The organism is Haloferula luteola (assembly GCF_014201715.1).
Lineage (GTDB): Bacteria > Verrucomicrobiota > Verrucomicrobiia > Verrucomicrobiales > Akkermansiaceae > Haloferula > Haloferula luteola.
This window is the reverse complement of record NZ_JACHFD010000009.1, coordinates 57,672-173,014: the sequence shown is the minus strand read 5'-3', so window position 1 is coordinate 173,014 and position 115,343 is coordinate 57,672. Positions and strand designations below refer to the sequence as shown.

Below are 115,343 nucleotides of genomic sequence, written 5' to 3'. Positions count from 1 at the left end.
ACATACTCGAATGCCACCTGTGTCTCTGGATCGTAGGCAAATCGCGGCCCGGCGACCCACCATTCCTCCGCATCGGTCGAATCGTCATTTCCGTGATACACCCACACCTCACCCAGCCCTGGCTCATCCGATGCCTGAAATGCCAACTGACTGCCATTGCTGTGGAAATTGGCCAAGCTCCCCCCTGGGTTGGCTACTGGCCGGATCTTAAAATCGATGAACGCGACCGATTCTTCCCCACTCCAATCGATCACCCGACGAAGGTGGGTTCCTTGAAATCCGTCGTCCTGCCGCAATTGGACGGCCTGGCCGCTGCCTCCCACGCCGTCTGGAACCACCGTAGCCTCTCCAGAAACCAGATCCCACCCCGTCATCCGGCCGGATTCAAAATGATGCCGAGCATCCACCACCTCTAAAAGATGATACTCGGGTTCTTCAAAATCGATCGGCTCCAGATAAGCCAACACCTGCGTCCCCAGCAAAGCCATCCATGCCACACTTGCACCCGCAATTTTTAACACGCTGACCATAAACGAACGCCTAATCGGACACCCACCCATTCCTAAACTTCTTTTTTTCAAGGACTCCTGTTTTTATTTTAATTTTCTTAAAGACCTTCTCTTCTTTCATTAGATTTCCGTAGTTTTGACATCTCATTTCTTTTCCTGGGAATTCAATCGTCCACTTTTTTGAACTCCTTAGTTTTCCTAACCAAATCACAAATAATGACCTGCGAAGACTGCCCCGTCATCATCTCACCTTGGAGGCCCTTTACTCCTTGGTCCCCTTGAGAGTCGAGAGGTGAGCCCCATCGGTTCTTAAGCCCACCCTGTGAGCCCACCCTGAAAAGCCGCCCCTTGATGGGATGAACCTCCCCTCTATTCCCCCCACCAATAGGGAGTTGCGCATCTTCGAACCCTGCGGCTAGGTTTCATGATCCCCATGGAGAACCCAGAACCTCCATGGAAATCAGGGGAACCCATTCTCTTGACGGATCGCTGGCGCCTTACGAGCGCGGGCTTCCACCCCGCACATCTCAGAAAACCCATATGCCTTCCTCTCCCAACCCATTCTCTTCGCCTTCCAGAGGAAACGTTTCCTCAATCTTCTTGAAGCCTCGCCTCGCAGTAGGTGTGAGAGTCGGGTTCAGCCTCACGCTCGCAGCCTCAGCTCAGCTTCCGTCGGGCAATTGGCAGTATGCATGGGGCGATGACTTTTCAGGAAAATCGGTCGATGCTACCAAGTGGAATGTCGCCTCTCCCGGCTGGACCATGCCCAATAGCCTTTCATCGGCCGCAGCCGAGAAAGTTCGTATGGTCGATGGACAACTGATCCTTGATGCCACCCGGACCAGCACCAGCGGCACCGCTCAGTTTTCGTCGGGATCCGTCTCCACCTATGGGCTCAAGAACTTCAATGGCGGCTATCTCGAGGCACGCATCTGGCTCCCCGACACACCCGGTTCCTGGCCTGCATTCTGGGGTCTGTATGACGGGTGGCCGCCGGAAATGGACATCATGGAGTATCCGATCGATACGGCTGCCGGCAGCGGATATGCACAGGACGAATACCATACGGCATTTCACTACACCAATAGTAGCGGGTCCGCTGCAGCTGGAGCCGGAAAGGTCAATCCATCCTCTGCGGGGGATCTTGGGGGTGCCTGGCACCATTTCGGTGCCCACTGGGTGGAAGACAGCTCGGTTACATTCTACTTCGACGGTCAGGCCGTCAGCTCGTTCAACAGTGCTGCGGACGTCGCCGAAATGGTGTCGATGTACCTGATCCTCGACTACGCGGTCGGCGGATGGCCGGGAACCCCTAGCACCACCGAATGGCCTTTAGGTTTCTCCGATCAGACCCGAGTGGACTGGGTCCGCGTGTGGCAGGCAGCCAATTCAAAGACCAGCAACTGGGCCGCTACCGGCACGGACAGCTATCAATTGTGGGACAGCGCCGCCAACTGGACCCAAGGAATTCCCAACTTGGGCGGGGTGACATCATCATTTGGCACGGTTCCCGGAGCCGCAGAGCACCGAATCGATTGGAGCGGGAGCCGCTCGCTGAGCGTGATTCAACTCGATGGCACCACGCGATATCGTTTCGGCTGGCCCAATGATCGCTTGATTTTGGGATTCGGGGACGGTGGAGCCATTCAGCCCGCCATCACGGTTGCCGCCACCACCACCCAATCCCATCAGGTGGATGGAGTGCTCGAATGGTCCGGAGATCTTACCCTCTTCAATGCCTCCACCCAGCCGCTCGTGATTGCCGGTCAGGCTCTCGGAGGAAATGGAATCACGATCAACGGCAGCAGCCTCAACAACGCCGTCGACGACAGCACCGGCCTGGTCATCTTTGAAGGAGCCAACACCTTTAGCGGCACGACCACTCTTGATTCCGGAACGGCGGGAAATGCTGTGGCCCGTGCTCGTGGTGATCACTCCTTAGGATATGGCCAGGTCGTCATCGGTCCCGTGGGCAACAACACCACTGCCCGCCTGGAGCTCGAAAATGACTGCCTGCTTCCCAACCCTCTTATCCTTGGAGGCCGCCCAACTTCTAACCCTTCTGTTGGCATTCGAAATCAAAGTGGCACCAACACCCTCTCGGGGACTTTGACCGGCCAGTTCGGAGGCTCCGAATTCCGTCTGGAATCCACCGCTGGTGAACTCCGCATGCACGGAGATCCAGCCGTCACTTTCACCGCCACTGGGACTCGCCATTTGATTCTTCAAGGCAGCGGGGATGGACTCATGGGAGGAGGCCTCGAAAATGGCAGTGCCACCACCGTGAATCTCCTCAAATCCGGAAGCGGCCGCTGGACCCTCGCGGGAGATTGCCAATTCACGGGAACGACCACAGTCGACGAAGGCACGCTCGTGGTTGAGGGCCAAACCGGAAGTGGCGCGACTCAGCTCGCCACGGGAACCACCCTCGCGGGAGGAGGAACTGTGCAGGGATCTCTCCAAGCCTCGCCTGGTTCCACCATTCGAGTGGGAGCGATCGGATTCGCACCCGCCTTCGAAACCATCGATGATTTCAACAGCTACCCCACTGGCGACATTGGGGCGGTGCCGAACTCAACGGGCGATGTGTGGACCGGCGTCTTCAATGGAACCGCCAACGCCGATATCGTCAGCGAATCCGGCAACCTCTCCCTTGCCGTCCAAGGCACCAACGCGGCCAATGGATGGCGGGGGGCCGTCAGCGACCTGAAGAACGCCCACTCTCGCGACTTCAGTCTCGCGGATGGGAAAACCGGTACCTACTTCTTCCGGGTCAAAAGCGCGAACCCGTCCACCACTGACTTCATCTTCGGACTCACCGAACAACCCGCATCGACCACCAGCGCACCTGGCAACGACATCGCCGATCCATGGAACGAGTATGCCATCACTCTCTCCATCGCCAACGGTCAGCTGCGCGGATACAGCGAAGGTTCAGGCGATGTCGCCGCCACAAGCCTCGCCGCCAATCAATGGCTCAACGTCTGGGTGATCGTGGACAACAGCTCCAAGACTTACCAAATCGCCACCTCTTTGGGCACAGCTGATGGCACTCTCGCCTCATCCACCTTCGCCTTCGGCCGACACACCGGAGCCACCGTTGGAAGTCAATCGCTCGTGACCTTCGGTGCTCACGAGCGAGTCAATGTCCTTGGGCAAATCGATGATCTCTCGTTCGCCTCCGGTGTGGTGCTCGCCAACCCCCTGGCCGCGGTCGCTCCGGTCGTCGCCTCTACCCTCACTGTGCAGGGCTCCATGGATCTACCGCTCGGAGCCACTTTGCAGCTCGACCTCGGGAGCCCGAACCAACACGACCGATTGGTCGTCGGCGGCTCGCTCCAAGCTTCAGGAAAATTGGAAGTCGCATGGGATGCCTCCGCGGAGAGCCCCGCTGCGGGAGACCTCTACCCTCTGGTGGAAGCACCATCGAGCATACTGAATTTTGACAGCGTGGAGCTGCCTTCTCTTCCGGCGGATCTGGCTTGGGACACGTCCCGCCTTTCTGAAGGGATTCTCCAGGTCATCGAGGCACCCACAGGTTATGCCGCTTGGGCTGCTGAATTCGATTTCCCCGGGGGGAGTTCCGGGGCAGAGGCCGATCCCGATGGCGACCATCTCGCCAATGTGATCGAATGGCTGTTTGGCACCTCGCCGCTCCAAGCCAATACCCTTGAGCCCGCCCTCTGGGCCTCGCTCCAATCGGCCGATTCCCTAGCCTTGGAAGGAGGGGAGCCCTACCTCACCCTCACTGCCCGCATGCGCAAGGAACACCCGGGGTTCGTCGTCATTCCGGAGGGCAGTGGGGAGCTCGAAACTCTTGGAACTCCTGAGTCAGCGGCACGCGTTCATCCAGTGGGCGACCCGGTGGACGATGGCGATTTCGAGACTCGCACCTGGTATTACGAAATTCCCATCCCCTCCGCTCAGCACGGCTTCATGCGCCTGCGGATCGTCGAAGAATGACCCCACTCAGGGCTCGCGATTGATGACCTTACTCCCGCGAGCCACCACTTTCTCCATAAGCGCTTGGTTGGGATCCTGAAACGCCGGATCGTGACCCTTGGCGTAGTTAAAAAGATCCCGATGGAGGTACTCGTAATACTGCTCTCGCTCTTCCTTTTTCAGCCGGTACCAGACCGCGATGTTCAGGGTCCGAGTGACTTTCTGCATCATGGCCAGGGTCAACACCCTTCCCTTCCGGGCGCGTTGCACCTGTTTGTGGGTCAGTTGCTCGGGTGAAGCATCCACCATGTCGTGATTGCTCAGTCCCCAGGCTTCCATTAGGGCTTCCACCGGTTGGGGGCCCTTTTCTCGGATCGCATCGCTCTCGCTCATCGGTGAAGGCTTGGATTGATGAGAACTGACAAAGAAGCAAGCAAATGAGTCCGAAGCCCCTCAGCCGAGTTGGGTCTGGACCAGCACCTGGTAGGTTCCACCGGCCGACATCAACTCCTCGTGGGTGCCCTGCTCCACAACTCGGCCCTGATGGAGAACCAAAATGCAGTCCGCATTCCGGACCGTCGACAATCGATGCGCGATCACCAAGCTCGTCCGCCCCACCATCAGGCGATCCAGTGCCTCGTTCACCAAACGTTCGCTTTCCGCGTCCAATGCGCTGGTCGCTTCGTCAAGGAGCAGAATCCGTGGATCAGCAAGGATGGCACGGGCAATCGCAATGCGTTGACGTTGCCCCCCCGAAAGCTTGACCCCACGGGGCCCGACGACCGTTTCGTAGCCTTCTGGGCGGGTTTCAATGAATTCGTGGGCGTTGGCCAATTTCGCGGCTTCAACGATCTCATCACGGGTGGCGCCCGGGCGACCATACTCGATGTTCTCCAAGATGGTTCCCCCAAAAAGCATCACTTCCTGAGGAACCACTGCGATGCCTTCGCGCAATGCCTGGAGATCGAGCGACGAAGCATCGCATCCATCAAAGCTGATCCTGCCCTGTTCCGGTCGATAATAGCCAAGCAACAACGAAAACACCGTCGATTTCCCCGCGCCCGATGGCCCCACCAAGGCGATGCGCTGCCCGGGAGTGACCGCAAAATTGACCCCGGCAAGGACCGCTTGATCCGGGCGCGAAGGGTAGCGAAAGTGCACATTCTCGAAACTCACTGCGCCTCGGAGGGAGATGGGCTCCCCCCGACCGTCTCTCTCTGGCTTCAAGCCCATGATTTCCCGAAGGCGATCCGTCGCCCCCGTCATCGCTTGCATCTGAGAAACAATTTCCGGCATGGCCCCCAACGAGGCCCCTACAAACACGCTATAGAGGATGAATCCCGAGAACTGCTTCTCGGTCAGATCGCCCTCCACCATCATTCGAACTCCCAGCCACGTCACGCCAGCGATCGCTCCGAACATCACAAAAATCACGAAGGCCAGAAAGCTGGCGCGTGCCATCGCTCCGCGCAAAGTCACCTGATAGAACCGATCCAGTGAGCTTTGATAACGTTGCTCCTCGAACTCCTCGTTGGTGAATGCTTTGACGTCCGCAATCGCCTGCACGCTTTCCTCAATCACGGTTCCCGATTCTGCCAAGGCATCTTGAGCCGCCTTGGAATGCCCACGGACCTTCCGCCCGGCAATGGCGACTGCCAGCACCACAAACGGGATACTCGCCAACATTGCCAAGGAGAGCTTCCACGAGGTGACAAAAATCATCACCACCGAACCCACCAAGGTGACCGATTGGCGGGCCGCTTGCGGCAAGGTCGTCATCAACGTCTCCCGCACGGTGCCGAGATCGGCGGAGACTCGGTTGCTCAGCGCCCCGGACCGGTGCTCCTGAAAAAACGGCACGGGCAAACGCAGAAGATGACGAAAGAGATCTCGGCGCAGGTCATTGAGCGCAGCTTCTCCCGAACGAATGAACCCCTGCACTCGGAAGAACCCGATCATGGCTTGTACCGCCAAAACTCCGAGCAGGGTGAAAATCAGCCGATCGGCCTCGGCAATCACCGTGGCAGCCGGCACCCCTTCCCGCAATTTGGCCACGGTCCCTCCGAAGAGCTCCTTCATGAACCAGGGAAAGGCCAATGCAAGCCCCGCCGTCACGAACAGCGCCAGCAAGGAAGGCAGGAAAATTCTCCGATGCGGCTTCTGATAGCTCAGCACCCAACGCAATCCTCCCAAGGAGAACCGCGATCCCTTTTCCTCGTCGCTCGGCATTGCGGCGATGGGAGACGATCCCACCCCTTCCGTCAATGGCGCGGTCCCAGTTCGCTTGTCAGAAGATCCCGACTCTCCAACTCAATACGCGCAGAACCCGTCACAGACGAATTTCTGCCGTCTGGCTCGTGCTCAGTGCCCGAACCGGCCGGTCCTCGAACCGGGTCCGTCGATGAATCCCGCACAGCAGGCCGACCGACGCCAAGGTGAATACCAGATTCGTGCCACCGTAGCTGACGAAGGGCAGCGGCAATCCCGTATTCGGGAGCACGGCGGTCGTCACAGCAATGTTCACCATGGCCGGGACCACGATCACCGCCGTTAGCCCAAGCGCCAGGCATCGATTGAAAACGTTGGTCGATAAGGCAGCGATCCCGGTGCCGGAAACAGCAATGATCACATAGCAAAAAACGGTTCCGAGAGTCCCATAGAGACCAAGTTCTTCGCCAATATTCGGGAAAATGAAATCCGTATGGGCGTAGGGAAGATGACCGAATTTTTCAAAGCCATTGCCCAAGCCCTGCCCCCTCATGCCGCCATTGCCAAAGGCCAGCAACGCCCGCCATTGCTGAAGCCCCTTATCGAGCTGATGCACGGGATTCTCAAGATCGAGCCAAGCTTCAATTCGCGACCAACGGTTTTCATCGGTCCTCACCAACACCGCAAAGGCCGCGACTCCAAGCAACATGCTGGGAACGAGAAAGCGCAGCCTGACCCCCACTGTGAAGAGCACGGCCAAACCGGCAGCACCGATACCCACGGCGGTCCCCATATCCGTTTCCTTGAGAATCAATACAAAAGGTATCCCCAAGAGCAAGCTGGGCACCACGAAACCTTTCCAGAACGTCCGAATCTCTGTCTGCCACCGAGCAAACCAACCCGCAAGCGCCACCATCGTCACCGCTTTCGCGATTTCCGATGGCTGGAACTGCCCCATGCCAGGAAGCGCGATCCAACGCGCTTCGCCATTGATCTCCTTGCCGATCGGCTTCACGAAGCACAGGCCCAACAAAATGCAGGTCACCAAAAGGGCCCACGGCCAAAACTTTCGTAGCATCGCGGGCTCCACCATCGACAGACCGATGGCGGCGATCACTCCGACCCCCGCCATGGCACTCTGGCGCCAAAAAAAGTGGTAGGGCTCCTCCTGCCCGTTCACCCAGGCACTGGTACTCGCCAGCATGATCAATCCCAGCGCCACCAAGGCGGCCACTCCCGTGCATAGGAGAATGCTGAGAAGGCGATTCATTTCAGAAATCCTAAGGATCTTAGCGAGGAATGGAAAGGTTCATTCCCACGCGCAATTTCCGCGCGTCGCTGACACCGTTGGCTTTCATCAAACGGTTCACATCCACGCCATGATTCTTGGCAATGCTCCAAAAAGTATCCCCCGACTTGACCTGATACGTGCCTTGCGTTCCTCGGGTAGCTTGCTCAGTCGCCGCCGAGCGACGTTCCTGAACGGGCACCGCACGGGGCGCATTCGCGATCTGTTCATCCAAGGCACGCGCGGCATCGGTGGTCACCCAATCATCTGCCGGTGCCGAAGCCGGAGGCGTGGTGACCCGCAATTCAGCAATATCGGCCGGCTCAATGGCAGTGATCGATTTCGGCGGAATGCGCAGGCGCCGACCTTGGCGAAGTGGGATGTTTTCGTTGGCCGAACGCAGCTCCATCTCATCGATGTCATACCGAGCTGCGATGCTCGAGTAGGTATCGCCCGTGCCGGCAGAATAAATCTGATCCGAAGCCCGAAACATCGGCAGTTCCTCCTCCACCACCGGCTCACTCAGACGAGAAATCGACGGCGTGACTCGAATCGCCTCCGACGACGCCAGTGAAACCACCCGCTTGCTCTCCTTCGGCTCGGACGCGTCGACGGTCTCAGATTTCCCGAATCGGGAACTATGGTAGAAGATTCCACCGATGGCCACCACATGGATGGCCAAGATGACGAGCAGGGCTTTGCCGATGCCCAAATTGGGCACATCGCCCTCCAGATCCTCGGGAGCGACGGCGGCCGTCGCAGCGCGGTGCCGCTTATTCTTCCGGGAGACGTTGGCGAAGAGAGTATGAAGTTTGCCCTTTTTCACAGAGCGGCGCTTCACGGTCATGCGTTGGTTTCTCATGTGGGGTATGGGTGTGGGGTGTCAGCGCAGGTCGTTGACCAGCTTGCAGAACACGTCGCCGCGTTCTTCATAGCCGGAGAATTGGTCGAAAGAGGAAGTTCCAGGGGACAGCAGGACAATCTGTCCGTGGGTCGCCATCCGCTGGGCCGTGAGAATGGCCTCGCTCAGGGTGTCGCAGATTTCACTCGGCACCACTTGGCGGAACAAAGCTCCCAGAGCAGGCCCGATTTGCCCGAAGGTCACGGCCGCGACGGCGTGCTTCTGAAGAAGCCCTAACACCGGAGAATAGTCGAGTCCCTTCTCCTTTCCCCCCGCCATGAGGACGATCGGCCGGGTCTGCGAACGCAGCGCACTCTCCAGCGCGTGGAGGTTGGTCGCCTTGGAATCGTTCAGCCACTCGACGCCATCGAGCGTGCGCACCAGTTCGCAACGATGGCGAGGCGGCGCATAGCCGTCGAAGGCAGGCAGCAGCTTCTCCCGCGGGATGCTAAGAGCCTCGCAGGCAGCCAGCGCCGCCATGGCATTTTCAGCATTGTGGAGACCTCTCAGGTGAGATCCGGAGCGCAAATTGAAAACTTCCTCTCCATCGAGAAACAGATGCTCCCCTTCCGACCACCAATCCGCATCTTCGCACTCGGTGGAGAACTGAATGGTCGCGGCAGGCGATGCTGGCAGATTTTCTCCGTGCCGGCTGACAATGTACTGATCCGCGGTCAGGTTCTCAAAGATCCTCCATTTCGCCCGTCGGTAGCTTTCCACATCCGGATAGCGGTCCATGTGGTCAGGCGCAAAGTTCAGCCACACCGCCACATCCGGGCGGAAATCCACAATGGTCTCCAATTGGAACGAGCTGGCTTCAAGCGCCAGCACATCAGGCTGGGGATCGAGCATCACCACCTCACACACCGGCACCCCGTAGTTGCCACAAGCCACGGCAGAATACCCGGCGCCCTTCAGCAATCGCTCCACTAGCTCGGTCGTGGTCGTCTTGCCATTGGTTCCGGTGATGGCGATGATCCGGCCGGAATAGTAGCGGCAGGCCAACTCGATCTCCCCAATCACTTCCCCTGCTTTTTCGGAGAAGGCCGCCACGAGGGGTCCATAGGTATCGATGCCCGGACTGACCACTAGCACATCACAGGGCTCGGCCGCGCCGGGATTCACGCCGCCATGCACTGACACCGATTCCGGAAAACCAACCGGGTCCTTCGCATCAAAGACATGCACTTGCGCGCCCTCTCGCAGAGCCAGCTCGGCAGCAGCGCGACCACTGCGACCGGCTCCAAGGATGTTCACGCGTTTGCCAGAGAGATTCATCAGACGATTTTGAGCAAAGCCAACCCGAACAAGGCCAGCATGATGGAAAGGATCCAGAAGCGAATGATCACCTGACTCTCGTGCCAACCGCGCAACTCAAAGTGGTGGTGAATCGGCGCCATCGCGAAGATCCGCTTGCGGCGCAGCTTGAAGCTGCCGACCTGCAACATCACCGACATGGCTTCCATCACGAACACCCCGCCAATGATCACCAGAAGCAGTTCCTGCTTCACGCAAAGAGCGGCCGTTCCAAGAGCTCCCCCAATCGCCAGAGATCCCGTATCTCCCATAAAGACCTTCGCCGGGTGGCAGTTGAACCAGAGGAAACCGAAACTCGCTCCAGCCAGCGCCAGCAGGAAGACCGACAGTTCACTGATGAAACGGTTGTAGGGAATCGTTAGATACTCATTGGCCATGAAATGGTGCCCGGCTAGGTAAGCGAGCCCGGCGTAAGCCAGCGAAACGGTGATCGTGCATCCTGTCGCCAAGCCGTCGAGACCGTCCGTCAGATTCACCGCATTCGAACACCCGATGATGATGGCCGCGTAAAAGGGGATGATCAGAAAGCCCAAATCCATCAGCGGCTGCTTGAAGAGAGGAAAAGTGATCTGACTGATCTTCAGCGGCTCTCCTTGGAATTGGTAACCCGGCACATATCCAAGATTCTTCACCACCTCCGGATTCGAACCAAACCCGGAGATCTCCATCTTGAAATAGAGGAAGCAGGAAGCCACCAGCGCGACCACCAGCTGCCAAAACAACTTGGTCCGCGCACTCACCCCATCCGAGTTCTTCTTCTTCACCTTGGTGAAGTCGTCCATGAACCCGAGCAGTCCCAATGCCCCCATCGAACAGGCGCAAACCGCTACGAAAGGATTGAACGGACGCGCGCAAATGAAGGTGGAAATCAGCACCGATCCCAAAATCAGCACACCTCCCATCGTGGGTGTTCCCACTTTTCCACCATGCAGCTCAGCCAACTTATGCACCTCTTCCGCGGTGCGGATCGGTTGGCCGACTTTCAGCGAGATCAATCGGCGAATCACCCGCGGCCCAAACAAAATGCTCAGGGCAAATGCCATCAAACACCCCAATGCAGCGCGGAAGGTGATATATTGCAGAAGATTGAAGAAACTTAGCGCATGCGCCCAGCCTTCTTGATTGGCACTCACTTCGGACTCAAACGCCGCCCGCCACCATTCGTATATCCAGTAAAGCATCAGTTGTCTGGGGGAAATATTTCGTTCATCACACGCTCCAACGCGGCACCACGGCTGGCTTTGAAAAGCACCACGTCACCAGGATGGAATCGCCCCGATAGCGCCACCGCGGCTTCCCGAGCGTCTGAAAAATGCGCATCACTGCCCGCACCCTCGGCGATCCCTTCCGCCCCTTCACCAACCGCGATCACTCCAAGACCTCGCTCGGCGGCGAGTCGCCCCACCCGAGGATGAGCTTCCGCAGCGTGCTCGCCCAGCTCGCCCATGCGCCCAAGCACAACGAACCTCCGCCCTCCAGCGGTCACCGGGACATCTGCCAGCGTCTCAATCGCTGCTGTCATCGATTCAGGATTCGCGTTGTAAGTATCGTCAAACACCGTCACCCCCTGCGACTCGAAGCGGCGGAGTCGGCCACTGGTCAGCACCGCCTCGCTCAAGCCACGGCAAATCGCCACCTCGGGAACTCCGAGAAACCAGCCACATCCCGCCGCCAAAAGCGCATTCTTCACCATGTGGCGGCCGATCACGGGCAGCACCACCTCGCCGACCTCCCGACCTTCGATCACCAGAGTGAATTGTGAGCGGATTCCATCCTGTCGCAGATGATCCGCTCGGATGAGGCCGCGGCAATTGCCCACCGGAATCACCCGTGCCTTGGTTCTTTGGCGAAAGTACTCAATGAAATCGCACCCCGCCGGTACGAACAACGCACCCTCGGCATCCAGACTCCGCGCCAAAGCTCCCTTTTCTTCGGCAATTCCCTCCCGGCTTCCCAGGAACTCAATGTGGGCCGTGCCGATATTCGTGATGATGCCCACCCGCGGGCGGGCCATTTCACACAACGGCGCAATCTCACCAGGATGATTCATCCCCATCTCCACCACCGCCATCCGGTGAGAAGCATCGAGCGACAGCAAAGTCAGCGGAACTCCAATGTGATTGTTCAGATTCCCTTGAGTCGCGAATGTCGGAAAATGAGCCCCCAACACCGCCCGAGTGAAATCCTTCGTGCTCGTCTTGCCATTCGAGCCAGTGATACCAACCACTTCGACCGAAAGTCGGGATCGGTGCCAGAACGCCATTTTCTGCAAGGCCAGCAAGCCATCACCCACCTGAATCACCGTCGTTCCCGCAGGCACTTCCCCCTGAAGGTTTTCGACCACCAATACCGTGGCTCCAGCCGCTGCCGCTTGCGCTGCAAAGGCATTGGCATCGAAGCGATCTCCCTTCAGAGCCACCCAGCAGGCGCTAGGTCGTAGACTGCGGGTATCGGTGGAAACCGTCTCCGCCATCTGCAGAGGGTCGCCGGCGATGATTTCGCCGCCACAGGCCGCTGCCAGGGTTTTCGCATCCGTCGTGATCATCGCCGCTTCCTTTCTTCGGGCCCCGGCCTTGCGGCCAAGGAGCGTTTCACTTCACGCCGATCATCGAAATCGATCGTTTGATCGGCAAACTGCTGGTAAGTCTCATGGCCCTTGCCCGCCACCAGGACGATATCCCCCGGTGCCGCCGCGTGGACCGCAATGCGGATCGCCTCGGCCCGATCTTCGACCGAACGATAGCGAGCCGATCCCATGCCTTCTTCAATTTGACGAATAATCTCCGCCGGATCTTCACTCCGCGGATTATCGGACGTGATGATGCAGGCATCTGAAAACCGACCAGCGGCCCGCGCCATCAATGGCCGCTTCGCTTTGTCGCGATCGCCGCCGCAGCCGAACACCGTGATCAAACGCTTTGGTTCCAGCTCCTTGAGCGTCCGGCAGGCATTTTCCAAAGCATCCGGAGTGTGCGCGTAATCCACAAAGACGCTAACACCGTCACGCGTTCCGCAATGCTCCATCCGTCCTGGCACCTGCGGTGCCTCCGCCAATGCAGCGATCGCCACCCGTGGAGGAATCCCCACTGCCTTGGCAGCCCCGATCACTCCCATGAGATTGTAGGCATTGAATCGCCCAATCAGGGGAGCCCGCAGCAAATACTGTTTGCCCCCAATCTCGAGCTTGATCTCCATCCCACGCGCCGACTGCCGAAAGTCGAGAGCACGGATCTCATTGCGCAGACCGAAGCCGAAACGGATGACTGGAAGCCGCCCTTCCAAGCGCTCTGCGAAATCCTCGCCCACGGCATCATCAGTATTGATCACCGCTACCGGCTTTTTGCCTTTGGAGTGGAGCGCCGCCGCTTCAAACCATGAAAACTTGGTCTCGGCGTAAGCCGCCATCGTCCCATGATAATCGAGGTGGTCCTGGGTCAGATTCGTGAAAACCAAAGCATCAAAAGCCACGTCTGCCACTCGCTTCTGGTCGATGCCGTGCGACGAAACCTCCATCACTGCCCCGCGGCATCCATGGTCGCGCATCCGCAGAAGCAAGTTCTGCAAGGCGGGCGCATCGGGAGTGGTGTGGCTCGCTTCGGCCGACGAAAGTCCGTCATCAATCTTCACCGTCCCGATCATCCCGGCACGGTGCCAGGCCCCTCTCATCAAGGCGTGAAGCAAATAAGCCGTGGTGGTTTTGCCATTGGTCCCCGTCACCCCGACCATTTTCAATTCAGCCGATGGGTTGCCCGCGATCTGAGCAGCCATGGAAGACAACGCCGCACGGGGGTCTCCGACATGAATCCAAGTCAGATTCTCAGGCAATCCGGTTTCCGCCGGGCTGTCCGTGACCACTGCCACCGCTCCTTTGCGCAAGGCGTCGTCAATGAATCGACGTCCGTCGACCTCCTGACCCCGGATGGCCACAAAAATGCTTCCCGGTCCGGCAGTTCGGGAATCGGCGGTGACCGAAGTCACCTCGGTCTCGAGGGTTCCTTCGATCAGCGGGCGGTGAAGTTGGGAAATGGCGTCGCGGAGTTTCATCATCGTTCGGAGGCAGCAAGGCCCTCGTCAGGCACAGGCTCGGTCGGAGTCAAGTGCAGGTGAGTCGCTACCCGCGCGGCAATCTTGGAAAATATCGGTGCAGCCACAGAACCACCACCAATCGCCATCCCGTCGCCCGGCCGCGGATCATCCACGACGACGAGGCAAACGAACTCGGGATTTTCCGCCGGCATCATGCCGACAAACGAAACGGTGTAGTGCCCCACCTGATAGCCGCCATTCTTCACGCGGCGAGCCGTTCCGGTCTTGCCCGCCACCTTGAATCCAGGGACCGCAGCGGCAGTGGCCGTTCCTCCTTTTTCCACGACGGTGATCAAGGCTTCCCGCATCTGCCGCGCAGTGCGCTCGGTGATGACCCGTCGCTCGATCTCGGGCTCAAAACGCTCCAACACCGTTCCATCGCTACCAATGATCGATCGCACCACCCGCGGGCGGATCAATTCCCCCCCATTGGCCACCACCGAATAGGCGGTCGCCACCTGCAGCGGAGTCACATTGAGGGCGTAGCCGTAAGCTGCCCGGCTGAAATCGATCAGGTTTCCCGTGTTGCGAACCACACCGGCCGACTCCCCACTCAACAAGATCCCCGTCTCCTGACCAAAACCATAGCGATGGGCATACTCGAAAAAGCGCTCGGGCCCGAGCTGCCGGGCGAGTTTGAAGGCACCGATGTTGCTCGATTTTTTGAGCACTCCCGCCACGGAAAGCATCCCATACGGGGCGTGGTCCGGAATCCGCAGCTTGCCTTCTACGAACAGCCCGTTGTGGCAAAAAGTCATCGTTCCCGGTGTCGCCAAGCCTTCGTTGAGGACGCCCGAGGTCGCCACCAACTTGAAGGTACTTCCCGGCTCGTAAATCCCCTGCAGCGCGAAGTTCATCGCCCCTTCCGCAAGCCCTTCTTTCAGATTCAGATTGAAGGAAGGACGGCTCACCATCGCCAGCAACTCCCCGGAATTGGGATCGAGCACCACCACACAACCACGGTGCGCCACATATTTCTCAAGCCCCGCGTCAAACTCCTCCTCCACGATGGCCTGCAAACCCATGTCCAAGGTGAGCTGCACGTTCAGCCCGTGTACAGGCGGGATCATGTCCCCCTTTTCCCCGGGCATTGGAATATTCAGGTGATCCCAGCGACCATCGCGACCGCGGAGGTAGTCCTCCATCGCCGCTTCGACGCCGAATTTCCCAACCTGAACAAAGGACTTTCGGCCTCGATCATCCACCGATTCTTCTTCGCCTGTGTAACCCACCACGTGTGCCGCCAGCTCCGGTGAGCTGTACCAGCGCTTGATCGAATTTTCCCAACGAAAGCCCTTGAGATCGTTCTTTTCGATCAAGTCTCGAAGAGCATCCGCGGCATCCTCCGGAAGGTCTTTGGCGATCGCAAAATATGCACGCCCCTTCTTGATCGGTCCTTCGATCCGCTCCCGCAACTCCTCCCGGCGCAAGCCCATCGGCCGCGCCAGCATGCCCACCGCGCGCGCCAAATAGCGCTCGACGATGATCGACGGCTCGTCTTCCTCAAGAATCAAGCCACGAAGAACCTTGAGCTTCCGCGATTTTTCCTCGCCGCTCAGCATCTCCCAGTCCGCCTCGTGGGATGCCCGCTCGTAGGCCAGGGCCCGCACGACCACGACGGGATCCCGGAACAGATTCGCGTCCACCATCAGAGTGCTCAGACCGATGCTCTTCGCAAGCACCTCGTCATTGCGATCCACAATGTTTCCGCGGATACCCGGCAAGATCTCACTGCGATCATAGGCCGCACGCGCCCGCTCCCGGTATTTCTGACGATCCAGGACCTGAATCTGAATCAACCGCGCAGAAAGCAGACTGAGCCCGATCATAAAGAACGAGCACAGGATCAGGCAACGACGCTGGAAGCTCCGGCGGGTCATCAGAAATCAGTTCTCAGGGAGTCACCGCCACCGGCATCGGCTCAGGCGGCAGATCCTCAATGCGCTCGACCACTTCAAACGTCACAGGCACCAACGACGAATCGAGCATCGCCAGTTGGTCACGAATTTCATAGCGGTCCATCAAGCGCTCTTGGCGGACCTGGATCATTTGAATGTCATTGCGCAGGTCGTCGATGCGCTTCCGAGCATCGCTGATCTTGCGCTCGGTCTTGATCTGGCCGTTGCGGAAAATCGCATGCATCGCCCCACCACTGGTGGCGATGACCGTAAGCAATCCCAGCGCGATGAAGGACGCGAGGAGGGATTTGGGAGATTCGGAACGACGACGATTCATGGCTTCAATTCAGTAGGATCCAGAAGCTCGGCAACCCGCAGTTTGGAGCTGCGGGCGCGGGGATTCAGTCGGATTTCTTCGGGAGTCGGGGCGATGGCCTTGGTCTGTGGAAGGCGAAAGACCCGATCCGGATTTCTCCTCGGCTCGGGCCAATGAGGCTGATCGATCCACTCTTTGGACCGGTCCCTCATGAATTGCTTCACCATCCGATCCTCAAGGCTGTGGAAGGTGATCACGAGAAGCCTTCCCCCAGGCTTGAGCAGATGAATCGACGCCTCCAAGGCTCGACGGAGCGAACCGAGCTCATCATTCACCTCCATCCGAATGGCTTGAAACGTCCGGGTTGCCGGATGGGTACGGCCACTACGACCGACGGCTTTTTCGATGCAATCCGCCAGTTCGCCAGTCGTGGAAAAGGGCTTCTCGATCCGTTGACGCACCAAAGCGGCCGCGATTCGGCGCGCCTTCGGTTCCTCGCCAAACTCACGCAACAATCTCACCAGTTCCGATTCCGGCCATTCGTTCACGATGTCCGCTGCTGTGCGCTCGGTCGCAGGGCCCATGCGCATGTCCAACGGACCTTCACGCATGAATGAAAAACCGCGCTCGGCGGCATCCAACTGATGGGAGGACACCCCGAGATCCAGGAGAAGCCCGTCAGCGCGTTCTCCATCCCGGATCTCGGGGTCTTCACAGAGATCGGCAAAATTCCCCTGCCAGACGCGAAAGCGGTCGCCAAATGGCGCCAAACGACGGCTCGCGTAGGCGATGGCCTCAGGATCCCGGTCGACCCCCAAAACGCGGGCTCCGGTTTTCAAAAAGGCTTCACTGTGCCCGCCGCCACCCAGCGTACCGTCGATCAAATACTTCCCCGGCCCCGCCTCCATCCACCGCAAGGTTTCCTCCGGCAGGACCGAAATGTGGTAGCCTTCGTCGTCTCCACGGGCAGCTGGAACTTCATCGAAATGAGCATCCGCGGCCCGCGCCGCAAACCAGCCATGGAAACCGGCGCGGACACGCGGAGAAATGGGCGAAAGGAGTACTGTCCCGAATGACTCCTTCCGCTCAGCCTGGAAAATCACCGGCCGCCGCCCCGCAAACCAGCCATGGAGACCGGAGCGGACAACCGTGGAAGTGGATTCGGCTTCTCCCCTTGTCCCGAAGGCGGAAGCTCGAACCAACCTAGAAAAAAGTTCCGCGGTCCGCGCCGCAAACCAGCCATGGAAACCGGCGCGGACACGCGGGGTAATTGGCGAAAGGAGCACTGTCCCGAATGGCTCCTTCCGCTCAGCCTGGAAAATCACCGGCTGCCGCCCCGCAAACCAGCCATGGAGACCGGAACGGACAACCGTTGGGATCGCCGCGACGCGCAGTCGTGTCCCGACAACTTCGGGCCGCGGCAAAAAAGAAACGCCCAACCCCGACATCCGCCGCGCGGCGGAAGTGGGTGCTTCCAGACGGGAAAATCCGGATGCCGAGGTTGGTAGGGCGAACAGCATGTCGTCGTTCGTTGGGTAAAATCGTGAATCACAGGACCCCGAGGCCGCCGTCGTCGAGCACCCGCAGGTTCTCCTCCATCCGGCTCATCGCATCCTGACTGCAAATGATGAAATATTCTCCGCAACCGCCCAGGACGGCTTGCTCTTCGGCCCGCAGGCCAACCTTGTCGCACCAATCCTTCGGCAAAGTCAGCTTGCCTTGAGGATTGATCGTCACCTGCTTCGAAAACATCCGCAGCGCACTGATGATCTGTTTTTTCTGAGCAGAATTGAGATTCGCGGCCTGGTCGATTTCCGCGAACTTCGCTTGGTAGTGATCTTCGGTAAAAACCTTGATCACCGGCTCGCCGTGCTCCGTCGACCTCATGATCCGAATCGGCGTCCCCTCCTCCACCAGACGAAACTCGGTCGGAACCGACACGCGGTTCTTCGAGTCCATCTTGTGGACAAAGTGGTTTTCCAGATTCTGGACGGGGGCAGACATTCAAAGCAGGCAAAGCTTTTTCCGTGCGCCAACTACACCAAAGTACACCCAAATCAGCAAGGGATTTCCGAATCGCTGTGAATAATTTTTTAAACACTGATTTTCAGTGTTTTATAATGTGCCTTCCGGTGGATTTGAGTGCACTCAACCCGAAATTTCGCGGGGTTGCCTCCCAATTTTTTTGAGAATTCGCCCAATGATCGTTTAAAAAGACGCGCCAGAGATCGTTCAGTGTACTCCAGTGCTAGGGCAGCCCCGGCTCGCCATTCTCCATGGCTGGTTCAGACTCTGCGCCCCTTCCCTGGCGACGCTCCACTGGGCCACGATTCTAAAAAAAGAAACGCGCTGGCGTCCCATGCCAGCGCGTTTCCGTTGTTCCCTTCGTCGGGCTTCCTTGCGGGGCCCTATGAAAAATCGCCCGGAAGGATTGTTATCGACCTTCCTTCGCTGCCTCGCGGGCAGCATCTATTTTTGCCGCAGGGACCGTGATCGGCCCCCCTTGCACGGCTGCCACCAGAACCCGCTGGCAGGTCTCCATGCGCTTCACCAAATCGGCAGGCAAAGGTTCCTCACCAACGATCTGCTCCAAACTCAAGTCCACGACTTCAATCCACCCTCGGTTCTCTGCCAGAAAACGACTCCATGGAATGAACTTCCCCGTTTGACTCGCCCCCAACCTCGATTGAAACGCAGCAGGGACTGCCAACACCGCTCCCTTGGGAACCAAGCTGCTTTCACCAGAAAAAGTAAAAATGTCCGAATCCTCCAGAATGTCTGCTGGGCGATTCGTTTTCGAGGGATCCTCTCCTTCCCCTGCAGGCAGAACCCTCATTGGGTTCTTTTGCTGCTGCGCTCTCAGGCGACCCGCCAACTCTTCGTGAGTGGCAGAGTCCCGCATTCCCTGAGCCCCCGAAGCCGACATCAAAGTGAGGCCTGCCAGAAAGGAAGTAGCGATGGTTTTCATGGATCAAAAAATCGAAAGGGTTATTCCAAGGTCGAAAGGAGCGACCGAACCTCCAGGCTGCGGTCGACCTCAAAGGTCATCAAAGCCAAGCGCTCCACACCGAAGACCGTCTCCGTCACCACCTCGAGGGTCCACTGCCCATCCTCGTCGATGAGACTTCCCAGGTTCCCGATCACCCATGTCCGGCTCAGCGGCTTGCTTTGGTCGATCTGCTTCTGTGCCTGGGGAATCTTCGTGCCCACCGTGCCCAGGGAGGGAGCCCCCTTGTAAATCTGGGTGTAGGTGTAGGACTTCGGATACATGTCATCCACTTCGATCGTCACCTGAGGCATCTCGAAGCGATAGGTTTCGCCCCACTCCAGCCCGAGAATCTGCACCCGAGTCAACGGCCAAACTTTGACGAAACGAGACGCAAGTTGCTCGTCGAGAGCGCCATTCTCGCTATGCGTGTAGACGGAAAAGCGTTCTTCTCCGCGCACTTGAGTGAGGTCCGCACCCGTCAAGTTCGTCATCTCATATTCCAAGGTGGTCACGCCATTGCTTTCGATCACCCGCTGGTCAAACAAGTTCGCTTGGCTGCGGTCGACGTTCTCCCCGTAAGTATCACCGTAGGACTGGGTGTGATGAAGCAGCCTCACCGACTTCGAGGCAGCCGGGGCATCGTCGCCGGTAAGCAATCCACTGACCGTCACATCCACACTGAACGGTTGATCGACGCGCGTCCGCGGAATGTCTCCACCATCCGGATCAAGAGTATGAATGACGATCTCTGCCGCAGGCGAGTAGGCACTCACAAATGCCGTATCCAACAGGTAGGATACCGCCGAGGTCCCACTCGTGTCCGCATTCTTGACGGTCCAGAGCTCATAGCGCGAGCCCGAAAGGCTGAGCGCCGCCGGGGAAATCCCCTCTCCTTTCGCGGCCACATTCTCCAAGTCCCAATGGATCTCCGGAGTGGTCTCCAGCATCACCTGCCGGATGTAGTTGGTGTAGCCCGCCGCCGAAGAAGTCGCAGCCAACGCACCAAACGCCAACAAACATGCCAAGGGGGATTTCATGGGACAGGGGGGGGTAAGAAACCAGAATGAAAATCAGCTTTCGGAAAAGGTCACCAAAAACACCAAATCCTGGAGGTCGTAACCGGTCTGGTACTGCTGCGCGTCCGTATGCGTCAGTTCCAGCATCACGATCATGTCCATCGGGCCAATGTCGATCTTCCCGCCTGAATCGAGGTAGGGCTTGATGAACTGCTCCAGTGTCGGGGAGTTGGCGATGTTGTAGGTCGTTGGCACCGAGTCCCCATCTTTCAGCACCCGAACGTTCTGCGTGCCGTCATTGGAATAGTAGAAATGTGACCAGCGGCCCGACGAAGTGTCCCAGTAATGTCCGCCAAACCGGACAGACTGACCTTGGAAGGCGTCCTGCGTTTTGAGCACCTTGCTCTGACTCACGATGTCGTTGGTGCCTGCGAACAAACGCTGCCACGACCCATTGTTGAAACTGAAGTAGCCCTCGGTGTGGACGAAGCTCATGTTCGAACCATCCGAGTAACTCAGGGTCACTCCGGCACCCAGCAAACGCACCTGCATGGTCGTCTCCGACAAAACCTTGATTTTCCCTGGAGGATCGACTTCAGCGACTTCCTCCAGTCCGGGGTAATTGATTTCCCAATCGAGTGCAGGGAAAACCCCGACGCGGGCGATGCCCGGAGAGGCATGAATGGTGCCATACGGCTCATCAGCTGCCGAGACCGTGGCAAGGAGGGACGTGAAGACGAAGGCATGCGCGAACACGCGACACACCAACCGGGGGAGGCTGGTTTTCATGGGGGACCGGGGGATTGGGGGTAAGCACCTTTCTGGGGAGAAAGGAGGGGTGGGGCACCTCTTCGGGAAAAAAGGTGGCGCGGACTCCTCCGCACAGCCGCATCATCCTCCGATCCTGAAAGAACGGAATCCTAAAATCCCCCCGTGATCGCGTAGGGGCCCCGGTCTCATTCTTTCGCCCCCTGGGAGGGTGAAAGAACTCCGATAGTTGAATTCAAGCGCTTTGGAACGCTTTCCTCACTTCCTCACCAATTGCCCGGATCCCGTCCTTCACGATACGTTCCTCCATCGCGTAAGAAATTCGGATGCATTCATCCCGATACGAACACGGCGTTTCACCCAGCCCGAAGAAGAAATGGCGACCCGGCACCACCAACACGCCTCTCGCCTTCAAGCGCTGATAAAGTTCGTCCGATGAAATCGGCAGCCCCGGGAACCACAACCACAGGAACATCGCCCCTTCGCTCCGATGGATAAAGAATTCAAAATCATCCGCGAACGATTCTCCGATCCAATCCACCGCCAGACGTGATTTCTCGCGGTAGAAGGGCTGCACCACCTCCTTCGACAGCCGAAGAATCTCACCGCTCTCCAGCAGAGGTTTCACCACGGCCTGACCCAGATTCGGATTGGCGAGACCCACCACCGAACTCATCCCGGCAATCGCTCCCGCCACGTCCGGATGGGCCACCACCATCCCGGTGCGAGTGCCTGGCAGACCGATCTTTGAGAGCGAGAGCGTGAGAATCACGTGCTCATCCCAATGAGGATGAGCTTCGGTGAAGATGATATTGGGAAATGGAGCACCGTAGGCGTTGTCAATGATCAGCGGAATCCCATGGTCCTTCGCCAGCTTCGACAATCGCGCCACCTCGGCATCGGTCAGAACATTTCCCGTAGGATTCGTCGGCCGGGAAACACAGATCGCCGCGATCTCCTCGGTGATTTCGATGCGATCGAAATCCACCCGGTATTTGAACTCATGAGGGCCCGTGATCTCCACCAGCGGCGGCACCGCGGTGAACAACTCACCGAACGCCCCCTGATTGGCGTAGCCGATGTATTCCGGAACCAACGGAAGAAGGATCTTCCGCTTTCGCCCATCAGGCATGGGACCCGCCAACAGGTTGAACAGCAGGAAGAACGCCGTTTGCCCGCCGGAGGTGATCGCGAAATGCTCGGGTCCGACATTCCAACCGAAGCGTTCGCGGAACAACTTGGCGAGGGCTGCGATGTAGCCCGGATTGCCGCGAGGAGGATCATAAGTCGCCATCGCTCGCTCCATCCCCCCCGGTTCCGAAAGCAGCTCCTCCATGCGGCGGCGCCACAGGGAGTTCACTTCAGGGATGTTTGCTGGCTGTCCACCACCAAGCATTCGGATCTCGTCCCCTCCATGGGCTAGGGCATTCCCCAGATCCTCCATCAAGTCACCGATCCCACTTCGTCCGGCAAGATGCCGGCCCAACTCGGAAAATTCAAATTGCATGCGCTTCGTTGACCTCCAGAACTTCCGGCCTATGATCGGCGCGAACCTCAAGATTCTACCGATCCATGGCACTTCAAATTGGCGATACCGCCCCCGACTTCACTCTCGTCTCCAAGGGTCCCGAGGGCCCAGAACTCGTGAAACTCTCGGACCTGACCGGCAAGTCCAATCTTGTGATTCTGTTCGTTCCGATGGCCTTCACTGGCGTCTGCACCCAGGAGTTCTGCGACATTTCCGCCGGCATGGCTGATTACCAGGCACTGGATGCCAAGGTCATCGGCATCTCAGGAGACAACCCGTTTGCCCAAGAAGCATGGGCGCAAAAATCCGGCATCACCCTGCCCCTTCTCAGCGACTACGAGCACACGGTCGCCAAGGCCTACGGGATCGCCTATGAGCAATTCCTTCCAGAAGCCAACCTGATCATGGGCGGAGTGGCGAAGCGATCCGTGTTCGTCGTCGACAAAAGCGGAGTCATTCGCCACTCGGAAGTCTGCGAACATCCGAAGGACCTTCCCGACTTCGAAGCCGTCAAGGCGGCCCTCAAGGAACTCGCCTGAGGACTCCAAAGCTTTCACCTGCTCAACAAACAAAAGCCGCGGCCCTCAACGGGAACCGCGGCTTCTTTTGATCTTTGCTCGGCGGGCGACTCACTCCCCAGCATCATCGCCGACCGCATCTTCTGCGGCCTCAGCTGGGGGAGTCATCTCCACTGCAGGCTCGGCCCCCAATCCGGGCGTCGGAGCGTCGTCGGGAAGGGGTGGCAGCTCAGCGGGGGCGTCCGGTTCAATCACCGGCGGCAATGTCGGCGCTCCATCCATCGCCTCGCCTGGAGCCGTCTGCCCTTCCCCGGCGGGCAGCGGAATCGTATCCACCGGCGGCCAGACTTGAACCTCGCTCCCCTGGGTGGGATCAGCCACCATGGAGCCAGCTCCATTTCCTAGTTGAATCGAGGGCACGAAACCAACGGTTCCATCATCCAGCTCCACCTTGGCGTAGCTGCCATCGTCCGAAATGACTTTCATCGTCGTTCCACGCGACAACAAGCGAGAGGCGGTATCGTTCGCGCTAGGACGAGAGTTGAAAAGGGCGGTCTTGTCCGTCAGCGCCTCCACAAACTCCCCTGGATTCAGGGTGCTCATGCTGGAGGATTGCGACGCTCCGCCGACACCACCCGCAGCATTCAGGGGATCAAAAGTCGACGACGACATCGACATCGGTCCCCCCGATTGACAGGAGGCCAAAGCCATGGCGACAGCGGGAAAGCAAAAGAAGGAGGTTTTCATTTTGGCGACTGAGTAAAAACTGACACCCGTTCCCACAGGGGTCAACGGCAGACACCAACTGTCCGCGCAAGATCCTGGCGGAAAACCTCCCGCCAGTCTCGTGGAGCCCAACCCAACATCCCCGCCAGCTTGTCCGTCGCCATCGCCGTGTGCCGTGGACGTTGGGCCACAAAGCCCGGCATCGCCGCCATCGACTGCTTCTGCACCGGGACTGGCCGGTCCAATCGGCCCTCCTTCCACAACTGTTCCACCAATTCCACCGCCATCCCATGCCAGCTCACCGGAGGGCCCGATTGGCAGGCATGAAAAAGCCCCGCCGGACAACCCACCTCGATCCACCTTTCCACCCATAGCGCCAAGTCCGCCGTGGAGCAAGGGAGCGAATACTTATCGTCGATCGCCATCAAGGACTCCCCCGCTAAAGCCCGCTTCACCACACTTTCCGGAAAGGCCGGTTTTTCCGGACCAAAGACCCACGAAACCCGCATCACCGTCCCTCCGGCCTCTAACACGCACTGCTCCGCCTCCCACTTGGTGCGGGCATACACGCTCAATGGTGCGGTCGCCGCCTCCTCACTCTTCAAGCCCGGCGCTTTCCCCGCCAATACGTAGTCTGTGCTGAAATACAGCACCGGCCTGCCCTCCAATCCCCCCAACAGGCTTCGCGTTCCCCCCACATGCGCGCGACGCGCCCGCTCCGGGTCCCTTTCACATTCTTCCAGCGAACTCATCGCTGCCGGATGCAGCAACAGCTCGAAATCGGTCTCCGCGACCTTCCCCGCGAGGTTGGGATCCTCCAGATCCCATTGCCTGCGGGGGCATTCCTGCACCGCGTGACGATCGCCAAGGCGATCTGCCAAGGCCCGGCCGACGCGTCCCGTCACCCCGGTCACCGCCACACGCATGCACCATCAAACGATTCCCGATTCCTCCAACAACTCGTCCACTCCGTCACCCGCATCGCGGATTCCCCTCAGGCGACGTTGTTGCCCACGCCGGCTCTCCGGACCATTGACCTTATCGACAATCCCCGTCACCGCCTTCGGCAATAAAGCGGCCACGCCCAATCCCGCCAAGGCCACCGCAATCCCCCGTCGGGCATTCGCGTGCATCACCTCGCCCAGAATCAGGCCCGCCGCCACTCCCAGCAACGCCGGCGAAACCATCGCCGACGCATCCGCCCAGTCGCGATCGAAATCATCATCATCCATTGGCATGGCCCCACCGTAGCAGTGCCCTTAGCCCGGACAACCCTCGAAACGCATTTCCAACCATTTCTCCCCCCTAGGCATTCGGACTTCCGATCCCCGACGATGCCGTTAGTCTCGCCCCCACAATCTTCGATCCCCAAACACCATGTCTTCCACTTACGCGATGATTCTCGCCGGCGGTTCCGGCACCCGTTTTTGGCCACTGAGCCGGGATGCCCGTCCCAAGCAACTCCTAAACCTCTTCGGAACCGACACACTTCTCGAACAAACCATCCAGCGCCTCGATGGTCTCGTCCCACGGGAAAACATCCTCATCCTCACCAACGCCAAGCAGGAAGCCGCCGTCCGTGAAGTGGCCTCCATGCTCCCCGCCGAAAACATTTTCGCCGAACCCGCCAAACGCGACACCGCCCCTGCGGTCGCGCTCGGCATCGGACTGGTCGCCGCCCGCGATCCCAATGCCACCATGCTGGTGTTGCCAGCCGATCAACTCATTCAAGATACCTCCGCTTACCACGCGGTCATGCGCGATGCCATCGCCACCGCGGAGCAATCCGATGGCCTCGTCACCATCGGCATCAAGCCAACTTGGCCCTGCCCTTCCTACGGCTACATCGAGCGCGGCTCCCGTGCCTCGATTCCCGGCCTCGACTGCGAGCATCCCCCGGCAGAAGTCCAACGCTTTCGGGAAAAACCCAGCGTCGAGCTTGCCGAAAAATTCCTCGCCAAAGGCGGCTTCTGTTGGAACGCCGGCATGTTCGTCTGGTCATTGCCCAACGTCATCCGCGAACTCTCCACCCACGCGCCCGAACTCTCCCACTTCATCTCAGAACTGCGCTCGGCCAAAGACCTCAACGCCACCATCACGGCTCAATTCCCCAAGCTCACCCCGATTTCCATCGACTACGCCCTCATGGAAAAGGCACGGCGCGTTCTTAACATCGAGGCCACCTTCGACTGGGACGATGTCGGCTCCTGGATCTCCGTCGCCAAATACCTCGAATCCGTCGGCAACAACAATCGAGTCAATACCGCCGTCGCCGAGATCGATTCCGAAAACAATATCGTTTTCAACGCCCGCAAAGGATCCCAAGTCGCGCTCCTCGGCGTGGATGACCTGATCATCGTCCAAACCGACGACGCCTTGCTCATCGCCAATCGTCACCAGGCCGACGCGATCAAGAACCTCTCCTCCAAGCTCCCTCCTGAATTGCTCTAACCGAGCCCATTCGGAGCGATCTCCTCCTCTCATAACCTGAGTCCAGATCCCAGAGTTCAGCTCCGCCGAACTGAACTCTTCCATCTGAACTCCGCACCCCACCCCGCTCTCGGAATCGACTACGGCGACGCTCGCATCGGCGTCGCTGCTACCGATCCACTCGGCATTCTCGCCCATCCGGTCGAGACGATCCCGCTCGCCTCGACCGACCCTATCGAACGCATCGCGATCCTCTGCGAACAGCGAGGCATCCGCACACTCGTCCTCGGGCTCCCTCTCAACCTCGATGGCGAAGAAGGCCCAGCGGCAGAAAAAGTCCGACGCTTCGCCCGCAAAATCGAACTCCGCCTTCCGGATCTGCCCCTCATTTACGTCGACGAAAGCCACACCACCGTCGCCGCCTCGGCAAAACTCCGTGAGGCGGGCCGCAAAGCCAAACAGCAAAAAGCCATCATCGACCAAGCGGCCGCTGTCGAAATCCTCAATCTCTGGCTTGCTGAACACGAGCCACCCCTTCTCTAGCCTTCCCCCTCACCCTACGCGATCGCGTCTCCAGCCATCGCGTGATGGAGAAACTTGCCCCACTCTGGCAATCTCCCCATGTCAGCTGTGTGGAGGACATCCACCCCGGGGGAAACCGGACTCCAAGTCCGGCCGGAGGATGAAGCTCCCACTGCTCTGTTTCATACACTGTTACGGGAAAATTCGCGGCCCATGATTTCCGGGGGGAGATCCTGGGCCGCCTTTCTTCCTGAACTTAGTCCTCCAACAAAGGCACCAGCTCCGCAATCGCCGCCCAAGGCCCCGAGTGGCTATTCTTCGCGACGAGCCGAACGCGACTGATTTCAGCCACTTCGGAGAAATCGAACGATTGCTCACTATCTCCGCCGTTCATCCGACCCTCGACCAGAGTTTTCCAGGGACCGCGTCCCTTCGACCCCTCGATCCGGAACTCGCGCACACGGCCATTTCCCTGACCCTGGCGAGGCACCATCGAAACTCCCCGCAGGCGGAGATTCTTGCCGAAGTCGACCTCCAACTCATGCGGAGGGCCGGGCTCACGATCTTTCCATTCCGTATGCCAATAGGTGGATGGATCGCCATCGATCGCGTGCGCCGCTTCCCCCTCACCCGATTGCTCGCTCGACGCCTGTGCCGTCCAACCCCGCCGATCCAACCAGAGTGAAAACTCCCGGGACACCGGAGTGCCGGCAATCCCCTTCTGCGGAACCACCGGAAACACCGTCACCCGGCCATCCGGCAGGTTCACCGGAGCTTTGACCACTTCGGCTCCCACGACCAATCGCGAGGCCTCACCGTCGAGAGTCACTCTCCCCTCCTCATCTCTTCCTGGAATCGCGACCGGACCCACCTCAAGCGCCCTCCGTGCCGACGAGGGATCTTCGCCAGATTTCAAGGGACGCAGGGCCAGCACCATCCGACGCGGCGTTCCTTTCACCTGGTACTTCTCCAAGGTCGCTGGACCGCACGAGGATCCACCCAGACCTGTCTGGGCCGCGTCGAGCGAAAGCACCGTCGCCGATTCGGTTTCGATTTCCGTCGGGTGCGATGCCGCAGCCAACGCTTCATCCGTCACCGGCAATGCCGAAAAGCCAAAAGCCTGCCGACTCCATACCAATAGGCCTCCATTCTCGCCCTGCAAAGCCACCCAATCGGTGTCCTCACGGTTCCCCATGAACTGGGGCTTCACATACGGCTCAAACATCTCCAGCACCGATTTCTGATATCGTCCGATGGCACTACCCGTCTTACGATCCACATAGTTTTCCCAGGGACCACGTCCCTGCCACTCCACCTGCGAAAGTGCAGGATCGAGGAAACACCGCAGCCCACTTCGGGGAAGTACGAGATCTTCCTTCGATGGTGCGATCACCGCATCGAGCACGATGGTTCCGTCCTTCGAGAAAGTATAGGTCATGGTCGTATCACAATAGAACCCTCCCTTGCCCGTCGACTTCGTCACCACGGTGACCCTCGGGAGCGGCGCCTTTTCCACGTGAAAGGCCACACACTCCTCCGTCAATTCGCCTAGCCCTGCCTGCTCCCAGCGCGATTGCACCCAGCCGTCGTTGTCGCCTGGCGCGCGATACAAATGAAGCTCCGGACCGCGACCTTCTGACCACATCTCGCGACCGTCGTACTTCAAAGAAACCCAATGACCTGAGGACTTCTCAAACTCCGCCACAAACCCCTCTCCCGCGATTTCCACCTGGTCCCCTGACTCCTTCACCAGCGCCCCCGTCAACACCTCGCCTGCAGGCAACTCGGTGGCCCCCAGTTCGAACTGGCGCCAGGCCACCACATGTCCAGCTTTCGCCCAACGCGCGTCTTCTTTCAACGCCAGCATCACCGTCATCAAATACCGCGTCCCCGGCTCATTGCCCGCACGCATCGACGCTGGGACTGGAACTTCTACCGTTTCCCACGGCTCGGCGGACGGAGCCGCCACCGTTTGTCGCGCCACTTCCTTACCATTCGCCTCCAGCACAAACACCAGTTCATGGCGGGCAGCGGCCGTTGTGTGGAAGAACTCATTGCGGAAGCTCAATTTACCGGACTGATAGTAAAACTCAGCAGGCTGATAACTCGACTTTACCTGCCAGGTCTTTGGCGTCGGCGTATGATCGGGTAGCACAATGCCATTGCAGCAGAAATTTCCATCATTCGGCCGATCTCCAAAATCGCCGCCATAAGCAAAGAACTCCGCCCATCCAATCGGTGATTTGCGATCCGATGGCTTTCTCAAACCTTGGTCAACCCAGTCCCAAATGCATCCTCCAATCAGCCTCTTGTGAGTTTCGAACGCCTCGACATACTCATCCAAATTGCCGGTCGCATTGCCCATCGAATGCGCATACTCGCACACGAACACGGGTCGTGATGACGACTGCGCCCCCGCTTGATTCAAGAAATCCACACTCGGATACATGTGGGAATTCATGCTGTCGTGCGGTGAAGGGTCGGGAAAGCCCTCGTAGTGGATGGGATGGGTCTCATCCAACTTTCTCAAAGCGTCCGCCGCAGCAGCGAAGTTCTCACCCGGGCCAGCTTCATTTCCAAGCGACCACATCGCCACTGCCGCGTGGTTTTTGTCCCGCTGATACATGTCCACCACCCGCTCAATGTGCGCCTCACGCCACTCTGGCTTGCGGCTAAGCGACTCATCTCCATACCCCGACCCGTGGCTCTCGATGTTCGCCTCGGCCACCAAATACAACCCATACTCGTCGCACAGCTCCAAAAATCGCGGATGATTCGGATAGTGACTTGTCCGCACACTGTTGATGTTGAACTGCTTCATCATCTGAACCTCCTTCTCCATCTGTTCATCGCTTACATAGCGTCCCGTGTCGGGGTTATGCTCATGACGATTTACCCCCTTGAAAATGATCGGACGACCATTGACGAGAAACTCTCCTTCATCACTCAACTCAATTCGATGAAATCCCACCTGGTGACGTTGCGCACTTGTTTCACCACCGGCGGTGGTGGTCAAAACCAAGGTGTAAAGCGTCGGGGTTTCTCCACTCCATAGTTGCGGATTGGCCACTTTGCCTCCGAGAGTGCCCGACTTTCGCGTCCTTGCGGTCCACACCACCTTGCCCTCGGGATCCAGGAGTTCAGCCACCGTTTCCACCACTCCGCCTCCCCCACCGGCAGGAGTGGCCAAGTCCACCTCCACTTTCATCTCAGCAGAAGAAAAGTCGCGCGCCAGATCATATTTGAAGGCGTAGTCCCGCACCCAGGTCTTCGGTGTCGCATAGACCATCACATCGCGGAAAATCCCGGAAAGCCGCCAAAAGTCCTGGTCCTCAAGATAGGAGCCATCACTCCACCGATAGACCTCGACCGCCAAGGTATTGATCCCCTCCTTCAAATACGGAGTCAGCCGAAACTCGGCCGGAAGATAGCTATCTTGAGAATACCCGACCTTCTGCCCGTTCACCCAAACATAGAAAGCCGACTCCACACCTCCAAAGTGCAAGAACACCTCCTTGCCACCCCATCCTTGCGGGAGATCAAAGTCACGCCGATAGGAACCCACCTCATTGCGATGGTCCCACGCTGTCCAATCACGAGGGGGGTCTCCCGAAATCCGTGGAGGATCGCGGTGAAACGGATACGTGAAATTCGTGTAAATGGGCACCCCGAATCCCTGAGTCTGCCAATTCCCCGGGACATCAATCCGCGACCATCCATTGACGTCGAAATCGGGAGCTTCAAAACCCAGCGCCCGCTCATCCGGGTTTTTCGCGAAATGGAAGGACCAACTGCCATTCAACGAAAGCACCCGGGATGAATTCCGCCAATCCTCCTTCAGTGCCTCCTCGCGGCTCGCGAAGGGCGGCGAAAACACCCGCGCTGGCTCCTTGTCGATCGCACGCACTTCTAGGTTCTCCCAATCCGGCACTTTTGCTTCTGCCAGACAGCCTAAGGCCAGCATTCCTATAATCCCGATACGTTTCATGGCTTCAAACTTCCCGGATCGCTCACCGGGAACCTCACCCACTACGGTTTTGCACCACCCGATCGTTCGAGCATCGCCCACATTTCCTTCCTCTTTGCCCGTCCATTTCCCTAGCCCGGGCGGCAACGCGATGCTATTGCCCGCCCACCGATGTTTGAAGTCCGAGAAAAACCGCAAATGGTCGAGCGCGCCCTCTTGGTCCGCCTCTACTTCGACCCACGCGAGGCCGATGAGTCCGAAGCCCTCCTCGAGGAACTCGGCGAACTCGTCACCACCCTCGGCATCGGCATCGCCGAACGCGTCCTCGCCAAGTCGCGCTCCATGCACAAAAAGTTCCTCTGTGGCACCGGCAAAGCCGCAGAAATCGTCGAACTCGCCCGCGCCCACGAATGCGACTGCATCGTTTTCGACAACTCCCTCGCTCCCTCCCAACAGCGCGAGTGGGAAAATGCAGCCGACATGTGTGTGATCGACCGCGAGGAGGTCATCCTCGACATCTTTGCACAACGGGCCCAGACCAAGGAAGCCCGCCTGCAAGTGGAGCTCGCCCGGATGCAATATGCGCTTCCCCGCATGGCCCGCATGTGGGGGCACCTTGACCGTGAAGGCGGCGGCGGATCCGGTGGCTCGGCCGCCGCACGCGGCATGGGCGAAAAGCAGATCGAAGTCGACCGGCGCATCGCCCGCACCCGCATCGACCGCGCCCAACGCGAACTCGAAGAAGTCCGCAAACAACGCGCCACCCAACGCCACGCCCGGGAAAAGTTGGAAACTCCTCACGCCGCCATCGTTGGCTACACCAATGCCGGCAAGTCGACGCTCCTCAATCATCTCTCCGGTGCCGACGTCCTCGCCAAGGACATGCTCTTCGCCACCCTCGATACCACGACTCGGAAAATCGAGCTCCCCGATGGCCAGCCGCTCCTCCTCACCGATACCGTCGGCTTTGTCCGAAATCTGCCCCACCGGCTCGTCGAAGCATTCAAGGCCACTTTGGAAGAGGCTGTCCTCGCCGACTTCCTGATTCACGTCCTCGACGCCTCCTCTCCCGAGGTCCAGCAGTTTCACGATACCACGCTGGAAGTTCTCGCAGAGCTTGGCGCCGGAGATAAGACCACCATCACCGTTCTCAATAAAATCGATCGCGTGGAGGACCCCGATCAAGCAGCTCTGCTCGATCGTCTCTTCCCCGATGCCATTCGCGCCTCTGCCCTCAGTGGGCAAAATCTCGATGGCATCCTCTCCGCGTGCTCAGCCGTTCTCGCAGATCGCGTTCGCCGCCATCACTACTGCATCCCCCAATCCAGGGCGGATCTGGTGGGCCTTCTACATCGCGACGCCAAGATTCTCTCCACCGAATACGAAGGCAATAACATCCTCGTCCACGCCGTCGTCCCACCCTCCATCGCTGGACGCCTCGAGGAGTTCCTCACTCCGTGATTCCCATCGCCCGCGCGATCATCTCGCGCGAGCGTCCTCGTTCCCGCACCGAAACCAACCTATTCCGCACTCCCCACTCGAACTCGGGCGAAGCGTTCATTCCCCGTCGCAGGGATGGCATCCCGATAGGTCACGGTCTCCGTGCCATCGTCATGCGGCAGGGTGAGGAGCAAGACACTTTCTTCCGACCAGTCCTCCAATTCCGATGAGAACTGCGGCCATGCTGCCACGTCCGTGACCGAAGGATCTCGGGTAAATGTGATGGTGAGATACGTCTCTCCTTCGATCTCTTGCAAGGCAGCCACCGGCAGACTTTCCGGCGAATTCGTGAGGGGATCACTGCCAAAGACCCGTTCGATGGCATTCGCCAACCCATCCAAATCCGGATCCGCCATGGGCCCAGATACCGACTCGTCCGCCAACTGCGCCGGACTGAAATACCCTGCCGCCCAACTGTCGTAATCCGAACCGGCCGGTTGATCTCCAGGAGTCCCACCATCCTCCGTGCTCGCCCGCCAATTCGTCCCCACCCCGTGATCAGGAGCATCAAAAGGTGAGATCAACTCCAGCGAAGGCCCGTCGCCATCTGGGGATACCGGCCACGGTGCAGCATCGTCATAAGTGAAGTCGCGAATCACCGACCCATCCGCCGCTGTCAGAACAATCCGCTCCCCACCGTTCGAGAGATTGGACCCCCCATCAGGCAACGACGCATCACCCCATTCCCCCGCCACCGCCAGGCCACTGCCATAGCGATACTCAAAAGCGGCGCGATGGCGCACCACCAACACACTTCCTCCCGGAGCGACCAGGGTCTGCTCGGCACCGGTGAAATCGAAATCAAAACAATTGCTGATCACCACACCTGTCAGGTCGATCGTATCGATCGACGAGATGTTCCGTAGTTCGAGAAACTCGAAATCACCGTCTTCCAGGAAGCCCGCCTCCTCTTCCGCCGCATTCGGGTTCGCAGGGTGATACATGATCTCCGAAACCACCAAATTCTCCGCCGTGGCCGGTTTGCCGACCACATACGTTGCCTCCACAGGACCGCTCCACTCACCATTGGAGTAGGATCGGGCCACCAGCTGAGTGGTATCATTGAGAACCAATTGCCCGTCCCCGGTGACCGAATACTCCGCCACCAACTCTGCCGAAATCAGCATATCCGAACTTGAGCTTCCAGTGTTCGTAGCGTTCGCATCCCCATCATTGAGGGCATGAATCGCCAGCACGTTTTCCCCATCGACGAGGAGATTCGTCATCCCACTCAAATCAATCTCAGCAAAGTTGACTGCCAAAGAATCCGCCCGGACAGCCGTCGATCCGCTGTTCCACTCCAAAGAGGCTGGCGCATTGGAAGAGGCCACCAAAGTTCCATTCAGATAGGCCACAAATCCATCCTCATAGCGCAGCCGCAACTTCAGTGCACCAAAGCCCGAAGCCGGCACAGAAACCTCAAAAGGAACCCGCACATACACACTGGTCGGCCCCCCTCCATTGCCATCGTGCACGATCGTCGAAAGATACGGCTCATAGCCCGAAGACAATTCGTAACCCACGCCAAATTGCCCCGTCAGCCAACCCGAGTCATTGAAAGCAGGGTCCGTCCAAGCCAAAGCACCCGGCGCGCTACTCGTCGGCCGCAACACATGAACTTCCGCAGACGCCTCATCAAACAAGACAGCCTCCACAGTTCCATTGCCCACTGAGATCGCTTCAGGATTCACCGAACCTCCCGGCAGGCGGGGGTCACTCCCATCCACCGTATACCATAACGTCCCCTCCGTGGGCACCGCTGTGACGACCGTCCCAGATTCGATCCGTCCCCCTCCAGGTGTCAAAACCGGCGGAGCCACAAACTGGGTATCGATCCATGCCGCCCGTTGCTCCATCCAGTTCTTCAGATGGTCCACTTCCCCAGCATAACCCGAGAGCGATGAAAGCGCCCCCCCGTTAGGCGCCACTCCCGGCCAACGAGCTGCGTTCCGCACCTCTGCCTCTGCCAACTCGGCCGCCATGGCATCCACGCGGGCCGCCATCGAAACATCAGAAAACACCCCACGACGCAGCTCCTGCCATCGATCAATCCATTGCTGCATGAAATCCGGATCCTGAAAGAGCCGTCCCCAATAGTCATACTCGAAGAATTCCGCGCGCTCGACCTCGGGATTCCATCCCTCAGGATCCGCCGACCGGTCATCATAGTCCGGACCCATCCCACGATCGAAGTCCCACAGCGGGCCGAACGACAACTTCCCGAGCCGCGGCTTGTACAAATAGGTACTCAAGCGCAATCCATCCGGATCCTTGCTGAACGTCACCATCAAGTGATGATCAATCGATGCCTCCGCGTCGAACCAAGCTCGATAACCGACGTCTGGGTCCGTGAACTCGCTCCCATAAAGCGCCGCTTCCATGTCATCGACGTACCCGCGAATGTAGGCCGACTGCTCCGTCGTGATGTTTTGCTCCTTCGGGTAAACGTAGTTGAACCACGGCTGGGGTTCCGCATTCGGAGGGTCAAATGGATGGCCCAGGGCACTACGGAATCCCAGATCCTCGTCATCCCGACGATCAATGCTCAGGATATACCCGCCCGTAATCTCCGGGGCTTCATCGTCCGCTGCAGTGAGTTTGTCGACATCCACCCGATCTCCGTCTCGGCTGATACGCTCCATCAGCACATAGACTCCTTGGTAGTCGGATTCGGTCAGAGTTCCCCCATCAGTATTGAGGTACACCTCGCAAAAGCGGGTATGTGGGGCCCAACGCCCAATGTCGTTGCTCAATCCGAACAAAAAGGCGTTCCGAATCAAGGCACGGTCATAGTAGAACGGCGCATAGAGCACCCATTCATCATGCTCAGGCAATCCGAGCAATGGCACATCAAGCTCTTCATCGTTACCATCTTGCCAGAATTCGACGCGATAATTTCCCTTCGGGTTGTTTAAAGTCGAAGAACCACGTCGCTTGATGCCGCAGCGATGCGATTCGGTCGGAAGAGAAGTCAGGGTGGTTCGCCCGGTTTCGGCATCCGGCTCAAACAGCGAAAACTCTGCAGCTTGCAGCGTTCGATCCGCGGGAACATCGCCCGCAGCGAAGTTCTCCAAAATCACCACCGGAAGATCCGAACTGAAATTCGTCAGGCTCGATGCCAGCTTCACATAGCCCGCTGCGGCGACTTCACCAGGAGCTCGTCCGGACTCAAACGTCCGGGCTTTCACCTGTGCCGTCGAGGTGACCACCACCGGACCCGTATAAAGCATTGAGCCGATCTCAGGCAGGCTTCCATCAAGCGTGTAACGGATCTCTGCCCCGGTCGAGTCTGTGGTCATTTCCACTTCGATCGAAGTCGTGAAAGTCGCGGGTGGCGTCACAAGCTCCACCAGCGCCCCGGGCGCCCCAGGATCCGTATCATTCGCCGCACCCGGAGTCGGAATCGTGAAGTGATCCCAATTCCCATCCGTCTCGGTACGCCGACCATAGGAGACATCTTCGTACATGGCGGGATATGGATCGAGCACCTGCAACACGCCTGACGGGCCTATCCACGCCAAAAATTCCCCATTTTTCGAGAGGCTAAAATCCGTGTGGTATTCCCCCCCAACTATTCTACGATCCTTCCCCGAGGCAAACACCAACACATAACTTTCAGCCTCGATCGAGGCGCCTTCCGGAAACATCCAAGGCGCCATCAATGCATCGTCGTCCGTGATTCCATATCCGGTCAGCGACAGCGCAAATGGGTTGGGATTGAATAGCTCGATCCAGTCGGAAGGCTCGTGATCCTCATCGAGCAGCCCCCCATCGTCTGTCACATCGGACGCAAACTCATTCAGCACAACCGGCTCCACCGTCGTTCCCACATACACGACCACTTCGAGGTCACGGGATCCCACCGCATTCGACCCCGTTAGAAGGTACGTGGTCGTCATCGTGGGAGAGACGTCGAGATGTCCGGTCGTCTGGGTCGAGAGCACGCTTCCCCCCGCTTCTACGGTCGCACTGGTAGCCTCCTCCACCGTCCAGGTGAGCGTCGCAGTTTCGCCACTCTCCACTCGGACCGCCGAGCTCGATTCGACCCCAGATGCGGAAACCTGAAACAGCAATTGGGGTAAGTCAGGTGCCGAGGTCAGCTCCCATTCATGGGCAACATAGCGAGCTGTCGATACGGCCTGAATGTCACCGGTGCGATCGTCCAAAAGCGTCCAAGTTCCGCCATTGTTGCTCCCCTCCAAATACCATCGAACCGGATCGCGGCTACTCGCATCATTGGCGGTCGTGAACCCGTAGAGATCGACTTCCATCGGAGTTCCAAAATCGAAGACCACCGGCTCACGATCAAAATCGAGCCACTTCGTAGTCGCATCTCCATCAACCAAGTTGGCAGGCCCCTCTCCCTCCGGATTGTTCCCACCGGGATTGGATACCTGGGGAATGGTCGTGATCGTTTGGCCATCCGAGAAAAACGCGAACTCACCCAACTGCACGGAATTATTGAATCCAGATCGCACGGATACCGTGGTGAATCGATAATAGCGAAAATTCGCGGTGCCGGCCTCAGCCGTAATGGATACCCCTCCCGCCACCGCCAAAAGCAGGGCGAGCTTCTTCAGCAATCGAATCCACATGGTTTCCGGGAAATGAGTTCGCACCCTTTGGCCGAAAACGACCAAAGGGTGCGAGGTCTTGGGTTGAGTTTTATTGAAATCGGGAACGACCAGGGATGGAAACCTCCTCCCTTCTTGGGTAGGGGGGAAGTCTCGCATCATAGGAAAGGTTTCCCTTCCCTACTGTTCCAGAGTGCGGAACCCGATACCTTGGAATCAAGGCGCGACGGCATAGCAGCTGACGGGCCATTTGGCGATAAGGATCCCTGCGAAATCCTTCATCCCGCTCGATTCCTTCGGACAAGGTCACGGCTCTCCCCGCAAGTACGAAGAGAGCCGTGAAAAGGTCGAGCCGTTCGCTTACTTGCGACGGCGAAGCAGGCAACCCATGCCGGCCAAGCCCAACAGAGCGACGGCCGAAGGCTCGGGTACCTGAGTGAAGCTGAGGTTATCGAGGGCATGGCGACCATTCGAACCGTAGGACTCGGAGGTCCGGTTGAAGGTCAACGTGTAATCCTCGCCCAAGTCACCGGTGAAGTTGGGAGAAATCGTTTCGACCTGGCCGTTGGTGAAGTTCACCGTGGTGCTCCACACGGTGGCGAGGGAGGAATCGGTAAGGGTAATATCCCAGGACGTCGTTCCGGCAGTCTCCGCCGTGTGGCCAAAGTCAAAGGAACCGAGCACCAAGGAGTAGCCATCTTCCACCGCAAAGGCGATGGTGTGGGTTCCGAAGTCGAGCTGTCCAATGCGGGAAATACCTCCCTCATTGTCCCAATCGCCACCACCAACAGTCTGTCCCTCGATCGGGTCAAACCATCCGCTGGTATGAATGTCCCAACCCCCGTCCCAAGTCAGGGAAATGTTAGGAGTCGTGCCGTTGGTGACCACAAATCCGCTGCCATCGGCAGTGGCGTTCGATCCGAGGGAGGATGGGACCGTGGTATTGTTTCCACCGATTTGGCCGAAGCCGATCACAGTGGCATGAGCCGTGGCCAGGGTGCCGAGGAGAACAGCCGCAGCTGCAATGGTTTTTCTGGTTTTCATAGGTCGTTGTGGAGGAAAAGCGGCCTCTGGGGAAGACGCAGAAAAGAGAGCGGAGATGGGAGATCCCTGGAGGACTCCCAGCATCTCCATTCCCTCTTTTGAGGCGCATCGATGAAACCGGTTCGAGCCTAGACTCCCGAGACCCGTGGGAGGTTTAGTCCGATGTCGAAAAAAAATTCGGAATTTCCCTTACCCTCCCTGCGCAGGTTCCCCCCTTCCCAAAAAAATCGGATCGTGATGCCCTACTGACTGATTTCTTTCGATTTCCACTAAACCCCCCTCTTCGAACGGGAGTGAAAAGGAGCATTGGCTAGCATGTCCGACGATCCGCAAGACCTTGATGACTTTGTCGAGGAACTGACCCGCCACCAGGTGGAGCTGATTTATTTCATCCGCACCTTGGTGGGGGATGTGCACGCCGCCATGGATATCCGTCAGGCCGTCAACATGGTCATGTGGAAGAAGCGCTCGAAATACAGGCCGGGTAGCAACTTCCGCAGCTGGGCCTTCCGGATCGCCCACTTCGAAGTCAAAAAATACCTCCGCTCCCAGCGGCGATCCCGCACGGTTTCGTTTGATGGTGAGCTTCTCGAACTCTTCGCCGACGAGTTCGACACCGTCGCCAATCAACTCCCTGAACGTCGTAGCGCTCTTTCCCGCTGCATTACCAAACTCACCGCAAAGGACCTCGAACTGCTTCGCCATCGCTACTGGTCGGACGAGCCTCTCGAAATGCTCGCCTCCGCCACCAACCGCAGCATCGGAACCCTCAAAGCCCGACTGCATCAGCTGCGGGCCTCGCTGAGAACCTGCATCGAACGCCAACTCGGCACCCCCTCATGAGCGACGAAGAACTCGAAATCCTGATCCACGAATTGCTGGACGGCACGATCGACCGGGAAAACTTCGCCCACCTGAAGGCCGCCTTGCTGGCCAGTCCAGAGGCCCGGCAACTTTACTACGACCTGACCTGCACCGACCAGCTTCTGGTCGAACGCTTCAGTGCCCCCAAACCCGCCGCTCACCGCCGCTGGTCCGAAAAACGCTCCCAAGGCCACCCCTGGGCACTTTCCTTGGCCGCCGCCGCCATCATCCTGCTGCTGCTCTTCGGCACCATGATGCTGACGAAGATCCCGCCGCCCGATGTGCACCTCACCGCTTCCGCGGACGCTCGCTTCACGATCGACGGCCAACCGACCACCGAGTTCACCCTGCATCCCGATCAGCGGCTCTCCGTGAAAAGCGGCATGATTGCCGCCCGCATCAACTCTGCCACCGAACTCTTTCTCGAAAGCCCGGCAGAGATCGTCCTCCTTGATCCCGAAGGAACTTTCGAACTGATCTCCGGCCGGGGATGGGTCGACATCAAATCTTCCGCTCCGGATTTCAAAGCTGTCGTCGCCGGAGCTTCCATCCGCCACCTGGGCACTCGCTACGGCATTGTCTCCGGCCCTGGCGGCACCGGTGAAGTCCACGTGGCCCAAGGCAAAGTCGATGTTCGCCTTGGAGAAAGCACGCCCACCGTCCTCGTCGACGGCGAGGCCGCCCATTGGACCCGAAAGGGCCCCGTCGAACCCTTGCAGGCTTCCATTGCCAGCTTCCAACAAGCCCTCCCTTCGGAGACCACATTGTTCTCCGACGACTTCAACGAGGCCGAGGGCACACCGCTCAGTGGCAAACGCCCCGACGTCGGAAGCCCTTGGATGGTCCTGCGGGAGAAAATCCCCACCTACATTGGCGATGGCACTCTCGACACCTCTGGCGGCTATCGGCGACTCAGCGCTCCCTTCCGGCGCCAACCCACCGCCAATGGCAAGCAGGTGTTCCTCATCACTCTTTCCACCACCCAGCCCCAACGCATCTCCGACAAGGAATCCCGGCTTGGGGGATCGGAAAGCATCCGCGTCTGGGATGATCGCGGCACTGCCCTGTTCTCTCTGGTTGCCCTCGCTAAGGAAAGCCACCAGTGGCGCCTCCAGGATGGCGATGCTGGCTCCGTCTCCGATCTTCTCGATCTTTCGGCCCTGGCCCCCCACCAGCTGACACTCTGCTTCGACCCCAGTTCGAAGTCCTTAACCCTGCACGAAGGCGCCAGCCCACAAGGTCGGCGCCTCGCTCGCCTCGACACCACCCGCGGTGTTTCCCCCGTTTCCCTGACTGTGGAAAACGACGACGGCGGCGACCTCGCCCTCACCCGCATCTTTGCGCGGAGTGTGAGTTATCCCGTGCCCTCAGAGGTCTCACCCGACGACTGACCTCGCTCCTTCACAAACCCACCAACAACAACCCATGAACCCATCCTCATCCCGGCCCCAGGTCGGGCTTAGACAACTGTTGCTGCTCACTGCATGCACCACCGCCGTGTCCCAAGCAGCGGACTTCCGCTACTACCGATTCACGCCCACCCAACTGCGCAACGACGTCACCTCGAATAGCATCCAAATCTCCGAGATTGGATTCTTCGCGGGCTTCGACAATGTCGACATGAGCTTGGCCACCGTGACGAACCCTGGGGGACGCTCACCTGCCGCCGAAATCGCCAGCAACGTCACCGACGGAAACACGGGAACCAAATGGCTCGATTTCAACAAAGCCCCCTTAGTCTTTGATTTTGGAACCACCACCACCATCGACGGCTACTTCTTTGCCACCCCAAACGATGCCACTGATCGCGACGCGATCAGCTGGATCCTCGAGGGCAGCGCCGATGGCACCACTTGGACCCTTCTCGATAACGTCCAGGGCGCGACCATTCCCGAAGAACGTCTGACCTACACCGACGACTTCAATCTGCCGAGCACCCCTGAGCCCATCGACTTCACCTGGACGGGCAATGCCAGCACCGACTGGAATACGACCGAAATCAATTGGAGCAACGGCAGCCCTGTCATCTGGGACAACACCGTTCTCGCCCGGGCGCGCTTCGGCGCTGGCAGCCCCACCGCCGTCACCCTCAGTGAAGGGATCAGCGCCCGCGTCGTTCGCTTCGATGTTCCGAACTACACCGTTGAGGGCGACACGCTCACCCTGGTCGGAGTGAACCGGCTCGATGCGCAAGCCGACGCCACCTTGGGTTCGACTCTCACCAGCGCCTCCGGGATCGTTAAAATCGGTCCTGCTGTCCTCTCCCTCACCGGTGACAGTAGCTATCCCGGCACCACCTTCATTCAAGAGGGCACCTTGGCTTACACGGGAAGCGCCACCCGCACCGTCGTTGCCAACCTCGAAATCGGCCGCCCTTCCGGTGAAGCCACGCTTGAGCAATCCGGCGAAAGCACCGTCGTCTTCGGTGGAAATCCCAGCATTGGAACCGGTGCCGATTCCACCGCCATCATTCGCCAAAGCGGGGGATCATCGACTTACGCTGCAGGCGGAGGCTACCTCACCATCGCCAATGCCACGAACTCCTTCGCGGCCCTCGAACTCTCAGGGGGGACTCTCGCCAGCGGCGCGGACTCCGGCATCCGGCTCGGACTCAACGGCACCGGCAATCTTCTTCAAACGGGAGGCGACCTCACCTCCAATCGCTGGTTCGCAGTCGGAGGAGAAAATGCCACCGGAGTTGCCACCCACCTCGGAGGGACCACCACCATCACCTCCAATTGGCGGCTGATTGTCGGCGATCGCACTGGCTCTACGGCCGTCGTCAACGTCGGCACCCTCGCTGGAGGCGATGCGACCGTCACAGGACTCCGCACAAACGATGAAGACGGCTCCATCATCATCGCCAGCGTCAGTGGAGCCCTCGGATATCTCAACCTCAACCACGGTACCCTCGTCGCCCATGGATCCATCTATCAGGGCGGAGGCTCCGGTTTTCTCAACGTCAATGGCGGCACCCTCCAAGCCGGTCGTGAGGGAGTGGTTCTCGTAAAAAGTGGACTCTCCGTCGTCGCCCACGGTGAGGGTCTGCATGTCGACACCGCAGGATTCAACGCCTCGATCACTGCCGATATCTTCCGGCCGTATGACAGTGGGCTCACCTTCCCGGGAAGTACGCTTGCGGTCTCCCAGGGCGGCTCCGGTTACCTGACTCCTCCAGTCGTCCAGATCGAATCCGATGGTGCCGGACTTGATGCCTTGGCCGTAGCCGAAATCGAAAACGGCGCCGTCACCTCCATCGTCCTCACCAATCCAGGAGAAGGCTTTGAAGTCGGCGATGAACTCACCATCCACTTCGTTGGCGGAGGCACCGCTGATCCGGCTCCGGACATGACTTATGTGCTCACCGCCGCCAACCTTGAGGACAGCAGCACCACCGGTTGGGTCAAAACCGGTGAAGGCAAGCTCAACTTCACTGGCACATCGGATTGCGTCGGCCCCACGGTGGTGGAACAAGGCACTCTCGCCGCGAATGGAACCTTCGATGAAACTTCCATCGAAGTTGCCTCTGGGGCCACTCTCACGGGTCACCTCGACACCCTCGGTCCCGTCACCATCTCCGGCACCTTCGCGCCGGGAGATGGAGTCGGCACCGCCACCGGCGCCAGCTCCCTGAGCCTCCTTGCTGGCTCCCAACTCGCCATTCAGGTGGCCGACTGGACGGGCACTGCCGGAACCGGCTATGATACCGCCAGTTTCAACGCGATCACGACCACTGCCACCTCGGGCTCCAAGCTGACCGTGACGGTCGATGGAACCGATCTTGTCAACTTTAGCGAGGGCGATACTTCCTTCATCATCGCCTCCGCAGCGTCCTCGCCCACCGGCTGGACCTCCGACAATTGGCAGGTCAACACCACCAATTTCCCTGGCACAGGCACCTGGGACCTGGCCGTGGTGGGCAATGATCTCGTCCTCGAATACACCGCTGGAGAAGGGGGCTACAGCTCGTGGATCGCCGGATTCCCGGGAATCACCGATGCCTCTCCCGACGCCGATCCCGATCAAGACGGTCTGTCGAACCTGCTGGAATACATTCTGAACGGCAATCCGACCTCGGGCACGGGCGACTCACTTCCACAAGTCGCCACCACCGAGACCGAGATCACGCTCAGCTACATTCGTCGGGCAGAGTCAGCCACCGATACCACCCAGGTCTTCGAAACCAGCTCGGATCTTGTCGAGTGGTCGGAAACGTCCGTTCCGGCCTCCAGCAGCGGCTCGATCACGGTCGCCGCCGACACCCCCGAAGCGGGACTGGAAACCGTGACCCTCACGCTTCCTCGCTCCGAAGAACGTTGGTTTGGCCGACTCAAAGCCACCCGACCCTGATCTGAGGGAAACACTTTCTTGAGGGGGTTGATGCCGTGCGGGGGACTCGTTCTCCGTGCGGCATCTTTCTTTTCTCCCCTTTGAATCTCCCTCCCGGTCTTTCTTTCCTTGGCGACCCCGGTGTCTTGGCGGTGAATCCCCTGCGTCCACCGCATGAAGGAAACCCTCGCCGAGCTCGAACGCTGGGGCGCCGATGTCATCTTCGGTCGCGCCCGGGGATTTCGTGCCAGCATGATGCGCCTCGCCATGAGCGCGTTGTCCCTCCTCATGCGCGGCGTCGTCGCCCTGCGACTCACTATTTTCCGCAAACGCTGGAAACAACAGGCCCACCTCGGCACCCAAGTCATCTCCATTGGCAACATCACGGTCGGCGGAACGGGTAAAACGCCCGTCACCGAAATGCTCGCCCGCACCCTGCGCGAGCGCGGTCGTACCGTCTCCATCCTCTCCCGCGGATACAAAAGCCGCAAACTCAAGGAGCCACAGCGCTGGAAGGACGCCCTGGGTCAACCCATCGCCGGAGATGAAATGCCCAAGGTCGTCTCGGACGGCCGCGCCCTTCTCCTCGATTCAAAGTTCGCCGGCGACGAGCCCTTCATGCTCGCCCGCAACCTCGACGGAGTCTCCGTCGTCGTCGATAAAGACCGGGTCAAAGGCGGCCGATTTGCCGTCAAGCACCTCGGCGCTGATACTTTGGTTCTCGACGACGGCCTCCAATACCTCCGACTCGCCCACGGCAACGACATTGTCCTGATCGACCGCACCGCTCCCTATGGTACCGGTCACCTCTTGCCCCGGGGGACACTCCGTGAACCCCCCGCCAACCTCCTCCGCGCTTCCTACATTCTCCTCACCAAATGCGATGGCAGTCCAAACGACAGCCTCATTGAAGAGATTCGTCGTCATAACCCACACGCCCCCATCATCCAATGCACTCACGGGCCACGATATCTCGAAGAGCTTTTTACGGGGCGTCGTGAGGAACTCCGCTACCTTCAGGACAAGTGGGTGGCTGCCATTTCCGGCATTGCGGTCCCTGAGAGCTTCGAGCGCAGCCTGGAAGGATTGGGCGCCCACGTCGAAATCCGCCGTCATTTCCCCGATCACTATCGATTCACCCGCAAAGAGATCGATGCGTTCATGACCCGCTGTGTCGAGCGGGACATGGAAATGATCGTGACCACCGAGAAAGACGCGGTGCGTTTCCCCCGGCCCAGTGATCCGGCCGTGCCCATTTGGTTTCTCCGCATTGAGGTCGATATCCTCGAGGGGCACGACGAGTGGGAGGACATGATCGAACGATTTTGCCACCCTCACGCACCAGGAGACCCCATCCTCCGCTACCGCGACGCCTACGCGACATAAGGAGAGAAGACGCTGGAGGCATCGTAGAAATCGACTGCGCCGACATGTCGGCTCCGATCCAGCTCACCCTCCGACTCCCACTCCTCCCTCCAAAGCGGGGTCGTGCCCCCGCACTCCTTTCGGACTGCGCCGACACGTCGGCGCTTTCACCCCTCGCACTCGCTCATCACCCCCGACTCCTCCACCGAGCCGACACGTCGGCTCCGATCCAGCTCACCCTCCGACCCCCACTCCTCCCTCCAAAGCGGGGTCGTGCCCCCGCACTCCTTTCGGACTGCGCCGACACGTCGGCGCTTTTCCCCCTCGCCCTCGCTCATCACCCCCGACTCCTCCCCGGAGCCGACACGTCGGCTCCGATCCAGCTCACCCTCCGACTCCCGCTCCTCCCTCCAAAGCGGGGTCGTGCCCACGCACTCCTTTCGGACTGCGCCGACACGTCGGCGCTTTCACCCCTCGCACTCGCTCATCACCCCCCACTCCTCCCCGGAGCCGACACGTCGGTTCCGATCCAGCTCACCCTCCGACCCCCGCTCCTCCCTCCAAAGCGGGGTCGTGCCCCCGCACTCCTTTCAGACTGCGCCGACACGTCGGCGCTTTCACCTCTCGCACTCGCTCATCACCCCCGACTCCTCCCCGGAGCCGACATGTCGGCTCCGATCCAGCTCACCCTCCGATCCCCACTCCTCCCTCCAAAGCGGGGTCGTGCCCCCGCACTCTTTTCGGACTGCGCCGGCATGTCGGCGCTTTCACCCCTCGCACTCGCTCATCACCCCCGACTCCTCCCCGGAGCCGACACGTCGGCTCCGATCCAGCTCACCCTCCGACTCCCACTCATCCCTCCAAAGCGGGGTCGTGCCCCGCACTCCTCAAGAGGACCTTCCCTCCACCAGCCCCGGATCCAAACCCAACGATCCTCGATACCTCTGGGCCCCAGTTCTCTCCAAATCCAACAACTGTTCGCGCGCGTGGTGCAACTTCTCCTCCATCACCGCCCGCTCCACGGGCTGCAACCGCGTTCTTCGCTCAAGAAACTTCGATAAATCCTTCACATGGCGTTCCCACAATCGCCGGGCCGTCACGGCACGGGCTTCCAACCGAGCCTGATACCATTCACTTTCCATCAGACCCTCCGCTTCAAACAACCTTCGGAAGTCAGGATCGTGCCAGGTTTTCCCCTCCCAGCTGCCCTCCGCCATGATCGTCAATAGTGCCCGCAACGGAGGAATCGCGTGCTCCAGAGAGCCATCGAGAAAATAGTTCGTAGCCACCCGTTGATGAGCTTCCGCAATATGCTCGATGCCATCCACAAACTCCTCCAAACTCTGCAGCTCAGGACGCAACATGTCCACGGGGAACACCGCCGTCGGATCATTGAAAACCCGTCCGAAAAAGCGCGATACAAACTCCTGAGTGATGCGCCACCCCAAGCGACTCCCTGGAATCACCCGTCCTTGATGCTCGAAATCCTTCACGCTCTCCAAACAACCGTGATCGATCAACCACTGCGGATCCCGTTCATGGATGTGCATCCGACTCCAAACTTCCGGGACGACCAGACTGATGTCGTGATCGACCCGATACTTTCGCCCGATGTGACCCGCAGCGCTGCTGAATCCATGTGAACGCGTGAGCAGCATGGAAAGCAGGGCATTGTTCAGATCATGAATCGGCAACAAGCAATTGAACGGTCCCTTGGTCAGTGCCCCTTCGGATCCCGCCCCGGTAGTCGAGGGAGATTTGCCGGTGAGACTGGCAGCGAAATCCATGAACAACTCCGGCAACTCCTGATAGTGGATCGGCCCAAACACGGCCAATGGCCGGATGCCCGCTTCAGGCTCGGCAGGATTATTCCGCCGCCCCGGCAGGACCGAATGTGCCGGATTGAGCACCGGAGCTGCCGCCTCCAATCGCCGATAGAGCCGCGCCCCCATCTCTCCAAGGTATTCCTTCCTCGGATCGCCCAGATCTGGACGATTCTGCAGATACCGCGGATTCTTTGTCGGCTTGCCATCGACAATCCGAGGGTTCGCCGTGCACACGAACCAATCGGGAACGTCGCTCATCGAGACCTCCTGAATCATCTTCTGGGCCGCCTCGGTAAACTGTCCGAATCGAATCGCATCCTCCGTCATTTCTTGGGCAAGACCCCGCGGAAGAGGTTCATAGTTGGAAAAGAACATCCCCTTCTTCGAGAAATCGGCCTCGGTCGCCCGATCATACCCGCGAATCACCGCATCATCCGGACGCTGAAAAAGCCGATACTCGCAATTCGCCACAAACTTGTAGGCAGGTTCATCGAGCTTTGGATGGAGCCCCTTCAGCTTCTCCGCAGCAACAACGACCGATGCCGTAATATCATCCTCACGCTGCAGCTTCACCGCAGGGGCAAAGTCCTTGCGTAGGCCGAAAATCCTCCAAGCCCCCTGGCCACTGAAACCCACCCGCAGGTAGCGAGTATAAAGCCGCTGATTGTAAAACTTCAACTCGATCCCCGGCTGCCCGTCGATCATATCGACACTGAATTTCGATGCCCAATCATCTCCCCACTCCGCCTGATAGCGGCGCTTTAAAATCAGCAGAAGCCCCCGCACCGGGCGCGGAATTGCTTCCAACCATCGGTTATACGACTCCGTGAACAAATGCCCCGGAGTCATCATACGAACCACCGATCCAAAGGATCGCGATGGATCCAAAATGGGCCGACTGGGCAACTGCGGCTGACGCGGAGTGTGAAAGCGCGAGGTGAAAAACTCCTGCCCCATGTCGAGGATTTCCTGCACCCGACGCAGGGCTTCCTGGAAATGAGGAATCGTCACCGGACCCGCCAACATCGCGTCCGCCAGAGACTTGGAGATCTCCGATTTTCCGCCTCCTGAGACCGTACAAGGTTTGTGGCAAAGGGTTCCCTCGGCTTGGGTTCCAACCAAGCGCCATCGTTGCCCTTTCACACTTTGCGACATCTCCACCTTGTAGCCGGAAGGCATCACATAGGTTTCCCCTGCCAGCATCTTGCGCTCTGCCGAAAGCCCATCTGGACGCTGCCAGGTGATCCGCTGAGTTCGCAGATCAAGCCGTGCCGTCTCAGGCAAATAGACGATATCCGGCCACCGACGATCCACCCCATACCCTTCCGGTTTCACCTCCATGTTCGCTCCATGGCGGCGCACCACCTCCTCCCAAGTGTGGTTCACCAAGGACCCTAACTGCGCCACCGAAAAATCCTCCCCGTGATCAAAAGAAGGAAAAGCCAAAGCGCCTCCTGCGTGTTCTTCCTCGCACAGCCCGAAGAGATTCGCAGCAAAGCTGATTTGGGTTTTGACCTCCTTTTTACAGTATCCGTAGTAGCTATCAGCAATCAGGGTCACGCACACCCCCGAGGCATCTCGGCAGGCAATCTTGAAAGCTCCTCCTTCATTGTAGAGTTCATCCTCATTCTCCCAGCACATCCCGTCGGCACGCTGCCGCTCGGTCGCTTCTCCGAAAGCAGGGAGTCCGAGGTCCTTCTTCCGCAACCCCGTCAAATGGGGTGCCAGAATCACACAACCCGTGTGACCGGTCCACCCGCCCGCATCCAGCCGCGCATCATTCTCCGGCAGAGACGGATCTCCCGCATTGCCGAAAATGCTCTCCACAAAATCGAGGTTGCTCACCAAGGCCCCTGGCGCGAAGAAGCGGATCTCCATCGTCCGTTGGCGCACCACCCCCGGAACTTCCGGGCAAACCATGGGGCGCAGGAGCAAACTCACAAAAGTATGCGCCTGTTCGGCGGCCGGCCGGGTCGCCGTATAGGGCAATCTCAAGAACTCTTCTGGCGGCTGCAAAGCCGCCCTCAACAGCCTGGCGAAGGTCCGTCTTGGAACTCCTTTTTTGTCTGCCGGGATCGGCAGGCCATCTTCCACAATATGGAAAACGCCTTCCGTCGTACGCCGGTCCTTGGCAGGATTGTGACACACCCCCTGATGCACCCGGTAAGACGAAAGAATGTCAGATTCGAGCCGATCCGCATCGGCCGGCAAAGAAAAGACCCTTGCCAAGCCATGGCGCTCCAGAGTCAACGCGGAACTCGGCAACCATGCTTCATCCGCCTCGAATACACCCGCAGCTTGATCCCCCAGATATCGAACGAGAAAATCATGAATCGCCTGGTCGACCGGACACAGCGGCTCACCAAAGATTCGCAGTTTCTCCTCAAAATTTGCCAACAAGGATCGCCCCAAAGAAAGCAGCGGAGAATCGCCCCCCTGCTCGGGAACGGCAAAGCCCCGAGAGGCCAATTTCACGTTTGCCAGCTCCGTCAGTCGCCGTTGGGCAGCCTCCGCTTCGGATTCCGAGGGAAAATAGCCAATCGTTTCCTGGAGGGTGCGCTTCATCGTGCCCGCGGGATTATCACAATGACGGCGGATTGGCCTGTGACCAATCCGTCATCCTCACAGCGGCACAGCACTCCTCAGGCCAGACCTCGCGGGATGAAGAAGCTTGCTTTCTGAGGCTTACAGGGCATCCCTTCGTCATCATGAACTCTTACAATCCCTATCATGTGGGAAGCATCGCTGAGCAGCCGGAGGATCAGCGCGCCGCATTCATTCGCAAGACCTACTGGCATCTCGCTGGGGCATTGGCAGCATTTGCTTTGCTCGAAACCGTCCTCTTGAAAAGCGGTTTGGGCAACACCGCCCTCCAGCTTGTCGGAGGCAGCCGTTTCGGGTGGCTGGCACTGCTTGGAGGCTTCATGGTGGTTGGCTGGCTCGCCAGCCGCCTGGCAGCCAGCGGGGCCAGCCCTGCCACTCAATATCTTGGACTCGCCCTCTACGTGGTCGCCGAGGCGGTCATCTTCCTCCCTCTGATGACCATGGCGATCTTGATCACCGGCTCGCCCCTCATCCTCGGACAAGCCGGGGTGCTTACCGGTGCCCTCGTGCTCGGACTCACCACCGTCGCCTTCACCACGCGCAAGGATTTCAGCTTCCTCGGCGGCATGCTGAAAATCGGATTCTTTGTCGCCTTGGGTTTGATCCTCGCCTCGTTGCTATTCGGCTTTCAACTCGGGCTGTGGTTCTCCCTCGTCATGGTCGTATTCGCCGGGGGCGCCGTGCTTTATGATACGAGCAACCTCATCCACCGCTACGCCCCAGGCCAACACGTGGCCGCCGCCCTCTCGTTGTTTTCCAGCATCGCTCTGCTGTTCTGGTACGTGCTGCGCATCCTGATGAGCCAGCGCAACTGAACATCGGAGCGCTCCGCTTAATCCAAACTCTCGAAGCGGGCAGCGGCGCGGTTTTTTCGCACCTTGCCCGCTTCAAAAAGCTGGCCATTCATCGCCAAATACACCCCGGCAGGCTTCGATTGCACGGCCCCTAGTGCGAGGCCGAGGTTGAAGATCGCGTCGGTGACACGGAATCGTGCCGGCGCCAGAGCCCCCGTCAGCACAATGGTTTTTCCCGGGATGCCGCGAAGGAACTCCGCCGTCAGAGCCATCGTGTCGGTCCCATGAGTGATCAAGATGGCGGATTCCTCTGCCTCCTCACAGGCCCGCCGAATGACGGCCCGATCCTCCGCATCCAGCTCCAGACTGTCCTTCCGGAGCAGCGGTTCGAGCACCCATTCAAGCCCAACTCCGGCTTCGCGGAAAACATGGGGAACGGTTGGCTCGCCGATCTCATATTCCGACGTCGCATCGAAGTAGACCTTATCGATGGTCCCTCCCGTGGTGATCACACGCAGTCTCATTTCGGCAAAAAGAATCCCTGTTGCTTCTCTGAAATGGACAATCCCAGCTGCTCCATCACCGCCAGCATGTCTTCCCAGATCTTTCGCTTGTCCTGCAATGCCGCACTTCCGTGCAGCAAATAGGCCGGGTGATAGGTCACCCTCACCGGGATGCCTTCAAAGGTATGCCATTGCTCGCGCATTCGGGCCACGGCACCCGTCAGCCCCAGCAATCCTTCCGCAGCCGTGGCACCAAGCGCCACAATGCATTTGGGCCGCACAATTCGAACTTCCTCGCGAACAAACGGCATGCAGGCCGCCATCTCCTCCACTGTCGGCTTACGATTGTTCGTGGTTTGGCGCTCCATCGAGGGGCGAAATTTCACAATATTGGAAATATAAGCCGCTTCGCGCGACAGACCCATCGCCTTCAGGATCTCGTTGAGTTTCTGCCCTGCAGGCCCCACAAAAGGCTCCTGTTCCCGTTCCTCCTGATATCCCGGGGCTTCTCCGACAAGCATCAGATCCGCGTCGGGATTGCCCACGGAAAACACCATGGTCTCCCTCAGAGACCCCAAAGCCCGGGCCGCGGGCCACTCTGCTGCCTGCGCCTTGAGCGCCGCAATCTTCTCGGCGGCACTGCCCCCATCCGGACTCACCACCACTGGTGCCTCCACCACACGGGGGGGGTGGGAAACCTCCATTTCCTTGGATGCCTCTGCTGGGGAAACCTCCGCGGACTCCTCCGCAACGGGTTCGAGCTTCGGCCCTTTTCGCTTTTGGCGATGCAGTTCCCGCAGCGCCGCTCGGGCTTCCTCATCCAAATACACTTGGGTCACGCCACGAGCTTCCTCGGACTTCAGAAAATCGATCAAAACATCGACAGGGCGGGACATGCGGCGACGCTAACGGGTTGCCGACCCGCTGGCAACCCCGCCTCGGAATCGATGTTTCCTCCACAACGCCAGTCCTTCGGAGAGACATTTGAAAAAAGTTCCGTATCCTTTTCGCGACGCCACCGTCCAAGCTGCCATGAAAGTCCTGCTCGCCATCGCCCTGCTTGTCCTCGCACCCTTTGCCCGGGCGAACATCGATATCGATATCGCGGCCTATGGGGAGAGCCTTGGCGGCTGGAAGGACAACACCGTTTCCTACGCCCTCTCCGGAGCTCAATATCGAACCTACAAACCGGAAATCACCCCCACTCCAGACGGTGGGATCTTCGTCTCGGTGCGCATCGATCACCGACGTGGCTGGCTCGCCAGCGATGACCACGCCGTCTTGGAAATCACTTTTCAAAAAGATGGATCCGTCGCCAACGCTCGCTCCACCCTTGCCGTTCAAGGTCGGACAATTTCCAGCGACCTCATTCGCAGCACCGCCACCGCAGGAGCGGAAGTAGGGGGCGTCGCAGGTGCCGTGAAAGTCGGTACCGACCTGGTCGCCGATCTCTCCTCAAAACTGTTGCGTGAAAAAATCGTTGAGGCAGGCCGCGTCGCATTCCCGTCGGCCGTGCAGCACAACTACAATTTGCTCTATCAAGCCGTGCGCCTGCGCAAAGATGAAGTGCCTGCTGAAGGGGGCGCCGGAGCGACCGATGAGGCCGAACCCGCGACGACCAAGCCCGCCCCTCCAGGCAAAACTCAGCCGCTCGAAATCCAGCCCTACGGGAAGGAGGACAAAAAATAACCCGATCAGGCGTCAGCCTCCCACCTCGTCCCAGCCGTTACCTGGACCGATTTCATCGAATCGAGACTCCGACAACGACCGCCCTGCGATCAGTTTTTCGTACAATCCTAGGATTTGCCGGGCTTTCGCATCCCACGTGAAATGCGCACGAACGTGCTGTTGCGCACGCCGGCCCATGGCATCTGCCTCCTGAGGGTTCTCCGCCAACTGGCTCAATGCCTTCCGGAACCCCTCAATGATCTGCGGTCGCTCTCCGATGGGCACCACCACGCCACACCCCTCGGGCACCAGTTCGGCAGGGCCTCCATAATCCAGCACCACCGGAGCCAGCCCCAGCGCCATCGCCTCCAGAACCACACCGCCGCCAAATTCCCTCACACTCGGGAAGGCAAAAACACGCGCCGCCGCAAGATGGGACCTCACCTCACCATGGGCCACCCATCCGGCAAAGGTGACCTGATTCCCCAGGCCCTCGCGCTCCACGAGTCCTTTCAAATCGCCCATCTGTGGACCATCCCCAATGATTTCCAACTCCAGTTTGCCCTCGCGCAGCCATGGCGCCGCCGCCTCCAATAGCATGTCCGCACCCTTGTAAGGCACCAAACGGCCCAAGAATGCGATCTTGAGGGGTGCCCCTGGAATAGGGCTGGGTGGATCCTGATCGATCTCAGGGAACCGTGCCGGATCAATGGCATTCTCAGGCAACCACACAGATTTCACCTCCAAGGCCGGGTCACCTTCGGTCACCTCCCGATAAGTGTGCTTCGAAGCCAGGATCAGCCCGCTCGCCAAGCGTCGCGTCGCCTTCAATCCTGGCATGAACCGATAGATATCGCGCACATATCCTAACCATTCTCGCTCCGCCATCCGCACCTGATCGAACCCCGGAGGCCACGGAATCCCCCCATTGATGGGCCCCATCAGGAAGGGCACTCCCAGCTTCGCCAACTTCTTCGCCAAATAGCTCGGAGACGTCGGACTCAATGGCGTGATGCGATGCACCACATCGAACTCTCCCGCCATGAGACGTTCGCGAAAGACCGACCACACCTTCCGTTCAAACAAAGGGTAGGCCAAGGTCGCCATCGCCGAATGGATCGTCCATCCAAGACTTTTGCCACCCCGCAGCGCCGTGGCGATGTGAAAGGCCACACTTTGTGCCGGGTTGTCGACCGCCGTGAAAAAATCCTGAGCAACTCCCGCCTTCAGAAGAGACTCTTCGTTGCGTTTTTCCGTGACCAAATGCCCATCGCACACCCTCCCGAGTGCTTCGGAAAGCGAATGCCCAATCAAGGCAACACTCGTCAGCTCGGGATTCGCCGCTTCGGCGATGATCAGCACGCGGGGCTTCTTCATGATCGGATAGAAATCAGGCACCGCACGGCCGCGGTTCACTAGGAATTTGCGATGATGCATCCTCCGGCTCCACCTCGAAGGTGACAAGGCAGGATTGCCGGAGAAGTGGAGTCCATTCGGGGCAAAAGTCGCTTTCCCCCGCGAAAGAACCGGCGAAGTTGAGCGGTTTAACCTCATTGCCACCCATGAAATCCATCTCACGCCGCCAATTCGCCCAACTCACTGCCGCTGCCGCCCTCGCACCCTACCCGCTTCTCCGGGCCCAGGAAGCCGGAGGAAAGAAACTGGGCGTCGCCCTCCTCGGACTGGGCGACTACTCGACCCACCAACTGGCTCCTGCACTCCAAAAGACCCGCTTTGCCAAACTCACCGGCATCGTCACCGGCTCGCCCGAAAAAGTTCCCGTATGGCAGGAGAAATATGCCATTCCGGACACCAACGTTTACAACTACGAGAATTTCGACTCGATCGCCGATAACCCGGAGATCGACATCGTCTATGTGGTCACACCGACTGGCCTCCATCCCGAGTTTTCCATTCGAGCGGCCAAGGCGGGCAAGCACGTCATCTGCGAGAAGCCGATGGCTCCCACCGTCGAGGACTGCACTCGCATGATCGATGCTGCCAAGCAGAACCATGTCACCCTGCAGATCGGTTACCGCCTCCATTGGGATCCCTATCACCTGCGCTTGATGGAAATCATGAAGTCGAACGAGTTCGGACCTTGGTCTTCCATTTCCGCCGCCAATGGCGGCCGCATGGAAAACTTCACGGGGCTCAACCGCTGGAGGATTGGCAAAGAACTCGGTATCGCCGGGGCGCTCTACGACCTCGGCGTCTATTGCGTCCAAGGCCAACTTTATACCGCTCAGGAACTCCCGCACAGCGTCACCGCCCGCCACAGCACCGAACGCACCGAGATTTTCACCGAAGTTCCCGAAACATACGAATGGACCTTGGAGTTCGCTGGAGGCCGCAAAGCCGAAGGATGGGCCAGCTATGGAAAATCCGGCAATTGGATCCGCGCCGAAGTCGAAAAAGGCACCGTTGAGCTGCAACCGTCCTATGGTTACGGTGGCCAAAAGGGCACAACCCCCGATGGCCCGATGACCTTGGATCATGTCCCGCAGCAAGCCCTTCAGATCGACGGCCAAGCCCAAGCCATTCTGCGCGGCGAGCCAAGCCGAGTTCCGGGCGAAATGGGCCGCCGCGACATCCGCGTGATCCGCGGCATCATGGAAGCCGCCGCGACCGGCCAATCCTTCGAATTCACCGATTTCGAGTAAGACCCACCTTCGGTGCTGGAGTCACAGCGCGCCATTGACAGCTCGCGGGCGCATCCTCTGGAATGCCAAACCGTGAGCCAATTTGGATTTCGACCTCACTTCACTCTGGAACGACCGGGTTCTCCGGCGGAGGAGCAGCGCCGCCTCGCGGCCAGCCTTCAACGACTCGGGGAAACTTTTAAAATCAAGAGTTTCCCTGGGTTTCTCTGCCTGCGCGTTCCTCCCGCAGAGCGCCACTTTTGGTCCCCACGGCTCCACGTGTCCTTCGAGCCCACAGAACAAGGCCACACCCAACTGGATGGCGTCTACGGGCCCAATGCCAACCTCTGGTCGCTGTTCCTCTACGGGTACCTCCTTGCCAGCTCGGCCGGATTGTTCGGTGGTGCCCTTGGATGGGCCCAGCACGCCTTGGCCAAACCCGCCTGGGGATTCGCGATTCTCGCAGGAGCCCTCGCCCTCGCTCTCGGACTCTACCTCGTCGCCCAGTTCGGTCAGAAAATTGCCGCTCAGCAAACTTTTCGCCTTCACCAACTCATCGAAGCCGCCCTGAAGGCATCGATTCCCGTCCACTGATCCCCGCGCTGTCGCGCCCACAGCCACAGTTTCCCATTTGCTCGGCCCCGATTTCGCCCCACCCTCCCGCCATGGACGCCATTGCCCGGGGAAAGCAGGTCATCGAAGTGGAAACCCACGCGCTCATCGCCATGGGCCAACGCCTCGATGCCACCTTCAACGCGGCGGTCGACTTGCTCCGCCGCACCGTGGAAGCCCGCGGCAAAGTCGTGGTCGTGGGCATCGGCAAAAGCGGCAATATCGGCCACAAAATCGCTGCAACTCTCAACTCCACCGGCTCCACCGCCGTCGTCCTCAACTCCCAAAACGCGCTGCACGGCGACCTCGGCCTCATCAACGATGGCGATGCCGTGATCGCTCTCTCCTACTCCGGTGAAACCACCGAATTGCTCGACCTGCTCCCGCACCTGCGGCGATTCGACATCGGCCTCATCGCCATGACCGGACGCCCCGATTCCTCACTTTCCGAGCATGCGGACATCACCCTCGACACCTCAGTCGAACGGGAAGCCTGCCCATTCAATCTCGCACCCACCTCTTCCTCCACCGCGATGCTGGTCATGGGTGACGCCCTGGCCATGGCCCTTCTCGAAGTTCGAGGTTTCACCGAAGAACAATTCGCCCGCTTTCATCCCGGCGGTTCACTTGGTCGCGCGCTCCTCACCAAAGTCGCTGACATCATGCGGGCCGGCAGCTCTCTGGCTCAGGTTTCCGATCAGGCAAGTGTTCGGGATGCCCTCACCGCCATGACCATCGCGCGCTCGGGCGCCTGTGTGGTGATCCTCCCGAGCGGAGGCCTTGCCGGCATCTTCACCCACGGTGATTTCGCCCGCGCCTATCAGCAAGATGCCAATGTCGGCGACCGCCCCGTATCCGATCTGATGACTCGCCAACCCATCAGCGTCTCCGCCGAAGCCCTCGCCGCCGAGGCGGTTCACACCATTGGCTCCCATCGCGTCGATGACGTCGTCGTTCTCGACGGCTCCGGCCGCCCGGTTGGACTCATTGATACTCAGGATCTCGCCCGACTGAAAATTGTCTAATCGACGAGCCCTTCCGACAATCGGGCTCGGCGTCCAGCCTCCATTTGCGAAGATATCGTCGGTTGCTCCGCGGCTTGCCCACGGCATGGAATGCCCGCCATGTCCAACCCACCGCTGTTCCCACTTCAGCCCACCCTTCACAGCCGCCGTTCCTTCATTGGCGGCTCCGCTTCCCTCCTCCTCGCCCTCACCGCGGGCCGCGCCGTAGCCGCCACCGATCGCATCTCCCACCATCCGTCGTTCACCGACTATCCCTTCCAACTCGGTGTGGCCTCGGGAGAACCGGATCATGAAGGCTTCGTGATCTGGACCCGACTGGCTCCTCAACCATTGGCCGATGGCGGAGTGATCGAAGACGCCATCCAAGTCCACTGGATGGTCGCCGAAGACGAAGCGATGACCAAGGTCGTTGCCAAAGGCACCGCCGTGGCCCAACGCGACTGGGCCCACTCGGTCCATGTCGAAGTCACCGGACTGCGTCCGGACCGCTGGTATTGGTATCAATTCAAGGCGGGAGCGGAAATCAGCCCCATCGGTCGCTCCCGCACTCTTGAGTCGCCCGATCGAACCGCAGCGCAAACCTCGATGTTGCGCATGGCCTTCGCCTCCTGCCAGCACTTCGAGACCGGCTTCTACAACGCCTACGAACACATGTTGGCCGAAGCCCCGGACATCGTCTTCCACCTCGGCGACTACATCTACGAGGGTTCCAGTCGCGACGGCCAAGTCCGCCGCCACTCCGGGAAGGAAATCAAGACCCTCGATGCCTACCGCCGCCGCCATGCCCAATACAAATGCGATCCCGCCTTACAGGCGATGCATCAAGCGGCTCCTTGGGTGGTCACCTGGGACGATCACGAATTCGACAACAACTACGCAGGCGATATCCCGGAGGAGAAAGGTCCTGCCGAACATGAAGCCTTCCTGCAACGTCGCGCCGCCGCGTACCAAGCCTACTACGAACACATGCCACTTCGCGCCGCCTGTGTTCCCAAAGGTCCCGGCATGAGCCTCTACCGCCGCCTGCAGCACGGCCAGCTGGTCAATTTTCACGTTCTCGATACCCGCCAATACCGTACGGACCAGCCCCAAGGTGACGGCCTTCGCCCTCCAAGCCCCGCCGAAATGAATCCAGAAGGCACTCTCCTCGGCCACGCGCAGCGCGAGTGGTTGCTGGCAGGGCTTACTGCCTCGAACACCACCTGGAACGTCTTGGCCCAACAGGTCATGATGGCACGCGCCGATCGCAAGGCGGGAGAAGCGGAAGCCTACTCCATGGACCAATGGCCCGGATACGAGTTCGAACGTCGCCACTTGCTTCAAGCTTTTGACGAGCGGAAAATCTCCAACCCGGTCGTGATCACCGGGGATATCCACAACCACTGGGCCAACGAACTGCTCACCGATTTCGACCCAGCATCCAACAAGGTCGTCGGCCACGAGTTCGTTTGCTCCTCGATCACCTCCGGCGGTGACGGCGTCGAGCGCCCCAAGTACTATGACGACCTCATTTCAGAGAATCCCTGCGTGAAGTACCATGGCAACCGCCGTGGCTACGTCAGCTGCATGATCCGTCCCGACCAATGGCGCACCGACTATCGGTCGGTCGAGTACGTTTCCCGGCCTCATTCCCCGATCGACACCCCGGCGTCCTTCGTCATCGAAAACACTGAAATGCATCCCGCCTAAGCGGCCTCGGAGGGCGTTTGACCGGCATGTTACCATCGTTGCCGTGCCCGGCGCCCTCCGCCTGTTTTTCCCACTCTTTCCCCTCGTCCCACTTCTCCTGGTTCCTGCGTCTCTCCGTGCGCAGGAAACCAAGGACATCCGGGTGGAGGTGGATTTTCTGCGTGGGGATGTCCCCTTGACCTCGGAGGTTCGTGGCGGGGTCGCCATCTCCCGCGCCGACCTTCTGATATCTGACATCACCTTCCAACGAGCCGACGGCCGTTGGCTGCCCCTTGCACGCTGGGACGGATTCTTCAGTGCCACCGAAGCGGACCGTTCGCCCCTTCTTCGCGGGTTGCCTGCGGAAACCATGCAAGCGGTGCGCTTCCACTTGGGCCCGCCGGCGGAAATCAACCATGCCGATCCCGCGCTTTTTGCTGTCGATGATCCACTGCATCCCACCGCCAACCGCCTGCATTGGGAGTGGCAATCGGGATTCATCTTCCTCGCCCTTGAGGGTCGCTTGGCAAATCCATCCGCCGCCGATCGAGGTTTTTCCTATCATATCGGGAATGACCCTCAGCATGTGGAAATCACCGTTCCGGTGAAGTTCCCCGCAGCGGACCAGACCCTCCGCCTCGGCTTGGATCTGGATGCTTTGCTCGATTTCGATTTGGAGACAGCTCCCCCGAGCACACATTCACGCGTGGGAGATCCTCTCGCCCCACAGATCGCTCGCGCCACTCAGCACGCTTTTCATTTCCTCGACTCACGCCCCGGTTACCGGCAGTCCGCATCGGCGGCCCCGGCCACGCATGCCCCCCCCGGCACCACGCCTCTCCGTCTCGATCTTTCGGCACGCTTCCCACAGGTCCAGCTACCCGCGGACAACCCGCTCACTCGGGAAGGCGTGGCCTTAGGGAGAGCCCTCTTCTTCGACCCCCGATTGTCGGGCGACGGCACCCTTTCTTGTGCTTCCTGTCATCATCCCGAGTCGGCCTTCTCCGATCCACTGGCCAAAAGCCGCGGCATCGACGGGCGCTCACCGGCTCGCCATTCGATGGCCCTCTTCAATCTCGCTTGGTCGCCAAGTTTTTTCTGGGATGGTCGCGCCACTCGGCTTCGGGATCAGGTGCTCGATCCCATTCAACACCCCGACGAAATGGGCCAGGCTTTGGAAAGCCTTCCCGCCAAGCTCGAGGCTCCCTATGGCGAGGCCTTTGCGGCCGCATTTGGCTCCCCGGGAGTGTCTCGCGAACGTCTCGGCCTCGCCCTGGAGCAATACCTTCTTTCCCTCCTCTCTCAGGACTCACGGTTCGACCGGGCCATGCGCGGAGAACAGACTTTCACCGATGCCGAGAAACGCGGCTTCCAGCTCTTCATCACGGAAAACGATCCCGCCCGCCAATTGCGCGGAGCCGATTGCTTCCATTGTCATGGGGGAGCCTTGTTCACGGATCACGACTTCCACAATAACGGTATCGACTCCTCTTTTCCCAACGATCGTGGCCGCGCAGCCACCACCGGCAAGGAGGACGATCTCGGCAAATTCAAAACCCCTTCGCTGCGCAACGTCGGGCTCTCCGCTCCCTACATGCACGACGGACGCTTCGCCACGCTCGAAGAGGTCATCGAGCACTACAACTCTGGCGTTCATCCGTCACCCACGCTGGATCCCAATCTCTCCAAGCACCAAGGCCTCGGCTTGAGCGAACAGGACAAGGCCGACCTCGCCGCCTTCCTCCGCACACTGGACGATCCCGCCTTTGCCCAAACACCCCCACCCTGAACCTACGCGATCGCGTAAGGAAAATTTACGCATTCTCCCCCTAGGCTCGCTGACCCCTTGCCCCCAAAATGTCCCCTCGCCACCTCTTGCTCCCCGCAGTGGTCGCCAGCATTCTCCCCGTGCTCGCCGACCCCAATTCCCACGCAGAAGACGATGCCTTCTGGGCGGAGGCCGCGGCATTATTGCCGGGATTTGACGGGCAGCCCTCAGCCCCCGGCCCTTCCGATCAGGCCGGACAATGGAGTGACATCCTCCCATGGCCCCACACTCCCGTCTCCGTCGCCGCCCTCCCGACCGGCAAAGTGCTGACTTTTTCCGGACAAGAACCAAGCCACTGGCCCGGCACCAAGCATCAAACCCAATGGGCCCTCTGGGACCCTGGAGACGGGAGCTTTTCCAGCGACCTCCATCTCGACCACGAGATGTTCTGCGCCCATCTCGTGCTCCGGTCCGATGGCAATCTGCAGACCACCGGTGGTCGTTTCACCACCCGAGATTCTTCGACTTATGACTGGCGGGAAAACCGTTGGGGCAAGGTGCAAAGCATGTTTGATCCCCGCTGGTATCCAACCAGCGTCGCCCTGCCGGACGGGGATGTCTTCACCGTCTCCGGCAGCGGAGGGCCGAATACCGCTGAACGTTACCACCCGGAAACCGACACCTGGCAACGCCTCGGCGGCATCAACTGGCAGCCGGTCGCCGGGGCCGATGGTTTTGAGTCCGACTGGTGGCCTTACCTTTTCGTCGCTCCGGACGGGCGGCTCTTCCACTTCGGGCCCACGCGGGAGATGCACTGGGTCTCTCCAGATGGCCGTGGATCACGGACCTCAGCCCAACTCGAAGTCCCGGGCGGATACTATTCCAAGCACGCAGGTGTCGTGATGTACGACTCCGGAAAATTCCTCGTCGCGGGTGGATCCGCCTCGTTCACGAACTCGAATAGCTCGTCGACCATCTGCTACACCGTCGATCTCAACACCACCCCGCCGACGGTCGCACTGACTCAGCCCATGGTCCACCCCCGGCGCTTTCAGAATGCGATCGTGCTTCCCACCGGCGAAGTCCTGATCATCGGAGGAAACACCTCTGGCCTCAAATTCAGCGACGAAGGTTCCATCCTCACCCCGGAAATCTGGAACCCCGCCACAGGCACCTGGCGATCGCTCGCCGACATGGCAGTCCCCCGCAACTACCATTCCACCGCACTTCTCCTGCCCGATGGACGAGTGTTCTCCGGTGGAGGAGGCTTTGAAGTCTCGAACCCGGTGGCGCCGACCACTCACACCGATGCCCAACTCTTCACCCCGCCTTCCCTCTTCACCACAGAGGGTCCATCCGCCACTCGCCCGGAGATCCAGTCCGCACCGGATTCCGTCACGCTCGGTTCCGTCTTCAAAGTCGCCGCCACCCCCGGACTTCAGCGTTTCACCATGATCCGGATGATGGCGACGACCCATGGTCTTTCCACCGATCAGCGGTTCCTCCCGATCCCCTTCGCCGAGCCCTCCCCGGGCCACTACCAACTCGTCGCCCACCCGAACGCCAATGTCATGGTTCCGGGATTCTGGATGCTCTTCGCTCTCGATGAGAATGACACCTACTCCCCGGCATCCATCATTCAGGTAAAAGAATCCCCCGAAGCACCAACCGGCGGACTGCTCGCCAACTACTACGCAGACACGAATTTCACCGACCTCGCATTCACCCGCATCGACCCCGAGATCCACTTCGACTTTGGTGAGAAAACGCCCCTCCCGGGAATCCTTGACGCCGACACCTGGTCGATCCGTTGGAGCGGCTGGTTGATTCCCGAGTTCAGCGAAACTTACACTTTTCACGTCACTTCGGATGAAGGCGTGCGACTGACCGTCGACGGCACAACATGGATCGACAATGGAAGGGGCTCAGGAGATTTCATCCAGACCGCCAGCATCGATTTGAAGGCAGGGGTCCCTGTATCCCTCAGCCTCGAGCATCGCGAAACAGGTGGCAATGCACTCATCCACCTCGAATGGTCGTCGCCACGGACGCCTCAGGCAGTGATCCCCTCCACTCAGTTGCGATCCATCCGCCCTGACAATGAAGCGGTGATGGCGGCAGGGGCACGTGCCGAATTTTTCGTGGATGGGCAACTCACTTCCATTGGAACCGATGCCTCGCGCGCGCTGCGCACAGCCTTCACCGCTGGCAAGCAAGCCACCTTGGCCATCCATGCCCGCAGTGCGGACGAACTGGCTGGCGTCATCGGTCAATTCACCGTCGACGGTGAATCGTTCTCCACCGATACCGGATGGAAGGTGAGTTCCATCGCTGCCGATGGCTGGCAACAACCTGGATTCGACGATTCCAACTGGGCGGAGGCCACCGACTATGGGGCACTCGGCGCACCACCCTGGAGCGGCCAGGTTCGCGGTTTCCCCTCGGGCACTCCCGCCCACTGGATTTGGTCCGCAGATCGAAGCGGAGATTCTGAGGTTTATCTGCGCCGCGTCGTCGGCATCCCCTCACTTCTTGCTCTCACCGACCAAATCGGCGTGGTCGGCGTGGAAAGCCAATTGGCCCTACCTCTCCAGCCTGGAGACTCCACCGGGATTGCCTATGCAGCCAGCGGACTCCCCGATGGCCTTACCCTCGATGCCAACCTCGGCGTGGTTTCCGGAACGCCTTCCGCCACCGGAGAATTCACGGTGCAGATCGAAATTCTCCTCAACGGCGTGGTTACCGATCGCGATCACTTTACGTGGACGATCCGACTGCCGGGCCAAGGTGAAGGATCGCTCCTTCGAGAAGTTTGGACCTCGCTCACGGGAACGGAGCTCAGTGACTTACTCCATCATCCTGGCTTTCCCGATGATCCGGACATCCGGGAAGAGATCACGAGCTTCCCCGTCGCTGTTGACTCCGGGGATGCCTATGGCTCGCGCCTCCGGGGCTATCTCCACGCGCCAACCACCGGCGACTACACGCTCTACCTCTCCGCCGACGAACGCGCTGAACTCAAAATCAGCCCGGATGATCTGCCCGAGCATGCACTGACGGTCGCCCAAGTCACGCAAGAGCCCACCGGTCTCGAAGATTGGAATCACTCCCCCACTCAGCGATCGAGCCCCTTGCCGCTGGTCGCTGGGCATCGCTACTATGTGGAAATCCTCCACGTCGAGGGCACCGGAAGCGACTACATCCACCTCGCTTGGAAACGCCCGGAAGAAGTCGACATCACTCCGATTGCCGGTTCGTTTTTCTCCCCATTTGCCGCCAATCGGGTGCCGGAGATCCCGGCGATTGCCGACCGAGCGCACACCGTTGGCACCGCCCTGACCCTGCCGTTGGAAGCGACGGATCCCGACGGCGATCAACTCACATTTTCGACCACCGGGCTGCCTGCAGGATTGAGCCTGGATCCCACCACGGGAGAAATCCACGGCATTCCCACGACACCGATGGCGATGTCCGTCGAGATCACCGCGACCGATTCCAGCGGGGCCTCCACCTCGGTATCCTTCTTCTGGGAAATCCATGCGGAGGCGAATCTCGAAGCTCCCCTCTCGGGTGTCGACTGGGTCAATAGCTCAGTCCATTTCTCCATCCAAGCCTCTGGAGGAACCCATCTCACTTACCGCTGGAACTTTGGCGATGATTCCGAGGAAATCACGACCTCCATTCCTTCCGCGCAACATGCCTTCACGCACCCAGGGCGGTATAGGGTGAGCCTCACCGCTCTGGACGCCAACGGCACCGAGACCACCACCACTTTCTACCAGAACATTCGCCCCGTCCCGACCGAAGGCCGACCCACGGTTTCCCAAGCCATCCAAGTCCGCCCTGGAAGTTGCTGGAACGTCAATCCCGACAACGGTTCCGTCTCCAGTCTCGACACCGCCACCGGGGCCATTTTGGCAGAGATTCCCACCGGCCCCCAACCCCGATCGCTTGCCTTCGCCCCCGATGGCTCGTTGTGGGTCGCCAACGCAGGCAATTCCACGATCACCATCCTTGATCCCGATGCTCTCACCGTCACCCGAACCCTTGACCTGCCCCGCGGCGTGGCGCCATTCGGCCTTGCATTTGCACCCGATGGCTCAGCCGCGTTCGTCGTATTCGAGGCCTCTGGGCAGGTCGCCCGCATCGATCCAGCGAGCGGAGAGATCCTCGATCTTGTCGAAATCGGCCCCCATCCCCGCCACCTCTCCATCAGCGGTGACAGCAAGACGGTCTACGTCACTCGCTACATCAGTCCTCCGGTGCCCGAGGAGGCCACCATCGAACCCTCTCCCGATCAAGGTGGAGGTGAGTTGCTACGCCTCGACGCCAACGATCTCACGCTTCTGGGAACCACCCTCCTCGGCCCGTCCCAGCGACCCGACTCCGGCGGCGGTGCCCGCGGCATCCCCAACTACCTCGGCCCGGCCGTCCTTTCGCCGGCCGGGGACTTCGCCTGGATTCCCTCGAAACAAGACAATCTTCAGCGGGGAACCTCTCGCGATGGTCTCCAACTCAACCACGACGCAACCCTGCGAGCCATCACCTCCGTCGTCGATCTCTCGACGCACCTCGAACTTCCGGAACGGCGAATCGACCACGACAATGCCGCGATGCCCTCGACGGCCCTTTTCGATCCGTTTGGGCTTTTCCTCTTTGTCGCGCTCGAGGGCTCACGAGAAGTCGCTGTGATCGACGTTTACGGAGGTGCAGAAATCTTCCGCATTCCGGTCGGCTTCGCACCCCAGGGTCTGGCTCTCTCGCCAGACGGCAGCGTCCTTTTTACCCACAATTTCATGAGCCGCACGGTCTCGCTTCACGCCGTCGCCGACCTCATCAACTTTGGGCTCCCGCGAGCCTCCCACCTGGCAACGCTCGGTGAGGTCCAAAACGAAGCTCTCTCCCCACAGCTACTGCGCGGCAAGCAACTCTTCTACGACGCTCAGGACACCCGGCTCGGTCGGGAAAGTTATATCTCCTGTGCATCCTGCCACAACGATGGCGGACACGATGGTCGCGTGTGGGACTTCTCCGGATTCGGCGAAGGATTGCGCAATACGATCGATCTCCGCGGGCGCGCCGGAACCCGCCATGGCCCTCTCCATTGGTCCGGAAACTTCGACGAAGTTCAGGATTTCGAAAACCAGATTCGCGACCTGGCGAGCGGCGACGGATTGATCGACGGAGCCGTCCACCCTCCACTGGGCGAACCCAACGCCGGACGCAGTGACGACCTCGATGCCTTGGCCGCCTATGTCTCGTCCCTTTCCCAGTTCTCCTCCAGCCCCTACCGGCAACAGGATGGCCAGAGAACCCCCGCTGGAGATCGCGGGAGGCAGGTCTTCCTCACGGCTCAATGTGCATCGTGCCACGGAGGAGAGAATTTCACGGACTCCGGTGACATTCCTTGGCACGACATCGGTACCCTAAAACCGAGCAGCGGCCAACGATTGGGAGAGCCCCTCACCGGGATCGACACTCCCACTCTCCGCGGTCTCTTCGATGGCGCTCCTTTTCTCCACGACGGTTCAGCCCCAGATCTCCACTCCGCCATTCAAGCTCATGCCGGTATCGAAATCTCCACACAAGATCTCGACGACCTGGTCGAATATCTCCTTCAGATCGAAGACAGCGAACTCACCGCCCCTGCTCCCGCCCTCCCGACGATCACTGAGTTTTCAGCCAACCCAAATCCCGTGATGGCAGGCCAACCTAGCCTGCTCACCTGGGCGATCGAGCCCGGCGATTTCCCCCTCATTTCTCTGACTCTAAACGGCGAGGATGTTCTCGGAGAAACATCAGCAACGCTCACGCCCGAAAGCTCCCGAGAATGCACTCTCGTGGCGACAACTGCCGCGGGATCCTCTTCCTCCCTCCTGTCCCTTCAAGTCACGCCTGTGCCCGACAAAGGCCGTTGGGACGAATGGGTCCTCCTCCATGACCTGGGTGGGATTCCGGCAACCGATACCGATTCAGACTCCCTTTCCGATGGGCTGGAATTTGCCCTTGGCCTCGACCCCCAGCACGACTCATTTATCGACCAAACTCTGGTCGTCCCTCATCTGGAAGCCGTCATTCAACTCGATGGTTCCCGACGATTTGACCTCGTTTTTCGTCGACCCACGCCCACGCCAACCGGCGCATCCTACTGGCTCGAAGGCACTCTCGATCTGGAGAACGGATGGGGCATCATCGCCGATCTCAATGGATCCGGAGGCAGCGACATCGCTCCGGAAATCCTGAACCTTCAAATCTCCGACGTTGGCGATGGGACGGAAGAGGTGCGTTCCAGTTTGTATGCTTTCGATTCTGGGTTTCTTCGGCTCGCAGTGGACATTGCCGGCGAAACTCTCCGCTCCGCTCCATTTGGTTGGCTGAAACAGCCAGTGGATGGGCATCAAAAACTCTTCGCGCCTCCCTTCGCCCGCGACGCCGTCGCTGGAGGCCAGTTCACCACGACAGATGGCAGTACTTTGACCGATGATCAGGCGCATTGGACCCCCAACCAATGGCTCGGCCACGAGGTTCACATCACTTCCGGATCCGCAAGAGGATCCCTCGGGATGATCACGGGCAATGATGAGAACGATCTGTTCCTCGGCACTGCCCATGAAGCGATTGTCGATCACCTCGCCCTCGCCGGTTCCGGAACCTATCAGGTCCGCCCCCAGGCCACCTTGGCTTCCCTCTTCGGCCCCTATAACGAGTCGGGCCTCATTGCCGGTACACCCGATGATGCCGACTTGATCTCCTTCACCGATTCCGAGGGACTGTTTCAAGACTACTATTTCCGCAGTGGTGGGCTTGGAGGCACAGGCTGGCGCTCCATGGCCGATCCCTTCCTGGATACCTCCAACCATGCCATCGAGCCGGGTGAAGGATTCACTCTGAGGCACCCTGTGTCATCTCCACTTGATCTTTGGTTTCACGGGGAGGTCATCCTTGGCCCCCGCGTGCGTGTCATCCGCCAGGGCACTCGGCTCGTCGGCAGTCAAACTCCTGTCGAGCACGCCACCCTCGGCAGTTTGGGGTTGGAATCCTTCTTTCTGGAGAGCCCCGATTGGGACAATCACAGTCACGTTTACTTGGAGTCTCCCTGGGGATTCCAACCCTACTACCGAAAAGATGACTCGCTGCCGGGGGGACAGGGATGGAGAGCGATCGGCAACGATTCCACGGATGCCGCCACCACGCCCATCGATGCGGGTGGCGCGTGGCTTCTCTTCCGCTTCACCGACCCCGGCTTGTGGCAACGACAGCAACCCTTCAGCTACGACCTCCCCGACTCCGAATGATCCATCGCCTTCCGATCCTCCTCACCATCGGATGCCTGCACGCCGATTCGGTGAATGTTAGCTATGGTGCCCAAGCACCCGGAGGAGGCGTAGGAGGAACCACCGGCCAGGAGCTTCCCATCGGCTGTCAGGTCATGATCGGCACCTTTGACCTTGAGGTCGCAGAAGTCATCGCCTCCGCAGGCGATCATTTTCATCTCCTCGCTCACTTTCACCCCTATGGCGCCACGGTCGTCGGAACCTTCAATGGCACCCCGCAGGGTTCTACAGGAGCCTTCTCCGGAGCGGTCCCCGTCAACGTCACCGAAGCAGGTCAGCGAGTCTACATTTGGGTGCTCGATGCCCGGGACTTCTCGCGAGCATCGGCCCATTTGATCTTCTCCGCAGCCTCTTGGATTCTCCCTTCTTTCGGCACGCTCTCCTGTCAAACCAGCTCTCCTGATTTGCAGAATCCTGATGCGGTCAACATTGCGATCACCGATCCGCTCGTGACCTCTCCGACGCTTTCAGGCCCCTTAAAGCAAGCCCTGCCTTTGAATCATCCGGACGCCTCGGATAAGGATCTCGATGGCCTTAATGCACTGCTCGAATATGCCTTTGGCACCGATCCGGCCCAACCTGATTCTCTCCCCATCTCTTTGGATGCTGAAGCCCTCCAATTCGATCGATTCACCGAAGCCATCGACCTCACAGATTGGTTTCTCGAAACCTCCGAGGACCTCCATGATTGGACTCAGCACCCCCTCGGTTCGGAGCAACTGGAGATCTCGCCAGACCCCCTCCACGACTCCTTGGAAAACGTCAAAGTCGTGCTTTCCGCGTCCGATACTGGTTTCCGATTCTACCGGTTGAGAGTTCGGCGCCGTGGATCAGAACAGCTCATCGAGCTTCTCTCGAGGAATGTGGCCAAGGAGCAAAAACACCCGCCCATCTTGCTGCCAGCGAGCCACTGACCAATCGCCGTGTCGCGCGAGCTTCGGATGCCCGCAGGTAGGTAACTGACCTTTCACATCCTGTTCCCGGAACACGACAAGGTGCACCACATCGCCCTCGCCTCGCTTGAAGCAAACGATCGCACCTTCCTTGCCGTCCACATCGAGTTTTCGGCATCCCACACCTGGAACCCGCTCCAATCCCTTGGGCACGCAACCCCCAGGACATACTCGCCCCGATCGACGGATGAAATCAAACAGCACCTCGTGATCCGGATTGCTCAAATCGAGAGAAAACGTTGGCGACTCCAAAACAGAAATGGCCGAGTCTTCCACGTGCGCAATCGGCACCGTGGCACCGGCTTCCAACGCCACTGGCAAACCGGGTAGAGGACTCGTGCTCGACTCCACAGAGGAGTCATTCTCGGTCAAAACAGGCGTCTCCTTCCCTGTGGGCCGCGTCAGCACCAAAGCCAGGGCCACCCCAGCAGCAGCGGAAAGAGGCAGAGCCATTCGCTTCCAGCCATGAACCTTCGGCAGAGATGATTCCGTCTGCGTCATGGCACGGAGGATGTCATCCCGCAGCCCAACAGGGGGACGCCAGGCCTGAACTTCCTCTGCCAAAATTCGATCCTCCATCGACAGCTCCACCGATTCCTCACCGGTCGCTGAAATGCAGGCGAGCACCTCTTCACGAAGTCCCGCAGGCAAGGTCACACTGCCCAGAGCCGCAGCAAAGGCAGCGTCGCTTGCCCGCTCTCGCGCCAGCCAGTCTCCCAATTCAGGATCCTCAGCAGCAAGTGCCAACGCGTCGGCAAACTGTTCATCGGTCACATCCGCACCGTCGGGGCGGAACGACTGCAGGATGAATCGTGCTTCTTCCCTATCCATGATGCTTGCGAAGGTGTTCGGGTTGCAGTTGGAGAATGTTCTTGGGAGCGCTTGACGGCTCCTGAGTCATGCGGCGTTTCAGCATGTCCTTGGCTCGGGAAATCCGAGACATCACGGTGCCAATAGGAATCCCAAGGATCTCCGCAATTTCCTTGTAGCTATGCTGCTGCAAGTAAAACAGCGTGATCGGACCGCGAAAGGTTTCGTCCAATTCACCGAGCAGTTCCAGCGCTCGCTGACCATCGATCTGGCGCTCCGAGTCGTCTTCCTCCGCTCCCGTACGTTCGATGATCTCTTCCGTGAGTTCCCCGTCGGCATACCTTCGACGTCGCCTCGCTAGGGACAAAAACTCTCGATGCAGCGTGGTGAACAACCAGGTCTTCGCCTTCGATCGATCTCGCAACTGATCACCCTTCTGGGCCCAGATGCAGAAAGTCTGCTGAACAAGGTCGGCAGCGGTTTCGCGGTTTTTCGACAGCGACAGCGCGAAGCGAAACAGCGCTTCGTAATGGGCGTCGACCAATTCCTCGAATTCGCTCATGGACTCCACTGGGAGTCCGCATGGGGATCCCTATTCCCGAAACTTCATCGGCCCATTATTTCGGGGAAGTTTCCCCCGACATCAATCGCCACTCTGCGCCGCAAGAGGGAAGGGAATCACATTCTCAACATTCGATTTCTCAGACTCCGAATCGGTGCGCTGGGCACCATCCATCATCTTCTCAGCGAGATCGAGAATGCGGAACAAATCACTCCGGTCTGACGGTGCTTTCCCCATAAAGGAAAGCTTCAATACTGCCTCGCGGCTCATGGTGGGTGAGGGTAAAATAGGGGTTGGGCAAAAGCCACAATTCCCAGCAGACCTTGCAAGGGGGCCTCCGGCAAAGTCCAGGCGGGTGTGGGTGAACGCCCTTGATAAAACCCGACATCACACCTTCGAGCAAGCCATAATTCACTGACTTTAAGATACTTTTATTATCTTAAATATCTATATCGCCAGTCATTTCAGTCAGCCGAGTAGCCAACATTCGCAATCTTTACCCGACGCTGCCTTCTTGCTCTTTTCCTCATCTACCCTTGAATGCCTTCATGTTGCGACTCCGATGGCTTCTCCTTTCAGGCATCGCCGCTTGGCCGGCGACCAGCATGGCCCTTGAAATTCGAAAACACGAGGACCGGGTGGAAATCCTCGATGACGGCCAGACCGTCACCCAGCTCTTTGAATCTCGCGTGCCCTACCTTTACCCTCTCCCCAGTCCGTCCGGAGCCAATTTGGCCCGGCATTGGCCGATCGAGGAGGGTGTCGATGGCGAGGAGAAGGATCACCCCCACCATCGGTCCATGTGGTTCTCCCACGGATCGGTGAATGGCTACGACTTTTGGGCATGGTCAGGAAAAGGCCATCCAGAAATCCGCACTCGCGGCGTTCGAGAACTTTCAGCAGACCCCGAATCCGCCACCTTCATCCTCGACCTCGATTGGGTCGCCGATGGAAAAATCCAACTCACCGAAACACGCACCTATCGCATTCGAAAAGCCGACCCTGATACCTGGTGGATCGACCTCCACAGCCAACTTCAACCTTCTGGACAAGATGCCCTTCTGGGCGACACAAAAGAAGGCACCTGTGCCCTCCGGGTCGATCGCACCCTTCGCCTCAAAGGCGCAATGGCCCGCGGAGGCATTCTTGACAGCGAAGGCCGCACCGATGGCGACAGCTGGGGCAAACGCTCCAAGTGGGTGGCATTCCATGGACCTGATGAAAAGGGCGAACCTGCCGTCGTCGCCATGTTGGACCATCCCTCCAACCTTCGTTTTCCCTCGTGGTGGCACGCACGGGACTACGGACTGCTCGCTGCCAATCCGTTTGGGATCCACGATTTCGAAAACGGAAAAGCCCCTGGAAGTGGCGACTACCTTCTCCAACAAGGTGAAACCTTAAATCTCCGCTACCGCATCCTTCTGCACCACGGAACCCCCGACGCAGCGAGCTTGGAGGCCACCTGGAAAGACTTCGCCGAAACTGACTCGTCGGATCCTTCGTAAACTTCCACCTAAAAATCGCCGGGTTTTCCCCTTGACCGGCTTCGGGCGGCGTGCATCCTTCGCCGCCCGTCCGCCATCCGAAGACCGGACTTCAACTTCAACCACTTTCCCACCATGGCCCGCGTTTGCAGCATCCGAGGAAGCCGAGTCCGCTCCGGCGGCCGTATCAATCGTTCCGGTCTCGCCAAGAAAAAGGGCGGTATCGGTCGTCACGTCACCAAAGTTGTGAAGCGCAAGGTTGCGCCGAACCTTCAAACCAAGCGCATCTGGGTGCCTGAGCTCGGCCGTTTCGTCCGCGTGAAGCTCTCGGCTCGCGCCCTTAAGACCGTGACCAAGAACGGTGCTTACACCGTGCTCAAGGAAGCCGGTATCATCTGAGGAATTCCCCAGATCCATTTTCAACGAGCCCGGGGTCTCCTCGGGCTCTTTTGTTGTTGGGGCTTCTTCCCGATCTTGGCAGACAGCTTGGCCTGAAGGGACCCGAGGGTTCAGGGGCTCACTCTGGCTCTCCCTCAATCCCCATCCGATCAGCCATCGGATGGGCTCAAGTTCAGCCCTCCATGCATGGCACCAGAACCGCATCGTTCATACCATGGATCTTCTTCTTGTCAGCGGGCACTAAGGTCGCCAAGCACCCGCCCAGTTCTGTCTGCCCACGGGCATCCGTGAAATAGTACGGGCACAAGCGGGCTCTCATCGGCATCAACATCACCTCGCCATCCGCATCATAGACCGGATGCTCGACCAGCCGAGTCTCTCGAAACTCTTGAAGAATCCACGGCTGCTGGCTGAAGTCATCGAGCGCCTTGCCCAGCTGACTCTTCCATTCGTCGGCAGAGAGGTCGTGGCCAATATAGACCCCTCGGGACCCCCAGGCGGTTTCGTGAAATCCGCTGATCTTCAGAACGAGTTGTCGCTCCTTCTGGCTGAATCCAGCCACCTCTTCCCAGCCGTGAACCCCCAATCGGGGCAGCGCGGCCTGCGGTGGCAACGGCTCTGGATCGACCACCCAGCCAAACGGAATCCACTCCCGCAATCGCTGCACATGACTCCCCCGCAAAAGCGATTGCCAAAGGGGCTTCAACGCCGGAGTCCAAAATAAGGACAACCACAGCTTGTCCTCAAGGTGAGGCACACATGGCGGCGCCAAAACCACGCCCCCATTGACGGAATCTTCAGCAAGTCGGCGGAAAACCTCCATGCTCTCCCAATCAAACCATTCAAAAAACCGATACACCTCATCCGCTTGCTCGAAGTCCTCCGCTTTGACGATTCCACGCCCATCGCCCGCCGCCTCGACCAGCCACGCCATTTCCTCAAAGTAATCGCCAGCTTCCTCAGAAACCACCGTCACGTTGCCCGGCGCCGTGATCTGCCGGAAACCTTCTACCATCCCCTCGGCACCTCCTAACACCTCGAAGCCCGCTTCAGTGTAGGCCTTCGCCAACCAAGCCGTGAGCCCCATCCCACCCGGAACGGAATCCAATTCCGTTAGGGAAAACCCCCGTTCTCCCAGCATCAAATCCGGGCGGATAACCCGTGGGAGTTGACCTTGCCGACCCGCCTCCCGCTGCAATTCCACCATCCACGTCGGCTTGCCAGTATCCAACAATTCGGCAATCCATGGCGGCAATGAACCGGCGGCACTGCGTCGATAAACTTCATCACAACTCTGCTGAAAGCGGGCCAGAACATGCCCCATCCCGCGCAGCGAACGCACCTCACCCTTCGTCAGGACAAACGGCTGCGGCGATCCCTGCCAGCGGCGCCCGAATTGCTCTCCTTTCACCAAGCTCATCTTCATGGGGCCCTCCTCGTTCATGCCATGCTGCGAAGCGCACCGCGGACCAATTCTTCCGTCGTTGCTCCCGGCTGAGATTCCAAAATCTTTTTCACCGCCTTGCGCGCGTCCACCTGCTTGTAACCCAGCGCCACCAACGCCAATTCCGCATCCGCTGCCGCTGGTAGCACCGCGCCGGCTTCGACTTCCTTCCACGTCTCGGCCACGCCGACCTTGTCTTTGAGCTCCAGGACGATTCTCTCCGCGGTCTTCTTTCCAAGCCCCTTGATCCGGGAAAGCTCAGCAATCTCCGCATGCGCCACACAGGCCTTGAAGCGCCCCGCTGCCATCCCGCTGAGAATCGCCATCGCAATCGCTGGACCAATCCCACTCACTCGGTCGATCAACAACACAAAGACATCCCGTTCTTCATCGGTGGCAAATCCATACAGGGTCTGCCCATTTTCCCGCTGATGATGGTACACCCGCAAATCGATCGGCATCCCTTCCACCGGATGCAGCCGGTCGATGCTCGTCAACGGAACCATCACCTCATAGCCGATCCCCCCAACATCCACCACCAATCGATTGGGGTAGTTTTCCCAAACGGTTCCCCGCATGCGTGCAATCATCGACCGGCAGCTTGCCGAGGAGCCTCCGGCCGTCAATTCCCGACCTCACCACCGCAAGCATTTATTTTACATTTCTGTATTTTTGTGGTTGCCCGATAAATAGGACTTTTTTTAAAGGGTAGCTTTTTTGGGGTCGCTTTTGTGACAGGTTGCTGCTATCATCACAGCGCTATGGCAACCACCACGAAACGCACTCGGTTCTCACGCCGGCTTCCCGATCACGTTACGGATGAACTCTGCAACGTCCTCGCGGAAGACAAGGTCTTTGGTTTCAATGACCTTTTCGAACGCGTCTTTGAGAACTTGAAGGTGCGCAACGCCGTGAGCGGTGGCGAAGAAATGCTTCGCTTGCGCGCTTATGAGAAACTTCAGAACCTGGTGACCCGCGGTCTGGTCGAAAAGATCGGTAAGGAATACAAAGGCACCAAGCGTGTCCACGAGGCCTCCAGTGAGTTCCTCGCCCAACAGCAGGAAAACTGAAGCCGCCAACGCTTTCCCTGAGACCCGCTTTCGGCCCGCCGAAAGCGGGTTTTTCTTTTCCCCTTCACTCGGCCACCCGAGCCCGATTGCGCAACTCCGTCAGAGTCGACCCTACCTTCAACGCAATCAGGGCTTGGCAGGCCCGCCACCTGAGATTATTTCGAGGGTCCCGATGAGCTCCCAGTTCTTCCCCGTCTTCATCCAAATCGTTGTCGCTATCGGCTTCGCCGCCGTCGCGCTGGGTCTGAGCGTGATTCTCGGAAAGTCAGCTCGCCGCAACGCCACCAAGGACTCCGCTTACGAGTGCGGCATGCTTCCGATTGGTGATGGCGCGCCCCGCTTCTCAGTGAAGTTCTACTTGGTGGCGATGCTCTTCGTCATTTTCGACATCGAGGTCGTCTTCATGTATCCGTGGGCGGTTCAGTTCCGCGACCTCGTCGCGAACGGCAACCCCACCGCCCTCGTTAGCATCGCGGGATTCGCAGGTATTCTTGCCTTTGCCTACGTCTACGCTCTGAAAAAGGGCGCCCTGACCTGGAAGTAAGTTCCCGGCATCAGGAAAGCACCCGGTCGATCAGCCTCACCACCAGCTTGCAAAGTCGCGCCACGGTGCTGCATGATCCCGGCATCGCTCCCTCTCGCCATCCGTTGATGGCCTGAGCCGCCCCCAGCGCCGGCCCAACACGAGCGCTCACGTTTCCCACCCGCTCAAGAAAAGGGCCAGAATCTCCATCTCGGAAGAAACTGGCCCTGAATTTTAAGCTCTTCGCTCACTCACATTACTCGACGTGTCGTGAGGGATCAATCTTGAGGTGTCTCATCCCCTTCGGTCTCGGAAGCTCTCTCCTCCTCAAGCGGGTTCGAGTCGTCGTCAGCAATCACCAAGGCAATATCCTGAAGCCTTTCTCCTCCCTTCAGAGTGAGAAGCTTCACACCCATCGTGTTGCGGCCCGCTTCTCGGACCTCAGAGACCCGAATACGGATGCTCTGACCTCCAGAAGTCATCAACATCAACTCATCCTGCTCCGTCACTGCCACTGCACCCACCACTTCGCCAGTCTTCTCGCCGACCTTCATCGTGATGATGCCTTTGCCTCCACGGCTTTGCACCCGGTAATCGTCAAACGGAGTCCGCTTCCCGATACCATTCTCTGACGCCACCAGCAGGGTCGCTTCTTCCGACACCAGTGCCAAGGCGACGACGTAATCCTCGTCCACCGGGCGAATCCCCGTCACCCCGGCAGTCGCCCGCCCCATCGGGCGTGCCTGATCTTCCGGGAAACGAATACTCAATCCCTTTCGAGTCACCAAAATCACCTCGTCCTTCCCGCTGGTCAGCCGGGCTCCAATCAAGGAATTCCCTTCCTCAAGATTGATCGCAATGATGCCATCCTTCCGATAATTGCGGAAGTCGTTGAGGGCCGTCTTCTTCACTTTCCCATTTCGAGTCGCGAAGAACACATACCCGGCATCCTCACGGAAGGTGACGTCGTTACCATCTTCATCCGTCGCTCGCTCCAGACGCAGCATCGCAGCAATTGACTCCTCGGGTTGAAGATTCAGAACATTCTTGATGCTCCGTCCTTTCGACGCCCTGGAGCCCTCGGGAATCTCATAGACCCGCTCGACGTACACCCTTCCCGTATTGGTGAAGAACATCAGGTAGTCGTGAGCCTGAACTGAGAACAACTGCTCAACGAAATCCTTGTCGTCATCGTCATGGCCCCCGCGGGTTTCCATTCCCCGCACGCCTTTGCCTCCGCGACCCTGCACCCGGTATTCGCTGGCGGCCGTGCGCTTCACATATCCCCGGTGGCTCAGGGTCACAATCATGCCATCGTTCGCGATCAAATCCTCGATCGCAATTTCTCCTTCATCCGGAAGAATCGGGCATCGGCGAGGCGTCGCATACTTCTCTTTGATCTCCATCAACTCGCCCTTGATGATCGCCAGCACACGAGCCTCCTTCGCCAGGATATCGAGCAAATCACGGATTTCCTCCAAGACCGAATCATACTCGGCCTTGATCTTGTCCTGCTCCATCGCCGTAAGCTGATAGAGACGAAGATCCAGAATCGCATTCACCTGCCGTTCCGTGAAAACATACTTTCCGCTCTTCACGCTCGGCTGGGACCGAATCAAAATCCCCAACTGCTCCGCCACCTCGAGATCAAACGAACGGCTGCGAATCTTCTCGCGCGCTTCCTCCCGATTCTTCGAATCCCGAATCATTCGGATGAACTCATCCAAATGCCCCAAGGCCAGCAGGAAGGCTTCAAGGTTTTCTGCGCGATCCTCCGCCTTGCGCAAAAGGAACTTCGTCCGTCGGACAATCACCTCCCGGCGATGCTCAATGAAGGCATCGATCGCATCCATCAAAGACAACTGCTTCGGGCGCCGCTCATGAATCGCGAGCATATTGACGCCAAACGAGGTCTCCATCGAGGTCAGCTTGAAGAGCTGATTCACCACCACCTGAGGCCGCGCGTCGCGCTTCAAGGTGATCTCAATGCGGGTCTCCTCGTCCGAGAGGTCCCGCATTCCGGAAATATCGGTGAGCACCTTTTCTCTCACCAATTCCGCAATCCTCTGCTGCAGCACTGCGCGGTTCACCCCATGGGGAACCTGACGAATCGTGATGATGGCCGCTCCTGTCGAACTCTCATCGACCTCCATCACACCTCGCATTTTCACCGAACCTCGCCCGGTCCGGAAATAGCTGTCGATGCCCTTGTAACCACGGATCTCGCAAGCGGAGGCAAAATCTGGACCCTTGATGTAGGTCTTCATTTCCTCAATGGAGAGCGCCGGATTGTCGATCCGTGCACACACCCCATCGATCACTTCACCCATGTTGTGAGAAGGGATGTTCGTCGCCATCCCCACCGCAATCCCGGTGCCGCCATTGACCAACAAATTGGGAATCGCCGCGGGCAAAACCACCGGCTCCTGATTCCGTTCGTCATACGTCACCTGATGATCGACCGTATCCTTTTCGATATCGGACATCATCAACGAGCCGGCGTCGGTCAGGCGGGCCTCCGTATACCGCATCGCAGCCGGAGCATCCCCTTCCACCGAACCGAAGTTTCCTTGCCCGTCGACCAAAGTCTCCCGCATCGTCCACGGTTGGGCCATGTTCACCAAGGTCGGATAAATGGCCCCGTCCCCGTGAGGGTGATAACTCTTCATCGTCTCCCCCACAATCGCAGCGCACTTCATGTGCTGCTTTCCCGGGCCAAGCGACAGGTCGTGGTGCATCGCATAAAGCAAGCGACGCTGAGAAGGTTTCAAGCCATCCCGCACATCCGGCAGGGCGCGGGAGATGATCACCGACATCGAGTAGTCGAGGAACGACTTCGACATCTCATCGGCGACGCTGATCCTTTTGATGGTCTCGTCAGACATGATTAATTCCTTTGAAATTCGATCGCTTCCCTTCGGGCTTAGACGTCCAAATTCTGAACGTTCAGGGCATTGTCCTCAATGAATCGCTTCCGGGGTTCGACAATGTCGCCCATCAGCACATCGAACATCCGCTCTGCCTCGAATTCATTTTCCTCGTCCAAGCGCACCCTCAGCAACTGCCGCTTCGAGGGATCCATCGTCGTCGAATAAAGCTCCTTGGCATTCATTTCACCCAATCCCTTGAAGCGCTGAATGCGCACTCCCCGACGACCGATCTCCATGACTCGCTCAAGGATTTCAAACAGGCTCCTCACCGGGAGAGCATCGTCCTCACCCCCCTCTGCCAATTCGTAGAGAGGCTCATCCCCGGTCGCGAAGAAGGGCTCGGTTTCCAATCCAAACTCCGACAAACGGGCCAACAGCTTCGAGATGGGCACCGCTTCGTGAAGCTCATACTTCGTAGCGCGCCGGAGAACTCCGGTAGACTGTGACTTGAAGGCTTCCAGCTCCTCTTCCGTGAGTTCCTCATCAAACAAGCGAAGATCTCGGTTCTCACCCGCATAAGCCAACAGTTCGCGTTCGGTGGAAAAGTAGAGAACCTGCTCATCATTGCCTTCGCGCACCCTCACCATGAACTCAGGGAGCTTCCCATCCACTCGTGCTTCCAGCATGTGCCGGAAACTCCCGCCATGCCCCTCCAACGAACGGGTATAGCGGGTCAGCTGCGCCAGGGTGTCCAAGACACTCTTGAGCATGTCCGGAGATACAACTTCTCCACCCTTACGATCTCTCAGGAAAACATCATCGCATCCCAAGGAGATAAGAATCTTTTGCAGCGCGGCGTCATCCGCCACATACTCCTCACGCTTCTTCCGGGTCACCTTATACAAAGGAGGTTGAGCGATGTAGAGATATCCCGAGCGCACCAGCTCCTTCATGTGCCGGCAGAAAAACGTAAGCAACAAGGTGCGGATGTGAGCTCCGTCCACATCGGCATCGGTCATGATCACCACCTTGTGGTAACGAACCTTCCCAAGGTTAAAGGCGCCTTCCTGCTCCCCTTCTCCAATCCCCGCACCAATCGCGGTGATCATCGCTTGAATCTCCTTGTTCTGAAGTGCCTTATGCAGCCTGGCCTTCTCCACATTGATCACCTTTCCCCGCAACGGAAGGATGGCTTGAGTCTGGCGATTGCGCCCCGATTTGGCCGAACCGCCGGCGGAGTCACCTTCGACAATGAACAATTCAGATTTCGCAGGATCCCGCTCAGAGCAGTCGGCCAGCTTGCCGGGCAATCCGCCTCCCGACATCACGGATTTCCGCACCGTCTCACGAGCTTTCCGAGCCGCTTCCCGCGCCCGCGCCGCATTGACTGCGCGGTCGATGATGATCTTCGCAAGATTCGGATTCTCTTCGAAATATGTCTGAAGCCCCTCGTAGACGATGGAGGACACCACACCTTCAATCTCCACATTCACCAACTTGTCTTTGGTTTGAGAGCTGAAGCGTGGATTGGGCATCTTCACGCTGATCACACAGATGATCCCCTCGCGGACATCGTCACCACTGAGCGCTGGGTCCTTGTCTTTCAGGATCTTGTTCGCCTTGGCATACTGATTGATGGCACGCGTCAACGCGGTCCGGAAACCCGTCAAGTGAGTGCCACCGTCCGCATTCGGAATCGAATTCGCGAAGCACAGGATGTGATCGTTGTAGCTGTCGTTGTATTGGAAAACGACATCCGCAAACACATCGTCCTCCATCAACTTCCCGTCATATTCAACCTCCACCTTGCGCTTCCCCTTCAGGATCACCGGCTCGGCATGCACAAGAGTTTTGTTCTCCCCCAATTGCCGAACAAATTCCTCGATTCCTTTGGCATAGAAAAAGGAAGCCTTCTGCTGACTTTCAGGGCGTTCATCCTCGAGGTCGATGGTCAGGCCCGGGTTGAGGAAGGCCAACTCGCGAAGCCGCTTGGCCAGTCTCTCAAATTCGAACTCGATCGTGTCCGTAAAAATGGTGGCATCCGGGAAAAAGGTCACCGTCGTCCCGGTCTGGTTCGGTGGCACCTCTCCAATCACCTCAAGGGGTTTCACAGTCTTACCCCGTTCGAACATAATGGCGTGGACCTTGCCCTCGCGCCTCACCTCCGCCTTGAACCAGTCGGACAGGGCATTGACGCACTTCGCGCCCACCCCGTGAAGCCCGCCCGAATATTTGTAGGCACCCTGGCCAAACTTCCCGCCTGCATGCAAACTGGTCAGAACCAGCTCCACAGCGGGAATCCCAAACTTCGGGTGCACATCCACCGGAATCCCCCGGCCATCGTCAACAATACTGATGGAACCATCGACGTGAATCGAAATACGGATACGGTCACAATAGCCCGCTAGGTGTTCATCGATCGAGTTGTCGAGTACCTCAAAAACACAGTGGTGCAATCCCCGCACATCCGGGTCCCCGATGTACATCCCGGGACGCTTTCGCACGGCCTCAAGACCCTCGAGCTTGTCGATTTGCTCGGCACCGTACTGCTGCTCCCCGCTGACTTTGGTGTCGCCCTCTTCAGGCTGTTGAAACTCGTCGGACATGAACCTGTGGAAGGTCTGAAATCAGGCCCTTGGAAGCAAGGCCGATTGCCCGAATTTCTAGGATTTCAGAAGCTTTCGTCACCTCGAGGAACCGGGAAGCATCACTCCCAGCCCGCGCGCCCACCAAGCTCAGGAAGGAATCGAAAGGCACTCCTTCTGCCATTCCATGAATCCATCAAGCGCGTTCTCTTCATCGCCCGCCAACCCTTCCAGCATCGCCCGCGAGGCGATCACCGAACCCTCAATCCCGAGCGATTCGGCCACTTGATTCCGACGCTTCAAAAGATCTTCCAGACGATCATCAAACTCCTTGTCGCGACGCCGACGCACCCCACGAATCCGCTGAGGGTAGTCATTCTTCTTCACCAATGCCGCCTCGGCCAACATCGCTTCAAAGCGCTTTCTCCGATCGGGGCGATAGTGGTGAGGCAAATCGATCTTCGAGCCGCCGCTGAGCACCGCGGCCCATTCGATCAACTGCTTGTTGGTCGCCACCATGAAGGTAGGGCGATCCCAGCGCTTCGCTTCTTCATCACGCCAGGCCCATAGCACCTGCAAATAATGCAACCCACCACGGTCAAGCCGACCCGATCCCTGCAAACGCCAAGGATCATCACGATCTTCCGGCCGCTCCAAGACTTTGGCCTTCGCAGCCTCACAGCTTTCGATGAACCATGCATGCCGCCCAGCTTCGTGAAGCTCCTTCACAATCATCTCCGACATGGGCAGGAGATAGCGCACATCGTTTAAGGCATACTCAATCATCTTGGCAGAAAGAGGGCGCTTCCCCCAATCCGCCTTCTGAGACGATTTCGACAGCTCGACGCCGAAATAATGACTGACCAGATTGGCGAGCCCGAATTGCCGGAGCCCCAACAAACGCACACCAATTTGAGTATCAAAAACATCCGCCGGAAGAGTGTTGAACTCCCGCCGGAGCATGGTCATATCGTAGTCGGCCCCATGCATCCACACGACCCGTTGCTCAAGATAGCGAACGAACGGAGTCAAATCTTCGACTGCCAGTGGATCGATCAGAACCGAATTCTCCGCCCAGGCAAACTGGATCAGGCAGAGGGATTCCTTGTAGCGATGAAGACTGTCCGCCTCCGTATCCACTGCACACACCCCGGAGGATTCCGCCTCCTTTAGAAGCTCCGCCAACTCTTCATTTGAACGGACGAAGTTTCCCTCCTGGGCTTGCATAGTCAGTCGTAAATCTCGCAAAAAAAATGGTTTGCCACCTTCGCTCCCGCCTCAGGTCAGCTGGGATCTTCGGCGGCAAACCATTCAACAGTTTCTTAAAATCAGTCCAGAGTCAGAGGAGAGGCATCCACGTAAGCCGTGAGATTCGCGGGATCGATCGCATCCTTGCTTTGAACCGTCACGGTCACCACCGTCGGAGAAAGCTCGGTGTCCGTGATCGGGTCTTCAATGACTTCCACATCGGTCACCCGGGTCACCGTCCAATCGGCGTTGGTCCGACCCACCTTCCAGACTTTTCCAGTCGAAAGGTCCGTGATCACCAAACGATCCTGCAGGTAAACATCAGCGGCCAAAGTGTAGGTGAACGTGACCGTGCCATCGTCGTTAGGCTGAGGACCAGGTTGAGCCGGCACGTCGGTGTCGTCCGTTGGGTCCGTTCCCAATGCCATCTCGGCGATGTTCGACGCTCCATCTCCATCAAAATCAGCACCGGACTTCGTCAGGGAAGCATCCGCATCCGACGCAAAGTTTTGAGTCTGGAAGCTGGCGTACGTGGAGACAAATCGCACCGGCATGTGGAACATCCGCACCGAGGTGTCATAGGCGACCTCACTCGTGCCCAGAGTCCGATCAAAGCGCACGGTGAAATAGCGACGCTGGCCTGGCTCAAAGAATCCCGGCGGGAAATCAAACGACTGATCATACACCGACGGAAGCAGCAAAGGCACGCGGCTCGGCGGGAACAGCACAATGGGGAGATACTCGTCGAAGTAAGGAAGGTACGCCGTCTGGTCCCCATCGTTGCCGAATCCGAGGTTATCCGGAATCGCCTCGCCATCCACAATCTCGGCGCGAATCAAATCCTCGTAGGAGCTGCGGGTATCGTAGTTCCCCAAATCAAAAACCTTCATCGGATCGCTTGGGTCCGATTCCGTCAGGCGGTCGAGAACCATCACTCGTTGAACATCCACCCCAGGGAAGACATTGGTGATGTCGTTGCCTTGCCAGGTGATGAGCTCACCCAGATCAGGATCAATCAAACGAAAACCGTTCGAATCCCAAGTTCCACCCGTAAAACGGAAATCACGCTTGGGATACCTGTGGTGAGGACCTGGACCCTCAGGAATTTCCCGATAGGTCACCGCCAAGGGAACTGCTTGATTCTCATTATCAAGCATCGGGAACGAGAAAACATACTGCCCTGAAACCACCTCCTGATCGATCCGTTGCCACTCGGAGTCTCCCGAGCCGTAGACGCGATCCGAATCATATTCAGTGATCACATACTGATAGATCTCCGCGGTATGAAGATCATAGAACAGGCTCCAGCTTTGATCTTGGAAATTGCTGTAGGGCCGAGGGAGCTTCGACTGAGGCGCCGCCACCAAGGAAGCCAACTCCTCTTCAAAAGGCTCGATCAACACGCCACCTTGAAGTGCCGAAAGCGAAATGAAACCCGTGTCATCCAGGTAGCCATCTCCATCCGAATCCCCCGTCGCGATGTAAGCGTTGGTACCCAACGGGCAATCAATATAAATCCCACCCACGATGTAGTATGGCAGGGGCTGGCCGGAACAATAAGACCGGGTCGCAGAACCATCGCGAAGGTTGATATTGAGAAGGCCGCGGCGGAAGTCGACTTGCTCCGATTCAGGACCAGTTTGCAGGAAATCTTTGCCGTTCGTGAATTGCAGGATGATCTGGGCGTCAAGGCCCGAAGATGCAACCAACGTCGCCAGCAACGAGGTTTTAAAAACTGAGGCGGGTTTCATTTTTTGAGAGAGTCAGATTTGAGATGGGGGCTTGCAAGCGTTTTTGTGGGACGGGGATTCAACGCAATCCACGGAGCAAAAGTTCCGCATTGGACTGCGTCGCGGCGATATTTTTTACAAGTTGCTCAATCGCTTCTCCCACCGGCAATTGCGCAAGCTGACGGCGAAGATCGAGCACCTTCGCAAATTCGTCGGGATGAAAAAGCCGATCGTCATTCCGAGTTCCGCTTTGAGGAATGTGAATGGCAGGGAAAATTCTTCGCTCTGCCAATTCTCGGTCCAAACGCACCTCCATGTTCCCGGTGCCCTTGAACTCCTCGAAGATCACGTCGTCCATGCGACTCTCCGTCTCGATCAAAGCAGTCGCTAAAATCGTCAAACTCCCCCCCTCTTCGACGTTCCGAGCATATCCGAAGAACTTCCGGGATACCTGAAGGGCCTTAGGATTGATCCCGCCACTCCCGATCGGCCCTCCCTGAAGAGCTGAATTGTGGCCGCGGGCAAGGCGGGTCAAGCTATCCAGCAACAGCACCACATCCTTTCCACATTCAACCATTCGCTGGGCGCGCTCAATCACCAGATCCGCCACTTGAGCATGCCGCCGCGCCGGTTCGTCAAAGGTCGACGCATAGACCGTCGCTCCGACGGTTTCTTCAAAATCCGTCACCTCCTCCGGTCGCTCATCCAGCAGGAGGATGATCAACTCCACATCCGGATGATTCCGCCGGATCGATTTCGCAATCTGCTTCAGCAAAATCGTTTTTCCTCCGCGCGGTGGTGCAACAATCAGCCCTCTTTGCCCCTTCCCCAGAGGAGCAATCAAATCAATCGCCCGAGGACCCACCGAATCCGGCCCGGTTCCTTCAAGCATCAATCGCCGATCGGGAAAAAGGGGCGTCAAGCGGTCAAAATCGACCCTTGCGGAAAACTCCGCAGCCGGGGTCCCTTCGATTTCCAAAATCTCCACCGCCGTCAGAAACTTGTCGCGCTCTCGCGGACTCCGCACCTTCACCTTCACCCGGTGACCCGGTTTGATTCCGAACTCCTTCAGCAAATGCCCGGAGATATGGATATCATCGGGGGAGGTGCGAAAGCTCCTGCGGGGATCCCGCAACATCGCGTAGTTCTCCTTCGCTTGCTCAACGATCCCCTCACCCACCAATTCCGCACCTTCCCTTGCATGGAAGGCGAGCAGATCGAAAACCAACTGGGCCTTCGTGGAGGCAACGGGAATGCGGCGCGGCAAAACTTCCGCCATGGCCTGCAATTCCCCAAGGGGCTTTTCCCGGAACTCATTCACATTCATCGAAACCGGCTCAGGCTTGGAATCCGTTACCGACGTCCGCTCAGCTGCGACGTTCGATTCATTGGCGGCATCTTCGTTCATCATGGGAATCACTTCAAAAATCGCTGGATCTGCTTCTCCAGCATCACTTGGGGCCCTTCATTCCAGAGCACCACCTCGGTCCGGCGGATTTTGATCTCCATGGGAAGCTGAGCTTCCAAGATCGATTCGCACAAGGAACGGCTGAATCCATTACGTGCCATCAGGCGGTTCCGTTGCGTCTCCTTGGTGACCGCCACAGTGAGGTTCAGCTCCTGTCCAAAATGAAATCCTCCCTCAAACAAGAGAGGGATTTCAGCCAAGAACAGAGGCGCCGCGAGTTTGCCCGCAGATTTCAGAACTTCAAGACATTCCTCCCGCACCCGGGGGTGGATCCAAGACTCCAATAGCTGCCTTAACTCCGGGTTCCCAAAGACCCTTTTGCGCAGCTCTGAACGATGGATTCCGGCTCCCTCATCGGCTCGGCAGGATTCCCCAAACACTCCGACGACCTTTTCGATGATGCCCTCATCGTTGGCGAGAAGATCACGGACACAGACATCCGCATCAAAGCCCACCATTCCGGGCACTTCCCGGCGAAAAATCTCCATCGCCGAGGACTTCCCGCTGGCGATACCTCCTGTCAGCGCAAGCACTCTCATGGATGACAATCAGTGAAATCACAAAAAAGCGGGCGGAGGAAATCCCCCGCCCGCCGAAATAGACCTGAATCCGTCAATTATTGAACCGGAGGCAAATCAGGAAGAACCCCTCCATCCGCCGAGGTCGGCGTTTGGCCGCGATTGATCGGACGACCCGTCGCATCGATGATCTCTGCGGTCACAAAGATGATCAGGTTGCTCTTGATGTGGTTCTCCGCCTTGCTTTGGAACAAACGTCCAATGAGCGGAAGATCACCAAGAATCGGCACCTTGTCTTCCACGTTTTGGACATCTTCCCGCATCAGGCCACCGACTGCTACCGTGTAGCCGTCAAAGATGGTCAGCGCGGTATTGACGCTCCGCTTGGAGAAGACCGGCATCTCGATCCGGTTTTCGGTAATCACCACCGTGGTCGGGTTGCCAAGAAGGTCCGTGGATGGCGACTGAATCGGGCTACCGTAGTTGACGAAGCCTTCGAACTCGACGATTTCGGGAGCGAAGTTGAGGTCGATCACGAAGTCGTTCGAACCGATGTTCGGCGCGATCTCAAGCGTCACACCGGTGTTCCGGGTTTCGAAAGAGGTCGGAGTTGCCGGAGTCACCGGGAAGGAGGAAGCGCTGCTTCCCAGAAGGCCACCGCCACCAAAGCTGGTGCCCGTGCCCACCGAGTTCGGAAGTTCCGGCGGCTCGTATTCGGTCGGGTAAATGAACTCACGAATGATCTCAATCGTGGCCTTTTCACCGGAACGAGCGGTCACGCTCGGAGCGGTCATCAGGTCGGTGCCCTTCTTCTGATTCAGGCCGCGCATGATCATTTGCACCTGACCGTTGGTGAACAAGCCCGTGAGCGAAAGAATGCCCGGAGCGGCGCTGGCCGATTCGGCGGCGCGGTTCGGATTGTTCAGGAGGGCGGCAATGCTATCGCGGTTGATCGCACCATCACCCGAGCGGTTACCCGCGCCGATGATGTTGTAAACGTCCTGGTTCGAGGCAGCAGGAACCCCATTCAGGGTCGTGCCACCACCCGTGGCGATATCCACCAGCGGGCTGATGAAATCGGAGTTCGTGCGGGATTGACCGCTACCCGTCGTGCCACCACCGAGGAAGATGTCATCCGCGAAGTTGGTAGCGAAAGGAGACAAGATCCAATCGAAGCCGAGTTCGTCGGTGTTTTCCTGTGCGACTTCGACAAACTTGGTCGAGATCTTCACTTGCTTCGGCGCATCGGTCACGGTGCTCGAAACGATCTGCTCCACCATGTCGAGGTTGGTCGGCGTATTGCGAACCAACAGGGTCGAGTTCGCAGCGAAGAACTGAGCTGATGCGTCAGCCGGGAACTTCACACCATTGGCTTTGAGGGCATCCGTGATGCTCATCCGGGGAGTCAGAGCGCTTCCGCCCGTGTCACCACCTGTCGCAAACGGATCGTCCGAACCACCACCGCTATCGGAATCACCACCACCGCTGATGCGGGCGAGGAAGTCCGGGGGAACGTTGTAGGTACGGGTGAAGAGGTCTTCGCCCACTTCGGTCGCTGGCTTGATCGTCACCGCGAAGTCATCAACGGACCAGCGAAGGCGGGTCGCCTCGCAGATGTAGTTGAGGGCCTCGGCAAGTGGAACGTTGCGCAAGCGAAGCTCGGAGATCCGCTGGGAACCCGGAGCCGGACCCGACTCACTGCCGGCATCCAGACCTGCATCGCCACCACCCGTGCGGGGCTTGCGAATGAAGAAGTTGATTCCCTTGCGGGTCGGATCCATTTCCATGGTGTCCAGCTCGATCGAGCGAACACGAAGGTAATCGATGGCTTCTTCAACCGAGGTGTCCTCGAAATCGATCACCGGGATGACGATATTGCGAAGCTTTTGAAGGATGTAGGTCGAACCTGCAGACTTCGTCACCGGGCTACCACCGTTGATGTCCACCGCAGGAGCATCCGGGGGAACCGTAAGCTCCCAAGCTTTGTCGACTTCAGCAAGAAGCTCGGCGCGGGTTTGATCGTAGGCCGCCTGATAGTAGCTGGTCTTCGCGGCCGCCACCTTTTCCATGCCGCGGCGAGCAGCGGTATTGTACTTATCAATCCGGAGGACCTTCTCGTATGCCTCGTGGGCTTCGTCGAATTGACCAAGGTCATAGTAACCCTGGGCCATGTAGAGGCCGCGACGAACCTCATCCACGTTTTCGGAGTGCTCCTCAGTGAGAGCAGGGTTGGTACGAATCGGATCGTCGATCCACTCGAGTTCGCGCTTCGCGTCGAAATTATTGGGGTTTTCCTCGAGAACATCGTTGAGCATCGTACGAGCTTCGTCGTACTTGCCAAAGCGGCGATACTCTTCGGAGAGAGCCACCGCAGCATCGCCAAGCGAAGCGGTCAGGAACTCACGGCGATCAGCCAGAAGCGGGGCATCCGGCAGGATCTGAAGCGCTTGCTTGTATTTGTCGTAAGCCTCCTTATACTCCTGCTTGGAGTAGGCTTCACGAGCTTCGTCTCGAAGCCGGTCCGACTCGGTCACTTGCTGTTGACGGCGGATCATTTCCTTTTCGGCAAGGCTGCTGTAGCTGCCGTATGATCCACCCTCGCCGGCTTGTGCCGTGTTCATGAAGACCGGCGTCACTGCGGCCGCTGCCAAGAGGGCGGCAACGGTCGTGCGATGCGGTAGCGATGGCGTTTTTTGCATGGTTGGTGGTTGGTTTGCCGGGGAGACCGGCTTTTGGAAAGCGAATTTTTTCGGAGTGTGGGTTAGGAACGGATCAATTACTCACCGAGATCGAAATCGGGCATTTGGCCCTTAGAAATCTCAACCTCGTGGGTTTCTCCACCTTCCTCCCATTCGACCACGATCTTCTCAGGCGTGACCTCCTTGAGGTAGTAGGCCTGCTCATCGGCATCCGGAGGCAGGGCGAACTTACGGCGTTCTTCGATCTTGAAATCCTGGCCCTCAAAGCCAAGAGCGCGAAGATCGAGCACCGCAAAGCGATCATACTGAGACTGTGCTTCCCGTTCAGCCCGAGGGATGTTGGTCGGGAACTCATAGGTGAGGCCCTTCTTGTTATCCTTTTGATCCTCGAACTTGGCGAAGGTCACATTCTGATCGATGTTCAAGCGCTCGTTGCGCACCGCCCGCTCCTCGATCCCGAGGAACTTGAAACGATTCACAAAGCGCTCATCCCCTTCCTTAAAGAAGATGGCACCCGACTCCAGTTGGTCCGAGAAGCCCACCTTCATTTTCACAGGAGCGTTATCGGCTGGATCACCCGCTTCCAGTTTCGGAGAGAGCTTTCCTTCAAGCGGGAAGCCCGGGATGATGACCCAGCGGAACGATTCGTCCGTGACGTAGGTCAACTTGGCGATCAGGGGCGGATGCTTGGAGGCATTCGTCGGGTCCGTCTTCGCCTTGAACTCTTCCAAGTTGGTGAAGCCGTCATTGTCGTCATCGCGGCTGGGCGAATCGGCAAAGTTCAACTTGGCACCGTACTTCAGCCACCAAGCGTTCGGAATGGGCGGGTGGATGTTGTCCGCCGTCACCGGGTCCACCGGTTCATTCGGATTATCGCGGCTGGCGTAGAGGGCCGATCCCACATAGAGGTCGACGGGGCGCATCCCACCTTCCAGATTGGGAGCAGGAACCTCAGCGGACGGCACGTCGATCTTGCTGCCGCTGGAGTTCAGGGTGGATCCCACCTCGCTGGCTAGCGGGATGGAAGTATCCACATCGCTGGGCTGCGTGATGGAGGAACCGAAGTCCTTACCCACACCGACGTTCTTCATGATGCCGAAGGCCGCAAGCGTGCCCCCGACCACCACACCGGCGCCGAGCAGGATTTTTTCGATATTCTTTGGAGCTTTGGACATGGGTCAGATCAAATCTCGATTTTTCAGCCTTTCGGGAGCTCCTTGGAACCGAGGAATTGGAGCACGTCGATTCTCAGGAAAACGCGCGCGTCTTCCGACCCCAGCACCTGCTTGAGGATTTCACCCGTGTCTTTGGGCTCATCAGGAGTCACCTCTGCAGCCGGCTCGTCGGCAGCGGCGTCGTCCGATCCTTCTTCCCCAGGGAAGACGAATCCACCTCCACCAAACGGACTTTCATTGGCCCCTGCGTCGGCACTGGCAGGTTGCTCGAACTTGGCATCCGAAGCGTTCGGAGCGGATTCACGCTCGTTCTTCACACGCATGGTACGGACCACATAGTAGTGGCTTTCCGAGTTTGCCAGCGACGAAAGAAACTCACGCAGAACCTTCTCGCGACCACTGAAGGTGACTTCAAAGCTGTGCGTGCGGTAGGCCTTCCCTTTCAAGTCCTCCTCGCGATCGGCCTCTTCGGGAAGCGGCCGACGATAGACGTTGAGGAGCTGGGAAGGTCCGGCTTCTGCGAGCAGGCCAAACATTTCCTCCGAAGCGGCCAATTCGTAGCCGAGGAGCCCGGTTTGGTTCCCCTTGGGCAATTGGTCGGTGTAGCGGGCGAAGCCAAGGTAGAAGCCAGGAGGCAACGCCGTGCCGGCTTGTTCGAACTTGGCAGTGACGCGCTTGGTGGCCTCAAGAAGCCGATCACTGAAAGCCGTAGGATCGATGCTCTCCAATTCGGCAGCCCGGTAGGGGTCGAATGCGGTTTGGAGCTCTTCGACTCCCTTGGCAAAATCGGCGACGGCCTTTTCCTTACCGCGGCGATTCTCGTCAGTCGGAGGGGTTTTCCACTTGTTGACCTTACCAATGTCAGACACCGCCGAATTGTAGGCGGTCTGGGCTTCGTTGTAGCGATTGCCGCTCTGCATGCCCCACCACACCAGCGCTCCCGTGAGGATGGCGGTGACGGAACCGAGAACGATCGGAAACTTTTGTTCCTGGAAACTCATGGTTTTTGGAAAATCGGATTAGCGGTAGTCGACGGGTTGGGCGAGTGGCAGCACCAACTCGAAGGGGGCAGCAAATTCGCCCTCCGCCGGGTCGGATTGAACCGTAGGAGCCAATTGCTTGGGCTCCAATTTGACCTGGGCGTTCTTTTCTCCCTTCACCGTGAAGGTGAAATGGCTGTTCCCATCGTTGATGTTCTCTTCGAGGCGCTTGAGGAGATCGAACACAATGTTCGAGGAAACCCCCTGCTTCTTGAGCCAGAATCCACGGACCCGGATGGCATTGACTTTCGCCGCTGCCTTAGGCGCTTCCGCGCGACCGCGTGGACGGGAGCTGGTGGGAGCGGCCACGGTGACCGCATTCAGCGCCGATTGACCATAGGGCAGGGCCGAAAATTCGTCCTTCACCACTGGATCCCCTGGCTGCGGGGGCTTCGTGGCCAACGGATCGTATCCCGCGACAGGGCTGAAATCGGTGAACCAAATCGCTTCGCTGGCAAAGGCGTTGCTGAGTTCCTTGTAGATATCGGACCAGAGCAAAGCGGATTGCTCGGCGTCCACATATTGGCTGGCGACCGCGACGAGGGCACTCTCCACCTTTTCGGAGCTTTGAATCGCCTTCGCTGGGGTCCGCAGCTCTTCGAATTGAGCGGCAGCGCTGGCCGCTTGCTCTTCGGCCTTGGTGGCTGCCTGCATCCGGAAAAGACCCGCAAGAGCCGCGCCACCGACGAGGAGAGCGGCCGCACCCATCAGGAAGGGCTTCCGCTTTTCTGCCGCACGCGCTTCGCCGACCTTGGTCGGAACGAGATCGATGTTGAGCTTCGACTTGCCCACACCGCGCAGGCCCAAGCCGACCAGTTCGCCCATCATGTGAGCTTCCTTGGAGACTCGGTCAGAATCGACACCCTTGCCGAGGGAAATGGCCGGGAGCGGATTGAAGTAGTCGACCGGGAGACGCAGTTTCTCTTCGAAGAACTCCTTGGCGTAAGGGAGATTGGCACCACCACCGGCAAGATAGACATGCTTGGGAGCATTGCCGCTGTGCTGGCTTCGATAATAGTTCGTCGTCCGCGGGATTTCCGTGGCCAGACGGGTCATGGCATTCCGGATGCACATCGCGAGCGCCGCCGTGGCGTCATCGAGCTGCTCGGTGTGACCACCACCCAGGGCGACCAAGCCGTTCTGGGTTTTGTGCATTTCTGCCTCAGCGAACGGAATGTCGAATTCCTTGGAGATCGCCGTGGTCACGGCGGAACCGCCGACCGCAGCACTCCGAGTGAAAAAGCGATCGCCCTCGATGTAGAGGAGATCGCTGGTCTTCGCACCCACATCGATCAACAAGACTGGCTCACTGAGGCCTGGATTGGCCGCGCGGAAGGCATTGTAGAGGGCCGTGGGGGCCACATCGACTTCGGCCGTGGCAAGACCCGCATCGTTGACGTTTTCGTTCACCTCATCGAGCGCATCGCCCTTGATGGCAACGATCACGACTTCCTTTTCCCCGCCGGACTCGAGCACCTCGTAGTCCCACACCACCTCATCGAGGGGGAAGGGCACGTGCTGCTGGGCTTCGAAAGCCACCAGTTGCTCGAGGTCATCGTCATCCAGAGGAGGAAGCTTGACGAAACGAATGAACACGGATTGGCCGGAAATGGAGTAGCGCACCTTCCCTTTCACACCGGAGCGCTTCACCAAGGTGGTGATAGCCCCACTGATCTGGGCGGCACGGGCCGCTTCCGAAGCGGGATCCGCAAGAATGGACTCGGCATCGTAGGCCTTGAGAACGAGCGCGCCGGACTTCGATGACTCGAAGACCGCCAAGCTGACCCTCTGGGTCCCGATGTTAAGGGCGATAGTGGACTGGTTGTCAGCCATAGGGATTTTCTCTTAAGAAACGGTGGATCAACAAGGTCGGCATTCGACCGCAGGGGTCAGCCGGAGAATTCAGCGCTCTTCCTGGATTTCGGCGTAGCGATCCCACCAGAAATTCTTGAACGGCGTCTTGTCCTTGCTGAGAAGGGGGAATTGTTCGGTCCGCGAAAGGTTGCCGGAATTCCACCAGCCCGAATCGAACTTGGTGGTGGCTTCGCCCACTTTGGTTCCGTTCACCAGAACCTCGAGAGCCACCACTTCCACGGCTCCTTTCGATGCACGGTCCGTGCCAGTCAGACGCTTGAGAGTGTTAGGGGAGAGATACACGGAGGAGAAGAACTCCTCCCCCACGGGAACGTTGATGTGGGTGATGTCTTTGGTGAGAAGAACATTCTTGCGGGTCGCCTTGTCTTTGACCGCGACATACCACTTCACAGTGACCTGATCGATGAACCCCACGGTTTCCTGCTCACGACTCGTCGCTGGAATCGAAATACCAGCTTCCACCTCCAACCAATCTTTGGGTTTGAAGCTCTTGTTTTTCGTGCCTTCGAACTGAGGTGAAGGCAGAGAATCGAAGACGGGCTCGGAAATATCAGCCTTGGAGCGCTGGGCGTGCGCAACTCCAGAGAGGCCAAACACTGCAGCGACGATGGCGGCGAGCGCCAGTTTGGACGCGATAAAGGAAGCGGGTTTCATGAGTCCTAAGGTTTTTTTGAGAACTAGAAGTTCACGCCGTGCGTTGACCAGAGAAAAGGACGTATTACGAGGAAAAAAGCTCCACGAGATGCTACGTAGATGGCTCTGCAGCCTTTGTATTTACAGCCTTCGATTGACACCTGGCAGTGCTCAGAGTTGGCTCGCGGGGTGGAACCTTCCCGCCTCCCGCTTCGCCCTCATCACCCACTGGTGGTGGGCAGTTTCGGCACTGCCGATGCGCTTGAAAAGCTCGCCCCAGAAAGGGTCGAGGCAGCTTGCGACCTGATCGAGGTGCGCCTCGATTTGCTCTCTGCCGACGAGCGGCGCCTGCGGAATTGGCAAAGATTTGAAAAACTTCCGGTGCTTTTCACCGCCCGCAGGGCCTCTGAAGGCGGATCGGGCGATCTGGACGCGCGAGCGCGCATGGCCCTGCTCAACGAAATCCTCGACGACGCCGCGCTGATCGACATCGAAGTGGCCTCCATTCCGGAAATGGGCGCCTTGATCACCGAATTGGCCGCCCACGAGCTCCCGTGGATCGCCTCATTCCATGATTTTCACGGAATTCCCGAAATCGCTCAACTGCATGCCGCCAAAGAAGCGGCCCGACACGCCGGTGCTGCCGGATTCAAGGCCGCCTTCGCGATGGACTGGCAGTTGGATCGCCTCCCTTCCCTCGGGCAATTCATTGTCGGCTCTGACTTTCCCGTGGCCCTGATGGGGATGGGACCCTTTGCTCCGATCTCTCGGGTGACGTTCGCCCAATTCGGATCCGTCTTGAACTACGGCTACCTCGGCGACACTCCAACCGCTCCCGGCCAATGGAGCGCGGCGCAACTGCGGCAGGCCATCCAATCGGTCCAGAGCTATCCCGTCTCCTGATCAAGCCCCCACGATCTCTCTGGGAGCATCCGGTAGTGCATCCAGAAAGATCTTTCCGTAGCGCTTCGTCAGCACTCGATTGTCGAGCAGACACACCATTCCCGAGTCCTTCGCGGTGCGAATCAATCGGCCCACGCCCTGGCGGAGCTTCAAGATCGCCTCTGGCACCGAATAATCCATGAAGGGGTTCTTTCCTGAAGCCTCCAGCGCCTCCAACCGCGCCTGCGTCAAAGGATGATCCGGCACCGCAAATGGCAGGCGTGTCACCACAACGTTCGAAAGTGCCTCCCCCGGCACATCCACTCCGGTCCAGAAGCTATCCGTCCCGAACAGCACGCTGTCCGTCTCCTCCCGGAACACCTCAATCATCCGGTGCCGCGGCATCCCTTCCCCCTGCACCAACAGCCGCCAGCCCTCGTGCTCAAAGCGATCCCGCAGCGCGGCAGCCGCATCCCGCATCATCCGGTAGCTGGTGAACAACACGAACGCTCGTCCCCGACTCATCGCGACCGCGTCACCAATCGCCCGAATCAACGCAGGACCATACTCGCGGGAACTCGGTTCCGGCATCGATTTCCAAATTTTTAACTGCATCTGACGCCGGTAGTCAAAAGGACTACCAATACTCCGTGCTTCGACGTCCTCCGCGCCCACGCGCCCTCGAAACCACGACAGCGCCGGATCTCCGACCCCCAAGGTCGCGCTCGCCATCACGCACGTCTTGCCCTCTCCAAACAACAACGGACGCAAACGATCCGCCACATCCACCGGTGCCGCGTGCATCGAAAACAAACTCTCGTCGCGTCCCGCCTTCTCCACCCAATGCACCGAACCCTCGTCCCTCTGATCGAGGAACGCCGCAATCGACCCGTGCACCTCTCGCAATCGCCGCGACGCATCCTGCAGCTCGCTGCGACTCATCTCATGCTCCGTTTCCGCGGCAATCGCATCGATTCTCTCCCACAATTCCCGCAACGGAGCCGCCGCCAAATTCGGCACAATCTCCGGCTCCCGAACTCGCCACTCCTTCGACCACTCCCCAAATCCCGCCGCTCCGCCGAGAGTATCGAACATCTCCTCAGCCGCCATTCGAGCATTCTCCACCGCTTGGAACAGCGCAGCGTTGCCATAACCCCGCAGCAACCCCTTGCGCCGTCGCCCGTCGTAAAGCCGCTGCAGATCGAATCGCAGCCCGGCCTGGCTCACCCGCAGCCCGAGTTGCACCGCTGCCACCTGCTCCACAGTGTGCGCCTCATCCAGCACCGCAAAGTCATCTGGAAACAAAAAACCGGCCGTGCGGCCGTCCTCCGACAGCTCGCCGGTGTCCATCAGCGCAAAAAACAAAGTGTGATTCACCACCACCAACCGCGCCTCAGCGGCCCGCTTCCGCGCCTCCTGAAAAAAACAATTTCCCCGGGGCCCACAATACCGAGCCGTGCAAATATGAGCCTCCGAACACACCTGCAGCCACACCTTCATCGAGGGCTGAAAATCCAAATCACTCAGCGTCCCATCCCGGGTCGCTTCCGCCCAGCGAGCAATCGCCTCCAACTCCTCCGCCTCCCCCGAAGTGAACAAATCCCGTGTTTGCTCGCGAGCACGCTTGAGACGCGCCGGGCACAGGTAGTTCCCCCGCCCTTTCAACAACACCGCCGGCAATTCCTGCCCCAGCAACTTGCGAACAATCGGGATGTCTTTGCGCACCAATTGCTCCTGAAGATTGATCGTATGGGTTGAAATGATCGCCTTACGCCCACTCGAAAGAGAATGGAGAGCGGCCGGCAGCAAATAGGCCAGAGATTTCCCCACTCCCGTCCCCGCTTCTGCAACCAGCGACCGCCGCTGCTCCAACGCCCGGGCCACCGCCACCGCCATCTCCAATTGCTCCTGCCGAAACTCAAAATCGGGCGACTTTGACAACAAGCCTCCCGGTGAAAAAGCCTGGGCAATTTCCGCAGCGAGTCCGCCCGGTGCCGCCTGTTCTCCCGCAAGTCCGATCATCGGCCGCCATTCCGCGTCGCCGCCGCCCGCCATCCAAGCCCGAAGTTGATCCTCCTCCGCAATCTCCCTCCCCTCGCCGCAACCTTTACAAGCCGACCGATCCGTCCATCCTTTGGGGCCGACCGAGCCATGTCCCGCCGATTTCTCCCCTGCCTCATTCTCCTCATCGCCGGAATTGCCCTGGCGGCGGTCCTGGTGCCGCAGGAACAGGCTGCCGTGACGACCCATCTCGCGAGCTTTCCTGACGCCGACGCCACGTTCCAACAACTCCGCCCGTGGGTCCTCGCCGGACTCTGCCTCGTCCCCGCTCTCGGCGGACTGTTTTATGGACTCGGGGGCACCCTGGCTCGCTACGTCACCCGCCAATTCCTCGTCCTCCTCGGCCTCGCCTTCAGCGCCCTCCTGATGATCTGGCTGCTGATCGATTTCCAGGACAACCTTTCCGAACTGAGGTCTTCCCAGAACGTCGGGCTCACCATGCTGCGCCTCTACTCCGCGCGCCTTCCCGAGGTCTTTACCATCCTCATTCCCTACGCCCTGTTGCTCTCCCTGCTCTTCTGCCTGGGCAAACTCTCCACCTCGCGGGAAATCATCGCCATGATTCAAACCGGGCGCGGCCTCGCCCGCGTCACCACCCCTTTCCTGCTCACCGGCCTTCTCGCGACGCTCTTCTGCATGGGCCTCGATTTCCAATGGGCACCTGCCTCCGTCGCCCGCGAAAAACAGATCCTCGACAGCGCCCGCGGGCTCAGCGAATCCGCCGCCGATTACGTCCTCTTCCGCAACCCCCGCAAACCGCGCATCTGGATGGTCCGGAGCTTCCCTGCCAATTTCACTCAGGGTGCTCCTCTCGTTGGCGTCCGCGTCGTTCAAGAAAACCCCGACGGCAGCCTCCAAAGCAGCCTCGTCGCCGACACCGCCGCCTGGGATCCCGTCCGCAAGCAATGGCGCTTTTCCGGCGCCGTCATGCGCAAGATCGAAGCCGGCCAACCACCAAAATTCGTTCACGACCTCCCCGATCCCTACATCGTCTCCGATTGGCGTGAGACCCCCGCCGAGATCATTCAACCCGGCCTCCCCGCTCACCAACTCGGCGTCCCGGCCCTCGCGGGATGGCTCAAATCCAAAAGTCACGTCTCTCCGGCCCGGGCCACCCACCGTACCCAGTGGCATCACCGCTTCGCCCAGCCCTTCAACTGTCTGATCATGGTCCTCCTCGCCACCCCGCTGGGAGTCGTCTTTTCCCGTCGAGGCGCCAGCGGTGGCGTCGCCTTGGCCGTCTTTCTCTCTGCCGGACTGATGTTCGCCACCACCATTTCTCTCACTCTCGGCGATTCCGGCCACCTCCCTCCCTTTGTCGCAGCTTGGTTGCCTAACGTCCTCTTCGGCCTGCTGGCCATCTTCCTCTTCCAGCGTCGCCTCGCCGGTCGCCCGATCTATCAAACCTTGCGTCGCCTCATCCCGAACGAATCCTGAGGCCCCTCCTCCCATGCTCCAGTCCTGGCACATTCGCTCTCGTTCCCGTCATTGCGCCCTGTCCGGGGAGCCTTTCACGGAAGGAGAGACCATCATCACCGCCCTGTTTCCTGATCCCGAATCCTCCGGTTACCTGCGGAAAGATTTTTCCCTAAAAGCGTGGGATGCTCAGGAATCCCCGTCCGAGGTTCCATTCTCCTTCTGGAAAACCGTCTACCTCCCACCATCTCAGGCGGAAAAGGAGGACCCCATGAAAAAGGAGGACCCTGAAACCCTCCTCCGTCGTTTGGTCGACGAAGACGAGGATCATACGGAGAACGTCCGCTACATCCTCGCCGTGATGCTCGAACGGCAGAAACTCCTTCGAGAAACAGACTCCCAAGCCGTCCCCGGCGGCATTCTTCGCGTCTATGAACACCGCAAGACCGGTGAAGCCTACTTGATTCGAGACCCCAATATCCCGCTCGATGAAGTCGAGCGAGTCCAAGAGGACGTGATCTTCCTCCTCGAGCACGGTGGCCGTCGCCCTGAGGATGTCGCCGCGGAAGCCGCGGAAGCCACGGAAGCCACGGAAGCCACGGAAGCCACGGAAGCCACGGAAGCCACGGAAGCCACGGAAGCCACGGAAGCCACGGAGACCGACGAGACCGACGAGACCGACGAGACCGACGAGACCGACGAGACCGACGAGACCGACGAGACCGACGAGACCGACGAGACCGACGAGACCGACGAGCCGCCGCCACCTCGCGGCAGCTCGATCTGATCGGCCCACCCCAGCAACTCTCCAAAGAGCTCACCGCTCCGCCAAAGAGGGGGATCTCAGGATCCCCTCTCGCGTCCAAAGAAAAACCGCCCGCCCCCATGAGGGACGGACGGTCTTGGAATCAGCAGTTCAAAGAATCCACTTAGGCGGTCGGAACTTCCTGAATCGTCTTCAGGATGCGACCCGCAATGGCGTAGGGATCGCCTTGGGAATTCGGACGGCGATCTTCGATGTAGCCCTTGTAGTCGTTGTTGACGAAGCTGTGCGGGATACGGATCGAGCAACCGCGGTCAGCGACGCCGTAGGAGAAGGTATCGATCGAAGCGGTTTCATGCAGACCGGTAAGGCGCATGTGGTTGTCCGGACCGTAAGCAGCAATGTGCTCTTCCTTGTTCTTCGCGAAGGCTTCCATGAGCTTCTCGAAGTAGGCCTTGCCACCCGACTCACGCATGAAGGTGGTGGAGAAGTTGGCGTGCATCCCGGATCCGTTCCAGTCGCCCTTGAGGGGCTTGCAGTGCCAATCCACGTCGACACCGTAGCTTTCGCAAAGGCGCATCAGGAGGTAGCGAGCCATCCACACATCGTCCGCAGCCTTCTTCGAGCCTTTGCCGAAGATTTGGAATTCCCACTGGCCCTTGGCCACTTCGGCGTTGATGCCTTCGTGGTTGATGCCTGCGTCAAGGCAGAGGTCGAGGTGCTCTTCCACGATCTGACGTGCGACATCACCGACATTCTTGTAGCCAACGCCGGTGTAGTACTCGCCTTGAGGATTCGGGTAGCCGCCCTTCGGGAAGCCAAGCGGACGGCCCTCTTCCACGAGGAAATATTCCTGCTCGAAACCAAACCAGGTGCCTTCGTCATCCGGAATTTCGGCGCGGGCGTTGGTCGGGTGAGGGGTGCCATCAGGAAGCAGAACTTCGCACATCACCAGCACACCGTTGTTGCGGGTAGTGTCAGGATAAACGGCCACCGGCTTCAGGAGGCAGTCGGAGTTGTGGCCATCGGCCTGCTGGGTCGAGCTGCCGTCGAAGCTCCACATCGGAAGTTCCTCAAGAGTCGGGAAACTTTCAAACTCCTTGATCTGAGTCTTACCGCGGAGGTTCGGGACGGGAGTGTAGCCGTCGAGCCAGATATACTCCAATTTGAACTTGGGCATCGTAGTCGGTTGTTTGGTGGTTTGTCGGTTTGCGTGACGCGAAGTCGCGTGGATGGGGGAAATCCGTGACTCCCAACGGGAAATGGCCACGAATCCCCGTGGACAAAAGAAGCAAATAGCGGGCCACTCGCGACCACGGAATGAAAATTTTTCGCTAGAGTGACATCGCTCCCACGAGCAGGCTGAGCACTGCCTTCGTATGGAAAATCCGGAACAATCCATTCCCCAACTTCGATGGTCCGGCCGCACCGATGTCGGTCGCTTCCGCAAAAACAACGAGGACGCCTTCCTCGCTCTGAACTTTGATCATCAAGAAGTCCGTTACCTCGGAAAGGATGGATCTGGCAGCCTTGAGTTCGCGGACTTCGTTTTCGCCGTCAGCGACGGCATGGGAGGCGCCAAGGCGGGTGAAGTCGCCAGCAAGATCGCAGTCGAGAAGATCACCCGACTCCTTCCTGCCAGCTTCAAACTCGGGGCATCGAGGCTTGACGCCGGATTCTCCGACGTGCTCGCCGAGGTGTTTTCCGCCACCCACGCCTCCCTCATCGAGCTCTCCCGTCACTACGAGGAATGCCGAGGAATGGGCGCCACCCTCAGCCTCGCCTGGTTCATGCCGGGTTGGATGGCCTTCGGACATGTCGGCGACAGCCGCATCTACTCGCTCCCCAAAAACGGCGACATGATCCAAATCACCCACGATCACAGCCGGGTCGGTCACCTCAGAAGACTCGGGAAGATCAACGAACGCGAAGCACGGACCCATCCCCAACGCAACGTGATCGATCAAGTCCTTGGCGGAAAAACCCAGTTCCTCGACCCGCAATTCGGTCGCGTCGACTACCAAACGGGCGATCGCTTCCTGCTCTGCTCGGATGGACTTTGCGATGGCCTGTGGGACCGCAGAATCGACGAGATGGCCCGCGGCGAGTTCGACGCCGAACAGCTCGTTCGCTACGCCGTGTCCGAATCCGGCCGCGACAACACCACGGCCCTGCTCATCGAGGTCCAGTGAGGGATTTGCGCGGACTTCCTCCGCTTGCCCGGTGTTTCGGAGGATGCATGTTAGGGGATTTCCCATCATGCATGGCCCCCGAGTATACGCACGCCGCCTCGCCTCTTGGCTGAGTCTCAACCATCCCCGCACAGCCCGATGGCTAGGATTTGCCCACGCACGACGGCGTCCCCTCCTCCGGCTTTTCCTCATCACCATGCACATCATCGGCTTCTTCCAGTCGATCTCCGCAGTGATGGATACCCGCACCTCCCAAGGAGCCATCGCCTGGGCCATTTCACTGAACACCTTCCCAGTGGTCGCCGTTCCCGCCTACATGATCTTTGGTGACAACGATTTTCAGACCTACGTCACAACCCGCCAAGCCGGCATCAAGGACCTCCGACCCATGGCAGAGCATTTGATCGAGTCGGTCAAAACCGCCGATGTTGCCCGCACCGACCTGCCTGGTTTGATGGGAACCCTTTCCAACCTATCGTCGCTGCCTGTCACCTATGGCAATCAGGCGGAAATCCTTGTCGATGGGTCGCCCACCTTCGAGTCGATCTTCGAAGCCATCGATCAGGCAGAAAACTACATCCTCGTCCAATTTTACATCATCCGAGACGATGAAACTGGGCGAGGACTCGCCGAGCGGCTCGCTCGCAAAGCCCGAGAGGGCGTTCAAGTCTACCTCCTTTACGACGACTACGGCTGCCTCGGTCTCTCCTCCAGCTACCTCGATTCTCTCCGCCAAGCAGGGGTGCATGCCCAGTCATTCCTCAACCTCGTCGGCGGTGCCAACCGCTTCCAACTGAACTTCCGCAATCACCGCAAACTTGTCGTCGTCGATGGAAAGACCGCTTTTGTCGGCGGACACAATGTCGGCGACGAGTACCTCGGTCTCCATCCGACTCTGAGCCCGTGGAGAGACACTCACATGCGCCTCACCGGGCCCGTGGTCACCAGCCTTCAGGTCCCCTTCGCCGAAGACTGGAACTGGGCAACCGGGGAAATCCTCGATCACCTCGATTGGAACATCGAATCCAAGGCAGCCGACACCCCCGACGGCATGGAAGCCATCGCCATTCCTACCGGGCCAGCCGACCCGATGGAAACCTGCTCGCTCTACTACCTTGCTGCCATTCACGCAGCCCAGAAGCGACTCTGGATCGCCACCCCCTATTTCGTTCCGGACGAACCGATCACCCAAGCCCTCCAACTCGCCGGTCGACGGGGCGTTGATGTCCGCATCCTCATTCCCGAACAGTTCGACAGCAGCCTTGTACGTTACTCGTCGTATTCCTACCTCAGGGAACTGGAGATGGCGGGAGTCCAGATCTGGCGCTTTCAAAAGGGATTCATGCACCAGAAAGTGCTGCTGGTGGACGACGACTTCGCCACCATCGGTAGCGCCAATGTCGACAACCGCTCGTTCCGTCTCAATTTCGAGCTCCAAGTCGGCATTCGCGATGTCGGCTTTGCCAGCCAGGTAGAAGCCATGCTGCGCGAGGATTTTTCCCATAGCCGACGGGCTCGGCCTGAAGACCTCGACCGCCAGTCTTGGCCCTTCAAGGTGGGTGTCCGGGTATCGCGTCTGCTCGCACCCATCCAGTAGTTCAGATCCTGCATTGCGCATTGCATGCATGCACGGGAGGGAGTCGCAATCAGCACGAAATCGGCATGAGTTGGATCCGGATTCGCACACCCCGAAAAACCGTTACTTGCTGCCTATCAAAACTTTAACAACCCATTCACTCATCGTGGCACAGCCCTTGCGAAAAAGGGTCCCGACATGAAACTCCAACACATTCCAACTCTGGGTCTCTTTGCTACCTCGATCATGACCTTCGGTCTTACCTCCTGCGACGTCGATAAAGTCGAGGACGGAGAGCTGCCGAAGGTGAAGGTGGAAGGCGAAACCAAGTTGCCCAAATATGAAGTCGAAGGTCCGGACGTAACCGTCGGCAAGAAGAAGGTCGAAGTCGAAGTTCCGACCGTAGATATCGACCTCCCAGAAGAAGAGGACAACGAAGCCCCGGCCACCGAGCCGCCAGCTGAGCCTGCCAACGAAGAGTAATCCTTAACCCCCACTTACCATGGCAACACCAACAACTGCCACCGGCACCAACAAGCTGCTTCTGATCATCATCGCCTTCTTCCTCCCGCCACTCGCTGTGGCATTGAAAGAAGGCCTCAACGGAAGCTTCCTGCTGAACCTAGTTCTCACCCTCCTGTTCTGGCTGCCAGGATTCATTCACGCCCTGCTCGTCATTCTTTGACACACGGCAAAACCGGGCCGGGGTTCGATCCCCCGGTCCGGCTTTTTTTGACTTCGATGAAACATCACTCGTCCACTCCACAGCACCGAAGCGCTCGCATCATCGCGATCGGTGCAGGGTTCCTTCTTCCTGCTTTGGCAGCCAAGGTAGCTCGCATGGGAGCAGGCTGGATCTACCGTGGAGTGACCCGCAGCGACCCGCCACGCAATCCGGCGAGAGCCGACGTCGGCTGGAAAGAAGCTCTCGCCTGGACAGCACTAGCTGGCCTCACCGGAGCCTACTCGCGGCTGATCGTCCGCCGCTCCCTGCCGCTCCTTGGCCTTCCGGCCGAAGGATACGACATGGAGGAAAAAACCGACGAACTCGCTTAAGCAGAGCTTCCTATTTTCCGGAGGCCTTCTTCAACTCGTCCACGGTCCACGGCACGAACTTCCGGGCATCCACCTCAGGGCGAAGTTCCGCAAACTTTTCGGCCTTCACCGGCGCTTCGTCCAGACCGCCGAATGCTTTCCGGATGTAGCTGGCGATCGCCGCCAATTCGTCATCCGTCGAATGACTGTGACCCGGCATGGCGCTCACATAATCTTCTCCCTTCACGGTCACCGGGCCCATCAGGCCCCCAAGCATGATGCGAGCGACCGTGTCCATGTCTCCTCGTACCCACTCCGATTCGAACAACGGAGGAAATGTTTTCGCGACCCCCTTGCCATCCGATTGGTGGCACTCGATGCAAAGCTTCTGATACAGCTCTTTGCCCTTCACCAAATGAGGCGGAAGCGGAGCCTCCTTCGGTTTCTCGGTGGGCTTTTCACCCAGCGCGCGAATCAAATTCGATCGATCCGGCTCCGCGACAGCATCCAGAGCCGCAATCACACTCGGATCGACCTCATGGCCAGCCATCCTCTGAGCAACCCAAGCCACCTTGTCCTTCGCCCAGCCTGCCGATGTGGCCAACTCTGGCGCCGCCGCCTTGATGAGTTCTCCTCCCTGGCGTAGCATCGCCAACGACGCGGCATCTCGTTCGTAGTCGTCGGCAAACTGACCGGCTTTCACCGCCTGCCAGAGACCCTGCGCCAAGGTCTCATTCTCTGCAGCATCGGCCACCACCGTGAAGATTCGCAGGCGATCCCGCGGCGATTCCGCCTTCATCACGACCTCGGCGAGAGCGGCGAGCGACTCGGCGTCACCCAGGTCCACCGACTCGGCGGCTTGAAGCCTCACGCCGGGATCCGCGTGCTTCAAAGCATCCCGCACCGCATTCTTCGCAGCTTCTCCCGGCAAATTCGCCAGCACTCGCACGGCATGATAAGCTCCCAAGGGCGCCTCGACCCCCTCCGGTGAGGCCGACATTTGCAGGAATGAAAGTAGCGTCGGAACGGCGTCTTCCTTCCCACGTTCGATCAACAACCGCTGGGCTTGAAGGCGCAGAAATTGAGATGGCGAATTCAACTGACGGGCCAATTCCAACGGATCCGAAGTCGACATGGTGGGCACCTTCCGCACCGGACGGTCTTGAGGCACAACCCGCCAAATCCGGCCGTGCTCACGATCGCGCAATGGCGTCACATACGCATTGCCCTTGCCCGGATTCTGATGGCCGGTGTGGAATGGGCTGTGCGGTTGATCATATCCCCGCGCCGGGTTCCAAAAACGGAACACGACATTGTGCTGAATGATCGGATTGTACCAGTCGGCAATCCACACCGCTCCGTCAGGTCCGGTCCGGGCATACACCGGGGAACTCCAGGCATCCGCACTGGCATACAGATTTTGCCCCCGCAGATTCGTGGTCTTGATCGACCCCTGATCTGTGACTTTCCCCATCGAAACCAAGTGACCTGTCGGTTCGCAGATGAACGCCGAATCCTTGGGAATGATGTGATTCCCGAGCAAGGTGTCGTTGTAGAAAAAGTGCCCAGCCGCGGCCGTGTAGCGCTCGATTTGGTCAACCTGAGTGATGTCGCTCGTGTTCGGATACATGAACGGCCGATCATCCAACTGCGGTGTCCGAGGTTGCTCCATCCCACTTTCGCGATACACGCGCTGCGGAATCGAAACCATCCAGGAAGGATTGTTGTTAGCCGTCGATCCAAACACGGATCCATCCTCCTGCAGACCGATTCCCCAGGTATTGTTGGTCGTCGCCTGAAGATAGTCCAAATCCGAAAGATCGGGACGGAAACGAAAGACCCCTTGGCCGAACTTCTTCGGCTTCCCGGCAACCTGCATGTCGACACCGCTATACCCGACCGTCGCATACGCCCAATTGTCCATCCCGTAGATCAGATTGGAAACCGAGGCGTGGGTGTCGCCCATGTTGAAGCCACTTCCGAGCACCACCTTCTTGTCCGACTTGTCGTCTCCATTCGTATCGCGGAGGAAAACCAAATCAGGACCATCCGTGGCGATCACCCCGTCGAGATGAAAGGTCAGCCCGGTGCAATGACGCAGGTGATCGGCAAAGACCGTCATCTTGTCCGCTTTCCCGTCACCATTCGTATCCTCGAGAATCTTGATCCGATCCTCACCCTTGCCTTCATCGAGGGGAACATCATTCGGATATCCCAACGCTTCGACCACCCAGCAACGTCCACGGGCATCCCAATCAAGGGCGATGGGATTCACAATCATCGGCTCACTCGCGAACAATTCCAGCTTCGTTCCAACCGGGACCTGCGCGTGACGAGCACTCCCATAAGGCGTCAGGGGTTCCTGAAGCTCCATCATCGGAATCTCCGGGTGGGCCCGATCCCGCACCCGTGGCTCATCGAGCTTCAACTCCGGCTTCTCATATTTCGCAAACATGGCCGCCTTCTGCGTGCCAACTGCCCAACGAATGGCCCTCGCCACCAACTCTTGATAAGCAGGCTCTTTCCACACTCGCAGGTCATGACCACTCGCCGTGTAGAAAACCCGGCCTTTGCCCTCCGTGCGCAGCCACGTCCAGGGCTCCGGCTTGGTCTCGCCTTGGTTGATCGGAGGTCGAACCTGCAACAGGTGGCGATCTTCGCTCAAATCCTCGTGCACATACGTTTCATCCCAGGCCTCCAAAACCGGCAAGTCCTTGGTGATCGGATGACGCTTATCGATATTCTCCGGCGAGAAAATGTGACCCTCGTGACTTTTGAACTTTCCGCCCACCAGCGAGAACCACTCCGGTGATGGGTGGAAGCATCCGCAGGCACTGTGCAGCGCCACCAAACCGCCTCCATCCTTCACCCAGCCGAGAATCGCGGTCGGCACCACATCCTGTTCATGGTTCGCGTAAACCACCAAAGCATCGTAGCCATCCAGCACCTCGCGCTGCATGTCCCCAAGGTCCTCCGTGTAGGTCAGATTGTAGCCTTGCGGACCGAGAGCTTGCTTCAGAAAGCGATACCTTTCCAGCGGGTTGTGACCTCGATCATCCCCGAGAAAGAGGACTTCCAAGCGGCGCGGCTGGGCGACTTGGGCCGAAAGGGAGGAAACCAGCAAAGGAATGAGCAAAAGAAGTCGGATCATTGCGAAGGATCGATGGGTTGAGACCGTATGGGGCGGGCTGGCTGAATTACCGTTCTCAAACCGCTGGAATTTCATTCCTTCCGACAATTCGGCCCATTACGTAAATTTCACCTTCCCGTCGCAAGCACTCCGCGTTTTAGTTCAACCTTTCGACTTCCGACACTTCACATGCCTGTTCGCATTCTCATCGCTCCCGACAAATTCAAAGGAGCCCTGACCGGCAATCAAGCTGCCGAGGCCATCGCCTCCGGGATCCGCAATGTGCTCCCAGAAGCCGCACTCGATCTTTGCCCGATTGCCGATGGCGGAGAAGGATTCATGGCCACATTGGCCCCGGCCCTTCAGGGAAAATGGATTTCCTGCCCCTCGGTCGACGCACTCGGACGTGAAATCGAGTCATGCTACCTCCTCGCAGAAACCCGCGATGGCCGGGTCGCCGTCATTGAAATGGCCGAAACTTCCGGTCTCTGGCGGCTCCAAGAAAACGAGCGCGACCCCATGCTCACCCATACACGCGGCGTGGGCAAACAGATGCTCCACGCCATCCAAACCTACCATGTCGACAAAATCGTGCTCGGCATTGGTGGCAGCGCCACCAACGACGGTGGCTGTGGCATGGCGCAGGAACTTGGCTATCATTTCCTCGATGCTGCAGGAAGAGAACTGGATGCCACGCCCGCGGCCCTGGCCTCCCTGACCCGCATCGATGCCTCCGAGGTTCCTCCTCTTCCTGCCATCACCGTCGCTTGTGATGTCGACAATCCACTGCTCGGCGAACGTGGTGCAACCGCCGTGTTCTCGACCCAAAAAGGATCCACCGAAGAAACCCGGCCGCTTCTCGAGGCCTTCCTGAACCGACTCGTTCAAGTCACCGGAGCCAATGACGCCTCCCTCGATCCCGGTGCCGGCGCCGCAGGTGGCCTCGGCTTCGGATTGCTCCATTTCACTTCCGCCCGTCTCGTCCCGGGATTCGATCTGCTGGCCCGCCTCCTCGATCTCAAAGGTCGCGTCGCCGCGGCCGACATCGTCATCACGGGTGAAGGGTCCATCGACCACCAAAGTCTATCAGGGAAGGGCCCCGTCGGCATTGCCCGAATGGGCCGCGCCCATGGGAAAACCGTCGTCGGTTTCTGTGGGCTCGCCGACCAAGCCGCGCGCGACTCCGGGGAATTCGACTTCCTCGTCGCCCTCGCCGATACCGGGAAGTCGATCCCTTACCTCATTTCCCACGCTGCGGACGAACTCGCCATCGCTGCGGCCCAACCGGATCTCTACGACCCTGACGGACGTTCTGAGCTCCGCCCGGTAGGCGCCCGCTGAACCCTGGCGCGAGTTTTCCCGTGCATTTCCGCGGATCTCGTCGTCCCATCCCGGTGGCATGAGCATCGCGGAAAACCAACAGGCCGTCCTCGACGAACTCGGACTCTTCCAAGACTGGCAAGAGCGCTACGAATATGTCATCGGCCTCGGGAAAACCCTGCCTCCCATGGACGCCGAACTCAAAACAGATGACTGGCTCATCAAAGGCTGCCAATCCCAAGTCTGGCTTCACGCCACCTCGGCAAACGGGAAAGTCCACTATGCCGCCGACTCGGACTCTGTCATCACCAAGGGCATGATCGCCCTCTTCGTGCGGGTTCTCGACCAGCAACCCGCCGACGAAATCCTCACCGCCGATCTCTCCTTCATCGACCAGACCGGCCTCAAAGAGCACTTGGCACCCACCCGCGCCAATGCCCTCAATCTGATGGCGACCCAGATGAAACAGCGCGCCCTCGAATTCGCGAATGCCTGAAGCAGTCGCCGACCGCTGATTTCAGTGCCCCTTGCCGAATCGCTTCGTCAATGGGTGCACCACCGCCAGCACCAATGCTCCCGCGGCCATCCCGCACAACGCATTGAAGCCATTTGCCGCCAACCCGTGAATCACCCCAGGGGTGCCGTCCAAGGCGCGCTCGATCCCATGGTGCAGTGGCCCCACATTGTGCACGAGAATGCCTCCTCCCACGAGGAACATCGCGGCCGTTCCCACCACCGAGAGGGTTTTCATCAAATACGGCGCCGCTCGCAAAATGGCCTGTCCGATTTTCCGCAGCATCCCGGATTTTTGACTCAAAAAGAGCCCAAAGTCATCGAGCTTCACGATGCAGGAAACCAATCCATAGACGCCGATCGTCATGATCACGCCAATCGCCGCCAGCACCATGGCTTTGGTGGCAAAACTCGTCTCTGGATTCTGGGTCACCACTCCCAACGTGATCACGATGATCTCAGCCGAGAGAACAAAGTCGGTCCGAATCGCCCCCTTGATCTTGGCCTTTTCATCCAAACCACCGTTCGCCCCCCCCTGAGCTTCCGCCAACTTCCGCTCTGCAGCCTCCGGGCTTTTCCGCTTACGGTGCTGGATCCAATCGAGCACTTTTTCGACCCCCTCAAAACACAGATACGTTCCTCCGAGCATCAACAAAGGTTGAATGGCACCGGGAATGAAGTGATCGAGCGCAAGAGCAGCGGGCACCAAAATCAGCTTATTCACCATTGAGCCCTTGGCCACTCCCCAGACCACAGGCAGCTCCCGTTTCGCCACAACCCCGCTCACCTGCTGGGCATTCAGTGCCAGATCATCCCCCAACACGCCCGCCGTTTTCGACGCCGCCGTCTTGGTCATCACTGACACATCGTCGAGAATCGACGCGATATCGTCCAATAGCATCCACAGCGAAGCTCCAGCCATGGCCCGGATTCAAGGGCTTACGGCACTTCTGCCAAGCACCATCTTTCCGCGCTTCATAGCCCAAAGCGGGCCTTCACGGCTTCCCTCTTGAGTCGTAGCTCTCGCCATTCGTTTACCAACCGACTGGCTTCAATCACCCCGCAGCCCGCCGGCAACTTCACATCTTCCCCTCGCCACCACACACCACGGATCGCTACCAGCACCCGAGCCACCCCATTCACCCAGGCTCCAAAAGGGGCCCCGAACTCCACTGGAGCCCCCAATCTCTCCCGCCAGGTCTGCAATCTCGACATCGTCTCTCCGGTCCGAGGAAGAGGCCCCAAAGCCGGGGTCGGATGCAGCCGCCGAATCAGCGATTCGACCGATTCATCGCGATCCAGTGCCACTTCGATCGGCGTATGGAAATGAACAATAGGCCCGAGATCCAGCACCTCCCGGGCTCCGCGCTCCAACCTCCCGAGATCTCCCAGCTTCGAAACCAATGCCTGGGCGACAAACTCGTGCTCGCGAATCTCCTTTTCGTCCACGGCCAGAACCTCGCGCTCTTCGGCACGTGCCGTTCCCGCCAGTGCCATGGTTCTCAACATCCGGCCCTCCAACATCAGAAGATGCTCGGGCGACATCCCGGCAAATCCCCCGCGGCCATCCACCCACCCATAGGGAACCAGCGGCGGAGGCCCTGCCAATGCTCTCACCGCTAAGCTAGGCCCCGCACCCGCCACGAAGCTTCCCCGTTCCACCACCACCGGCACCGTCTTCTCAAAAATTCCCCAGCGAATCGAAGTCGTGATCTCCTGAAACACCCCAGCAAACGGACTCGCATCCAATGCCTCCCACGCCACCCGAGGCGGTTCTTCACCCTCCCACTCCCTCGCCAGCGCCGCAGGCTCCATCAGCGCCCACTCCGCAGGGATCCACCAAGGGAGATCCGAGCTCAGACCAAAATCGTTGCGGTAAAAGGCCGCGCCCGACTCTGGGGCCACCGCCGATGCTCGAAAGGGCCCTCTGCCCACCAGCACCTTGCCTCCCGACCATCCCAAAAATGCCCAAGTGTCTTTCATCCCTCCTGCCGCGAAAGTTGCTCACTTTGCGCCTGAATCACCATCTCCAACTCCTTCACGCGCTCCATTTCCCGGGCCGAACGCAAGGCTCGCATCACGAAGCCCACAGAAAAAATCAGCTGCCCCAACCAGCCAAGGCCTGCCAGCGGATTCCAACCCATCCAGTCATTCCCCCCAAAACCATCAATCAACATCCCTCCAACGACCAAGTTCAACCCATCCGCGAACGTCACGATCAACACCCCCACCCACAAAGCCCAATACGCCAAATCCCGCGCCGTCCGCCTCCAAATCCAGGTGCCGATCCACCATAAAATCAGCGGCACCAAGTTGAATCCCATTCCGAAAAACAGCGAGTAAACCATGGAACGATCTAAAGCAGACCCCATCCACTCACCACGGAAAAATCGTCTCCCACACACTCGCCCGGGCGCAACGCAAGATCGCCTCTTCCTCGTCGACGCGACGCAAGCGAACTTTCTTCCTCAACTCCATGTGACCCCGCTTCACCGCTTCCAACTCCACCCCCACACCACTCATGCGGACGGCCACGTGCCCTGCCATCACCAACATCCCCACTGCCAAAACCCAAGCAAAGGGCGCCCATCGGCTTACCGCGGAAAACACCAACACCACTGCCACCAGCGCCGGAAGAATCCTCAGATTCCACCAGCCGATTCGCCGACGCTTCGCCTCTGCAATTCCCTCCATTTCCATCAATTTCAATCCTGCCTCGCGCAACGCGCTCCCTAATGCGGCCGCATCCCTCAATTCTCCCGAGCGCCCGGCGGGCACGCCCAACGCATTCCCCAACTCGGCGACAGACATTTCGCACGGGATCCGTCGTCCCTGATCTCGAATTCTCCCCCAAAACCACCATCGCGCTACCGCTGCCGCGATCAGCGTCATCAGAGATACCAGCATCAGCAATCGGGCCACGTCCTGAACTTCCACCAACCTCCCCCTCCCTTCCAAGTTGTTTCGGTGACCTCTCGGACTGCGCCGACACGTCGGCGCTTTTCTCTCCGCCTCGCTCCCATCCCAGCTCACCCAAAAAAGCGGGGTCATGCCCCCGCACTCCTCTCTCTCTTCCCTCCGGACTGCGCCGACACGTCGGCGCTTTCCCCTCCGCCTCGCTCCCACCCCAGCACCCTCTCCAGAGCCGACATGTCGGCTCCATCCCAGCTCACCCCCCAACCCCACCTCCCCCAAAAAAGCGGGGTCATGCCCCCGCACTCCTCTCTCCCTCCGGACTGCGCCGACACGTCGGCGCTTTTCTCTCCGAGCCGCTCCCACCCCAGCACCCCCATCAGAGCCGACATGTCGGCTCCATCCCAGCTCACCCCACAACCCCACCTCCCCCAAAAAGCGGGGTCATGCCCCCGCACTCCTCTACCCCCCGTTTTCTTTCGGATTCTCCGGCCACGGGTGCTTCGGATACCTCCCCGCCAATTCCTTCCTCATTAGCGCATAGCCGCCTTTCCAGAAACTTTCCAAGTCCTTCGTCATTTGCCACGGCCGCTGATTCGGTGCCTGCACATGCACCAACACTGACACCTTCCCCCCTGCGATCTTCGGCGTCTCCCAAACTCCAAAGAGATCCCGCACTCGAAGTCCAATCTGTGGATCCTTCCCCACCTCATACATCACCTTAGGATTCTGACCGTTCACCAATTTCAATCGCTCCGGCGCGTACGCATCCAAGGCCGCCTGCTGGGGCGGACTCAACCAATCGCGCAATACCGGCCACACCTCCGCCTCCTTGATCTCTTTGTAGCTCACCGCACCATGGCAAATCTGCGCCACGGCCGCTGCCTGATCCTCGTGCGTCCATGTCGGTAACTCCAACTCCGGCATCCATTCCGATAGACACCCCAACCTCGCACACCACTGCTCCACCGCAGCATCCCACTTCTTCAAAACCAACTCCCCCGACAGCACTCGCTCCGCCAAAAGCTCCGCCGCCGCGTCGAGATTCACCCCCTGGTCGACATCCTTGCTCTCCAGAACGAGATCGCGAAACCGCAACTCCTTGCGACCCACCACTCGACGCCTGCTTTCATCCCAAGCCGCTCCATCGGTTTCAGAAAAATCCTCTGCAAACCAGTCACGCAGCCAACTGAGCTCCACCGCCGTCGCCCGCTTCAAATGCGTGATCACCTCACGACCCTCCACCTCGGTCATCTCGGCCGCCACGAAGGCTCCCGCCCGCTTCGCCGCGCTGTGCTCATCCAGTTTCCCGCGACGGTTTCCCACCATCCGGCACGCCAAGGTGGCCTCCCCAAATCGCACGCCGAGTCGATCACTGAAACCTGCAAGCATCGCCTTGCCCACCGCATCTCTCCTCCCGTCAAAGTCCACTTCATCCACCGGCCAACCTCGTTGCCACGCTAGCTTCTTCAATCGATCAAAGCTCTGGGCCACTTCCCGCGCACCGCGACCATGGATGCCCAATGGGGAAACTCTCCGCGGGTCAAACTGCATCGCCTCCGCGGAGCCAAATCCTCGCCACTCCGCTTGAAAGTCCGAGAAGTCTCGTACATCGACGAAATCTTTCATGCCGCCCCCTCCCTTCCCTGACCAGATCCCTTCCCCCTGGACAGCAGCGCACACGAAAGCCATCTCGGCCACACAGCCGTGCTCGACACCGGCCATCATCAATCGCGCGAACCTTGGCTCCAAAGGCAACGACGCCATCGCCTTTCCTTCTTCCGTGATCCTTCCGTGCAAATCTGTGGCACCCAATCCATGCAGCAAACTTTCTGCCCGCGCCAACGCCTCCGGCTTCGGCGCATCGAGCCAACGAAAATCCGCTACCGCGCTCACACCGCTCGCCTTCAGCAACAGACACACTTCCGAAAGATCCACTCGATGCACCTCAGGAGTCTCAAAGCCCTCGCGCCGCGCCTGGTCGCCATCGCTCCACAACCGAAAACACCGGCCCGCCGCGGTCCGCCCCGCCCGCCCGGCTCGCTGATCCGCCGCTGCCCGCGAAATCTTCTTCACCAAAAGCGTCCCGATTCCACGCCGAGCATCAAATCCGGACACCCGCGCCTGTCCGGAATCAATCACCGTCCGCACCCCTTCGATCGTGAGTGATGTCTCCGCCACGTTCGTCGAAACGATGATCTTCGGCCCTCCCCCATTCGACACGGCCGCCTCCTGCGCTGCTGGCGGCAGCCCACTATGCAACGGATAGATGGTCCGCCCTCGGGTCCAACCCGCATGGCGCAACAGCTCCTCCGTTTTCCGGATCTCGTGCATTCCGGGCAGGAAACACAACACGTCGCCACAATCCGGATCCACCAGCGCCTCTTTGCACGCACTCGCGATTTGTTCCCAGACCGGTGGCTCCACCATCCGCCCATTGCGATCCCTGACCGGCCTCGAAGGCCGATAGGAAATCTCCACCGGAAACGTCCGCCCACCCGCCTCCAAGATCGTGACCGGATCGGCCTGCCGTGGCCCCGCAAGAAACTCGGCCAATCCCGCCGTCTCCAAGGTCGCCGACATCACCACCACCGCTAAGTCGTTCCGCGACTTCTCCTGCAAATCCAAGCACCTCCCCAATGCCACATCCACCGACAGTCTCCGCTCGTGGAACTCATCAAAGACCACGGCAGACACCCCTTTCAGCTCAGGGTCGTCTTGGATCCACCTTTGGAAAACGCCATCCGTCAGAAAAAGGATCTGCGTCTCCCGACCATATTTCGTGTCGAAACGCACCGCATATCCCACCTCCCCGCCAACCGAAGCACCCCGCTGCTTTGCCACCCATCCCGCCAATAGCCGTGCCGCCATTCGCCGCGGCTCAATGACCAAAACTCTGCCCTCCAATCCAGCGTCCCGGATCATCCCAGGAACCGCCGTCGATTTCCCCGATCCCGTGGGAGCTTTCAATAGCACCCTCGCCCGGTCACCCGTCGCAACCGCAGCCTTCAGTTCGTCCTCAATCTCAAATACCGGCAAACGCACGGCCGGGTTCTACCACAGCGCCGGCGGATTTCATCCACCATGCACCGCTTTTCTTCGCATCGAGAATGACCGACCAAGTGCCCGCCGAAACGCCTGCGATTTCAGAGCGAACAGCTCGAATCGCAGGCGTCGCAACCAAGGGCCTCATTTACGACCCCAGTGCCTTCGCCATCAGCGCGTTCATGCGCTTCACGGTTTCGCGAGCATCTTCGAGAAGACCCGCTGCCATCAAAGCATTGTCGAGCAATTGACCCGCGACCAATTTCGCGACTTCCGGCTCGGCGTCTTTCGCTGCGGCAAGCTTGCGGACGATCTCGTGGCGAGGATTGATCTCCAACTCGACTTTCACCTCATCACTGAAGTTCTCGTCCATGGCCTTCATCATCGCCCGCATCTGAGGCGTCATCGCGTCCTCTGGAGTCAGCGCCACGACCGGGCTATCGACCAGTCGCTTGCCTGCCGCCACTTGAGTCACCCGATCGCCAAACTCAGCCTTCAAAAACTCACACAGCGACTGCGTCTCCTCCTCAGAAAGAGCCTCTCCGTCCAGCTCGGCATCTTCGAGGTCAACGCCAGACTTGGCAATCGAGACCAACTTCTTGCCATCGAAATCGCCCAGCGAATCGACCACATATTCGTCCACGGCGTCGGTGAAATACACCACCTCCAAACCGCGCTTGCGGAACCCTTCCAAATAGGGGCTCGCCTCGATCTGATCGCGGTTGCTACCAACTAAGTAGTAGATGACCTCCTGGCCCTCCTTCGCACGGGTGAGATAATCGACCAATCCCGTCAACTTGCCAGCCTCCGTCATCGAACTCTCAAAACGCAGCAACTTCGCCAGCGCCTCGCGATGGGCAAAATCGGTCGCGATCCCCTCCTTAAAGAACCGATCGAACTTCTTGTAAAAGGCCTGCCATTTTTCCGGGTCACCCGAGGCTTCCTTCTCAAACATCTTCAGCACCCGCTTCACAATCACCTGACCGATCTTCCGCACCAGCGCGCTGTCCTGCATCGACTCCCGCGAGATGTTCAATGGCAAGTCGGCGCTATCAATCACCCCCTTCATGAAGCGCAGCCACTCCGGTAGTAGCCCCTTCGGGTCGGCGTCGATGAGAACCTTCTTGCAGTAAAGGGCCACCCCGCCGTCCACCTTTCCAAAGCCCATTCGCTCAGGGTTCTCCGAGGGTACAAAGAGCAGCGCGTTGATCGATATGGGAGCATCGGCAGCGAAATGCAACCGATACTGCGGCTCGTCGAAAGCCTTCGCCTGAAACTGATAGAAGGCCTTGTATTCTTCTTCAGAAATCTCGCTCTTGTTCTTCAACCACAGCGCTTCGATTTCGTTCACGCGCTTGCCATCCACCATCACCGGGAATCCGACGAAATTGCTGTAGGTTTCGACGAGATGCTTGATGCGGTACTCCTCGGCGTACTCTTTCTGATCCTCTTTGAGCTTCAGCACGATCTTCGTGCCACGCTCCAGGCCCTCGGCCGACTCCATTTCGTAGCCGGTCTTGCCATCACTGATCCACACCCAACCTTCACCATCCTTCCGCCAGCTGCGGGTGAAAACCTGCACTTCATCCGCCACCATGAAGGCGGAATAGAAGCCAACCCCGAATTGTCCGATCATGCCCGCTGGCGTTGATCCGCTCTCCTTCATGGACTGGAGAAACGCCTTGGTTCCCGAGTGGGCGATCGTTCCCAAATTCTCCACTAATTCCTCGCGAGTCATGCCAATGCCGCGGTCCTGAATCGTCAAGGTGCCTGCTTCTTGATCGGCAGAGATCGTCACCTCCAGCGGAAGTCCGGAATCTTGGATGTCTTTCTCCGTCGATTCGAGGTGCCGGAGCTTCTCCATCGCATCGGATGCATTCGAAACCAACTCACGCAGGAAGATCTCGCGGTCCGTGTACAGAGAATGCACCACCAAATCGAGGAGCTGCTGAATCTCCGCCTGAAAGCCGTGTTTTTCGGAAGTCGTCGTGCTCATCGCGGCGCGAAAAATAAATTCCCAGGCCCATGTGTCAACCCACCCCGAGGGCATGCCAGGAAGCCGTTGCGCCTTGCATCCTGAGCCGTGCGTTGCGCGTCCTCGATAGGGTCGCCGGACCCGACCTGAAGCTCTTGGAAAAATGCCACCTCCTTGATGCTTAGATCGCTTCGCCGCTCCACTCGCAGTTGGAACCAGAGATGCAAGAGAGGGGATCAACACGGACCGCGGCCCGAACGCCAAGGTCCCCAACTCCCATCGACAAACTTATGAAACTGACTGAACTCGCTCTGATGCTCGCCATTCCGGTTGCAGGTCCTGCCGCTCTTGCTGCCGATGGACCCGAAAATCCTAAGGCCAGCACCC

The 115,343-nt window shown here is 59.0% G+C and carries 86 protein-coding genes (2 of these 86 cut by a window edge); 33 read left to right on the top strand and 53 right to left on the bottom strand.

All coding sequences use genetic code 11. The annotated features are described in order from the left end of the window. A protein-coding gene (locus tag HNR46_RS10640; RefSeq protein ID WP_184018591.1) for a Tle-like phospholipase domain-containing protein crosses the window boundary here: on the bottom strand, positions 1–521 show its 5' end (the start). 8,047 nt of this gene lie to the left of the window's left edge; only the first 521 of its 8,568 coding nucleotides appear in the window; the start codon lies at positions 519–521; the stop codon falls past the left edge of the window. Positions 522–1,109: 588 nt separating this feature from the next. On the opposite strand from HNR46_RS10640, the gene HNR46_RS10635 reads away from it, so the two are divergent. Then, the gene (locus HNR46_RS10635; RefSeq protein WP_184018589.1) at positions 1,110–4,472 is read left to right on the top strand and encodes an autotransporter-associated beta strand repeat-containing protein; all 3,363 of its coding nucleotides are present in this window, start codon (positions 1,110–1,112) and stop codon (positions 4,470–4,472) included. 6 nt (positions 4,473–4,478) lie between these two features. Here HNR46_RS10635 and HNR46_RS10630 read toward each other — a convergent pair whose 3' ends face one another. From HNR46_RS10630 to HNR46_RS10555, 16 genes are all read right to left on the bottom strand, one after another. Continuing rightward, complete coding sequence (locus HNR46_RS10630) at positions 4,479–4,844, bottom strand: hypothetical protein (RefSeq protein WP_184018587.1); 366 nt, start codon at positions 4,842–4,844, stop codon at positions 4,479–4,481. Positions 4,845–4,904: 60 nt separating this feature from the next. Next, positions 4,905–6,680 (bottom strand): ABC transporter ATP-binding protein, encoded by a 1,776-nt coding sequence (locus HNR46_RS10625; protein ID WP_184018585.1) that lies wholly within the window; start codon positions 6,678–6,680, stop codon positions 4,905–4,907. A gap of 100 nt (positions 6,681–6,780) precedes the next feature. Continuing rightward, the gene (locus tag HNR46_RS10620; RefSeq protein ID WP_184018578.1) at positions 6,781–7,929 is read right to left on the bottom strand and encodes an FtsW/RodA/SpoVE family cell cycle protein; all 1,149 of its coding nucleotides are present in this window, start codon (positions 7,927–7,929) and stop codon (positions 6,781–6,783) included. Positions 7,930–7,948: 19 nt separating this feature from the next. Further along, the gene (locus HNR46_RS10615) at positions 7,949–8,809 is read right to left on the bottom strand and encodes a LysM peptidoglycan-binding domain-containing protein (RefSeq protein ID WP_184018576.1); all 861 of its coding nucleotides are present in this window, start codon (positions 8,807–8,809) and stop codon (positions 7,949–7,951) included. Between the two features lie 21 nt (positions 8,810–8,830). Continuing rightward, the gene (gene murD, locus HNR46_RS10610) at positions 8,831–10,126 is read right to left on the bottom strand and encodes a UDP-N-acetylmuramoyl-L-alanine--D-glutamate ligase (protein WP_184018574.1); all 1,296 of its coding nucleotides are present in this window, start codon (positions 10,124–10,126) and stop codon (positions 8,831–8,833) included. Further along, on the bottom strand, positions 10,126–11,346 hold the full coding sequence (gene mraY, locus HNR46_RS10605) for a phospho-N-acetylmuramoyl-pentapeptide-transferase (RefSeq protein ID WP_184018572.1): 1,221 nt from the start codon (positions 11,344–11,346) through the stop codon (positions 10,126–10,128). Before mraY ends, murD begins: the two co-directional genes overlap by 1 nt. Then, the gene (locus HNR46_RS10600; protein ID WP_184018570.1) at positions 11,346–12,710 is read right to left on the bottom strand and encodes a UDP-N-acetylmuramoyl-tripeptide--D-alanyl-D-alanine ligase; all 1,365 of its coding nucleotides are present in this window, start codon (positions 12,708–12,710) and stop codon (positions 11,346–11,348) included. Before HNR46_RS10600 ends, mraY begins: the two co-directional genes overlap by 1 nt. Beyond that, entirely contained in the window at positions 12,707–14,212 is a 1,506-nt protein-coding gene (locus HNR46_RS10595) for a UDP-N-acetylmuramoyl-L-alanyl-D-glutamate--2,6-diaminopimelate ligase (RefSeq protein ID WP_184018568.1), read from the bottom strand. Before HNR46_RS10595 ends, HNR46_RS10600 begins: the two co-directional genes overlap by 4 nt. Continuing rightward, entirely contained in the window at positions 14,209–16,131 is a 1,923-nt protein-coding gene (locus HNR46_RS10590; RefSeq protein WP_184018566.1) for a peptidoglycan D,D-transpeptidase FtsI family protein, read from the bottom strand. Before HNR46_RS10590 ends, HNR46_RS10595 begins: the two co-directional genes overlap by 4 nt. A 13-nt stretch (positions 16,132–16,144) precedes the next feature. Then, positions 16,145–16,486, bottom strand: a complete 342-nt coding sequence (locus tag HNR46_RS10585; protein WP_184018564.1) for a hypothetical protein — start codon at positions 16,484–16,486, stop codon at positions 16,145–16,147. After that, positions 16,483–17,406, bottom strand: a complete 924-nt coding sequence (rsmH, locus tag HNR46_RS21385) for a 16S rRNA (cytosine(1402)-N(4))-methyltransferase RsmH (RefSeq protein WP_343076032.1) — start codon at positions 17,404–17,406, stop codon at positions 16,483–16,485. Before rsmH ends, HNR46_RS10585 begins: the two co-directional genes overlap by 4 nt. Before the next feature lie 607 nt (positions 17,407–18,013). Further along, positions 18,014–18,469, bottom strand: a complete 456-nt coding sequence (locus tag HNR46_RS10575; RefSeq protein ID WP_184018562.1) for a division/cell wall cluster transcriptional repressor MraZ — start codon at positions 18,467–18,469, stop codon at positions 18,014–18,016. Positions 18,470–18,899: 430 nt separating this feature from the next. Then, a complete protein-coding gene (locus HNR46_RS10570; protein WP_184018560.1) occupies positions 18,900–19,433 on the bottom strand; it encodes a hypothetical protein in 534 nt (177 codons plus the stop codon). Positions 19,434–19,453: 20 nt separating this feature from the next. Beyond that, complete coding sequence (locus HNR46_RS10565) at positions 19,454–20,491, bottom strand: hypothetical protein (RefSeq protein ID WP_184018558.1); 1,038 nt, start codon at positions 20,489–20,491, stop codon at positions 19,454–19,456. 33 nt (positions 20,492–20,524) lie between these two features. Continuing rightward, positions 20,525–21,259, bottom strand: coding sequence for a hypothetical protein (locus tag HNR46_RS10560; protein ID WP_184018556.1), 735 nt, complete (start codon positions 21,257–21,259; stop codon positions 20,525–20,527). A 214-nt stretch (positions 21,260–21,473) separates the two neighbouring features. Continuing rightward, positions 21,474–22,745, bottom strand: coding sequence for a valine--pyruvate transaminase (locus HNR46_RS10555; RefSeq protein ID WP_184018554.1), 1,272 nt, complete (start codon positions 22,743–22,745; stop codon positions 21,474–21,476). Between the two features lie 65 nt (positions 22,746–22,810). Here HNR46_RS10555 and HNR46_RS10550 point away from each other — a divergent pair, with 65 nt between their 5' ends. After that, the gene (locus HNR46_RS10550; protein WP_184018552.1) at positions 22,811–23,305 is read left to right on the top strand and encodes a redoxin domain-containing protein; all 495 of its coding nucleotides are present in this window, start codon (positions 22,811–22,813) and stop codon (positions 23,303–23,305) included. Between the two features lie 90 nt (positions 23,306–23,395). On the opposite strand, the gene HNR46_RS10545 is transcribed toward HNR46_RS10550, so the two are convergent. Genes HNR46_RS10545 through HNR46_RS10535 form a run of 3 tightly spaced genes read right to left on the bottom strand, consistent with a single transcriptional unit; the run spans position 23,396 to position 25,248 of the window. Beyond that, entirely contained in the window at positions 23,396–24,031 is a 636-nt protein-coding gene (locus HNR46_RS10545; RefSeq protein WP_184018550.1) for an SH3 domain-containing protein, read from the bottom strand. A gap of 41 nt (positions 24,032–24,072) precedes the next feature. Continuing rightward, entirely contained in the window at positions 24,073–24,936 is an 864-nt protein-coding gene (locus HNR46_RS10540) for an SDR family oxidoreductase (RefSeq protein ID WP_184018548.1), read from the bottom strand. Between the two features lie 6 nt (positions 24,937–24,942). Further along, positions 24,943–25,248, bottom strand: a complete 306-nt coding sequence (locus HNR46_RS10535; RefSeq protein WP_184018546.1) for a hypothetical protein — start codon at positions 25,246–25,248, stop codon at positions 24,943–24,945. A 139-nt stretch (positions 25,249–25,387) separates the two neighbouring features. On the opposite strand from HNR46_RS10535, the gene HNR46_RS10530 reads away from it, so the two are divergent. Both HNR46_RS10530 and ruvX read left to right on the top strand, forming a co-directional pair. After that, entirely contained in the window at positions 25,388–26,461 is a 1,074-nt protein-coding gene (locus tag HNR46_RS10530; RefSeq protein WP_184018544.1) for a mannose-1-phosphate guanylyltransferase, read from the top strand. Between the two features lie 18 nt (positions 26,462–26,479). Beyond that, the gene (ruvX, locus tag HNR46_RS10525) at positions 26,480–26,983 is read left to right on the top strand and encodes a Holliday junction resolvase RuvX (protein WP_343076031.1); all 504 of its coding nucleotides are present in this window, start codon (positions 26,480–26,482) and stop codon (positions 26,981–26,983) included. A gap of 235 nt (positions 26,984–27,218) precedes the next feature. Here the strand turns inward: ruvX and HNR46_RS10520 are convergent, their stop codons facing one another. Beyond that, on the bottom strand, positions 27,219–30,950 hold the full coding sequence (locus HNR46_RS10520; protein ID WP_184018542.1) for a glycoside hydrolase family 2 TIM barrel-domain containing protein: 3,732 nt from the start codon (positions 30,948–30,950) through the stop codon (positions 27,219–27,221). A 150-nt stretch (positions 30,951–31,100) separates the two neighbouring features. Here HNR46_RS10520 and hflX point away from each other — a divergent pair, with 150 nt between their 5' ends. Next, on the top strand, positions 31,101–32,390 hold the full coding sequence (gene hflX / locus HNR46_RS10515; protein WP_184018540.1) for a GTPase HflX: 1,290 nt from the start codon (positions 31,101–31,103) through the stop codon (positions 32,388–32,390). A gap of 59 nt (positions 32,391–32,449) precedes the next feature. On the opposite strand, the gene HNR46_RS10510 is transcribed toward hflX, so the two are convergent. Together HNR46_RS10510 and HNR46_RS10505 are read right to left on the bottom strand one after the other, a co-directional pair. Beyond that, positions 32,450–37,024 carry a CotH kinase family protein gene (locus HNR46_RS10510; RefSeq protein ID WP_184018538.1) on the bottom strand — a complete coding sequence of 1,525 codons (4,575 nt, stop codon included), beginning with the start codon at positions 37,022–37,024 and terminating at the stop codon, positions 32,450–32,452. Between the two features lie 339 nt (positions 37,025–37,363). Continuing rightward, positions 37,364–38,047: a PEP-CTERM sorting domain-containing protein gene (locus HNR46_RS10505; protein ID WP_184018536.1), complete on the bottom strand. Its 684-nt coding sequence runs from the start codon at positions 38,045–38,047 to the stop codon at positions 37,364–37,366. 315 nt (positions 38,048–38,362) lie between these two features. Between HNR46_RS10505 and HNR46_RS10500 the strand changes: the two genes are divergently transcribed. The 4 genes from HNR46_RS10500 to lpxK all read left to right on the top strand — a co-directional run bounded on the left by HNR46_RS10500 (position 38,363) and on the right by lpxK (position 44,626). After that, complete coding sequence (locus HNR46_RS10500; RefSeq protein ID WP_184018534.1) at positions 38,363–38,890, top strand: sigma-70 family RNA polymerase sigma factor; 528 nt, start codon at positions 38,363–38,365, stop codon at positions 38,888–38,890. Next, positions 38,887–40,302 (top strand): anti-sigma factor, encoded by a 1,416-nt coding sequence (locus tag HNR46_RS10495; protein WP_184018532.1) that lies wholly within the window; start codon positions 38,887–38,889, stop codon positions 40,300–40,302. Before HNR46_RS10500 ends, HNR46_RS10495 begins: the two co-directional genes overlap by 4 nt. 34 nt (positions 40,303–40,336) lie before the next feature. Next, complete coding sequence (locus HNR46_RS10490) at positions 40,337–43,261, top strand: discoidin domain-containing protein (RefSeq protein WP_184018530.1); 2,925 nt, start codon at positions 40,337–40,339, stop codon at positions 43,259–43,261. A 153-nt stretch (positions 43,262–43,414) separates the two neighbouring features. Then, positions 43,415–44,626 carry a tetraacyldisaccharide 4'-kinase gene (lpxK, locus tag HNR46_RS10485; RefSeq protein ID WP_184018528.1) on the top strand — a complete coding sequence of 404 codons (1,212 nt, stop codon included), beginning with the start codon at positions 43,415–43,417 and terminating at the stop codon, positions 44,624–44,626. Positions 44,627–45,492: 866 nt separating this feature from the next. On the opposite strand, the gene HNR46_RS10480 is transcribed toward lpxK, so the two are convergent. Beyond that, on the bottom strand, positions 45,493–48,996 hold the full coding sequence (locus tag HNR46_RS10480) for a PPi-type phosphoenolpyruvate carboxykinase family protein (protein WP_221285118.1): 3,504 nt from the start codon (positions 48,994–48,996) through the stop codon (positions 45,493–45,495). A gap of 143 nt (positions 48,997–49,139) precedes the next feature. Between HNR46_RS10480 and HNR46_RS10475 the strand changes: the two genes are divergently transcribed. Further along, positions 49,140–49,850, top strand: coding sequence for a Bax inhibitor-1/YccA family protein (locus HNR46_RS10475; protein WP_184018526.1), 711 nt, complete (start codon positions 49,140–49,142; stop codon positions 49,848–49,850). A 17-nt stretch (positions 49,851–49,867) separates the two neighbouring features. Here the strand turns inward: HNR46_RS10475 and HNR46_RS10470 are convergent, their stop codons facing one another. Continuing rightward, a complete protein-coding gene (locus HNR46_RS10470; protein ID WP_184018524.1) occupies positions 49,868–50,353 on the bottom strand; it encodes an asparaginase domain-containing protein in 486 nt (161 codons plus the stop codon). Next, a complete protein-coding gene (locus HNR46_RS10465) occupies positions 50,350–51,228 on the bottom strand; it encodes a uracil-DNA glycosylase (RefSeq protein ID WP_184018522.1) in 879 nt (292 codons plus the stop codon). The genes HNR46_RS10470 and HNR46_RS10465 overlap by 4 nt, the downstream gene beginning before the upstream one ends. A gap of 136 nt (positions 51,229–51,364) precedes the next feature. On the opposite strand from HNR46_RS10465, the gene HNR46_RS10460 reads away from it, so the two are divergent. Next, on the top strand, positions 51,365–52,021 hold the full coding sequence (locus tag HNR46_RS10460; protein WP_184018519.1) for a hypothetical protein: 657 nt from the start codon (positions 51,365–51,367) through the stop codon (positions 52,019–52,021). Between the two features lie 12 nt (positions 52,022–52,033). On the opposite strand, the gene HNR46_RS10455 is transcribed toward HNR46_RS10460, so the two are convergent. Then, entirely contained in the window at positions 52,034–53,377 is a 1,344-nt protein-coding gene (locus HNR46_RS10455; protein WP_184018517.1) for a glycosyltransferase family 4 protein, read from the bottom strand. Positions 53,378–53,562: 185 nt separating this feature from the next. Between HNR46_RS10455 and HNR46_RS10450 the strand changes: the two genes are divergently transcribed. The 7 genes from HNR46_RS10450 to HNR46_RS10420 all read left to right on the top strand — a co-directional run bounded on the left by HNR46_RS10450 (position 53,563) and on the right by HNR46_RS10420 (position 67,963). Continuing rightward, entirely contained in the window at positions 53,563–54,663 is a 1,101-nt protein-coding gene (locus HNR46_RS10450) for a Gfo/Idh/MocA family protein (RefSeq protein ID WP_184018515.1), read from the top strand. 72 nt (positions 54,664–54,735) lie between these two features. After that, positions 54,736–55,236: a hypothetical protein gene (locus HNR46_RS10445; RefSeq protein ID WP_184018513.1), complete on the top strand. Its 501-nt coding sequence runs from the start codon at positions 54,736–54,738 to the stop codon at positions 55,234–55,236. Between the two features lie 71 nt (positions 55,237–55,307). Beyond that, positions 55,308–56,279, top strand: a complete 972-nt coding sequence (locus tag HNR46_RS10440; protein ID WP_184018511.1) for a KpsF/GutQ family sugar-phosphate isomerase — start codon at positions 55,308–55,310, stop codon at positions 56,277–56,279. Positions 56,280–56,378: 99 nt separating this feature from the next. After that, positions 56,379–57,968 carry an alkaline phosphatase D family protein gene (locus HNR46_RS10435; protein WP_184018509.1) on the top strand — a complete coding sequence of 530 codons (1,590 nt, stop codon included), beginning with the start codon at positions 56,379–56,381 and terminating at the stop codon, positions 57,966–57,968. Between the two features lie 43 nt (positions 57,969–58,011). Beyond that, complete coding sequence (locus tag HNR46_RS10430) at positions 58,012–59,736, top strand: MbnP family protein (RefSeq protein WP_184018507.1); 1,725 nt, start codon at positions 58,012–58,014, stop codon at positions 59,734–59,736. Positions 59,737–59,804: 68 nt separating this feature from the next. Next, positions 59,805–67,010 (top strand): PA14 domain-containing protein, encoded by a 7,206-nt coding sequence (locus HNR46_RS10425; protein WP_184018505.1) that lies wholly within the window; start codon positions 59,805–59,807, stop codon positions 67,008–67,010. Continuing rightward, the gene (locus tag HNR46_RS10420) at positions 67,007–67,963 is read left to right on the top strand and encodes a hypothetical protein (protein ID WP_184018503.1); all 957 of its coding nucleotides are present in this window, start codon (positions 67,007–67,009) and stop codon (positions 67,961–67,963) included. Before HNR46_RS10425 ends, HNR46_RS10420 begins: the two co-directional genes overlap by 4 nt. On the opposite strand, the gene HNR46_RS10415 is transcribed toward HNR46_RS10420, so the two are convergent. The 3 genes from HNR46_RS10415 to HNR46_RS10405 all read right to left on the bottom strand — a co-directional run bounded on the left by HNR46_RS10415 (position 67,880) and on the right by HNR46_RS10405 (position 69,644). Further along, complete coding sequence (locus HNR46_RS10415) at positions 67,880–68,833, bottom strand: hypothetical protein (protein ID WP_184018501.1); 954 nt, start codon at positions 68,831–68,833, stop codon at positions 67,880–67,882. The two genes, HNR46_RS10420 and HNR46_RS10415, sit on opposite strands and share 84 nt — an antisense overlap. Further along, positions 68,826–69,374, bottom strand: coding sequence for an RNA polymerase sigma factor (locus HNR46_RS10410; RefSeq protein ID WP_184018499.1), 549 nt, complete (start codon positions 69,372–69,374; stop codon positions 68,826–68,828). Before HNR46_RS10410 ends, HNR46_RS10415 begins: the two co-directional genes overlap by 8 nt. 81 nt (positions 69,375–69,455) lie before the next feature. Continuing rightward, complete coding sequence (locus HNR46_RS10405) at positions 69,456–69,644, bottom strand: hypothetical protein (RefSeq protein WP_184018497.1); 189 nt, start codon at positions 69,642–69,644, stop codon at positions 69,456–69,458. 278 nt (positions 69,645–69,922) lie between these two features. Between HNR46_RS10405 and HNR46_RS10400 the strand changes: the two genes are divergently transcribed. Together HNR46_RS10400 and rpmB are read left to right on the top strand one after the other, a co-directional pair. Further along, positions 69,923–70,879: a DUF6807 domain-containing protein gene (locus tag HNR46_RS10400; protein ID WP_184018495.1), complete on the top strand. Its 957-nt coding sequence runs from the start codon at positions 69,923–69,925 to the stop codon at positions 70,877–70,879. Positions 70,880–70,993: 114 nt separating this feature from the next. Beyond that, positions 70,994–71,257, top strand: a complete 264-nt coding sequence (gene rpmB, locus HNR46_RS10395; protein WP_184018493.1) for a 50S ribosomal protein L28 — start codon at positions 70,994–70,996, stop codon at positions 71,255–71,257. A gap of 172 nt (positions 71,258–71,429) precedes the next feature. Here the strand turns inward: rpmB and HNR46_RS10390 are convergent, their stop codons facing one another. Then, positions 71,430–72,683, bottom strand: coding sequence for a hypothetical protein (locus tag HNR46_RS10390; RefSeq protein WP_246418035.1), 1,254 nt, complete (start codon positions 72,681–72,683; stop codon positions 71,430–71,432). A gap of 14 nt (positions 72,684–72,697) precedes the next feature. Next, complete coding sequence (ruvA, locus tag HNR46_RS10385) at positions 72,698–73,279, bottom strand: Holliday junction branch migration protein RuvA (protein WP_246418033.1); 582 nt, start codon at positions 73,277–73,279, stop codon at positions 72,698–72,700. Between the two features lie 183 nt (positions 73,280–73,462). Here ruvA and HNR46_RS10380 point away from each other — a divergent pair, with 183 nt between their 5' ends. Both HNR46_RS10380 and HNR46_RS10375 read left to right on the top strand, forming a co-directional pair. Then, positions 73,463–73,771, top strand: coding sequence for a helix-turn-helix domain-containing protein (locus HNR46_RS10380; RefSeq protein WP_184018487.1), 309 nt, complete (start codon positions 73,463–73,465; stop codon positions 73,769–73,771). Between the two features lie 172 nt (positions 73,772–73,943). Further along, entirely contained in the window at positions 73,944–74,315 is a 372-nt protein-coding gene (locus tag HNR46_RS10375; protein ID WP_184018485.1) for an NADH-quinone oxidoreductase subunit A, read from the top strand. A gap of 10 nt (positions 74,316–74,325) precedes the next feature. Here the strand turns inward: HNR46_RS10375 and HNR46_RS10370 are convergent, their stop codons facing one another. From HNR46_RS10370 to HNR46_RS10315, 12 genes are all read right to left on the bottom strand, one after another. Beyond that, positions 74,326–74,466 carry a hypothetical protein gene (locus tag HNR46_RS10370; protein WP_184018483.1) on the bottom strand — a complete coding sequence of 47 codons (141 nt, stop codon included), beginning with the start codon at positions 74,464–74,466 and terminating at the stop codon, positions 74,326–74,328. Positions 74,467–74,572: 106 nt separating this feature from the next. After that, positions 74,573–77,179, bottom strand: a complete 2,607-nt coding sequence (gyrA, locus tag HNR46_RS10365) for a DNA gyrase subunit A (RefSeq protein ID WP_184018481.1) — start codon at positions 77,177–77,179, stop codon at positions 74,573–74,575. Positions 77,180–77,217: 38 nt separating this feature from the next. Next, the gene (gyrB, locus tag HNR46_RS10360) at positions 77,218–79,770 is read right to left on the bottom strand and encodes a DNA topoisomerase (ATP-hydrolyzing) subunit B (RefSeq protein WP_184018479.1); all 2,553 of its coding nucleotides are present in this window, start codon (positions 79,768–79,770) and stop codon (positions 77,218–77,220) included. A gap of 129 nt (positions 79,771–79,899) precedes the next feature. Further along, entirely contained in the window at positions 79,900–80,976 is a 1,077-nt protein-coding gene (locus tag HNR46_RS10355) for a ribonuclease D (protein ID WP_184018477.1), read from the bottom strand. Positions 80,977–81,077: 101 nt separating this feature from the next. Then, complete coding sequence (locus HNR46_RS10350) at positions 81,078–82,748, bottom strand: hypothetical protein (RefSeq protein ID WP_184018475.1); 1,671 nt, start codon at positions 82,746–82,748, stop codon at positions 81,078–81,080. A gap of 58 nt (positions 82,749–82,806) precedes the next feature. After that, positions 82,807–84,138: a transcription termination factor Rho gene (rho, locus tag HNR46_RS10345; RefSeq protein WP_184018473.1), complete on the bottom strand. Its 1,332-nt coding sequence runs from the start codon at positions 84,136–84,138 to the stop codon at positions 82,807–82,809. A 5-nt stretch (positions 84,139–84,143) separates the two neighbouring features. Beyond that, entirely contained in the window at positions 84,144–84,734 is a 591-nt protein-coding gene (gene coaE, locus HNR46_RS10340) for a dephospho-CoA kinase (RefSeq protein WP_184018471.1), read from the bottom strand. 77 nt (positions 84,735–84,811) lie between these two features. Continuing rightward, positions 84,812–87,412, bottom strand: coding sequence for an Amuc_1098 family type IV pilus outer membrane protein (locus HNR46_RS10335; RefSeq protein ID WP_184018469.1), 2,601 nt, complete (start codon positions 87,410–87,412; stop codon positions 84,812–84,814). Positions 87,413–87,489: 77 nt separating this feature from the next. Next, a complete protein-coding gene (locus HNR46_RS10330; protein ID WP_184018467.1) occupies positions 87,490–88,587 on the bottom strand; it encodes an Amuc_1099 family pilus-like system protein in 1,098 nt (365 codons plus the stop codon). Positions 88,588–88,610: 23 nt separating this feature from the next. After that, the gene (locus HNR46_RS10325) at positions 88,611–89,588 is read right to left on the bottom strand and encodes an Amuc_1100 family pilus-like protein (RefSeq protein ID WP_184018465.1); all 978 of its coding nucleotides are present in this window, start codon (positions 89,586–89,588) and stop codon (positions 88,611–88,613) included. Between the two features lie 18 nt (positions 89,589–89,606). Beyond that, positions 89,607–91,460 carry an Amuc_1101 family PilM-like pilus complex protein gene (mul2B, locus tag HNR46_RS10320; protein WP_184018463.1) on the bottom strand — a complete coding sequence of 618 codons (1,854 nt, stop codon included), beginning with the start codon at positions 91,458–91,460 and terminating at the stop codon, positions 89,607–89,609. A 69-nt stretch (positions 91,461–91,529) separates the two neighbouring features. Further along, a complete protein-coding gene (locus tag HNR46_RS10315) occupies positions 91,530–92,156 on the bottom strand; it encodes an Amuc_1102 family pilus-like protein (protein ID WP_184018461.1) in 627 nt (208 codons plus the stop codon). 99 nt (positions 92,157–92,255) lie between these two features. On the opposite strand from HNR46_RS10315, the gene HNR46_RS10310 reads away from it, so the two are divergent. Then, a complete protein-coding gene (locus HNR46_RS10310) occupies positions 92,256–93,038 on the top strand; it encodes a type I 3-dehydroquinate dehydratase (protein ID WP_184018459.1) in 783 nt (260 codons plus the stop codon). On the opposite strand, the gene HNR46_RS10305 is transcribed toward HNR46_RS10310, so the two are convergent. After that, a complete protein-coding gene (locus HNR46_RS10305) occupies positions 93,039–95,039 on the bottom strand; it encodes an ATP-dependent DNA helicase (protein ID WP_184018457.1) in 2,001 nt (666 codons plus the stop codon). It abuts the gene before it with no gap. Between the two features lie 129 nt (positions 95,040–95,168). Here HNR46_RS10305 and HNR46_RS10300 point away from each other — a divergent pair, with 129 nt between their 5' ends. Together HNR46_RS10300 and HNR46_RS20630 are read left to right on the top strand one after the other, a co-directional pair. Continuing rightward, a complete protein-coding gene (locus HNR46_RS10300; RefSeq protein WP_184018455.1) occupies positions 95,169–96,515 on the top strand; it encodes an LptF/LptG family permease in 1,347 nt (448 codons plus the stop codon). A 13-nt stretch (positions 96,516–96,528) separates the two neighbouring features. Next, entirely contained in the window at positions 96,529–97,281 is a 753-nt protein-coding gene (locus tag HNR46_RS20630; protein ID WP_221285117.1) for a hypothetical protein, read from the top strand. A gap of 142 nt (positions 97,282–97,423) precedes the next feature. Here HNR46_RS20630 and HNR46_RS10290 read toward each other — a convergent pair whose 3' ends face one another. Next, positions 97,424–98,437 carry a glutamine synthetase beta-grasp domain-containing protein gene (locus HNR46_RS10290; RefSeq protein ID WP_184018452.1) on the bottom strand — a complete coding sequence of 338 codons (1,014 nt, stop codon included), beginning with the start codon at positions 98,435–98,437 and terminating at the stop codon, positions 97,424–97,426. Between the two features lie 199 nt (positions 98,438–98,636). On the opposite strand from HNR46_RS10290, the gene HNR46_RS10285 reads away from it, so the two are divergent. The 5 genes from HNR46_RS10285 to HNR46_RS10265 all read left to right on the top strand — a co-directional run bounded on the left by HNR46_RS10285 (position 98,637) and on the right by HNR46_RS10265 (position 102,081). Next, complete coding sequence (locus HNR46_RS10285; RefSeq protein ID WP_184018450.1) at positions 98,637–99,449, top strand: PP2C family protein-serine/threonine phosphatase; 813 nt, start codon at positions 98,637–98,639, stop codon at positions 99,447–99,449. A gap of 196 nt (positions 99,450–99,645) precedes the next feature. Next, complete coding sequence (gene cls, locus HNR46_RS10280) at positions 99,646–101,046, top strand: cardiolipin synthase (RefSeq protein WP_221285116.1); 1,401 nt, start codon at positions 99,646–99,648, stop codon at positions 101,044–101,046. Between the two features lie 177 nt (positions 101,047–101,223). Next, complete coding sequence (locus tag HNR46_RS10275; RefSeq protein WP_221285115.1) at positions 101,224–101,508, top strand: hypothetical protein; 285 nt, start codon at positions 101,224–101,226, stop codon at positions 101,506–101,508. A gap of 19 nt (positions 101,509–101,527) precedes the next feature. Continuing rightward, the gene (locus HNR46_RS10270) at positions 101,528–101,710 is read left to right on the top strand and encodes a YqaE/Pmp3 family membrane protein (protein ID WP_184018447.1); all 183 of its coding nucleotides are present in this window, start codon (positions 101,528–101,530) and stop codon (positions 101,708–101,710) included. A 56-nt stretch (positions 101,711–101,766) separates the two neighbouring features. After that, a complete protein-coding gene (locus HNR46_RS10265; RefSeq protein ID WP_184018445.1) occupies positions 101,767–102,081 on the top strand; it encodes a DUF4235 domain-containing protein in 315 nt (104 codons plus the stop codon). A gap of 10 nt (positions 102,082–102,091) precedes the next feature. Here the strand turns inward: HNR46_RS10265 and HNR46_RS10260 are convergent, their stop codons facing one another. After that, positions 102,092–105,211 (bottom strand): PVC-type heme-binding CxxCH protein, encoded by a 3,120-nt coding sequence (locus HNR46_RS10260; RefSeq protein ID WP_184018443.1) that lies wholly within the window; start codon positions 105,209–105,211, stop codon positions 102,092–102,094. A 168-nt stretch (positions 105,212–105,379) separates the two neighbouring features. Between HNR46_RS10260 and HNR46_RS10255 the strand changes: the two genes are divergently transcribed. Further along, complete coding sequence (locus tag HNR46_RS10255; protein ID WP_184018441.1) at positions 105,380–106,531, top strand: glycerate kinase; 1,152 nt, start codon at positions 105,380–105,382, stop codon at positions 106,529–106,531. Positions 106,532–106,589: 58 nt separating this feature from the next. Further along, positions 106,590–107,006: a SufE family protein gene (locus tag HNR46_RS10250; RefSeq protein ID WP_184018439.1), complete on the top strand. Its 417-nt coding sequence runs from the start codon at positions 106,590–106,592 to the stop codon at positions 107,004–107,006. Between the two features lie 21 nt (positions 107,007–107,027). On the opposite strand, the gene HNR46_RS10245 is transcribed toward HNR46_RS10250, so the two are convergent. The 6 genes from HNR46_RS10245 to htpG all read right to left on the bottom strand — a co-directional run bounded on the left by HNR46_RS10245 (position 107,028) and on the right by htpG (position 114,977). Continuing rightward, the gene (locus HNR46_RS10245) at positions 107,028–107,945 is read right to left on the bottom strand and encodes a DUF808 domain-containing protein (protein WP_184018437.1); all 918 of its coding nucleotides are present in this window, start codon (positions 107,943–107,945) and stop codon (positions 107,028–107,030) included. 53 nt (positions 107,946–107,998) lie between these two features. Beyond that, a complete protein-coding gene (locus HNR46_RS10240) occupies positions 107,999–109,006 on the bottom strand; it encodes a chorismate-binding protein (protein ID WP_184018435.1) in 1,008 nt (335 codons plus the stop codon). Beyond that, on the bottom strand, positions 109,003–109,371 hold the full coding sequence (locus HNR46_RS10235; protein ID WP_184018433.1) for a hypothetical protein: 369 nt from the start codon (positions 109,369–109,371) through the stop codon (positions 109,003–109,005). The genes HNR46_RS10240 and HNR46_RS10235 overlap by 4 nt, the downstream gene beginning before the upstream one ends. Before the next feature lie 28 nt (positions 109,372–109,399). Next, the gene (locus HNR46_RS10230; RefSeq protein ID WP_184018431.1) at positions 109,400–109,945 is read right to left on the bottom strand and encodes a hypothetical protein; all 546 of its coding nucleotides are present in this window, start codon (positions 109,943–109,945) and stop codon (positions 109,400–109,402) included. 453 nt (positions 109,946–110,398) lie between these two features. Continuing rightward, positions 110,399–112,981 carry an ATP-dependent helicase HrpB gene (gene hrpB / locus HNR46_RS10225; protein WP_184018429.1) on the bottom strand — a complete coding sequence of 861 codons (2,583 nt, stop codon included), beginning with the start codon at positions 112,979–112,981 and terminating at the stop codon, positions 110,399–110,401. 148 nt (positions 112,982–113,129) lie between these two features. After that, complete coding sequence (gene htpG / locus HNR46_RS10220; RefSeq protein ID WP_184018427.1) at positions 113,130–114,977, bottom strand: molecular chaperone HtpG; 1,848 nt, start codon at positions 114,975–114,977, stop codon at positions 113,130–113,132. Positions 114,978–115,246: 269 nt separating this feature from the next. Between htpG and HNR46_RS10215 the strand changes: the two genes are divergently transcribed. Beyond that, positions 115,247–115,343 carry the start of a fasciclin domain-containing protein gene (locus HNR46_RS10215; RefSeq protein WP_184018425.1) on the top strand. Its footprint extends 470 nt past the window's final position, so 97 of the gene's 567 nt are visible here — the first part of the coding sequence; it begins with the start codon at positions 115,247–115,249; its stop codon lies off the right edge, out of view.

What these genes read in the sequence shown, in the direction of transcription:
- HNR46_RS10505 (WP_184018536.1), bottom strand. Translation starts at nt 38,047, where the DNA reads ATGAAAACCAGAAAAACCATTGCAGCTGCGGCTGTTCTCCTCGGCACC.
- HNR46_RS10620 (WP_184018578.1), bottom strand. Translation starts at nt 7,929, where the DNA reads ATGAATCGCCTTCTCAGCATTCTCCTATGCACGGGAGTGGCCGCCTTG.
- mul2B (WP_184018463.1), bottom strand. Translation starts at nt 91,460, where the DNA reads ATGGCTGACAACCAGTCCACTATCGCCCTTAACATCGGGACCCAGAGG.
- HNR46_RS10325 (WP_184018465.1), bottom strand. Translation starts at nt 89,588, where the DNA reads ATGAGTTTCCAGGAACAAAAGTTTCCGATCGTTCTCGGTTCCGTCACC.
- HNR46_RS10490 (WP_184018530.1), top strand. Translation starts at nt 40,337, where the DNA reads ATGAACCCATCCTCATCCCGGCCCCAGGTCGGGCTTAGACAACTGTTG.
- HNR46_RS10500 (WP_184018534.1), top strand. Translation starts at nt 38,363, where the DNA reads ATGTCCGACGATCCGCAAGACCTTGATGACTTTGTCGAGGAACTGACC.
- HNR46_RS10350 (WP_184018475.1), bottom strand. Translation starts at nt 82,748, where the DNA reads ATGAAACCCGCCTCAGTTTTTAAAACCTCGTTGCTGGCGACGTTGGTT.
- HNR46_RS10460 (WP_184018519.1), top strand. Translation starts at nt 51,365, where the DNA reads ATGAAAGTCCTGCTCGCCATCGCCCTGCTTGTCCTCGCACCCTTTGCC.
- HNR46_RS10480 (WP_221285118.1), bottom strand. Translation starts at nt 48,996, where the DNA reads ATGAAGCGCACCCTCCAGGAAACGATTGGCTATTTTCCCTCGGAATCC.
- HNR46_RS10245 (WP_184018437.1), bottom strand. Translation starts at nt 107,945, where the DNA reads ATGGCTGGAGCTTCGCTGTGGATGCTATTGGACGATATCGCGTCGATT.
- HNR46_RS10305 (WP_184018457.1), bottom strand. Translation starts at nt 95,039, where the DNA reads ATGATCGGACTTGCGGGAGAACAGGCGGCACCGGGCGGACTCGCTGCG.
- htpG (WP_184018427.1), bottom strand. Translation starts at nt 114,977, where the DNA reads ATGAGCACGACGACTTCCGAAAAACACGGCTTTCAGGCGGAGATTCAG.
- HNR46_RS20630 (WP_221285117.1), top strand. Translation starts at nt 96,529, where the DNA reads ATGCTCCAGTCCTGGCACATTCGCTCTCGTTCCCGTCATTGCGCCCTG.
- HNR46_RS10410 (WP_184018499.1), bottom strand. Translation starts at nt 69,374, where the DNA reads ATGAGCGAATTCGAGGAATTGGTCGACGCCCATTACGAAGCGCTGTTT.
- rho (WP_184018473.1), bottom strand. Translation starts at nt 84,138, where the DNA reads ATGATGAACGAAGATGCCGCCAATGAATCGAACGTCGCAGCTGAGCGG.
- HNR46_RS10475 (WP_184018526.1), top strand. Translation starts at nt 49,140, where the DNA reads ATGAACTCTTACAATCCCTATCATGTGGGAAGCATCGCTGAGCAGCCG.
- HNR46_RS10625 (WP_184018585.1), bottom strand. Translation starts at nt 6,680, where the DNA reads ATGCCGAGCGACGAGGAAAAGGGATCGCGGTTCTCCTTGGGAGGATTG.
- hflX (WP_184018540.1), top strand. Translation starts at nt 31,101, where the DNA reads ATGTTTGAAGTCCGAGAAAAACCGCAAATGGTCGAGCGCGCCCTCTTG.
- HNR46_RS10240 (WP_184018435.1), bottom strand. Translation starts at nt 109,006, where the DNA reads ATGAAAGACACTTGGGCATTTTTGGGATGGTCGGGAGGCAAGGTGCTG.
- HNR46_RS10355 (WP_184018477.1), bottom strand. Translation starts at nt 80,976, where the DNA reads ATGCAAGCCCAGGAGGGAAACTTCGTCCGTTCAAATGAAGAGTTGGCG.
- HNR46_RS10255 (WP_184018441.1), top strand. Translation starts at nt 105,380, where the DNA reads ATGCCTGTTCGCATTCTCATCGCTCCCGACAAATTCAAAGGAGCCCTG.
- HNR46_RS10465 (WP_184018522.1), bottom strand. Translation starts at nt 51,228, where the DNA reads ATGTCCCGCCCTGTCGATGTTTTGATCGATTTTCTGAAGTCCGAGGAA.
- murD (WP_184018574.1), bottom strand. Translation starts at nt 10,126, where the DNA reads ATGAATCTCTCTGGCAAACGCGTGAACATCCTTGGAGCCGGTCGCAGT.
- HNR46_RS10420 (WP_184018503.1), top strand. Translation starts at nt 67,007, where the DNA reads ATGATCCATCGCCTTCCGATCCTCCTCACCATCGGATGCCTGCACGCC.
- HNR46_RS10510 (WP_184018538.1), bottom strand. Translation starts at nt 37,024, where the DNA reads ATGTGGATTCGATTGCTGAAGAAGCTCGCCCTGCTTTTGGCGGTGGCG.
- HNR46_RS10270 (WP_184018447.1), top strand. Translation starts at nt 101,528, where the DNA reads ATGGCAACACCAACAACTGCCACCGGCACCAACAAGCTGCTTCTGATC.
- HNR46_RS10260 (WP_184018443.1), bottom strand. Translation starts at nt 105,211, where the DNA reads ATGATCCGACTTCTTTTGCTCATTCCTTTGCTGGTTTCCTCCCTTTCG.
- HNR46_RS10400 (WP_184018495.1), top strand. Translation starts at nt 69,923, where the DNA reads ATGTTGCGACTCCGATGGCTTCTCCTTTCAGGCATCGCCGCTTGGCCG.
- lpxK (WP_184018528.1), top strand. Translation starts at nt 43,415, where the DNA reads ATGAAGGAAACCCTCGCCGAGCTCGAACGCTGGGGCGCCGATGTCATC.
- HNR46_RS10265 (WP_184018445.1), top strand. Translation starts at nt 101,767, where the DNA reads ATGAAACATCACTCGTCCACTCCACAGCACCGAAGCGCTCGCATCATC.
- HNR46_RS10335 (WP_184018469.1), bottom strand. Translation starts at nt 87,412, where the DNA reads ATGCAAAAAACGCCATCGCTACCGCATCGCACGACCGTTGCCGCCCTC.
- coaE (WP_184018471.1), bottom strand. Translation starts at nt 84,734, where the DNA reads ATGAGAGTGCTTGCGCTGACAGGAGGTATCGCCAGCGGGAAGTCCTCG.
- HNR46_RS10235 (WP_184018433.1), bottom strand. Translation starts at nt 109,371, where the DNA reads ATGGTTTACTCGCTGTTTTTCGGAATGGGATTCAACTTGGTGCCGCTG.
- HNR46_RS10530 (WP_184018544.1), top strand. Translation starts at nt 25,388, where the DNA reads ATGTCTTCCACTTACGCGATGATTCTCGCCGGCGGTTCCGGCACCCGT.
- HNR46_RS10630 (WP_184018587.1), bottom strand. Translation starts at nt 4,844, where the DNA reads ATGAGCGAGAGCGATGCGATCCGAGAAAAGGGCCCCCAACCGGTGGAA.
- HNR46_RS10415 (WP_184018501.1), bottom strand. Translation starts at nt 68,833, where the DNA reads ATGGATAGGGAAGAAGCACGATTCATCCTGCAGTCGTTCCGCCCCGAC.
- HNR46_RS10570 (WP_184018560.1), bottom strand. Translation starts at nt 19,433, where the DNA reads ATGAAAACCATCGCTACTTCCTTTCTGGCAGGCCTCACTTTGATGTCG.
- HNR46_RS10560 (WP_184018556.1), bottom strand. Translation starts at nt 21,259, where the DNA reads ATGAAAACCAGCCTCCCCCGGTTGGTGTGTCGCGTGTTCGCGCATGCC.
- HNR46_RS10330 (WP_184018467.1), bottom strand. Translation starts at nt 88,587, where the DNA reads ATGTCCAAAGCTCCAAAGAATATCGAAAAAATCCTGCTCGGCGCCGGT.
- HNR46_RS10550 (WP_184018552.1), top strand. Translation starts at nt 22,811, where the DNA reads ATGGCACTTCAAATTGGCGATACCGCCCCCGACTTCACTCTCGTCTCC.
- HNR46_RS10450 (WP_184018515.1), top strand. Translation starts at nt 53,563, where the DNA reads ATGAAATCCATCTCACGCCGCCAATTCGCCCAACTCACTGCCGCTGCC.
- HNR46_RS10545 (WP_184018550.1), bottom strand. Translation starts at nt 24,031, where the DNA reads ATGAAAACCTCCTTCTTTTGCTTTCCCGCTGTCGCCATGGCTTTGGCC.
- cls (WP_221285116.1), top strand. Translation starts at nt 99,646, where the DNA reads ATGCACATCATCGGCTTCTTCCAGTCGATCTCCGCAGTGATGGATACC.
- HNR46_RS10380 (WP_184018487.1), top strand. Translation starts at nt 73,463, where the DNA reads ATGGCAACCACCACGAAACGCACTCGGTTCTCACGCCGGCTTCCCGAT.
- HNR46_RS10585 (WP_184018564.1), bottom strand. Translation starts at nt 16,486, where the DNA reads ATGAATCGTCGTCGTTCCGAATCTCCCAAATCCCTCCTCGCGTCCTTC.
- HNR46_RS10315 (WP_184018461.1), bottom strand. Translation starts at nt 92,156, where the DNA reads ATGAAACCCGCTTCCTTTATCGCGTCCAAACTGGCGCTCGCCGCCATC.
- HNR46_RS10555 (WP_184018554.1), bottom strand. Translation starts at nt 22,745, where the DNA reads ATGCAATTTGAATTTTCCGAGTTGGGCCGGCATCTTGCCGGACGAAGT.
- HNR46_RS10275 (WP_221285115.1), top strand. Translation starts at nt 101,224, where the DNA reads ATGAAACTCCAACACATTCCAACTCTGGGTCTCTTTGCTACCTCGATC.
- HNR46_RS10520 (WP_184018542.1), bottom strand. Translation starts at nt 30,950, where the DNA reads ATGAAACGTATCGGGATTATAGGAATGCTGGCCTTAGGCTGTCTGGCA.
- HNR46_RS10495 (WP_184018532.1), top strand. Translation starts at nt 38,887, where the DNA reads ATGAGCGACGAAGAACTCGAAATCCTGATCCACGAATTGCTGGACGGC.
- HNR46_RS10440 (WP_184018511.1), top strand. Translation starts at nt 55,308, where the DNA reads ATGGACGCCATTGCCCGGGGAAAGCAGGTCATCGAAGTGGAAACCCAC.
- HNR46_RS10390 (WP_246418035.1), bottom strand. Translation starts at nt 72,683, where the DNA reads ATGAAGATGAGCTTGGTGAAAGGAGAGCAATTCGGGCGCCGCTGGCAG.
- gyrB (WP_184018479.1), bottom strand. Translation starts at nt 79,770, where the DNA reads ATGTCCGACGAGTTTCAACAGCCTGAAGAGGGCGACACCAAAGTCAGC.
- HNR46_RS10565 (WP_184018558.1), bottom strand. Translation starts at nt 20,491, where the DNA reads ATGAAATCCCCCTTGGCATGTTTGTTGGCGTTTGGTGCGTTGGCTGCG.
- HNR46_RS10535 (WP_184018546.1), bottom strand. Translation starts at nt 25,248, where the DNA reads ATGCCAATGGATGATGATGATTTCGATCGCGACTGGGCGGATGCGTCG.
- HNR46_RS10575 (WP_184018562.1), bottom strand. Translation starts at nt 18,469, where the DNA reads ATGTCTGCCCCCGTCCAGAATCTGGAAAACCACTTTGTCCACAAGATG.
- HNR46_RS10290 (WP_184018452.1), bottom strand. Translation starts at nt 98,437, where the DNA reads ATGCCCAAGTTCAAATTGGAGTATATCTGGCTCGACGGCTACACTCCC.
- HNR46_RS10595 (WP_184018568.1), bottom strand. Translation starts at nt 14,212, where the DNA reads ATGATGAAACTCCGCGACGCCATTTCCCAACTTCACCGCCCGCTGATC.
- ruvA (WP_246418033.1), bottom strand. Translation starts at nt 73,279, where the DNA reads ATGCGGGGAACCGTTTGGGAAAACTACCCCAATCGATTGGTGGTGGAT.
- HNR46_RS10405 (WP_184018497.1), bottom strand. Translation starts at nt 69,644, where the DNA reads ATGAGCCGCGAGGCAGTATTGAAGCTTTCCTTTATGGGGAAAGCACCG.
- HNR46_RS10540 (WP_184018548.1), bottom strand. Translation starts at nt 24,936, where the DNA reads ATGCGTGTGGCGGTGACCGGGGTGACGGGACGCGTCGGCCGGGCCTTG.
- HNR46_RS10285 (WP_184018450.1), top strand. Translation starts at nt 98,637, where the DNA reads ATGGAAAATCCGGAACAATCCATTCCCCAACTTCGATGGTCCGGCCGC.
- HNR46_RS10590 (WP_184018566.1), bottom strand. Translation starts at nt 16,131, where the DNA reads ATGACCCGCCGGAGCTTCCAGCGTCGTTGCCTGATCCTGTGCTCGTTC.
- HNR46_RS10455 (WP_184018517.1), bottom strand. Translation starts at nt 53,377, where the DNA reads ATGAAGAAGCCCCGCGTGCTGATCATCGCCGAAGCGGCGAATCCCGAG.
- HNR46_RS10425 (WP_184018505.1), top strand. Translation starts at nt 59,805, where the DNA reads ATGTCCCCTCGCCACCTCTTGCTCCCCGCAGTGGTCGCCAGCATTCTC.
- HNR46_RS10310 (WP_184018459.1), top strand. Translation starts at nt 92,256, where the DNA reads ATGGCTCTGCAGCCTTTGTATTTACAGCCTTCGATTGACACCTGGCAG.
- gyrA (WP_184018481.1), bottom strand. Translation starts at nt 77,179, where the DNA reads ATGTCTGACGAGACCATCAAAAGGATCAGCGTCGCCGATGAGATGTCG.
- HNR46_RS10375 (WP_184018485.1), top strand. Translation starts at nt 73,944, where the DNA reads ATGAGCTCCCAGTTCTTCCCCGTCTTCATCCAAATCGTTGTCGCTATC.
- HNR46_RS10250 (WP_184018439.1), top strand. Translation starts at nt 106,590, where the DNA reads ATGAGCATCGCGGAAAACCAACAGGCCGTCCTCGACGAACTCGGACTC.
- HNR46_RS10470 (WP_184018524.1), bottom strand. Translation starts at nt 50,353, where the DNA reads ATGAGACTGCGTGTGATCACCACGGGAGGGACCATCGATAAGGTCTAC.
- mraY (WP_184018572.1), bottom strand. Translation starts at nt 11,346, where the DNA reads ATGCTTTACTGGATATACGAATGGTGGCGGGCGGCGTTTGAGTCCGAA.
- rpmB (WP_184018493.1), top strand. Translation starts at nt 70,994, where the DNA reads ATGGCCCGCGTTTGCAGCATCCGAGGAAGCCGAGTCCGCTCCGGCGGC.
- HNR46_RS10300 (WP_184018455.1), top strand. Translation starts at nt 95,169, where the DNA reads ATGTCCCGCCGATTTCTCCCCTGCCTCATTCTCCTCATCGCCGGAATT.
- HNR46_RS10600 (WP_184018570.1), bottom strand. Translation starts at nt 12,710, where the DNA reads ATGATCACGACGGATGCGAAAACCCTGGCAGCGGCCTGTGGCGGCGAA.
- HNR46_RS10615 (WP_184018576.1), bottom strand. Translation starts at nt 8,809, where the DNA reads ATGAGAAACCAACGCATGACCGTGAAGCGCCGCTCTGTGAAAAAGGGC.
- HNR46_RS10435 (WP_184018509.1), top strand. Translation starts at nt 56,379, where the DNA reads ATGTCCAACCCACCGCTGTTCCCACTTCAGCCCACCCTTCACAGCCGC.